At 66.7% G+C, this 111,310-nt stretch carries 111 protein-coding genes and 1 tRNA gene (2 of these 112 running past the window's edge); 66 read left to right on the top strand and 46 right to left on the bottom strand.

The genetic code is table 11. From position 1 onward, the window contains the following. On the bottom strand, window positions 1-817 hold the 5' portion of the coding sequence (locus A6F68_RS07285; RefSeq protein ID WP_067682258.1) for a fatty acid desaturase. 125 nt of this gene lie to the left of the window's left edge; 817 of the gene's 942 nt are visible here — the first part of the coding sequence; the start codon lies at window positions 815-817; the stop codon falls past the left edge of the window. Window positions 818-997: 180 nt separating this feature from the next. Here A6F68_RS07285 and A6F68_RS07280 point away from each other — a divergent pair, with 180 nt between their 5' ends. The 4 genes from A6F68_RS07280 to glnA all read left to right on the top strand — a co-directional run bounded on the left by A6F68_RS07280 (window position 998) and on the right by glnA (window position 4,372). After that, window positions 998-1,345: a hypothetical protein gene (locus tag A6F68_RS07280; protein WP_067677957.1), complete on the top strand. Its 348-nt coding sequence runs from the start codon at window positions 998-1,000 to the stop codon at window positions 1,343-1,345. A gap of 4 nt (window positions 1,346-1,349) precedes the next feature. After that, on the top strand, window positions 1,350-2,288 hold the full coding sequence (gene argC / locus A6F68_RS07275; protein ID WP_067677954.1) for an N-acetyl-gamma-glutamyl-phosphate reductase: 939 nt from the start codon (window positions 1,350-1,352) through the stop codon (window positions 2,286-2,288). Window positions 2,289-2,545: 257 nt separating this feature from the next. Beyond that, window positions 2,546-2,884 carry a P-II family nitrogen regulator gene (locus tag A6F68_RS07270; RefSeq protein WP_067677951.1) on the top strand — a complete coding sequence of 113 codons (339 nt, stop codon included), beginning with the start codon at window positions 2,546-2,548 and terminating at the stop codon, window positions 2,882-2,884. 78 nt (window positions 2,885-2,962) lie between these two features. Then, window positions 2,963-4,372, top strand: coding sequence for a type I glutamate--ammonia ligase (glnA, locus tag A6F68_RS07265; RefSeq protein ID WP_067677948.1), 1,410 nt, complete (start codon window positions 2,963-2,965; stop codon window positions 4,370-4,372). Between the two features lie 57 nt (window positions 4,373-4,429). Here the strand turns inward: glnA and A6F68_RS07260 are convergent, their stop codons facing one another. The 3 genes from A6F68_RS07260 to A6F68_RS07250 form a co-directional block, all read right to left on the bottom strand. Further along, window positions 4,430-5,092: a hypothetical protein gene (locus A6F68_RS07260; RefSeq protein WP_157096682.1), complete on the bottom strand. Its 663-nt coding sequence runs from the start codon at window positions 5,090-5,092 to the stop codon at window positions 4,430-4,432. Then, complete coding sequence (locus tag A6F68_RS07255; RefSeq protein ID WP_067677942.1) at window positions 5,076-5,294, bottom strand: helix-turn-helix transcriptional regulator; 219 nt, start codon at window positions 5,292-5,294, stop codon at window positions 5,076-5,078. The genes A6F68_RS07260 and A6F68_RS07255 overlap by 17 nt, the downstream gene beginning before the upstream one ends. 94 nt (window positions 5,295-5,388) lie before the next feature. Continuing rightward, a complete protein-coding gene (locus tag A6F68_RS07250) occupies window positions 5,389-5,943 on the bottom strand; it encodes a hypothetical protein (protein WP_157096681.1) in 555 nt (184 codons plus the stop codon). Between the two features lie 166 nt (window positions 5,944-6,109). Here A6F68_RS07250 and A6F68_RS07245 point away from each other — a divergent pair, with 166 nt between their 5' ends. The 3 genes from A6F68_RS07245 (at window position 6,110) to A6F68_RS07235 (ending at window position 8,357) form a co-directional block, all read left to right on the top strand. Beyond that, a complete protein-coding gene (locus A6F68_RS07245) occupies window positions 6,110-6,739 on the top strand; it encodes a lysozyme (RefSeq protein ID WP_067677935.1) in 630 nt (209 codons plus the stop codon). Between the two features lie 96 nt (window positions 6,740-6,835). Further along, window positions 6,836-7,783 carry a hypothetical protein gene (locus tag A6F68_RS07240; protein WP_067677932.1) on the top strand — a complete coding sequence of 316 codons (948 nt, stop codon included), beginning with the start codon at window positions 6,836-6,838 and terminating at the stop codon, window positions 7,781-7,783. A 13-nt stretch (window positions 7,784-7,796) separates the two neighbouring features. After that, window positions 7,797-8,357, top strand: a complete 561-nt coding sequence (locus A6F68_RS07235; protein ID WP_067677929.1) for a fasciclin domain-containing protein — start codon at window positions 7,797-7,799, stop codon at window positions 8,355-8,357. 56 nt (window positions 8,358-8,413) lie between these two features. Here A6F68_RS07235 and A6F68_RS07230 read toward each other — a convergent pair whose 3' ends face one another. The 4 genes from A6F68_RS07230 to A6F68_RS07215 form a co-directional block, all read right to left on the bottom strand. Then, a complete protein-coding gene (locus tag A6F68_RS07230) occupies window positions 8,414-12,598 on the bottom strand; it encodes a translocation/assembly module TamB domain-containing protein (RefSeq protein WP_067677926.1) in 4,185 nt (1,394 codons plus the stop codon). Beyond that, window positions 12,598-14,715 (bottom strand): autotransporter assembly complex protein TamA, encoded by a 2,118-nt coding sequence (locus A6F68_RS07225; protein WP_232308217.1) that lies wholly within the window; start codon window positions 14,713-14,715, stop codon window positions 12,598-12,600. Before A6F68_RS07225 ends, A6F68_RS07230 begins: the two co-directional genes overlap by 1 nt. A gap of 22 nt (window positions 14,716-14,737) precedes the next feature. Next, window positions 14,738-15,580 carry an arginyltransferase gene (locus A6F68_RS07220; RefSeq protein WP_067677923.1) on the bottom strand — a complete coding sequence of 281 codons (843 nt, stop codon included), beginning with the start codon at window positions 15,578-15,580 and terminating at the stop codon, window positions 14,738-14,740. A 165-nt stretch (window positions 15,581-15,745) separates the two neighbouring features. Continuing rightward, a complete protein-coding gene (locus tag A6F68_RS07215; protein WP_067677920.1) occupies window positions 15,746-16,999 on the bottom strand; it encodes a threonine ammonia-lyase in 1,254 nt (417 codons plus the stop codon). 89 nt (window positions 17,000-17,088) lie between these two features. On the opposite strand from A6F68_RS07215, the gene A6F68_RS07210 reads away from it, so the two are divergent. The 4 genes from A6F68_RS07210 (at window position 17,089) to A6F68_RS07195 (ending at window position 20,248) form a co-directional block, all read left to right on the top strand. Beyond that, entirely contained in the window at window positions 17,089-18,771 is a 1,683-nt protein-coding gene (locus A6F68_RS07210; protein WP_067677917.1) for an amidohydrolase, read from the top strand. Between the two features lie 286 nt (window positions 18,772-19,057). After that, window positions 19,058-19,273: a hypothetical protein gene (locus A6F68_RS07205; protein WP_067677912.1), complete on the top strand. Its 216-nt coding sequence runs from the start codon at window positions 19,058-19,060 to the stop codon at window positions 19,271-19,273. Between the two features lie 127 nt (window positions 19,274-19,400). After that, window positions 19,401-19,853 (top strand): PaaI family thioesterase, encoded by a 453-nt coding sequence (locus A6F68_RS07200; protein ID WP_067677909.1) that lies wholly within the window; start codon window positions 19,401-19,403, stop codon window positions 19,851-19,853. Then, a complete protein-coding gene (locus A6F68_RS07195; RefSeq protein ID WP_067677906.1) occupies window positions 19,850-20,248 on the top strand; it encodes a PaaI family thioesterase in 399 nt (132 codons plus the stop codon). Before A6F68_RS07200 ends, A6F68_RS07195 begins: the two co-directional genes overlap by 4 nt. 13 nt (window positions 20,249-20,261) lie before the next feature. On the opposite strand, the gene A6F68_RS07190 is transcribed toward A6F68_RS07195, so the two are convergent. Both A6F68_RS07190 and cobS read right to left on the bottom strand, forming a co-directional pair. Further along, a complete protein-coding gene (locus tag A6F68_RS07190) occupies window positions 20,262-22,406 on the bottom strand; it encodes a transglycosylase domain-containing protein (protein ID WP_067677903.1) in 2,145 nt (714 codons plus the stop codon). 42 nt (window positions 22,407-22,448) lie between these two features. After that, window positions 22,449-23,438, bottom strand: a complete 990-nt coding sequence (cobS, locus tag A6F68_RS07185) for a cobaltochelatase subunit CobS (protein ID WP_198152703.1) — start codon at window positions 23,436-23,438, stop codon at window positions 22,449-22,451. Window positions 23,439-23,596: 158 nt separating this feature from the next. On the opposite strand from cobS, the gene A6F68_RS07180 reads away from it, so the two are divergent. After that, a complete protein-coding gene (locus A6F68_RS07180; RefSeq protein ID WP_067677900.1) occupies window positions 23,597-24,166 on the top strand; it encodes a TetR family transcriptional regulator in 570 nt (189 codons plus the stop codon). A gap of 22 nt (window positions 24,167-24,188) precedes the next feature. Continuing rightward, complete coding sequence (locus tag A6F68_RS07175) at window positions 24,189-25,034, top strand: oxygenase MpaB family protein (protein WP_067677897.1); 846 nt, start codon at window positions 24,189-24,191, stop codon at window positions 25,032-25,034. Between the two features lie 2 nt (window positions 25,035-25,036). Here the strand turns inward: A6F68_RS07175 and A6F68_RS07170 are convergent, their stop codons facing one another. After that, on the bottom strand, window positions 25,037-25,651 hold the full coding sequence (locus A6F68_RS07170; RefSeq protein ID WP_084001749.1) for a winged helix-turn-helix transcriptional regulator: 615 nt from the start codon (window positions 25,649-25,651) through the stop codon (window positions 25,037-25,039). 174 nt (window positions 25,652-25,825) lie between these two features. On the opposite strand from A6F68_RS07170, the gene A6F68_RS07165 reads away from it, so the two are divergent. Genes A6F68_RS07165 through A6F68_RS07140 form a run of 6 tightly spaced genes read left to right on the top strand, consistent with a single transcriptional unit; the run spans window position 25,826 to window position 29,344 of the window. After that, window positions 25,826-26,212 (top strand): DUF1428 domain-containing protein, encoded by a 387-nt coding sequence (locus A6F68_RS07165; protein WP_067677891.1) that lies wholly within the window; start codon window positions 25,826-25,828, stop codon window positions 26,210-26,212. Further along, window positions 26,209-26,997, top strand: a complete 789-nt coding sequence (locus tag A6F68_RS07160; protein ID WP_067677888.1) for a VOC family protein — start codon at window positions 26,209-26,211, stop codon at window positions 26,995-26,997. Before A6F68_RS07165 ends, A6F68_RS07160 begins: the two co-directional genes overlap by 4 nt. Continuing rightward, a complete protein-coding gene (locus A6F68_RS07155; protein WP_067677885.1) occupies window positions 26,997-27,476 on the top strand; it encodes a VOC family protein in 480 nt (159 codons plus the stop codon). The genes A6F68_RS07160 and A6F68_RS07155 overlap by 1 nt, the downstream gene beginning before the upstream one ends. Window positions 27,477-27,480: 4 nt before the next feature. Further along, complete coding sequence (locus A6F68_RS07150; RefSeq protein ID WP_067677882.1) at window positions 27,481-28,158, top strand: dihydrofolate reductase family protein; 678 nt, start codon at window positions 27,481-27,483, stop codon at window positions 28,156-28,158. Next, a complete protein-coding gene (locus A6F68_RS07145) occupies window positions 28,155-28,811 on the top strand; it encodes a glutathione S-transferase family protein (RefSeq protein WP_074428291.1) in 657 nt (218 codons plus the stop codon). Before A6F68_RS07150 ends, A6F68_RS07145 begins: the two co-directional genes overlap by 4 nt. 53 nt (window positions 28,812-28,864) lie before the next feature. Next, a complete protein-coding gene (locus A6F68_RS07140; RefSeq protein ID WP_067677879.1) occupies window positions 28,865-29,344 on the top strand; it encodes a GFA family protein in 480 nt (159 codons plus the stop codon). Between the two features lie 24 nt (window positions 29,345-29,368). Here A6F68_RS07140 and A6F68_RS07135 read toward each other — a convergent pair whose 3' ends face one another. After that, on the bottom strand, window positions 29,369-29,959 hold the full coding sequence (locus tag A6F68_RS07135; protein WP_067677876.1) for a J domain-containing protein: 591 nt from the start codon (window positions 29,957-29,959) through the stop codon (window positions 29,369-29,371). 53 nt (window positions 29,960-30,012) lie between these two features. Here A6F68_RS07135 and A6F68_RS07130 point away from each other — a divergent pair, with 53 nt between their 5' ends. The 4 genes from A6F68_RS07130 to A6F68_RS07115 are packed head-to-tail and all read left to right on the top strand — an operon-like array spanning window position 30,013 to window position 32,880. Further along, a complete protein-coding gene (locus A6F68_RS07130; protein WP_067677871.1) occupies window positions 30,013-30,291 on the top strand; it encodes a BolA family protein in 279 nt (92 codons plus the stop codon). Then, on the top strand, window positions 30,288-31,169 hold the full coding sequence (locus tag A6F68_RS07125; protein ID WP_067677868.1) for a pirin family protein: 882 nt from the start codon (window positions 30,288-30,290) through the stop codon (window positions 31,167-31,169). The genes A6F68_RS07130 and A6F68_RS07125 overlap by 4 nt, the downstream gene beginning before the upstream one ends. Further along, a complete protein-coding gene (locus A6F68_RS07120) occupies window positions 31,166-31,978 on the top strand; it encodes an SDR family NAD(P)-dependent oxidoreductase (RefSeq protein ID WP_067677865.1) in 813 nt (270 codons plus the stop codon). Before A6F68_RS07125 ends, A6F68_RS07120 begins: the two co-directional genes overlap by 4 nt. Window positions 31,979-31,980: 2 nt before the next feature. Beyond that, on the top strand, window positions 31,981-32,880 hold the full coding sequence (locus tag A6F68_RS07115) for an alpha/beta fold hydrolase (protein WP_067677862.1): 900 nt from the start codon (window positions 31,981-31,983) through the stop codon (window positions 32,878-32,880). An 89-nt stretch (window positions 32,881-32,969) separates the two neighbouring features. Here the strand turns inward: A6F68_RS07115 and A6F68_RS07110 are convergent, their stop codons facing one another. The 3 genes from A6F68_RS07110 to A6F68_RS07100 form a co-directional block, all read right to left on the bottom strand. Further along, a complete protein-coding gene (locus tag A6F68_RS07110) occupies window positions 32,970-33,410 on the bottom strand; it encodes a hypothetical protein (protein WP_067677859.1) in 441 nt (146 codons plus the stop codon). A gap of 172 nt (window positions 33,411-33,582) precedes the next feature. After that, on the bottom strand, window positions 33,583-33,822 hold the full coding sequence (locus A6F68_RS07105) for a hypothetical protein (RefSeq protein ID WP_067677856.1): 240 nt from the start codon (window positions 33,820-33,822) through the stop codon (window positions 33,583-33,585). A gap of 90 nt (window positions 33,823-33,912) precedes the next feature. Next, a complete protein-coding gene (locus tag A6F68_RS07100; RefSeq protein WP_067677852.1) occupies window positions 33,913-35,007 on the bottom strand; it encodes a DUF2332 domain-containing protein in 1,095 nt (364 codons plus the stop codon). 80 nt (window positions 35,008-35,087) lie between these two features. Between A6F68_RS07100 and hisG the strand changes: the two genes are divergently transcribed. The 10 genes from hisG (at window position 35,088) to A6F68_RS07050 (ending at window position 45,552) form a co-directional block, all read left to right on the top strand. Further along, a complete protein-coding gene (gene hisG / locus A6F68_RS07095; RefSeq protein ID WP_257784462.1) occupies window positions 35,088-35,705 on the top strand; it encodes an ATP phosphoribosyltransferase in 618 nt (205 codons plus the stop codon). Beyond that, a complete protein-coding gene (gene hisD, locus A6F68_RS07090; protein WP_067677849.1) occupies window positions 35,702-36,991 on the top strand; it encodes a histidinol dehydrogenase in 1,290 nt (429 codons plus the stop codon). Before hisG ends, hisD begins: the two co-directional genes overlap by 4 nt. After that, on the top strand, window positions 36,988-37,437 hold the full coding sequence (gene nusB / locus A6F68_RS07085) for a transcription antitermination factor NusB (RefSeq protein WP_067677846.1): 450 nt from the start codon (window positions 36,988-36,990) through the stop codon (window positions 37,435-37,437). Before hisD ends, nusB begins: the two co-directional genes overlap by 4 nt. Then, window positions 37,434-38,303, top strand: coding sequence for a thiamine-phosphate kinase (gene thiL / locus A6F68_RS07080; protein WP_067682247.1), 870 nt, complete (start codon window positions 37,434-37,436; stop codon window positions 38,301-38,303). The genes nusB and thiL overlap by 4 nt, the downstream gene beginning before the upstream one ends. Before the next feature lie 192 nt (window positions 38,304-38,495). Next, window positions 38,496-40,586: a sodium-translocating pyrophosphatase gene (locus A6F68_RS07075; protein WP_418368992.1), complete on the top strand. Its 2,091-nt coding sequence runs from the start codon at window positions 38,496-38,498 to the stop codon at window positions 40,584-40,586. 155 nt (window positions 40,587-40,741) lie between these two features. After that, a complete protein-coding gene (locus A6F68_RS07070; protein ID WP_067677840.1) occupies window positions 40,742-41,875 on the top strand; it encodes a GNAT family N-acetyltransferase in 1,134 nt (377 codons plus the stop codon). A gap of 6 nt (window positions 41,876-41,881) precedes the next feature. Further along, window positions 41,882-42,754, top strand: coding sequence for a cupin domain-containing protein (locus A6F68_RS07065; protein ID WP_067677837.1), 873 nt, complete (start codon window positions 41,882-41,884; stop codon window positions 42,752-42,754). 34 nt (window positions 42,755-42,788) lie between these two features. Next, window positions 42,789-43,706 (top strand): acyl-CoA thioesterase, encoded by a 918-nt coding sequence (locus A6F68_RS07060; protein ID WP_067677834.1) that lies wholly within the window; start codon window positions 42,789-42,791, stop codon window positions 43,704-43,706. 73 nt (window positions 43,707-43,779) lie between these two features. Beyond that, window positions 43,780-44,424 (top strand): helix-turn-helix domain-containing protein, encoded by a 645-nt coding sequence (locus A6F68_RS07055; protein WP_067677830.1) that lies wholly within the window; start codon window positions 43,780-43,782, stop codon window positions 44,422-44,424. A gap of 264 nt (window positions 44,425-44,688) precedes the next feature. Continuing rightward, on the top strand, window positions 44,689-45,552 hold the full coding sequence (locus tag A6F68_RS07050) for a GGDEF domain-containing protein (protein WP_198152702.1): 864 nt from the start codon (window positions 44,689-44,691) through the stop codon (window positions 45,550-45,552). Between the two features lies 1 nt (window position 45,553). On the opposite strand, the gene A6F68_RS07045 is transcribed toward A6F68_RS07050, so the two are convergent. The 10 genes from A6F68_RS07045 to rpsU all read right to left on the bottom strand — a co-directional run bounded on the left by A6F68_RS07045 (window position 45,554) and on the right by rpsU (window position 55,534). Beyond that, window positions 45,554-46,147, bottom strand: a complete 594-nt coding sequence (locus A6F68_RS07045; RefSeq protein ID WP_067677827.1) for a hypothetical protein — start codon at window positions 46,145-46,147, stop codon at window positions 45,554-45,556. After that, window positions 46,144-47,331: a M48 family metalloprotease gene (locus tag A6F68_RS07040; protein ID WP_067677824.1), complete on the bottom strand. Its 1,188-nt coding sequence runs from the start codon at window positions 47,329-47,331 to the stop codon at window positions 46,144-46,146. The genes A6F68_RS07045 and A6F68_RS07040 overlap by 4 nt, the downstream gene beginning before the upstream one ends. Further along, window positions 47,328-48,191, bottom strand: a complete 864-nt coding sequence (locus tag A6F68_RS07035) for a hypothetical protein (RefSeq protein WP_067677821.1) — start codon at window positions 48,189-48,191, stop codon at window positions 47,328-47,330. Before A6F68_RS07035 ends, A6F68_RS07040 begins: the two co-directional genes overlap by 4 nt. An 88-nt stretch (window positions 48,192-48,279) precedes the next feature. Then, on the bottom strand, window positions 48,280-49,779 hold the full coding sequence (gene gatB, locus A6F68_RS07030; RefSeq protein WP_067677818.1) for an Asp-tRNA(Asn)/Glu-tRNA(Gln) amidotransferase subunit GatB: 1,500 nt from the start codon (window positions 49,777-49,779) through the stop codon (window positions 48,280-48,282). Window positions 49,780-49,851: 72 nt separating this feature from the next. Continuing rightward, a complete protein-coding gene (locus A6F68_RS07025) occupies window positions 49,852-51,045 on the bottom strand; it encodes a glycosyltransferase family 4 protein (RefSeq protein ID WP_198152701.1) in 1,194 nt (397 codons plus the stop codon). Further along, window positions 51,042-52,526 (bottom strand): Asp-tRNA(Asn)/Glu-tRNA(Gln) amidotransferase subunit GatA, encoded by a 1,485-nt coding sequence (gatA, locus tag A6F68_RS07020; protein WP_067677815.1) that lies wholly within the window; start codon window positions 52,524-52,526, stop codon window positions 51,042-51,044. Before gatA ends, A6F68_RS07025 begins: the two co-directional genes overlap by 4 nt. Beyond that, on the bottom strand, window positions 52,526-52,828 hold the full coding sequence (gene gatC / locus A6F68_RS07015; RefSeq protein ID WP_067677812.1) for an Asp-tRNA(Asn)/Glu-tRNA(Gln) amidotransferase subunit GatC: 303 nt from the start codon (window positions 52,826-52,828) through the stop codon (window positions 52,526-52,528). The genes gatA and gatC overlap by 1 nt, the downstream gene beginning before the upstream one ends. Window positions 52,829-52,878: 50 nt before the next feature. Then, window positions 52,879-54,558 carry a DUF4153 domain-containing protein gene (locus tag A6F68_RS07010; protein WP_067677808.1) on the bottom strand — a complete coding sequence of 560 codons (1,680 nt, stop codon included), beginning with the start codon at window positions 54,556-54,558 and terminating at the stop codon, window positions 52,879-52,881. 87 nt (window positions 54,559-54,645) lie between these two features. After that, on the bottom strand, window positions 54,646-55,236 hold the full coding sequence (locus A6F68_RS07005) for an FKBP-type peptidyl-prolyl cis-trans isomerase (protein ID WP_067677805.1): 591 nt from the start codon (window positions 55,234-55,236) through the stop codon (window positions 54,646-54,648). Window positions 55,237-55,327: 91 nt separating this feature from the next. Then, complete coding sequence (gene rpsU, locus A6F68_RS07000) at window positions 55,328-55,534, bottom strand: 30S ribosomal protein S21 (RefSeq protein ID WP_067677802.1); 207 nt, start codon at window positions 55,532-55,534, stop codon at window positions 55,328-55,330. A gap of 180 nt (window positions 55,535-55,714) precedes the next feature. On the opposite strand from rpsU, the gene crcB reads away from it, so the two are divergent. The 6 genes from crcB to A6F68_RS06970 are packed head-to-tail and all read left to right on the top strand — an operon-like array spanning window position 55,715 to window position 59,479. Beyond that, the gene (crcB, locus tag A6F68_RS06995) at window positions 55,715-56,137 is read left to right on the top strand and encodes a fluoride efflux transporter CrcB (RefSeq protein ID WP_232308216.1); all 423 of its coding nucleotides are present in this window, start codon (window positions 55,715-55,717) and stop codon (window positions 56,135-56,137) included. Then, window positions 56,134-57,279, top strand: coding sequence for an RluA family pseudouridine synthase (locus tag A6F68_RS06990; RefSeq protein WP_067677796.1), 1,146 nt, complete (start codon window positions 56,134-56,136; stop codon window positions 57,277-57,279). Before crcB ends, A6F68_RS06990 begins: the two co-directional genes overlap by 4 nt. Then, window positions 57,279-57,890: an FMN-binding negative transcriptional regulator gene (locus A6F68_RS06985; RefSeq protein WP_067677793.1), complete on the top strand. Its 612-nt coding sequence runs from the start codon at window positions 57,279-57,281 to the stop codon at window positions 57,888-57,890. The genes A6F68_RS06990 and A6F68_RS06985 overlap by 1 nt, the downstream gene beginning before the upstream one ends. After that, the gene (locus A6F68_RS06980; protein ID WP_067677790.1) at window positions 57,887-58,537 is read left to right on the top strand and encodes an HAD-IA family hydrolase; all 651 of its coding nucleotides are present in this window, start codon (window positions 57,887-57,889) and stop codon (window positions 58,535-58,537) included. Before A6F68_RS06985 ends, A6F68_RS06980 begins: the two co-directional genes overlap by 4 nt. Beyond that, the gene (locus A6F68_RS06975; protein WP_067677787.1) at window positions 58,530-58,784 is read left to right on the top strand and encodes a hypothetical protein; all 255 of its coding nucleotides are present in this window, start codon (window positions 58,530-58,532) and stop codon (window positions 58,782-58,784) included. The genes A6F68_RS06980 and A6F68_RS06975 overlap by 8 nt, the downstream gene beginning before the upstream one ends. Then, on the top strand, window positions 58,781-59,479 hold the full coding sequence (locus A6F68_RS06970; protein ID WP_067682236.1) for an ATP12 family chaperone protein: 699 nt from the start codon (window positions 58,781-58,783) through the stop codon (window positions 59,477-59,479). The genes A6F68_RS06975 and A6F68_RS06970 overlap by 4 nt, the downstream gene beginning before the upstream one ends. Here A6F68_RS06970 and A6F68_RS06965 read toward each other — a convergent pair. The 5 genes from A6F68_RS06965 to A6F68_RS06945 are packed head-to-tail and all read right to left on the bottom strand — an operon-like array spanning window position 59,476 to window position 63,868. Beyond that, window positions 59,476-60,180 (bottom strand): hypothetical protein, encoded by a 705-nt coding sequence (locus A6F68_RS06965; RefSeq protein WP_157096680.1) that lies wholly within the window; start codon window positions 60,178-60,180, stop codon window positions 59,476-59,478. The two genes, A6F68_RS06970 and A6F68_RS06965, sit on opposite strands and share 4 nt — an antisense overlap. A 36-nt stretch (window positions 60,181-60,216) precedes the next feature. Next, window positions 60,217-60,801 (bottom strand): ABC-type transport auxiliary lipoprotein family protein, encoded by a 585-nt coding sequence (locus A6F68_RS06960; protein ID WP_232308215.1) that lies wholly within the window; start codon window positions 60,799-60,801, stop codon window positions 60,217-60,219. Between the two features lie 39 nt (window positions 60,802-60,840). Continuing rightward, the gene (locus tag A6F68_RS06955; protein WP_067677781.1) at window positions 60,841-61,803 is read right to left on the bottom strand and encodes an MlaD family protein; all 963 of its coding nucleotides are present in this window, start codon (window positions 61,801-61,803) and stop codon (window positions 60,841-60,843) included. Window positions 61,804-61,811: 8 nt separating this feature from the next. Continuing rightward, window positions 61,812-62,756: an ABC transporter ATP-binding protein gene (locus A6F68_RS06950; protein ID WP_084001745.1), complete on the bottom strand. Its 945-nt coding sequence runs from the start codon at window positions 62,754-62,756 to the stop codon at window positions 61,812-61,814. Further along, entirely contained in the window at window positions 62,756-63,868 is a 1,113-nt protein-coding gene (locus tag A6F68_RS06945) for an MlaE family ABC transporter permease (RefSeq protein ID WP_067677778.1), read from the bottom strand. The genes A6F68_RS06950 and A6F68_RS06945 overlap by 1 nt, the downstream gene beginning before the upstream one ends. Before the next feature lie 95 nt (window positions 63,869-63,963). On the opposite strand from A6F68_RS06945, the gene A6F68_RS06940 reads away from it, so the two are divergent. The 4 genes from A6F68_RS06940 (at window position 63,964) to A6F68_RS06925 (ending at window position 69,136) form a co-directional block, all read left to right on the top strand. Further along, window positions 63,964-66,729: a valine--tRNA ligase gene (locus A6F68_RS06940; protein WP_067677775.1), complete on the top strand. Its 2,766-nt coding sequence runs from the start codon at window positions 63,964-63,966 to the stop codon at window positions 66,727-66,729. A gap of 60 nt (window positions 66,730-66,789) precedes the next feature. Then, the gene (locus A6F68_RS06935; protein WP_067677772.1) at window positions 66,790-67,908 is read left to right on the top strand and encodes an NAD(P)-dependent alcohol dehydrogenase; all 1,119 of its coding nucleotides are present in this window, start codon (window positions 66,790-66,792) and stop codon (window positions 67,906-67,908) included. Between the two features lie 150 nt (window positions 67,909-68,058). Further along, window positions 68,059-68,793, top strand: a complete 735-nt coding sequence (locus A6F68_RS06930) for a 7-carboxy-7-deazaguanine synthase QueE (RefSeq protein WP_067677769.1) — start codon at window positions 68,059-68,061, stop codon at window positions 68,791-68,793. 43 nt (window positions 68,794-68,836) lie between these two features. Then, window positions 68,837-69,136 carry a putative quinol monooxygenase gene (locus A6F68_RS06925; RefSeq protein WP_067677766.1) on the top strand — a complete coding sequence of 100 codons (300 nt, stop codon included), beginning with the start codon at window positions 68,837-68,839 and terminating at the stop codon, window positions 69,134-69,136. Between the two features lie 22 nt (window positions 69,137-69,158). On the opposite strand, the gene A6F68_RS06920 is transcribed toward A6F68_RS06925, so the two are convergent. The 8 genes from A6F68_RS06920 to A6F68_RS06885 form a co-directional block, all read right to left on the bottom strand. Next, a complete protein-coding gene (locus tag A6F68_RS06920; RefSeq protein WP_198152700.1) occupies window positions 69,159-70,847 on the bottom strand; it encodes an ATP-binding protein in 1,689 nt (562 codons plus the stop codon). Window positions 70,848-70,929: 82 nt separating this feature from the next. After that, window positions 70,930-71,700 (bottom strand): TIGR02186 family protein, encoded by a 771-nt coding sequence (locus tag A6F68_RS06915; RefSeq protein ID WP_157096679.1) that lies wholly within the window; start codon window positions 71,698-71,700, stop codon window positions 70,930-70,932. After that, window positions 71,700-72,614, bottom strand: coding sequence for a sulfite exporter TauE/SafE family protein (locus A6F68_RS06910; RefSeq protein WP_067677762.1), 915 nt, complete (start codon window positions 72,612-72,614; stop codon window positions 71,700-71,702). Before A6F68_RS06910 ends, A6F68_RS06915 begins: the two co-directional genes overlap by 1 nt. Window positions 72,615-72,661: 47 nt before the next feature. Continuing rightward, window positions 72,662-73,762: a hypothetical protein gene (locus tag A6F68_RS06905; protein WP_067677759.1), complete on the bottom strand. Its 1,101-nt coding sequence runs from the start codon at window positions 73,760-73,762 to the stop codon at window positions 72,662-72,664. Next, window positions 73,759-75,162, bottom strand: a complete 1,404-nt coding sequence (locus A6F68_RS06900) for a glycosyl transferase family protein (protein ID WP_067677757.1) — start codon at window positions 75,160-75,162, stop codon at window positions 73,759-73,761. Before A6F68_RS06900 ends, A6F68_RS06905 begins: the two co-directional genes overlap by 4 nt. Window positions 75,163-75,377: 215 nt before the next feature. Then, window positions 75,378-75,749: a YdbL family probable chaperone protein gene (locus A6F68_RS06895; RefSeq protein WP_232308214.1), complete on the bottom strand. Its 372-nt coding sequence runs from the start codon at window positions 75,747-75,749 to the stop codon at window positions 75,378-75,380. Beyond that, window positions 75,749-75,955, bottom strand: a complete 207-nt coding sequence (locus A6F68_RS06890; RefSeq protein ID WP_232308213.1) for a YnbE family lipoprotein — start codon at window positions 75,953-75,955, stop codon at window positions 75,749-75,751. The genes A6F68_RS06895 and A6F68_RS06890 overlap by 1 nt, the downstream gene beginning before the upstream one ends. A 47-nt stretch (window positions 75,956-76,002) precedes the next feature. Then, on the bottom strand, window positions 76,003-79,212 hold the full coding sequence (locus tag A6F68_RS06885; protein ID WP_067677752.1) for an intermembrane phospholipid transport YdbH family protein: 3,210 nt from the start codon (window positions 79,210-79,212) through the stop codon (window positions 76,003-76,005). 92 nt (window positions 79,213-79,304) lie between these two features. Here A6F68_RS06885 and radC point away from each other — a divergent pair, with 92 nt between their 5' ends. The 10 genes from radC to A6F68_RS06840 all read left to right on the top strand — a co-directional run bounded on the left by radC (window position 79,305) and on the right by A6F68_RS06840 (window position 87,701). Then, complete coding sequence (gene radC, locus A6F68_RS06880) at window positions 79,305-79,982, top strand: RadC family protein (protein WP_067677749.1); 678 nt, start codon at window positions 79,305-79,307, stop codon at window positions 79,980-79,982. 49 nt (window positions 79,983-80,031) lie between these two features. Continuing rightward, window positions 80,032-81,345, top strand: a complete 1,314-nt coding sequence (purB, locus tag A6F68_RS06875; RefSeq protein ID WP_067677746.1) for an adenylosuccinate lyase — start codon at window positions 80,032-80,034, stop codon at window positions 81,343-81,345. Window positions 81,346-81,420: 75 nt separating this feature from the next. Then, entirely contained in the window at window positions 81,421-81,801 is a 381-nt protein-coding gene (locus A6F68_RS06870; protein WP_067677739.1) for a hypothetical protein, read from the top strand. Continuing rightward, entirely contained in the window at window positions 81,798-82,472 is a 675-nt protein-coding gene (pyrF, locus tag A6F68_RS06865; RefSeq protein ID WP_067677736.1) for an orotidine-5'-phosphate decarboxylase, read from the top strand. The genes A6F68_RS06870 and pyrF overlap by 4 nt, the downstream gene beginning before the upstream one ends. Before the next feature lie 4 nt (window positions 82,473-82,476). Then, window positions 82,477-83,112, top strand: a complete 636-nt coding sequence (locus A6F68_RS06860) for a phosphoribosylanthranilate isomerase (RefSeq protein ID WP_067677733.1) — start codon at window positions 82,477-82,479, stop codon at window positions 83,110-83,112. 49 nt (window positions 83,113-83,161) lie between these two features. Beyond that, a complete protein-coding gene (trpB, locus tag A6F68_RS06855) occupies window positions 83,162-84,406 on the top strand; it encodes a tryptophan synthase subunit beta (RefSeq protein ID WP_084001744.1) in 1,245 nt (414 codons plus the stop codon). Continuing rightward, a complete protein-coding gene (locus A6F68_RS14865; protein WP_084001743.1) occupies window positions 84,403-84,597 on the top strand; it encodes a hypothetical protein in 195 nt (64 codons plus the stop codon). The genes trpB and A6F68_RS14865 overlap by 4 nt, the downstream gene beginning before the upstream one ends. Continuing rightward, window positions 84,594-85,403, top strand: coding sequence for a tryptophan synthase subunit alpha (gene trpA / locus A6F68_RS06850; protein ID WP_074428290.1), 810 nt, complete (start codon window positions 84,594-84,596; stop codon window positions 85,401-85,403). Before A6F68_RS14865 ends, trpA begins: the two co-directional genes overlap by 4 nt. Beyond that, window positions 85,400-86,248, top strand: a complete 849-nt coding sequence (accD, locus tag A6F68_RS06845) for an acetyl-CoA carboxylase, carboxyltransferase subunit beta (RefSeq protein WP_067677730.1) — start codon at window positions 85,400-85,402, stop codon at window positions 86,246-86,248. The genes trpA and accD overlap by 4 nt, the downstream gene beginning before the upstream one ends. A gap of 160 nt (window positions 86,249-86,408) precedes the next feature. Further along, entirely contained in the window at window positions 86,409-87,701 is a 1,293-nt protein-coding gene (locus tag A6F68_RS06840) for a bifunctional folylpolyglutamate synthase/dihydrofolate synthase (protein ID WP_067677727.1), read from the top strand. Here A6F68_RS06840 and A6F68_RS06835 read toward each other — a convergent pair whose 3' ends face one another. Continuing rightward, window positions 87,702-89,420, bottom strand: a complete 1,719-nt coding sequence (locus A6F68_RS06835) for an AmpG family muropeptide MFS transporter (RefSeq protein ID WP_067677725.1) — start codon at window positions 89,418-89,420, stop codon at window positions 87,702-87,704. A gap of 74 nt (window positions 89,421-89,494) precedes the next feature. On the opposite strand from A6F68_RS06835, the gene A6F68_RS06830 reads away from it, so the two are divergent. The 3 genes from A6F68_RS06830 to rsmD are packed head-to-tail and all read left to right on the top strand — an operon-like array spanning window position 89,495 to window position 91,964. Then, on the top strand, window positions 89,495-90,652 hold the full coding sequence (locus tag A6F68_RS06830; protein ID WP_067677722.1) for an aromatic ring-hydroxylating oxygenase subunit alpha: 1,158 nt from the start codon (window positions 89,495-89,497) through the stop codon (window positions 90,650-90,652). Window positions 90,653-90,669: 17 nt separating this feature from the next. Beyond that, on the top strand, window positions 90,670-91,422 hold the full coding sequence (locus A6F68_RS06825) for a pseudouridine synthase (RefSeq protein ID WP_067677719.1): 753 nt from the start codon (window positions 90,670-90,672) through the stop codon (window positions 91,420-91,422). Next, window positions 91,419-91,964, top strand: coding sequence for a 16S rRNA (guanine(966)-N(2))-methyltransferase RsmD (rsmD, locus tag A6F68_RS06820; protein ID WP_067677716.1), 546 nt, complete (start codon window positions 91,419-91,421; stop codon window positions 91,962-91,964). Before A6F68_RS06825 ends, rsmD begins: the two co-directional genes overlap by 4 nt. A 56-nt stretch (window positions 91,965-92,020) precedes the next feature. Here the strand turns inward: rsmD and A6F68_RS06815 are convergent, their stop codons facing one another. Next, a complete protein-coding gene (locus A6F68_RS06815) occupies window positions 92,021-92,638 on the bottom strand; it encodes a hypothetical protein (protein ID WP_067677713.1) in 618 nt (205 codons plus the stop codon). Window positions 92,639-92,746: 108 nt separating this feature from the next. Here A6F68_RS06815 and A6F68_RS06810 point away from each other — a divergent pair, with 108 nt between their 5' ends. From A6F68_RS06810 to ligD, 3 genes are all read left to right on the top strand, one after another. Further along, on the top strand, window positions 92,747-95,053 hold the full coding sequence (locus tag A6F68_RS06810) for an ATP-dependent helicase (protein WP_067677710.1): 2,307 nt from the start codon (window positions 92,747-92,749) through the stop codon (window positions 95,051-95,053). A 69-nt stretch (window positions 95,054-95,122) separates the two neighbouring features. Beyond that, window positions 95,123-95,977: a non-homologous end joining protein Ku gene (gene ku / locus A6F68_RS06805; protein WP_067677707.1), complete on the top strand. Its 855-nt coding sequence runs from the start codon at window positions 95,123-95,125 to the stop codon at window positions 95,975-95,977. A gap of 3 nt (window positions 95,978-95,980) precedes the next feature. Continuing rightward, window positions 95,981-98,497 carry a DNA ligase D gene (ligD, locus tag A6F68_RS06800; RefSeq protein ID WP_067677704.1) on the top strand — a complete coding sequence of 839 codons (2,517 nt, stop codon included), beginning with the start codon at window positions 95,981-95,983 and terminating at the stop codon, window positions 98,495-98,497. 6 nt (window positions 98,498-98,503) lie between these two features. Here the strand turns inward: ligD and A6F68_RS06795 are convergent, their stop codons facing one another. Continuing rightward, window positions 98,504-99,874 carry a DEAD/DEAH box helicase gene (locus tag A6F68_RS06795; RefSeq protein ID WP_067677699.1) on the bottom strand — a complete coding sequence of 457 codons (1,371 nt, stop codon included), beginning with the start codon at window positions 99,872-99,874 and terminating at the stop codon, window positions 98,504-98,506. A gap of 137 nt (window positions 99,875-100,011) precedes the next feature. Then, a complete protein-coding gene (locus A6F68_RS06790; RefSeq protein ID WP_067677695.1) occupies window positions 100,012-100,536 on the bottom strand; it encodes a hypothetical protein in 525 nt (174 codons plus the stop codon). Between the two features lie 117 nt (window positions 100,537-100,653). Between A6F68_RS06790 and A6F68_RS06785 the strand changes: the two genes are divergently transcribed. Together A6F68_RS06785 and A6F68_RS06780 are read left to right on the top strand one after the other, a co-directional pair. Continuing rightward, complete coding sequence (locus A6F68_RS06785; protein WP_067677692.1) at window positions 100,654-102,105, top strand: FAD-binding oxidoreductase; 1,452 nt, start codon at window positions 100,654-100,656, stop codon at window positions 102,103-102,105. Between the two features lie 68 nt (window positions 102,106-102,173). Beyond that, a complete protein-coding gene (locus A6F68_RS06780) occupies window positions 102,174-102,959 on the top strand; it encodes a SapC family protein (RefSeq protein WP_067677689.1) in 786 nt (261 codons plus the stop codon). A 183-nt stretch (window positions 102,960-103,142) separates the two neighbouring features. Here the strand turns inward: A6F68_RS06780 and A6F68_RS06775 are convergent, their stop codons facing one another. Continuing rightward, window positions 103,143-104,102, bottom strand: coding sequence for an N-formylglutamate amidohydrolase (locus A6F68_RS06775; protein WP_067677687.1), 960 nt, complete (start codon window positions 104,100-104,102; stop codon window positions 103,143-103,145). A gap of 77 nt (window positions 104,103-104,179) precedes the next feature. On the opposite strand from A6F68_RS06775, the gene cpdR reads away from it, so the two are divergent. The 4 genes from cpdR (at window position 104,180) to A6F68_RS06755 (ending at window position 107,795) form a co-directional block, all read left to right on the top strand. Further along, window positions 104,180-104,569 (top strand): cell cycle two-component system response regulator CpdR, encoded by a 390-nt coding sequence (gene cpdR / locus A6F68_RS06770; protein WP_067682216.1) that lies wholly within the window; start codon window positions 104,180-104,182, stop codon window positions 104,567-104,569. 52 nt (window positions 104,570-104,621) lie between these two features. Then, window positions 104,622-104,696, top strand: a tRNA-Val gene (locus A6F68_RS06765). A gap of 130 nt (window positions 104,697-104,826) precedes the next feature. Beyond that, a complete protein-coding gene (locus A6F68_RS06760) occupies window positions 104,827-106,050 on the top strand; it encodes an NADP-dependent isocitrate dehydrogenase (protein WP_067677684.1) in 1,224 nt (407 codons plus the stop codon). A gap of 107 nt (window positions 106,051-106,157) precedes the next feature. After that, window positions 106,158-107,795 carry a bifunctional GNAT family N-acetyltransferase/carbon-nitrogen hydrolase family protein gene (locus A6F68_RS06755; protein ID WP_067677681.1) on the top strand — a complete coding sequence of 546 codons (1,638 nt, stop codon included), beginning with the start codon at window positions 106,158-106,160 and terminating at the stop codon, window positions 107,793-107,795. On the opposite strand, the gene A6F68_RS06750 is transcribed toward A6F68_RS06755, so the two are convergent. The 3 genes from A6F68_RS06750 to A6F68_RS06740 form a co-directional block, all read right to left on the bottom strand. Further along, complete coding sequence (locus A6F68_RS06750; protein WP_067677678.1) at window positions 107,792-109,207, bottom strand: B12-binding domain-containing radical SAM protein; 1,416 nt, start codon at window positions 109,205-109,207, stop codon at window positions 107,792-107,794. The genes A6F68_RS06755 and A6F68_RS06750 overlap by 4 nt on opposite strands. Before the next feature lie 128 nt (window positions 109,208-109,335). Continuing rightward, window positions 109,336-109,722: a GxxExxY protein gene (locus tag A6F68_RS06745; RefSeq protein ID WP_067677675.1), complete on the bottom strand. Its 387-nt coding sequence runs from the start codon at window positions 109,720-109,722 to the stop codon at window positions 109,336-109,338. A gap of 48 nt (window positions 109,723-109,770) precedes the next feature. Further along, complete coding sequence (locus A6F68_RS06740; protein ID WP_067677672.1) at window positions 109,771-110,973, bottom strand: FAD-dependent oxidoreductase; 1,203 nt, start codon at window positions 110,971-110,973, stop codon at window positions 109,771-109,773. A gap of 237 nt (window positions 110,974-111,210) precedes the next feature. Here A6F68_RS06740 and A6F68_RS06735 point away from each other — a divergent pair, with 237 nt between their 5' ends. After that, on the top strand, window positions 111,211-111,310 hold the 5' end (the start) of the coding sequence (locus tag A6F68_RS06735; RefSeq protein ID WP_067677669.1) for a cation:proton antiporter domain-containing protein. Its footprint extends 1,664 nt past the window's final position; 100 of the gene's 1,764 nt are visible here — the first part of the coding sequence; the start codon lies at window positions 111,211-111,213; its stop codon lies beyond the right edge, outside the window.

Genomic DNA, 111,310 nt, shown 5'->3' with positions numbered 1-111,310 from the left:
CACGCAGCGCCGGCAACCGGCTCCACGGAATGCGCGCCACGTCGTGATGCTCGTTGTGGTAGCCCGCATTGAACACCAGCCGGTTGGCGGAGCCGTAGTACGAGGTCGTCTCCTGCCCTTCGCGCAGCGTGCAGTGTTCCTGCACGAAGCGCGCGCCGAGCGGGTGGAGCCCGAGCGCAAAGCAGTTCGAGGCAAAGAGGTAGGCGAGCGCCTGCCAGCCCAGCAGCATCCCAACCGCCGCGTCGAACGCGATCTGGACCGCGAGGTTCAGGACGAACCAGCGGTCGACCATCGGCACGTCGCGGATGCGCGCCGTACGGAGCGACTGGAGCAGCGGGTTGGCCGCTAGCCACACGGACTTGCGCAGCGGACAACTGCCCACCGCGCGCGCTTCCCACGGCGCGGGCACGTCGACGTCGTAGATCGCGTGGCCGGGATGCCGGTGGTGCAGCAGGTGATAGGTGCGGAATGCCGCCCCGACCGGCAGCACGAGCGGTAACGACGCGGCGATGCCAAGCATGCGGTTCGCCTTCGCGCTTCCCAGGACCAAGTCGTGCGAGCATTCGTGGACGAGCGTCCACAGGGCCAGCGCCGCGAAGGCGCCGACGCCCCACGCCAATGCGAACATGGCCCACGTCGGCAATAGCCCGGCGATGCCTGCGAGCGCGACCTGCGCCGTCACAACGACAGCGATCCAGCCGGCCGTACGGGAATCGCGCCCCACGAGCCCGGCGATCTCCGGATGGTTCTTGAGCAATGCGCGGCGCCGGTCGCGATGCGGATCGGGCGTGAATACCTCTGAGTTGATCTGGTTCATGACTTGCCTCCCTTCGAACCGAAGTTTCGGTTCGAAGGGAGTCGTCGGGCAGGTGCATCGGCCTGCGCCGTCCGATGCATCGCGGTGCATTTCTGCAGGCGGCAAGGATTCGGCAAACTTGCTCCGTTAGTCGCTTGCGTCTAAGCGCCCGCGACAACTCCCCGGGGGCCGGAAAGAGCAGTGATCGAAGAGGGCGCATATTCCCTGCCGGATGGACAGCTTTCGCTGTCCGGCCCGCGCGCGCGCCCGGCGACCGGGACGCTGCCGATCCGCGGCGACCTGGCGCATATCGCGCTCGCCGAGCGCTACCTGTGCGCGCATTACGTAATTCCCCACCTGCGGACCGTCGGTGCCGCCGGGGCCGACCTGCTGTGCCAGCAGCGCGACCGCACCGACGTCGTCACGCGGCTCGAACCCGGAACCCGGGTCGAGGCGCTCGACTACGCGGGGAACTGGTGCTGGTGCTGCCTCGGACCGGAGGGGCCCTCGGGTTACCTCCACCTCACCGAACTCGAACCCGCCGACTGACGCCATGACGGCGACGGTCTTCATCGACGGGGCGGTCGGGACGACCGGGCTCGAAATCGCCGACCGGCTCGCGGGCCGGAGCGAGTTCGAACTGCTCACGCTCGACGAGGCGCGGCGCAAGGACGCCGCCGCGAGGGCCGAGGCGCTCAACGCGGCTGACTTCGCGATCCTCTGCCTGCCCGACGACGCTGCCCGCGAGGCGGTCGCGATGATCGACCCCGGCAGCGGCACGCGGGTCATCGACGCCTCGACCGCGCACCGGGTGGCCGACGACTGGACCTACGGCTTCCCCGAGGTTGTGGGCCGAGATGCCGTCGCCGGAGCAGCGCGGGTCTCGAACCCCGGCTGCTATTCGACCGGTTTCATCGCGCTCGTCGCGCCGCTGGTGCGCGCCGGGCTCCTCCCCGCCGACTGGCCGTACACATGCAACGCCGTCTCCGGGTACTCGGGCGGCGGCAAGAGCCTGATCGCGCGTTTCGAGGAGGATAGCGACATCGCCTGGCGCGGATACGCGCTCGGCCTTGGGCACAAGCACGTTCCCGAGATGCAGGCCCGCTGCGGGCTGTCGGTGGCGCCGCTGTTCACGCCCGCGGTGATCCCGGCGCATCGGGGCATGGTCGTCGAAGTGCCCCTGCCCCTCGCGGCCATGCCCGGCGCCGGCACGGCCGACGCCCTGCGCGATGCGCTCGCGAGCTTCTATGAGGGTCGCCGCGTGGTCCGCATGGGCGATGCCCCCGCCGATCGCGAACTCCTCCTCCGTCGCTCGCGCGAACCATCCGACGCGATGGATCTGCACGTATTCGCGAGCGCCGACGGATCGCAGGTCCGGCTGGTCGCGGACCTCGACAACCTGGGCAAGGGCGCGAGCGGCGCAGCGGTGCAATCGCTCAATCTGATGGCCGGCCTCGACGAAGCGTCCGGATTGCGACTGCCCAAAATTTAGGCAATGCCTGCTTCAAGGACGGGCAGCATCAAGCGGCATCCGCTCGAATATTGCGCGTCAGCGGGTCCGGCCGCGCGGATTCTGCCAAAAACCGCCTTTGAACCGGTCCGCCGATGTCCTAGGCCCGCTGCGTCTGCCTTGGCACGATTCTTGAAGTACCGAGGTGGAGCAAAAGCTCGGACCGGTCGTCACCCGCGCGCTTGCGCGGCTGGACAGGCCGGCTCGATGCGCAACAACGACCGACTGGCGGGGGTCACGTGAAGAAGATCGAAGCGATCATCAAGCCGTTCAAGCTGGACGAGGTGAAGGAGGCGCTGCACGAAGTCGGCGTCTCGGGCATCACCGTGACCGAGGCCAAGGGGTTCGGGCGCCAGAAAGGCCACACCGAGCTCTACCGGGGCGCCGAATACGTCGTCGACTTCCTGCCCAAGGTGAAGCTCGAGGTCGTGGTCGCCGACGACCAGGCGGAGCGCGTGGTCGAGGCGATCGCTGCCGCCGCGCAGACCGGCCGCATCGGCGACGGCAAGATCTTCGTCTCGACGATCGATTCCGCCTTGCGCATCCGCACCGGCGAGAAGGACGACGCCGCCATCTAGTTTCCGCGGTCGGCCTGTACCCCGCCGACCGCACCCATCCCCGCCCGGCCTCAAACGGGCAACCTACGAGGAAATGACATGTCGAACGCGAAGAACGTGCTCAAGCAGATCGAGGAAAACGAGGTCGAGTGGGTCGACCTGCGCTTCACCGATCCCCGGGGCAAGTGGCAGCACCTGACGATGGTCGCGAGCGTGCTGGGCGAGGACGAGCTCGAGGACGGCCTGATGTTCGACGGTTCTTCGATCGCCGGCTGGAAGGTGATCAACGAGTCCGACATGATCCTGAAGCCCGACCTCGAGCGGGTCTACATGGATCCCTTCAGCGCGACCCCGATGATGATCGTGTTCTGCGATATCGTCGAACCGTCGACCGGCGAATGGTATTCGCGCGACCCGCGCACGACCGCCAAGCGCGCCGAGAACTTCCTCAAGTCGACCGGCCTCGGCGACACGGTCTATGTCGGCCCGGAAGCCGAATTCTTCATGTTCGACGACGTGAAGTTCTATGACGGCTACGACGGCTCGGGCTACAAGATCGACGACATCGAGCTGCCGACCAACACCGGCCGCGACTACGAGGCCGGCAACATGGCCCACCGTCCGCGCGCAAAGGGCGGCTACTTCCCGGTCGCCCCGGTCGACAGCGCCGTCGACATCCGCGGCGAAATGGTCGCGACGATGCTCGAGATGGGCCTGCCCTGCGACAAGCACCACCACGAGGTGGCCGCCGCGCAGCACGAGCTGGGCCTGACCTTCGGCACGCTCGTCGAGACCGCCGACCGGATGCAGATCTACAAGTACGTCGTGCACCAGGTCGCCCACGCCTACGGCAAGACCGCGACCTTCATGCCCAAGCCGATCAAGGACGACAACGGCAGCGGCATGCACACGCACATGTCGATCTGGGACAGCAAGAAGCCGCTGTTCGCGGGCAACGGCTATGCCGGCCTGTCCGACATGTGCCTCTATTTCATCGGCGGCGTCATCAAGCACGCGAAGGCGCTCAATGCCTTCACCAACCCGACGACCAACAGCTACAAGCGGCTGGTCCCGGGCTTCGAAGCGCCGGTGCTGCTCGCCTATTCGGCGCGCAACCGTTCGGCCTCGTGCCGTATCCCCTATGGTGCCGGTGAGAAGGCCAAGCGCGTGGAATTCCGTTTCCCCGATGCGATGGCCAACCCCTACCTCGCCTATGCCGCGCTGCTGATGGCCGGCCTCGACGGGATCCAGAACAAGATCCACCCGGGCGAAGCGATGGACAAGAACCTCTACGACCTGCCGCCGGCAGAGCTCGCCGAGGTCCCGACCGTGTGCGGCAGCCTTCGGGAAGCGCTCGAGAGCCTCGAGGCGGACCACGAGTTCCTGCTGAAGGGCGACGTGTTCACCAAGGACCAGATCGACGCCTATGCCGAACTGCTCTGGGCCGACGTGAGCCGCTGGGAAACCACTCCGAGCTCGGTCGAATACGATATGTATTTCAGCGCCTGATCATCGATCTCGCTGGAAACAAGGGGGCGTCCGGGAAACCGGGCGCCCCTTGCCTTTTCAGCCGCGCGGCTTGAGCATTCCGCGCCGCCCGATGACCCAGAACGACGCGACGAGGGGCATGGCCCAGAGAAGGGTCAGGACCGCGATCGCGCTCGGCGCGGGGACCAGCCCGATTTGCGCCGCCGCTGCCCAGCCGCCGAGGGTGATGAAGATCAGATAGAACGATGCCGCGCCGGTCTCTCGAAACAGCGCGCGCATCAGTTCGTCGGCGCGGCGATTGGTCTTCACCGTCACCACGGTTGCGATAGCCAGCGAAACGGCCCCAATGCCCACTGCCATCGTGGGCGAGAGCGGGCCTGCGGGACCGCCAAGGGCCAGCGCGACGAGCGACAGTCCGATGAGCACGCAGCCGATGGCACTGGGCAGGAGCACAGGTGCCTGCTCGCGCACCTCGTCCGCGTCCTCGACGTTCAGGACCGCGGCGCCAATCCGCGGCGACAAGGTACCGAGGCCGACGAAGACGCCCATCAGGATGTACATCGCCGCCACCAGCAGAGCCGGTTCAGATCCCGCAATGTGCGAGAGGGCCCCGCCCGCTTCGAAAGATTGTCCGACTGTCCGCGCGAGGACGAACCCGGTCACTCCACCCGCGAGCGCGAGCCCGGCGAACTTCACCCAGCCTGACCAGAAGGGTTTCGGCGCGTTATCGACCATCTGCATTCTCCGGCTCCCAATCGTCGATGAAGAGATCAGGCACCGCGACAGCGAACAACTTGGCCATGCGCAGCGCCAGAGGCAGCGAGGGATCGTACTTGTCGGTTTCGACCGCGTTGATCGTCTGGCGCGACACTCCGAGCCGGCGGGCGAGTTCGCCCTGGCTCCACCCCTTCGCCTCGCGCTGTTCACGCAACCGGTTGAGCACCGAATCGCCTCCATGCCTGTAAAGAGCTCTTTACTGTAAAGAGCTCTTGTCAGTCCAGAACTCTTGACAGGCGGAAGGCGACCACCGCCTTTCCTCAGGTGATCTGGGGACGAGCGGCCAGCTTGCGCAGCAGTTGCGATGCGATGTCGAGGACCTGGAGCTTTTCGGCGATGGTCGCGATCACTCGGTCGTCGGCAGCGAGGCATTCGCCGAGTTCTTCGAGCCCGCGCGCCACATCGCACAGGATTTCTCCCCCGATCGGGCTGGGATCGGGGAACTCGGCGAAGTCGGCGACGAACGGGCCGAGACGCTTGAGGCGCCGGAACGTCTGATCGACAGCGATCTGCCCCGGATGAGAAGTCGATCGCCAATCCGCCGGATCGATTGCCGCGTCCAGGTGCAGCCCTGCCCTCATCCCCTCTCGCCAGACGACCTGCGCCTTCAGGCACTGCGCTCCCTTCCACAACCCGACGGCTTCGCCGGGAGCGGGGAGCGTCACCCCTTCGATCATCATCCCGCGTGACGAGATATTGCAGACCATGACGGCGGCGGAGTGCCAGCTCCATGTCATCAGCGCGGTCGCGAAGGTCTCGCACCGCGGCTCGGCCCGCTGACCCACTCTCGCGTCGTCCGGGGACATGCCGTTCATCGCATCGCCCATAGCGGACCGTGGTTCACGATACCCGTCGCGGCGATAGGGGTTTTCGCGGAAGGCCAAAACGACCGCAAGCGCGGACAGCCCTTCGCGAATTCATTTTCCTACACTGTCACCACGTGCGTAGTACGTGTGCCCCCCCTTGTCGCGGAGGCATTCCATGGACCGCAAGCCGATATTCGACACCGTACGTCGCCTGCTGAAGCGCGGATTCTCGCGCCGCGAGGTGGCCGCACTCGATGCAGCCATCGATGCGGCGCAGCGGGGCGCCGCTGTTTCCTCCCTGGACAGTGTGACAGGTGTGACAGATCCCCGGGAAACGCGTGCGATCGGGACGCACGGGATCGCGCTTATCCAGCAGTTCGAGGGGCTCGCGCGATTGCGCCCGGATGGCTCGGTCGAAGCCTATCCCGACCCCGGGACCGGCGGCGAGCCATGGACCATCGGTTGGGGCGCGACGGGACGCGGCATCGGCCCCGGCACGGTGTGGTCCCGCTCCGAGGCCGACGCCCGGCTCGCGGCCGACCTGGTCCGCTATGCCGCCGACGTATCCCGCGCGATCGGTGATGCTCCGACCAGCCAGGCGCAGTTCGACGCCCTCGTCAGCTTCCACTACAACACCGGTGCGATCGCCCGCGCGACGCTGACCCGCAAACACCTCGCCGGTGATTTTGCCGGAGCGGAAGCGGAATTCGCTCGCTGGAACCGCGCCGGCGGACGGGTCCTGGCCGGTCTGACCCGTCGGCGTGCCGCCGAGGCCGCACTCTACCGCGAAGGCTCGTCCGCTTAAATTCTTCCAAATATGGCAGACACTTGCGGGCCGTTGTAGGCCGTTCATGGAACCGCCCGGCACCGCGCACCGTTCACCCGGCAAAGGAGATGCAAAATGCGCAAGTTTCTGATCAGCGCTGCCGCCATCGCCCTCGCCGCCACGGGCGCGCATGCCGAACCCGGCAAGGGCAATGGGAACGGCGGAAACAAGGGCGGCAAGCCCGAGATGTCGATGAAGGCAAATGGCAATGGCGGCGGCAAGCAGGATCGCGGCCCCGCCATGCGCGAAGCCAAGTCCGATCGCGGACAGGCGATGAAGCCAGCGAAGGTCGACCGTGGGCCCGAATACCGGGCCGATCGCAAGGTCGAGCGTGGCAACGACGTTCGTGTCGACAACAGGACCTATGACCGTCGCGAGGATCGCGATTATCGCCGGGACGGCTATCGCGATGTCCGCACGGTGTCGTTCGAACCCGGCTCGCGCGCCTATTTCGACGGGTGCCCGCCGGGCCTCGCCAAGAAAAACAACGGCTGCATGCCCCCGGGCCAGGCCAAGAAGCAGGGTGACTGGAGCGATGGCTTCTACCGCCCGTCGTATTTCGGTTATGGATCGCTCGGCGACGGCCGTTATCGGTACGGCGACGGCTACCTCTACCGCATAAGCGATCGCGGGTCGGTTCTGGGTTACATTCCCCTACTCGGCGGCGCCCTGTCGGTCGGCAACGAGTGGCCGAGCTATTACCAGCCGGTTTCGGTGCCGCAGTACTACGTCGACTACTACAACCTCGGGCCTGCCAACGGGTACCGGTACGCCGACGACGTGCTGTACCGGGTCGACCCGGAAACCGCTGCGATCACTTCGGTCGCAGCGCTCCTGACCGGTGACGAATTCGTCGTCGGGCAGCCGATGCCGACTGGTTACGACGTCTACAACGTCCCCTACCAGTACCGCGACCGGTACTACGACAGCCCGGATGCCTATTACCGCTATTCGGACGGCTATGTGTACCAGGTCGACCCCACGACGCAGCTCGTCGCCGCCGCCATCCAGCTGTTGACCTGAGGGAGATGCGACGATGAGATCTTTCAAGCCTATCGCCGCTGCGGCCGCTCTCTCGCTGCTGGCCCCGCTCGCCGCGTGTTCGCAGGCGGAGAGCTCTGGTGATGCCGCCTCTGCCGAGGCGACGGACACCCTCGCCGCCGCGATAGGGGGCGACAACGAGCTCGCCACCCTGTCCAGCGCACTGAACGAGGCGGGGCTCGCCGATGTCTTCGACGGGCCGGGCAGCTACACGGTTCTCGCGCCCAGCGACGACGCGTTCGGCGAGGCGGGGAAGACCCTTTCCGGCGAAGAGCATCGCGCCGAGCTGGTGGCGGTCCTGCGCGGTCATATCCTCCCGGGGCACCTGACCCCGGATGCGATCCGCAAGGCCGTTGCCGACAAGAAGGGTCCCGTCACCATGACGACCCTCGACGACGGACAGGTGACCTTCACTGCCGAGGGCGACACCATCACCGTGTCGGGCGCCGACGGCTCGAAGGCGACTGTCGCGGGCGATGCGCTCGTGGCGACCAACGGTGTCGTCCTGCCGCTCGACGGGCTGGTCAAGAAAGTGCCGCCGGCCCCCGCTGGCTGACCGTAATACGGTTACGAAACGCCCGGTGTGCTCAGCGCGCACCGGGCGTTTTCATGTCAGTAATCGCGGCTGACTTCCGCCACGATCGATTCCCGGCCGAGGGTCGAGATCGTTCCAAGGATCGACAGCCAGCTGGTCACACGGAACTCGGCGGAAGTGGCGCTGTATCCCCGCCCGTCGGTGACGATCTCCACGTAAAACTTGCGGCCGATGTTCTTGCCGAGCGCGATCGATGTCGCGCGGCCCAGCGCCGGATCCGCGCTGACGATGCGCAGTCGGTCGAGCCCGATCGCGCTCCGCAGCCGGTTTATCGGGTCCATCCCCCCGCCACCACGCAGCGAGGCGAGCGCCGATCCCAGCTGCAGCACGTCTGTCGCCGAAAGCTCGGTGATCGAACCTCCGAACAGCAACCGCGCGAGGATTTCCTCTTCGGGCAGCGCCGGGGTGGAGGTGAAGGTGATCTCCGGCTTGAGCGCGCTGCCCTGAACCTTGGCGGCGACATCGATACCCTCGGCGTCGCTTTCGGCCACGATGTCGAGGCGCGGGTCGATCGGGACGTTCTCGTCGAACCGGATGACGCCCCGCACCAGCTCGAACCGCGTGCCGGCGAAAGAGTAGTCACCGCGCACCACCCGTGCCTCCCCGCCGATCCGCGGATCGTCGGTTGTCCCGCGCACGAGGACGTTGGCGCTCCATTCGCTGTCTAGTCCCATCCCGTCCACGTCGACCCGTGCAGGCGCGCGGGCATCGATGAGGTAGCGCCACGGTGCGCTCGCGACCGCGCGCGGGCGGACGTCGTAGGGCAGGTTGATCTCGCGCGTGCGGATCTGCGGCAGGCGCACATCGGCCGCCGCCGTCCCGAGCTTCCAGCTGGCCCTGTCGACGAGCAGGCGGCCCGCGATCGTGCCGCCAACGCCGTCGGACAGTATCCGCAGCGGGCCCGTGACCGTGGCGCTGAGGCCCTGCGCATTGAGCAGGCGGGCGTTGCGCGCCGCCACCCGGATGTCGAGTTGCGGACTCTTGGCGCCCAGGTCTTCCAGAACGATCGTGCCGCTGCCGCTGACCGTACCGCCATTCGGCGTGGAGCCCCGGAAGCTCGTCAGTCGCAGGCGCGACCCGGCAAAGGTCCCGCGCGCGGTGACGCCGGTCAGGTCGGTGCCGGACAGGCTGGAGCGGAGGCGAAGGTCATTGCTCGCCAGCGAGCCGCGCACCGTCGGGGTCGCCAGCGACCCGGTCACGTCGGCGGCGACCGAAAGCGGGCCGGTCAGGTCGAAGGCATCGACCGCCGCAAGCCGCCACAGCGCGTCGGCCGGACCGTTGTAGCGCAGCTGCGCGAACAGGTCTCCCGCACGGAGCCGGTCGTAGAGCGCGCCGCTTGGCGGAAGCCCGACGATGCGTCCCTGCACCCGTCCACGCCGCTGACCGCCTTCGTCCAGCACCGCACGGGTCTCAAGCCTGTCGGGCGTGAGCCGCAGGACCATCGCAAGGTCCATCGGGCGTGAGGTGAGGACGAGCCCCGAACGGGTCAGGTCATCCACCTTGAACCGCGCCTCGCCCGTAAGCGGCGCTCCGCCCCCGCTGGCGAAATCGACCACGCCCGAGATCTTCCCTCCCAGGCCCAGCTCCATGAAGATGTCGGCCACCGATAGCGGCATTTCCGCCATCTGGACCCGCATGACGGTCCGCTGGCCACCGAGTTCGCCCGATCCGATCAGCGCCCCGCCGGCAAAGTTGACCTGCGTGGGCTCGAGCCGCCAGCCGCCATCGTCCTGCCTCAGGAGCACGGCGCGGCGCGGCATCGTGATCGCCCGCCCGGCGTAGTTGCCCCGTGCGGCTACCGCGACACGGTTCGGCGAAATTCCTGCATTGAGCTGCAGCGCGAAGCGGCTGCCCCGGCGCCCCGCTACCGAGGCAGTGACGGTCCCCGCCCCGTTCTCGAGGTCGGCGCGCGCCGCAAGTCGCCCGATGAACAGGGTGCCATAGGTAATCCCCTGGGCAAGCACGTTCGCCCCGATCGTGCTGCGTCCCTGGGCCAGCAATCCGTTCGCCTCGATATCCGCGCGCCCGATCGAGATGGGCGTCTCACCGCCGAAGCGCGCTTCGCGGGCGATGATCTTCGCATCGAACGCCTGACCGCCGCCACGCGGGCTCAACGCGATAGTACCGTCGAGGCCGCCGCCCGCGAGCGCAAGCGTGCCCGATGCCGCGCCATCGCCCAGATTGAGATCCCCGGTGACCGAGGTCCGCCAGACGTCAAACTTGCGGATTGCCAGACGGGTTGGACCGTTCGCCGGCGCGTAGAGATCGATCGTGCCGTCGAATGGGCCGAGCAGCGACTGGCCGCGCGTCTCGATGCCGAATCCGTTCTCGATCGGCGCAATGGCAACCCGGACGTCGCGCAGCCCTGCGGCAGGAAGCGGGCTGGCAAAAACGAGTACCGCCTCGGGCCCGCGCGAGGTGTAGGCACCCTCGACGGTGAAAGGCCCATAGTCCACATGCCTCCCGCGCCCCGCGACACTTGTGCGATCCGGACGGATCATGCCGTCGAGCGTCAGGTTCAGCTTCGCGGCATCGATCCGCACGCCGCGGAAATCGAGCGGCCGGGCACCGCCGGTCGTGATGCCGCCACTGAACGCGATCGACGGTCCTGCGAGGTTGGCCAGGGTGGCATTCGTCACCCGAGGAATGCGCCCGCGCATGTCGGCCGACAGGGTCCACGGCGCGCTGCCGAAGGTCGCGACGATCCTGCCGCCGGCGTTGAGGGTCCCGACGTTGTCGATGGCAAGGCCGTTGGCGACCACCGGCCCGCTCACGCGGTAGGTATTCGCCGCGATATCGCCCTGAAGCGCGAGGTCGGCGCGGGCATTGGGGAAGACGATCGCCAGCTTGTCCGATGCCAGCCGGTTGCCTTGCCAGGTCACCGTGCCGCGGACAGTTCCGTTCACCAGCCGGGGATCGAGTTGCTCGGTGCCGGTGACCACCCGCGCCAGCGCCACATCGAGCGGCAGTGTCCAACGGGTCCCGTCGTATGTCGCGGTACCCTGTTGCTCCAGCCCGGCGACCTGGGTCGTGCCGGAAATGAACTTCGCCACCGACAGCCGGTGCTCGAGCGCCAGGTCGCGCAGCGGCCCATCCACGGTGGCAACGAGGCGCGCGCCCTCCACCCGCGTACCCGGGCCGAACAGCGAAGGGTCGCGCAGGCGCGCGGTGAGCGCGAGCCCCTCGACCGTATTCTCGCCGAGGTCGACCCTCCCGGTGGCCGTCCCCGCGATTGCGGAGGTCACCAGTCGCACCGTGCCGTCGAATGCGCTGTCTGCGAACGTCCCGGTGGCCTTGTACGAGACCCGCTCCCCCGCCGCATTGCGCAGGAGCCCCGGCGCCAGAGCCGGCTGCGGCCGCGCCTGGCCCACCAGGGTGTAGTCGCCTGCCGCATTGGTCAGGCGAAAAGCCGCGAAGTTGGCGCCGTCGCGCGTGACGTAACCACCACCGGTCCACTGGCTCCACGAACCGTCACCGAACACCTGCGCGCGATAGCCGGCCTCTGTGCCGACCAGCCCCGCGATGACGCCGCCCTTGGGTGCCAGGTAGTCCAGCTCCAGGTCGAACCTGTCGCCATCGGGCATGGCGTCGACGAGCATGTGCAACCGGTCGAAGCGGCCCAGCCGCCCGTCGGCAGTCACCATCACCCGCCCGTCGCGGATGTCGGCCTTCGCCAGCAGGTTGGCCTTGTGCGCCTCGGGCCCAGCGAGCCCCTTGGCGATCGTCAGGTCGCGCACTTCCAGCTTGTCGATGCGAATCTCGAAATTGGGCAGGATCGGTGCGTCGGGATCGCCGGGATTGAGCTCGGGCAGGCGGAAGAGGGTGCCGCGGTGCGTGACGAGCTCGCGCACGTCGAGCCCGCGGGTGAACCAGCTCATCGGTCGCCAGTCGAGGTCGACCAGCGGGACGGTGAGAAAGGGGCCCTTGGGATCCGACAGCGTCACGTCGTGAAGCTGCGCTTTCCCGTAAAGATCGCCGTCGATCCGGCCAATCTCGATCGTGAGTCCAGAGGCGGGCGCGACCTGGGCGATCCGATCGACCACCCATCGCTGTCCAATAGGACTGTTGAGCAGCGCGAGCGCCGCGACGAGCAACAGCAGGATCGCCGCGATCCCGCCGACCAGCCACTTGCTCACCCGGCGGGTGCGGTGAAACCGGCGGCGCACGGGCGCAGTCTCTGCGGGGACGCCCTCCTCCGCCATCAGAACGCCTGCCCCAGCGATATGTAGACTGCGATGCGGCTGTCGCCTTCATCCGGGTTGAGCGGCGTGGCGACATCGAGGCGGAGCGGGCCGAAGCCGGTGTTGTAACGCACGCCAATGCCGGCCCCGTACTTGATGAAGCGGAAGTCCGGGACTGGGTCGATCGACACGGACGCGGCATCGAAGAAAGGCACCACGGACAGCGCGCCATCGAAGAACTTCGTTCCGATCCGCGCCTCGGCCGACACTTCGACTAGCGAGCGGCCGCCGACCGGCTCGAGCAGGTCGTTCTTGGGGCCGACCCGCTGGTATCCGTATCCGCGCACCGAACCGCCGCCGCCCGCATAGAGGCGGCGCGACGGGGCGATTCGGAAGAGCGGCGCGCCTGGGATCGAGGCGAAGCGCACGCGACCGGCTGCGACGACGCGCTCCGAAACCGGCTGGTAATAGCTCGCGTCGAACTGCCCGCGCAGATAAAAACTCTGGACGCCCTGTGAGCGCGACGTTTCCGGCGAGAGGCGGAGCCCGGTCCGGAAGCCACGCTTCGGGTCGAGCAGGTCGTCCGTGGTGTCGAGCATCGCATAGAGCGGGATGGCGCCGACGAAGTAGGTCTGGCGCGGACGGGGTATTCCCCCGACGACGCGATTGCGCTCGTCCGTCGCGACCGCTTCGAGCCCGACGCTCCAGCTGAGCGGCTTCTGGAACAGGAGGTTCGACAGCCGTTCGTAGGTGCCGATCAGCGACACCGTGTTCGCATCGTAGGCATCGCTGTCGATCGTCGAGGCGAACGCATCGACCGTCAGCACCTCGTCGCGGCCACCGAAGTTGTTCTTGCGGAACGTCACCCCGGCAAGCTGCTCGCGCGTGCCGGCGATCCCGCGAAGGCGCAGCATGCCTTCCGGGGGGAAGAGGTTGCGATGCTCCCAGCTCGCCTGCGCGCGGAAGCCCTCGCCCGTCCCGTAGCCGATCGCACCCGCGATGGTGCGCAGCTTGGCCTTCGTCATCTCGACGTCGAGCTCGACCTCGCCCGGCTGGTCGCCAACCGGATCGCGGACCTTGCGGGGGCTGACCGTGACCGTCGAAACCAGGCCGGTCGAGATTATCGCTCGGCGCAGGTCGAAATCGAGGCTGCGCTGGTAGACGTCGCCCGGATCGAAGCGCGCGATGGTTCCGAGGTGCCGTCCCGAGAGGAACTCGGGCAGGTTCGAATTGACCTTGCCGAACACGAACTTGCCGCCCGGCTCGACCTTCATCGTCAGGTCGCCCTCGTTGCGGGCGTGATCCACCAGCAGTTCGGGCTCGGAGATCGCGGCGAACGGATAACCCATCTCGCCAAGCGCCCGGTCGAGATCGAATTGCTCCGCCACGATCGTGTCGCTCGACAGCGGATCGCCGGTCTCGATCTCGAACGCACGGCGCAGGGCCTGCCAGTCGGGAGCGGTGAGCAGCTGGCCGAGATCGACCGCGCCGAACCGGAATCGGGTCCCAGGAATCAGGTCGAAGCGGACTTGGGGTTGCTGGTTCGCGTTCGTCTCGCCCGGATTGATCGCGCCGATCGTCCTGATGACCTGCGCGTCGAAATATCCGTAGACGCGCAGCATCGTGGCGAGCAGTTCCTCGTCCGCCTTCGCCCGCGCCGCCAGCTGGGCGATGTTGTCCTCGTCGCTTTCAAGCTCGGCTACGGTCGAGAGCTGACCGAACCGCTCCGCGAATGCAGCCCGCTCGGGAAAAGCCGATGGATCGGTCGGGAACGCCAGCGTGAGTTCCGGTGTGATCTCGACGACATCTGCCTCGGCCAGTCCGGGCCGTGCTTCGTCTTCGTCCATGGCATCGGCGAACTGGATCGAATCGTCCGGTTCGAGCGGAGCCAGCTGCGGCAGATCGATGTTGTCGGGCCACGCGACGTCGATGGGCGGCACTTCGGCGAGAGGGGCATCCGGATCGAGGTCCGCCATCGCCTCCACGGCAGCGTCCTCGTCGGGCGCCGCGGGTGCGCCCTGCTGGGCCCAGTCTTCGGGGTTCGCCACCGCCGAATCGGGAATGAGGTCTTCGAGCGCAGGCGGCGCCTGACGATCCTGCGCTCGCCCCGCGATCGGAGCGAAGCTCAGGCCCGCCACCGCCAGAGCGAGGAGAGCGCGTCTACTCGTCGAGAGCAAACTGCGGAAGCGACGCGTCCTTCGCGGGACTGGCGGGACCGCGATCGCGGTTGCGCGGCGCGGTGGCCGCCGCGATGAGTGCTTCGTGCCGTTCGGGCGCGACGCGCTGCCATCCTTCGCGGCCGAGCAGCTCGATGGGCCGGTAGCGGATCTTGTACTGCATCCGGTCCGATCCCTCGACCCAGTAACCGAGGTAGACGTAGCCGAGCCCCTCGGCAGCGGCACGCCGGATGTGGTCCAGGATGATGTAGTTACCAAGACCCGTCCGCGCCTCATGCTCAGGGTCGTAGAACGAATAGATCATCGACAACCCATCGCCCTGCCGGTCGGTGAGGCACGCGCCGACCAAGCGACCCGGCCTCAGCCCGTCCGAGGGCTCCCTGTATTCAACGACATAGCTGGTAACCGGCGTATGTTCCACCATGTCCGCGTAATCGATCTCGTCCATCGCGGCCATGCCGCCGCCCGGGTGACGGGTGGACAGGTATTTTCGCAAAAGGTCGAACTGCTCGCCGGTTGCCCAGGGCCGGCATTCGCTCGCCACCAGGTCGGAATTGCGCTTCAGGTTGCGCTTCTGGGTACCAGACGGCGCGAACTCGCGAACGGGGACGCGAACCGAGACGCAGGCCTGGCAATCGAGACAACTCGGCCGATAGGCAACGGTCTGGCTGCGCCGAAACCCGATCCGTCCAAGCGCTTCGTTCAGCTGGTCGGCATGAGGGCCCTTGAGCTCGGTGAAAACCTTCCGCTCGCTGCGCCCCGGCAGATACGGACACGGCGCGGGGCTCGTGACGAAGAATCGGGGAAAGCGAACAGGGGCCGTCACGGGCTGGCTCGGGTCCTTTCTGGCGCCGCTGGTTCACGGCTGGCGATCGATCCGCACGGTATGCCCCGTCGGGCCCGGCGGTAAAACACCTTTAACCATCTATCTCGGTTAACGGAAACTTAGTTTGCACAGTTGCGAAAGGGTTTCCAGCCTGCGCGAGCCCGTTCAGTTGAGCTCGACCTGGCTGACCGAGTAGCCCTTGGCTCGCAGCGCCGCGATCAGCGCGTCGATCTGCTCGCGGTCCCGCGCCTCGCACTCGATGTCTGTGATCAGGCCCTTCGCCGGCAACGAAGTGAAGATGCGCTGATGGTAGATCTCGATGATATTGACCGAGTGCGCATCGAACTCCTTCATCACCTTGTAGAGTGCGCCGGGCCGATCCTGCAGAGTGATTCGCAGACGCGCGAGGCGACCGGACCGCGCAAGGTCGCGCAACAGGACGTTGGCCAGCAATCGCGTGTCGATGTTGCCGCCGCACAATACCAGCCCGACCTTGCGGCCGGCGAACCGCTCGGGGTGGGCAAGAACCGCCGCGAGACCGGCCGCGCCCGCACCTTCGACGACGGTCTTTTCGATCTGGAGCAGGAGGCTGACCGCCCGTTCGAGCGAGTCCTCGTGAACCAGCACGATCTCGTCGACGCGCTCGGCGATGACGCGCGATGTGAATTCGCCAGGCGCCTTGACTGCAATGCCCTCGGCCAGCGTATCGCCGCCGCAATCCATCGTGCGCCCGTTGATCCGCGCATACATCGACGGGAACAGCGCCGCCTGCACCCCCACCACCTCGACGGGGGGCTGGCGGTCCTTGGCCACGGTGGACATGCCCGAAATCAGGCCCCCTCCGCCGATCGGCACCACGAGGCAATCGATCTCGGGTGCGTCTTCCAGCATCTCGAGCGCAACGGTTCCGGCACCTGCGGCGACGTTGGGATCGTCGAACGGGTGGACGAAGGTCAGCCCGAGTTCCCGCTCAAGCTTGCGCGCGTGGGCATAGGCCTCGTCGAAGGTCTCCCCTTCCAGCACGACATGGCCGCCGACACTTTCGGTCTGCATGATCTTCACGCTCGGCGTAGTGCGCGGCATGACTATTGTCACTGGAACGCCGAGGCGCGTGCCGTGGTAGCTCAACCCTTGCGAATGGTTGCCCGCGGAAGCGGCGATCACGCCCCGCGCCCGCTGCTCTTCGGTCAGCAGCAAAAGGGCGTTGAGCGCACCGCGCTCCTTGTATGCGGCGGTGAACTGCAGGTTCTCGAACTTGAGCCAGATTTCCGCGCCGGTGATCCTGGACAGCGTGATCGAGTGCATCGTTGGCGTGTGCACCACGGCGCCCTCGATGCACGCGGCCGCGGCGCGAACATCGTCAATCGTGAGCGGAAGGTCGGCGCTATCAGCCGGGCGCAAGGTGGTTGTCTCGTTCATTGTTCCGACGCCCTAGGGGAATTGGTCCGGCGGGGAAACATAGGGCTTGTTCATTTGCATCGCAGGGAAACTTGCCTAACCGAGCAATCATGAAACGCGCGCTCCTCTCCGCCGTGGCGGCCTTCGGCCTCGCCACTTCCGCTTCCGCCGACACGCTGGTCGACAACGTCCAGGGCGTTTCGATCGACCGCGATGGCAAGGTGACCCGCTTCACCGGCATCTGGATCGACGACGACGGCCGGGTAAAGGCTTTGCTCGAACGCAAGGACAAGCGTCCGCAGCGGACCGACTTCGCGGTCGACGGCAAGGGTGCCTACGTCATCCCGGGCCTCGTCGACTCGCATCTGCACGTCATGGGTATCGGCTTCGGCGCCCTCACGCTGGACCTGTCGGGCACCCGCACGCTGGCCGAGGCGCAGGCGGCGATCCGGGACTATGCCGCGCGCAATCCGGACCGGCGCTGGATCATCGGTCGCGGCTGGAACCAGGAGACCTGGGGTCTCGGCCGGTTCCCGACGGCGGCAGAACTCGATGCGGTCGTCGCCGACCGCCCGGTCCTGATGGAGCGAGTAGACGGGCATGCGCACTGGGCAAACACGCAGGCACTCGCCGCGGCCGGCATCACCGCAGCGACGGCCGATCCGGCCGGCGGGAGAATCGAGCGGGTCGGCGGCTCGCGGGCCCCGTCGGGCGTTCTGGTCGATAACGCGATGAAACTGCTCGACAGCGCGGTACCCGCACCCCGTCCCGACGACTACGATCTTGCCCTGGCCAAGGCGCAGGAGATCCTGCTCGCGAACGGCGTCACTGCAGCGGCAGACATGGGCACCACGATCGAAGGCTGGCAGTCGATGCGCCGCGCGGGCGATTCGGGCTGGCTGCGGATGCGGATCATGGCCTACGCCGCCGGACCCGACGCGATGGAACTGATCGGCGGTCCGGGTCCCAGCCCCTGGCTCTACGACGACAAGCTGCGCCTCAATGGGGTCAAGCTCTACATGGACGGCGCGCTCGGCTCGCGCGGGGCCTGGCTCAAGGCACCCTATGCCGATGATCCCAGGAACACCGGCCTGCCGATCGTGACCGGGACCCAACTGCGCAACGTGATGAGCCGTGCCGCGCTCGACAAGTTCCAGGTCGCCGTGCACGCGATCGGCGACCGCGGCAACGCCGAGGTTCTCGACGTGATCGAGGAACTCGGGGAGACCTACAAGGGCGACCGGCGCTGGCGGATCGAGCACGCGCAGATCGTCGATCCGGTCGACATCGCCCGGTTCGGCAAGACCGGCACGATCGCCTCGATGCAGCCGGTCCACCAGACATCTGACCGATTGATGGCTGAAGCCCGGCTGGGCCCAAACCGGCTCTCGGGCGCCTATGCCTGGCGGAGCATTGCGGCAGGGGGCGCCCTTCTCGCCTTCGGAACGGATGCCCCCGTCGAATCGTCCGAGCCGTTCGCCGGGCTGGCGGCGGCGATCAGCCGGACGGGGCCCGACGGCCAGCCGTTCGGCGGCTGGATGCCGGGCGAGACCGTGAGCCGCGAAGCCGCGCTGGCCGGCTATACCGTGGCCGGCGCCTACGCCGGGTTCGGTGAATCGCGATTCGGGGAAATCAAGCCGGGCCTGCGCGCCGATTTCCTCGTCATCGACCGCGATCCCCTTCTGGTTTCACCCGAGGACATGCGCAAAACACAGGTTTTGCAGACCTGGGTGGGCGGAGAGCGGGTGTACATGTCGGGAACGCAGGTCGATCGGCCCGCTGGCGGTCGTTAACCCCGTTTTAACCGCCCGCATGACAGGTGCCTCGATGGGAAAAACAGGTCGCAAATAGATCAGTGATTTAGATACAGGAACCTGTAGGCCTCCGGGACGTTAGCGAGGGGAGTCATCAAGCGCTCGATTACCTACCGTTGCCGAAAAGCATCTGTCGTTGTTAGAACAGGTCAAACAACTGAAATTTTCACACAATCCCGCCAATTTCCGGGTTGCCTCCCACAGCAGGTTGGCCTAGTGCGGCGGGGACGAGATTGAAGAAATCCAGTCTTCGAGGAGATAAGATATGAAGTTCCGCAACCTTGCCGCCGCCGCGGCTGCGCTTACGCTTGCTGCGGCCCCGGCGGTCGCTCAGGCTGCTCCGCAGCGCACCGCCGCTCCTGCCGAAGAAGGCAGCGAGATGTCCGGTTCGTCGTGGATCATCGCGATCCTCGCCTTCGCGGCGATCATCGCTGCGGTCGTTATCGCCGTCGGTGGCGACGACGATCCGGTCAGCCCGTAAGGGTTACGATCTTCGGATTGGAAACGGGGCCTTCTGGCCCCGTTTTTTTTTGGCAATTTTCCAGAGCAGTGCCGGCACTTGGCTTTCCGGGATTGCATGGCACCCCGCCTCGGGGCACGAGCGCGCGATGAACACGTTCGGCGGCCAGTTCGATCCATCCCAGCTTTCGCGCTGGATACTGACCCGTGCGCACCCCGGATGGCTTGGCCTGACGTACCGGTCGCATGGCGATAACTGGTGCGAGCTTGAGCTTCCGTGGCGGGCAGACCTGATCAGCGACGAAGGCGCTCCCGTTCTCGCGTCCGGTCCGATCATCAGCTTGATGGACATGGCCGCAGGGATGGCGATCTGGGTCACGAACGGCGAGTTCCGGCCGGTCGCCACGCTCGACCTCAGGGTCGACTACCTCCGCCCTTCCCGCGAGAAAGCGTCGGTGATCGGCAGGGTCGAGTGCTACCGGCGCACGCGATCGGCAGCTTTCGTACGCGGCAGCGCCCACGACGGGGATCCTGACGATCCGGTCGCCCAGATGGCAGCCGTCTTCATGACGCTCGACCCTTCGCGCATGGTGCCGGCATGAATACGCGGCTCACCTCCTATGCGCGCTCGATGGGCATCATCGTCGGTGAACACACTCCAGGTGATGCGCCGGTGCTCTCGCTGCCGTTCGCGCACGAGATGGAGGGTCGCCCGGGTGCCTGGCATGGTGGCGCCATCGCCGGCCTGCTGGAGACCGCCGGTTACGCGGCGCTCCGCAGCGCGCTCGATGCATTGGACAGGCACCCGACGCTCAAGCCAATCAACGTGACGGTGCAATACCTTTCGACCGGCAGGACTCGCGAAAGCTACGCCCGGGGCCGCATCGTCCGCCTGGGGCGGCGCAATGCAAACCTCTCGATCGAAGCCTGGCAGGACGACCCGCTGAAGCCGATCGCGACTGCAGTGATGAACGTGCTGATGGTCGATCCGGAGTAGAGCGAACGCCGGGTTACTGCGGCGGCTGGTTCGGTGCCTGACCCGGCGGTGGAGGCGGCGGTCCCGGCTCGATCCTTATTCCCTCACGATTGACCCGCAAATCGATCGGCACCCCTTCGATGTCGGTCGACACCGTCACCCCTTCACCGCCGATGCGGACCCGCGATCCTCGCTCGTCGAAGGGGAAGTCCGCGGTGGGGATCGCGTCTGGGCCCGGAACGTCCATCGGCTCGATGGGACCTCCGGGGTCGTCCTGCACGTCAGGCGCTGGTGCCGGTCGGCTTGCCCCCTTGCCCAGCGCCTGAACCATGAAGTCGCGCCAGATCCGGGCCGGGACGCTGCCACCGGTTATGCCGCCGAGCGGCGTGTTGTCATCGTTCCCGATCCAGACACCCACAACGAGGTCGCCAGCGTACCCGACGAACAGCGCGTCGCGGTAATCCTGGCTGGTGCCGGTCTTGCCGAAATTGGGTATGGACAGTGAGGCTGCCCGCCCGGTTCCGCGGTTGATCGCGGCACGCAGCATCTGTTCGATCTCGCCGTGGGTGCGGCCCGAGAGCCGCTCGCGCTTCGACCAGTCCCATGCCTGCGAGAGCCACCCCTTTTCAGGTTCGGCGAAGGCGCGCGGAACGACCGGGAAGTCGTTTCCCGCCACCCCGGCATAGGCCGCAGTCAGCTCGATCAAGGTCATCGTCGACGTGCCCAGCGCAAGGCTTGGGTCGCCCTCTGCCATCGGCGACCTGACCCCGAGGTCGCGTGCAGTGGCGATGACGTTCTCACTGCCCACAGTCTGCAACAGGCGCACTGCGGCGACGTTGCTCGAACGCGCGAAGGCGTCTTCCAGGGTGATGCTGTCGGAGTAGTTGCCCGCTGCGTTCTTCGGACGATACCCGCCGGTGGTGATCGGGCGATTGTCGATCGTGTCGTCCGCGCTCATCCCTTCGCGAAGGGCCGCGAGCCAGACGAAAAGCTTGAAGGTGGAACCCGGCTGCCGCCGGGCCTGCGTCGCGCGATTGAACGGGGACCGGGCGTAATCCTTTCCGCCGATCATCGCGACGACTTCGCCGTTGGGCCGCATGGCGACGAGGGCGACCTGCGCCTTGCCCGGCACGCGCGCCGTGACCCGGCGCGCGATCGCCTGCAACCGCGAATCGAGCGTAGTCGTAAGGGTCTGTCCGCCATACCCGGCCTCGGCCAGCTTGCGCCCCTGCGGCAGGGCCCAGTCGGCAAAATAGGTCCCTGTGGGCAAGCTCGGTGCCGGCCTGACATCGAGCCGTGGCGGCCGCATCGCCCGCGCCTCTGAAGGAGTGAGATACCCGGCATCGACCATCGCCGCCTTGACCATCTCCATCCGCCGCGCGGCCCGGTCATAGTGCTTTGTCGGCGCAAACCGCGACGGCGCCTGCACGAGCCCCGCGAGCATGGCCGCCTGGTCGGGCTTCAATCGTTCGGGCTGGCGGTAGAAATAGTGCAGGCTCGCGGCCCGCAAGCCGTACACGTTGTCGCCGAAGTAGGCGTTCGACAGATAGCGTTCGAGCACCTCGTCCTTGGTGAGCCACGCTTCCAGCCAGAAGGCGATAAGCATCTCGCGCGCCTTGCGCGTCAGGGTCTGCTCAGGCGTGAGGAAGGTGAACTTGGCGAGCTGCTGGGTAATCGTCGAGCCGCCGCCCACACCTGTGAAAGCGGCGCGTGCGATCCCGCGCGGATCGATTCCCCAGTGGCTGTAGAAGCGGCGATCCTCGATCGCGAGGAAGGCTTCGACGACATGATCGGGCAATTTGTCCACGTCGACCGGCGCGTCGATCACGGCACCGTTGCGCGCGATCGGCGTGCCGTCGCTGGCGAGCAATGTGAGCTGGGGGGCGGCGATCGGCTCGAGGGATTTCGACAGCGGCGCGGTGACCGCGAGCCACGCCACAATGAGGATGAACAGCGCCAGGATCGCTCCCGCGCCGCGGACGATCCACCAGCGCTTGCGGCGCCCGAACCATCCGGTCTTGGCCGCAGGCTCCGCTGCCTCGAGCCGCTGGTCCCAGTCGGCGAACCGGTCGGATACGGGCGATCCGCCGCCGGGCGTGCCGTGCACAGCGAAGTAGCCCGCGGGCGACGCGGGTTCCTCGGCTGGCTTCCTGCGGTACCAGGGATCGCGCGGCGACATCAGAACTGTGTTAGCAGGTCAATACAGCCCTGACTAGTACGCCTAGTTCCTGCCGATGACGCTTTCGGGAAGGTCGACGCCGAACACACGCTGATAGTATTCGGCCACCAGCACCCGCTCGGCCTCGTCGCACTTGTTGAGGAACGTGAGGCGGAAGGCGAAGCCGACGTCTCCGAAGATCGCGGCGTTCTGCGCCCAGGTGATCACGGTGCGCGGGCTCATGACGGTCGAGATGTCGCCGCCGATGAAGCCTTGGCGTGTCAGGTCGGCCACCTTGACCATGTCCGCGACCACCTTCGCGTCGGTTTCCGGGCTCTTGGCGCGAACGATCGACTGCTCGGTCTCGGCGGGCAGATAGTTCAGCGCCACGACCATGTTCCAGCGGTCCATCTGACCCTGGTTGATCGCCTGGGTACCGTGATAGAGCCCGCTCGTATCGCCGAGGCCCACGGTGTTCGCGGTGGCGAACAGCCGGAAGTGCGGATCGGGCCGGATGACGCGGTTCTGGTCGAGCAGGGTCAGCTTGCCCTGTTGCTCGAGCACGCGCTGGATCACGAACATGACGTCGGGACGGCCCGCATCGTATTCGTCGAACACCAGTGCGACGGGGTGCTGCAATGCCCAGGGCAAAAGGCCCTCGCGGAACTCGGTCACCTGCAACCCGTCGCGCAGCACGATCGCATCGCGCCCGACCAGGTCGATGCGGCTGATGTGCGCGTCGAGGTTGATGCGGATGCACGGCCAGTTGAGCCGCGCGGCGACCTGCTCGATGTGCGTCGACTTGCCGGTACCGTGATAGCCCTGGATCATCACCCGGCGGTCGAACGCGAAGCCGGCGAGGATCGCGAGCGTGGTGTCCGGATCGAACACATAGCTGTCGTCGATATCCGGGACGCGCGAATCCGCCTTGGAGAACGCGGGCACTTGCCAGTCGACATCGACCCCGAAGACCTCGCGCGCGCTGACGGTTGTGTCGGGCGCTGCGAGGATTGTGCGCTGGTGCGTTTCGAGGGCGTCGGTCATGTCGTTCATCGTGACGCGCGACCTATACGCGCGCGCGGGGGGCCGCAACGGTATTTCCGCTATGCCTGCATGAAGTCCACCGGATCCGACGGATGCAGAAGCAAACCTACTCATAGGTAGGGAGCGCAGTTGACGGGCCTCCATCAAACCTACTAACAGGTAGGTTTATGAAAACCTCACGGGATGAGCTGCTCAGGATAGGCGAGGAAATCGTTTGTCGCCAAGGCCTTGCCGGCCTCTCTTTCGGCGAAGTCGCGCAGCGTGCGGGCATACGGAAAGCGAGCGTCCATCACCACTTCGCCTCCAAGGCGATATTCGCAGCTGCACTGGTTTCACGGCTCGCCGAACTTGCCGAAGCGGACTTGAGCGATGCGGAGGCCGATCATCGCCGGGGGTACCTTGCCCTGAAGACTCTGCTGCGCGAACGGCGGGACCAGATCGACGATGGGCACGCGCTCGACCCTCTCACTGCGCTTGCCGCCGGTGCCGACGCCCTCGACGATGCCACGCGAGCTGCGCTTGGTCATGCGCGCGAGCTGGTTCTGAGGCGGATCGCCTCGATCCTGCAGGCGGGGCGTCGCGACCGTACGATCTCGGTCGCCGGCGACATCGAGGAAGAGGCCCGCGCGGTCCTCGCCCAGATCGAAGGGGCGGAACTCGCCGCGCGCGCCGCGGGTGACGGGGCGATGTTCGACCGGACGATCGCGACCCTCGAGAAACGGATGGCCGCCCACTGACCGCGTGGGCTAAGCTGGCAGCATGTTCCCGCCCTCCCCCGTCGAACTCGTCCGCCGCCGGATCGTCGGCAAGGTGCGCGCCACCTTCAACGACGTGGCCGCGGGGCAGCAACCGGTCGCGATCAGCGACGACGCGCTGTTCGAACGCGATTCCCCGATCAGGATGGTCCACAGCGGCGTCGTGTCGATGATGGTCGGCGGCATTCGCTCGCTGCTGCTTCAGATGCTGCACCCCCATGCGTTGCAGGGCGTTCTCGACCACTCCGATTTCCGCCGCGACATGCACGGCCGCTTGCGCCGCACCGCCCGCTTCATCGCGGTGACGACCTTCGCACATCGCGACGAGGCGATGGCGGCCATCGAACGCGTCAATCGCATCCACGCGCGGGTGAGCGGCACCCTTCCCGACGGTACTCGCTACGCGGCGAGCGATCCGCGTACACTCGCCTGGGTCCACGTGGCCGAAGCGACGAGCTTTCTCGACGCCCATCTCGCCTATGTCCGCCCGTCGATGCCGCTCGCAGAGCAGGACGAGTACTTCCGCCAGTTCGCGGTGATCGCCCGCAGCCTCGGCGCGGATCCGGTCCCGGAAACCCGCGCTGCGGCGGAATCCCTCATCGCCGACTTGCGGGCCGACCTGTCCTCCAGCGATGCTGCGAGCGAGGTCGCACGCCTGGTGCTGACGCAGCGACCCGCGGGGACACCGCTTGCCGTCCAGCGCGCCCTCGCCACCGCGGCGGTCGACCTCCTGCCTCCCTATGCGCGCACCATGCTCGGCCTCGCCCGGCCGAGCGCGAGCGCGCTCCCCGCCCGGCTTGCCACCCGGACCATGTCGGAAACCCTGCGCTGGGCATTCCGCCAGCGCTGACGTCAGGCGAGCGGAGGCGGCAGGCAGAACAGCGCGACGTAGCGCATCGCAAGGTCGCGGTTGCCCTCGATCACGACGCTGCCGTCACGCTCCAGGTCGGCCCATGGGACGCCGGCATAGATCCCCGCAGCAAGTACGGCCGCTACAGGCGCGCGAAACACGGCGTCGGCGCCGGCCACATCGCCCCGCACGACCGGGAGTGCATCGGCCGAAGGCTCCGCGACGAAGCTGTCGCCCCCTATGACGAAACCGACCCGGCCGCTGACCGAGGGAAGCGCGGCCCGGTCCACCATCGTCCTCATCGACAGCATGAGCGATACCGCCGAGAGCGGCAGCGTCGGGTCGTGCGCGCTCGACTGCGCCGCCCAGCGACCCGCCTCCTGTATCAGCGGCTCGGCAGCATAGCCCCATGCCGTCAGCTCGTAGACCTGCGCCTTGCCCGGCGGCGGGAGGTGGCGCCGCACGACGACGCCCGACTGCTCGAGCGATTCCAGCCGCTCCGTCAGCACCTTGGCCGATATTCCGGGCAGGCTGGCGCGGATGTCCGAAAACCGCCGTCCCCCAAGCATAAGCTCGCGCACTATGAGCAGGGACCAGCGTTCGCCCAGCAGCTCCATCGCGAACGCGGTTCCGCAAGCGTCGCGGTACCACTTGCCGTGGCCGGGTGCGGATTGCCTAGTTTCTTTTTGTAACTGCACAGTTGCGTTTAGTAACTTATTATGGGAAGAAGCTCAAGTGTCGAGTCGCGATGTCATTCTCATCGCGTCGCAAGATATCGAAGGAGAGTGAGAATGTACGTCGATGGTTTCGTCATCGCCTGCCCGCGCGCCAACAAGGACAAGTTCATCGAACACGCCAAGCTGGGCGACAGCGTTTTCATGGACCTGGGCGCGACGCGCGTGGTGGAGTGCTGGGGCGACGATGTCAGCGAAGGAAAGACCACCGATTTTCGCATGGCAGTGAAGGCGGAGGACGACGAGGAAGTCCTCTTCAGCTGGATCGAATGGCCCGACAAGGCGACGCGCGACGCGGCGATGGCCAAGATGACCGAGTGGATGGAAGATCCGTCCAAGGCCGATCCGCGCATGGACCCCGAAAAGAACCCGATGCCGTTCGACGGCAAGCGGCTCATCTTCGGTGGGTTCATGCCCATCGTCGAGCTGGGAGGCGACCAATGACCGAGAAGCACGGCGATTTCGTCTGGTACGAACTGATGACGACCGATGTCGATGCGGCAGAGGCTTTCTACGGTCCTCTGATCGGCTGGACGTATGAGGCCGGAGGGCCGGCCGGCATCGACTACCGCGCGTTTTCCGCGGGAGACACGCAGATCGGCGGCGTTCTGGGGCTGACCGACGAAATGACCGCCGGGGGCGCGCGGCCGGCATGGGTCGGCTACGTCCGCGTGGACGATGTGCCCAAGGCGTTGACCGCGATCCGGGATCGCGGCGGCAGCGTGACCATGGAAGGCGGCGAGGTCCCGGGCGTCGGCCCCTTCGCCATGGTCGCCGATCCGCAAGGCGCGATGTTCTATGTCATCGACGATCGCTCGGGCCAGCCGGGCGGCGCTTTCGCGAAGTACGCGCCGCAAGTCGGCCACTGCGCCTGGAACGAGCTCGCGACGTCCGACCCCGAGAGGGCGAAGGCGTTCTACGGCCAGTTGTTCGGCTGGGTGAAGGACGGGGAAATGGATATGGGCCCGATGGGCACCTACGAATTCCTACGCCACGGCGACTACGGCATCGGCGCGGTCATGCCGAAGATGCCGCAGATGCCTGTTTCATCGTGGAGCTTCTACTTCCGCGTGCCCGATATCGACGCTGCCGCGCGGGCGATCCCTGCGAACGGCGGCACGATTATCCAGGAGCCGATCGAGATACCCGGCGGCGAATTTTCGCTCATGGCAATCGACCCCCAAGGGGCGGCCTTCGGTCTCGTCGGAGCGCGCAAGGAGGCGACGTGATGGACCGGAAAATGACGACGGTGCTGTGGTTCGACGGCGCAGCGGAAGAGGCCGCACGGTTCTATTCCGACACCTTTCCGGACAGTCAGGTCGGACGCGTGTTTCGCGCCCCGGCGGACTTTCCGGGGGGCAAGAAGGGCGACGCACTGACGGTGGATTTCACCGTGCTCGGCCGCAGCTTCTCGGGCCTAAACGGCGGCGACATGTTCAAGCCCAACGAGAGCGTGAGCTTCATGGTCGTCACCGAGGACCAGGGCGAAACCGACCGCTACTGGAATGCCATCGTCGAGGGCGGCGGGCAGGAATCTGCCTGCGGCTGGTGCAAGGACAAGTGGGGCTTCAACTGGCAGATCACCCCGCGCACGCTGCTCGAATCGCAGGAAGCGGGCGGCGACGAAGCACGCCGCGCGTTCGAGGCGATGATGACCATGGGCAAGATCGATGTCGCCGCGATCGATGCGGCACGGAAGGGAAACTGACAGGATGGCACGCAAGATAACCGGTGCGGCGTTTCTTTCGCTCGATGGCGTAATGCAGGCCCCCGGCGGCCCGACCGAAGACCCGCAGGGCGGTTTCGACCAGGGCGGCTGGGTTTTCAAGCTGTGGGACGAAGGTGTCGGCGAAACCCTGGGACAGTTGTTCTCGGGCGATTACGATCTCCTGCTCGGCCGCCGCACCTACGACATCTTCGCAGCGTACTGGCCCTATGCCGAGGAGCCGGAAAACCGCCCGATGCGCGACGCGTTCGACAAGGCGAACAAGTACGTTCTGACCCGAGGCGACCAGCAGCTGGAATGGCAGAACAGCCACCGCCTGCGCGGGATCGAGGATGTAGCACGGATCAAGGCCGAACCGGGTGCGGACCTCATCATCCAGGGATCGAGCACGATCTACCCGGCACTGCTCGCGGCCGGGCTGATCGATGAACTGATAACGATGACCTATCCCGTGATCCTGGGACACGGAAAGCGCCTGTTTGGCGATGGCACGAAGGTCACGAAACTCGAGATGACGGGCCACCGCGTTACCGACCGTGGCGCTGTCGTCGCCCACTGGAAGCCGGGGGGCGAGCTCCCGCCCTATCCCGACGAAGCGCCCATCGCCGCGACCAGCGAACGCGAAAAGGCCCGCCAGCAGCGCATCGCGGACGGCACCTGGTGAGCGACCTCGTCCTCTACGGCCACCCGTTCTCCAGCTACACCTGGAAGGCGCTGATGCCGCTTTACGCCAACGGCACTCCGTTCGAATTCCGCAACGTCGATCCGGCCTTTCCCGGCAACTGGGATTTCTGCCGCAAGGTTCATCCGGCGGGCAAGTTCCCGGTGCTGGTGGATGGAGAGGCGATCGTGATCGAATCGACCGCGATCATCGAGCACCTTGCCGCGCACTATCCGGGTGCCGCTCCGCTGATCCCGGAGGACCCCGGGCAAGCGGTCGTGGCGCGGATGATGGACCGTGTCTTCGATCGCTACGTGATGGACGTGGGCCAGTTGGTCGTGAATGCATATATCGCCGACGCCGCGAACCCGAATCCCGACCAGGTGGCGGCCGGAAAGAACGGCTTGCTCCATTCCTACGCCTGGCTCGAGAACTGGCTCGCGGAAAACGAACTGCCGGCCCATGTCAGCCTCGCCAGCTGTGCCGCGATGCCCAGCCTCTTCTATGCCGACTGGATCGAACGCATTCCGGACACCTGCCCGCGCGTCCGGGACCTGCGTGCCGAGCTGATCGCGCTTCCACCTGCGGCACGCTGTATCGAGGACGCGCGGCCCTATCGCCACTACTTCCCGCTGGGTGCTCCGGACCGCGATTGACCTGTGCGGCCGCTCCTGCAACGTTCCTCGTGGGTCGTTTCGGAGGAGAGGCCATGACGTCGCACGAAGGCGGCTGCGATTGCGGCAAGGTTCGCTACCGGCTCACCGACGACCCCATGGTCGTCCATTGCTGTCATTGTCGCTGGTGCCAGCGCGGCAGCGGATCGGCGTTTGCGCTCAATGCGGTGATCGAAACCGAGCGGCTGGAAGTGCTCGCCGGCGAACCGGAGCGGACCGACAATCCATCCGCGAGCGGAAAGGGCCAGCCGATCTTTCGCTGCCCCGACTGCAGGATCGCCCTGTGGAGCCATTACGGCGGGGTCGGCGACAGAGGCGCGTTCGTCCGCGTCGGCACGCTCGACGATCCCGACGCCTTTCCGCCGAACGTCCACATCTTCACCGGCAGCAAGCAACCGTGGGTCGTCATCCCCGAAGGCGCCGAAGCCTATGAGGTGTTCTATTCCGGCAAGGACGTGGTGCGGATCTATGGCGAGGCGAACGCCGCCCGCTGGCGCGCATTGAGGGAGGGCTGAGGCCGCCTTGGCCGCCTGATGCGGCTAGGCCAGGGCTGCGCTCTTGCGAAGGAGCTGGTACGCTTCGACGACGCGGGTGAGCCGTGCCTCGTGGCTGCGATCGCCGCCGTTACGGTCGGGGTGGTAGCGCCGGACGAGTTCGGAATAGCGGCGGCGCAAGGCGGCCCGGTCGATGTCGGGTGCAAGGTCCATCGTGGACAGCGCATCCTGCTCGTCGCGGGTGAAGCGTGCGGCCTGCGCCCGGCCCTGCGCGCGGCGACGGATGTCGGACGCCCGCGCGCCGATCGCTTCGAGCGGATCGTCGAAATCGGCCCAGCGCGGCACCCCGCCCACGCCGGCGTCGACGCGAAACGCGCGCGTCGTGCTCGAGTTCGCCCAGCCCGCTGCGGGATGCTGCGCGGCGACGATCTCGTCGGCGCTCATCCCGGCGAAGTAGTTGTACCGCGCGTTGAATTCGCGAACGTGGTCGAGGCAGAACCAGAAGTGCTCGCCGGGTCCGTCGAAGCCCGGCGCGCGCGGGCCGGGCGCGCGGAACTGCCCGGGCTCGTCGCAGCCTGGCGCCTGGCATTCCTGGACACGGTCTTCGTGCCGCCCGTGAAATCGCATCGACCGCATCGGCCCCGAGGTAGGCATGGACAAGCCGCGCCACAACTCCCAAGAAAGATGCCATGCCCGGACCGCTGCAATCGGAAATGGAAGCGCTGCTGACCGCTGCCTTCTCCCCTACCCGCCTCGACGTGATCAACGACAGCGCGAAGCATCGCGGTCACATGGGCGACGACGGGAGCGGGGAATCGCACTTCACGCTCGTGATCGAGAGCGCCGCCTTTGCCGGCCAGTCGCGCCTCCAGCGCCAGCGCATGGTCAACGCCGCGCTGGGCGACATACCCGGCCAGCGGGTCCATGCGCTCGCCATCCGCGCTTTCGCGCCCGGAGATGCCGAATGATCGAGCAGGCGATAGCCCCCGTCACCCACGACCTCGGTCAGTTCGAAGTGCGGCGCGTCTTGCCGAGTAAGGGTCGCACGATGGTCGGCCCGTTCATCTTCGTCGACGAGTTCGGCCCCGCACAGCTCGACATGGGGTCCGGCATGGACGTGCGCCCGCACCCGCACATCAACCTGGCCACGGTCACGTGGCTGTTCGAGGGCGCGATCGACCACCGCGACAGCCTCGGCACTTTCGCGACGATCCGCCCGGGACAGGTGAACCTGATGACCGCGGGCCGCGGGATCGTTCATTCGGAGCGCTCCCCGGCGGACGAACGGACGAGCGGACCGCGCCTGTTCGGGATGCAGACCTGGCTCGCGTTGCCTGACGGACGCGAGGAGATCGATCCCGCGTTCGAAGCGCAGACCGGCCTCCCGGTCGTCGAGGACAATTGCGCCAAGGCGACCGTGATCATGGGCACGCTCTGGGGGCGGAAGGCACCGACCACGACCCACGCCGAGACGATCTATGCCGAAATCGTTCTCGCCCCGGGAGGATCGCTGCCGATCGACGCCGACGCGGACGAGCGCGCGGTCATGCTGGTCGGCGGCGAGGCGTCGGTCGACGGGCAGGAGCTGTCGCCGTACACTCTGGCGGTCCTCGCTCCCGGAGCGACGATGCGTCTTTCATCCGCAAGCGGAGGCCGCGTCATGCTGCTGGGCGGCGAGGCCTTTGCCACCAAGCGCCACGTCTGGTGGAATTTCGTCAGTTCCAGCCGCGAGCGGATCAACGCGGCGAAGGACGATTGGCGCGCCGGCAACTTTCCGCTCGTCCCCGGCGACAGCGAGGCATTCATCCCCATTCCCGACCAACCCAAGACGGTGAGCTACCCATGAGCGTGAAAGGACAGGTCGCCTGGATTACCGGCGCTTCGAGCGGCATCGGGGCGGCACTCGCGCGCCAGTGGGCTGCGCGCGGCGGGCACGTGATCCTGTCGGGTCGCGACATCTCCCGGCTCGACGACGTGGCGCAGGGCCTGCCGACCGAATCGCTGCTGCTGCCGTTCGACGTGCGGGACGACGAGACGATGGCCGAAGCCACCGCCGCCGCACTGGACTGGAAGGGCGGGATCGACCTCGCGGTGGCCAACGCTGGCATCTCGCAGCGCTCGGCAGCGGTCGAGACCGACATGAAGGTCTACCGTGAGATCATCGAAGTGGACCTGATCGCCCAAATCGCCTTCGCGCAAGGCCTGATCGGGCCGATGAGCGCGCGCGGCACGGGCGCGCTGGCATTCATCTCTTCGGTGGCCGGCAAGGTCGGGGTGCCGATGCGCACCGCCTACAGCGCCGCCAAGTTCGGTCTTGCCGGCTATGCCGAAGCCCTGCGCGCCGAGCTGTCGCAGACCGGGGTCAAGGTGCACACGATCTTCCCGGGCTCGATCCGCACCGACGTCAGCCGCAATGCGCTGACCGCCGACGGCACCGCGCGGGGCAAGAGCGATCCGGCGATCGACCAGGGGCTGGATCCCGACGAAGCCGCCGCCGAAATGCTCGACGCGATGGCGGCGGGCACGCGCGAGATCGTGGTCGCGCGCGAGGCCGAGCTGGCGATGGGCGAGGCTCGCCGCGCGCCCGGCTGGCTGCTCGACCAGGTCGAGGCAATGGTCGCCCGCGGTTACATGGAGCGATTGAAGGAGGGCTAGGGATGAAGCGCGTTACGCTTGCGGGCGGCATCGAACTCGACTGCATCGACGAAGGCGCCGAAGACGCGCCCGCGCTGATCTTCCTGCACGGATTTCCCGAAAGCCACCGGACCTGGCGCCACCAGGTCGCGCACTTCAAGGACCGGTTCCGCTGCGTCGCCCCCGACCAGCGCGGCTATCGCGGATCGTCGAAGCCGGCGGACGTGGCCGACTATGCCGCGGACAAGATCATCGGCGACGTCTTCGCCCTCGCCGACGCGCTCGGGATCGGCGAATTCACCGTTCTCGGCCACGACTGGGGCGGTGCGATCGCGTGGGGCGTGGCGATCGGCGGGCAGATGAACGCCAAGAGTGGACAAGGGCGCGTCACCCGCGCGGTCATCGCCAACGCACCGCACCCGGCGATCTTCCAGAAACTGCTCTACACCAACGAACACCAGCGGACCTGCAGCCAGTACATGCGCGGCTTTCGCGACACGGCGAACGATGCGCTGGTGCGCGAAAAGGGCCTCGAAGGCCTGCTCGCGCAGGAAATCGGCTGGCTCGACGGATCGAAGATAGAGCCCGCGGAATTCGCCCGCCTGCGCGAGGGCTGGCAGGACCGGGACGCCGCATTCGCCATGCTGAACTGGTACCGCGCCAGTTCGATAGACGTGCCGCCGCTCGACGCGCCCTACACCGTACCCGAGGGATGGACCCCGCCGCCGCTACCGAAGCTGACGATCCCGACGCTGGTCATCTGGGGCATGGACGACACCGCCTTGCCGCCCGAGAACATCGCCGGGATGGCCGACGTGGTCGACGACCTCACTCTCGTCGAAGTGCCGGGTTCGGGCCACTTCGTGACATGGGAAGCACCCGAGGCGGTGAACGCCGCAATCGACGCGTTTCTGGAGCGGTAGAGAGTTCGCGGTCTGCCCGAGAAATACGACGGCTTTTAGCGAGATTCTTATTTGGTTCTAGCGTCAATTATGGGGTGGGAAGCGGACATTTACTGCCCGACCAAATTGGCCTCGTCAGCCTTACCGTCCATCAGCGTCGCGATACCTTGGCGGAAATTTTCAAGGTCGGGATAATTGGTTTTGAAGGTCGTGCGAACGCAATTCAGCGGCTTCCCTTCGCCGTTCTCAAAGTAGTCACGCAGCCAAACTTGAACCAATAAGTTCCCTCGCGTGTCCGCTGGCGCGACTGAGACGCTGACGACAAGTGAGTCGCCCTCCCAAGGCTCAAATCCCCAAGATGCTTCGACCGGGGCATCTTGCAAAATGGGATAGGTGGCCAGCTTTTCGCCAAACTCTCTTACATCCTGCCATTGGACCCAGAAGCCGCCCTTGCCTGAAAACTGTTCGCCTTTCACCTCTACAGCCAACCAACCAAAGTCGTCGTTCGGGTCGCCGTCATGTTGGTAGCGAAAGGAAAGGCCTGTGCTCATTGTTAGGGGTTTGGCGATCAACCTTAATGCCCGCAATGGGGTCGTTACCCGCTGGACCACTTTTGGTCAGATTTTCGCGATACCCGCCTGTCCGCTTACGGCACCGCCGCTGTTGCGCTGATCGTCCGATGTTGGGTGGAAAGCTGTCATTCGGCTGTGCGGATGATGTTGACTAGCGCGAGCGCATCATCGACGTTTCTGTCCAACACCAAACCCCGATCAGCCCGTCGAGTGGAACAAGCTCGCGATCGGCCAAAGCCGCTTTCGCAATCTGTTCGGACGCATTGCCGAGGGGCCGCTCGCTTGGGAGCGCTTCCGCCCATTTCGCAACGGCATCATTCTCATCAGTCGCTTGAACCTGAGAGACGAACGTCCCTCCCGCATAATCGCATACGATCGAATAGAGGCCCATCACCGACTGGTGGCGCAAGCCGCCCGTGTCCGCAATGGGGTCGTTAGCCGACAGTCTGAATTCAGTAACGAGGCACCCTCAAACCAGCCGCTAGCCCGCCACCCACTCGATGTCCGCGCCGTGCGGGTGCGACCAGGTTAGTTGTCGTTCGGCCTCTCCTCCTGGCCAGTAGCGCACTTTCAGACCGTGGCGGTGGACCGTGCGGTCGGCCTCGACCGCGACCCAGGCGAGCGGGCGTTCGGGCGTGGCGGCGGCACCCGCCGCCTCCATCGCCGACGATATCCGCGCCTGCTGATCCTTGGGCACGTATTGCCAGACGATCGAGTGCATGAGGACTCGCGTGGTGCCTTCGGCCTGCGGCTTGGCCAGTTCGGTCTCGACGAATTCGGCCGCGTCCATCCTCACCAGATCGGGCGCGTGCTCGCTTGCGGCGGCGACGGCCGCTTCCATCCGCTCGAACCGGACGGTGTGCTCGGGCCAGATATAGGCCTTGAGGCGCAGCGCCTGGTCGGGATCGGTGAGGTCGACCGGCGCCACGTCGCAGCCCTTGAGGCTGGCGATCTCGATCAGGTGGGCCGGCGGCGGATCGCCGTGCCACTCGGGCGTGAACGTCATTACCGGGTCTGCTGCGCCCGCCTTCGTCCCGCCGAGGTCGTAGGCGTAGCGATCCATCATGAGGTTGATCCCGGCCGAAGATCCGATCTCGAGGCATTCGAACCGCGGCGGCAGGCCCTGGCCCGCCAGCCACAGGAACGCCGCCATGAAGTTCGACGAGCGCCCCGCCTCGTTGGTCTGCGGCGGTCCGTCGAGCCAGGGCATCAGCACCGCTTCGTGCGCCGCGACCGCTGCACGAACCAGTTCCACATCGCTCGACGCCGCCTCGCCGCGGTAGATCGTCCCGAGTTCCGGCTGGGCGCCCGACAGCCAGAGCGAATGGATGCCCCCCGCCACGCGTAGCGGCAGCGCGTCGGCCAGCGGCGCGCCCTGCCACTTTCGGATACGGTCGAGCAGCGCGCCCGGTTCGTCGCCATCGATCAGGTGGCGGATCGCATTTACAACCCGCGCGGTGATCGGCGCCTTGGCGGCGTTGCAGTAGGCGACCTGGTTCTCGAACGCGCGCGACACCGCGCCGTCGCCCGTCATGTCGATATCGACCAGCTCGTACTTCGGCCTGTCCTGACCCATCTTGCGTTGCCCTTTCGTGCCCCGCACCCTAAGTGCGCCGCGCCGTGCCAAAATCGTCAGCCTCACCGATCACCTTCGCCGTGCCCAAGGGGCGCATCCTCGACGAGGCGCTGCCGCTGATGGCGCGCGCCGGGGTGGTGCCTGAAGCTGGCTTCCACGACAAGGCCGACCGGCGGCTGGCTTTTGCGTGCCAGGACGACGATCTCCGGCTGATCCGGGTGCGCGCCTTCGACGTCGCGACCTTCGTCGCCCACGGCGCGGCGCAGGCGGGCATCGTCGGTGCCGACGTGGTCGAGGAGTTCGACTATTCGGACCTCTACGCCCCGGTCGACCTGGGTATCGGATATTGCCGCCTGTCGGTCGCGGAGCCTGCCGCGGGCGCCGCGTCGATCGACGGGTCCACCCACGTGCGGGTCGCGACGAAATACCCCAACCTGACCCGCCGCCATTTCGAGGCGAAGGGCGTGCAGGCCGAATGCGTCAAGCTCAACGGCGCGATGGAGATCGCTCCCGCTCTCGGCCTCGCGGGGCGGATCGTCGACCTCGTGTCGAGCGGGCAGACGCTCAAGGACAACGGCCTCGTCGAGACCGCGACGATCATGGAGATCACCGCGCGGCTGATCGTAAACCGCGCAGCGTTGAAGACCGACCCGCGCGTCGCCGCGCTGGTCGAACGGTTTCGCGAGATCGCGGCATGAAGCGGCTCAGGATCACCGATCCCGGTTTCGACAAGGCCATTCGGCGCATCGTCGAGGACCGCCGCGAAAGTGATGAAAACGTCACCTCGGACGTGGCTGAAATTCTACAGCGGGTGAAGGCGAGGGGAGATGAAGCGCTCAGCGAGTACACGCACCGCTTCGACGACCACCAGCTGACCGAAGACGGCGACTGGCAGGTCGATCTTGCGGCATGCAAGGCCGCTTTCGACGCGCTCGATCCCGAGTTGCGCGATGCGCTCACCCTCGCCGCGGACCGCATCCGGGCATATCATCAGGCCCAGCTTCCGACCGACCGCGACGAGACCGACCAGGCCGGAGTACGCCTCGGCGCGCGCTGGCGTCCGGTCGATGCCGCGGGGCTCTACGTTCCTGGCGGACGCGCGGCCTATCCCTCGTCGCTGCTGATGAACGCGATTCCCGCCAAGGTCGCGGGGGTTGAGCGCCTCGCCGTGGTCACCCCGACCCCGGGCGGTCGCACGAACCCGCTAGTGCTCGCCGCCGCGCACGTCGCCGGGGTGGACGAGGTCTGGCGTATCGGCGGTGCGCAGGCGATCGCCGCGCTGGCCTATGGCACCCAGCGGATACGCCGCGTCGACGTGATCACCGGGCCCGGCAACGCCTGGGTGGCCGAGGCCAAGCGCCAGCTTTTCGGTGTCGTCGGGATCGACATGGTCGCGGGCCCCAGCGAGATCCTCGTCATTGCCGACGGAGCCAACGACCCCGACTGGATCGCCGCCGACCTCCTCAGCCAGGCCGAGCACGACCCCGACGCGCAATCGATCCTGATCACCGACGACGCCCAGTTCGCCGAGCAGGTGGAAGACCGGGTCGACGTGCAGTGCGCCATGCTCAGGACCGGGAAAGTCGCCCGCCAGAGCTGGGACGATCACGGCGTGATGATCGTCGTCGACAACCTCGATCAGGCGATCCCGCTCGCCAACGCGCTCGCCGCCGAGCACGTGGAGCTTGCGGTGTCCGATCCCGAACCCTTCATCGAGGGCATCCGCCACGTGGGCAGCCTCTTCATCGGTCGCATGGCCCCTGAAGCGGTGGGCGATTACGTTGCGGGCCCCAACCACGTCCTCCCCACCGGACGCCGAGCACGCTTCTCAAGCGGGCTGTCGGTCCTGGACTTCATGAAGCGCACGAGCTTCATCGAGCTGGGCGCGGAAGCCCTGGCTGCAATCGGTCCCGCAGCCGTGGCGCTCGCGCATGCCGAGGGGCTCGAGGCACATGCCCGATCGATCGAATTGAGACTGAAATGAACAGCAATCCCCGCTCACAGGCCCGCTCGGCCGCCCGCCTCGCCGCCGTCCAGGCGCTCTACCAGCACCAGATGGAGGGCACCGGCACCGCGCGCCTGCTCGACGAATTCCACCAGCACCGGCTGGGGATGACCGTCGACGAGGAAGAACTTGCCGACGCCGAGGTCGATTTCTTCGACGACATCGTATCCGGGACAATCGCACGTCGGGATGAGATCGACGGCCACCTGACCGCCAAGCTGGCCGAGGGCTGGACCATCGCCCGCCTCGACAAGACGATGCTGCAAATCCTGCGCGGCGGCTCCTACGAGCTCATGGCGCGCGCCGACGTGCCGGTCGCCGCCGCGATCAGCGAATGGGTCGACGTTGCCAAGGCTTTCTTCGACGATCGCGAGGCGAAGTTCGTCAACGGCGTGCTCGATGCCGTGGCCAAGGTGGTCCGCTGAGCGGCGAAAGCGCCTTCATCGAGGCCCTGCGCCGCATCGCGACGCATCCCGCTGCACGCGGGCTTGAGGACGATGCAGCGGTTCTCGAAATCGGCAGCGAGACGCTCGTCATCACTCACGACAGCGTGATTGAAGGAGTGCATGTCCGGGCCGACGAGGACCCCGCGGACATCGCCTGGAAGCTGGTCGCGGTGAACCTGTCCGACTTGGCCGCGAAGGGCGCGATGCCGGTCGGGGTGCTGCTGACCCACAGTCTTGGGCCCGGCGACGAGCGTTTTGTCGAAGGCTTGCAGGAAGTACTCAGCAACTATGACGTCCCGTTGCTCGGCGGGGACACGGTTCGCGGCACGGGCGCTCGCGCATGGAGCTGCACCGCCATCGGCCGCACCGATTTCGCAGCGGTTCCGGCGCGCTCGGGCGCACGACCCGGCGATGCCGTCTATGTCACCGGCTCATTGGGTCTCGCGATGCTTGGCATGGCCGAGGCCGAGCGCAATTCGGGCAGTGCTGCCGACCTGGCCTATCGCCGACCGCGCCCCCTGCTCGCCGAAGGTCGGGCGCTCGCCCCTATCGTCAACGCGATGATGGATGTGTCGGACGGGTTGCTGCTCGACGCGTTCCGGATCGCTCAAGCGAGCCGGGTCACCTTCGATCTCGACAGCGCCACCTTTCCCGTCGCCGATCCTGAGCGCATTCTCGCGTGCGTGACCTGGGGCGACGACTACCAGCTTGTCTTCACTGCCGCCCCCGATCGGCAACTGCCGGTTGCAGCGCGACGTATCGGCACGGTGACCGGGCCGGACAGTGCCGCGTTACGGGTGGACCGCGAGATACCGGACCTCGCCCGGCTCGGTTTCGAACACTAGCGCCGATACCCACCGAAAACCCGCCGTTTCGGACTTGCGCGCCCGAGTCGCTGCCCTATACCTCGCGGCCTCTAATGCCACCCGGGAGAGGTGGCCATCATCCACGCAAGCAGGAGGGGACTTCCCGTGGACTTCGTTCTAGTTTCCATATTTCTGGGCGCGCTCGCCGTGCTCTACGGCTGGCTGACCAGCATGCAGGTGTTGCGGTCATCGGCCGGCAACGAAAAGATGCAGGAAATCGCCGCGGCGATCCAGGAAGGCGCGCAGGCCTACCTCAAGCGCCAGTACACCACGATCGCCATAGTCGGCGTCGTGGTCGCGATCCTCGTGGGCTGGTTCCTCGGGCCGATCTCGGCCACCGGGTTCGTCATTGGCGCGATCCTCTCGGGCGTGGCGGGCTTCATCGGGATGAATATCTCTGTCCGCTCCAACGTCCGCACGGCGCAGGCTGCCTCGACCGGGCTGCAGGAAGGCCTGACGATGGCGTTCCGCGCCGGGGCGATTACCGGCATGCTGGTGGCAGGCCTCGCGCTCCTTGCGATCGCGGTGTTCTTCTGGGTGCTGGTCAACTCGCTCGGTTACGAAGCGAACAGCCGCACCGTTGTCGACGCGCTCGTCGCGCTGGCCTTCGGCGCGTCGCTGATCTCGATCTTCGCCCGTCTGGGCGGCGGCATCTTCACCAAGGCGGCCGACGTCGGCGCCGACCTCGTCGGCAAGGTGGAAGCGGGCATCCCCGAAGACGATCCGCGCAACCCGGCGGTCATCGCGGACAACGTGGGCGACAACGTCGGCGACTGCGCCGGCATGGCCGCCGACCTGTTCGAGACCTACGTCGTCACCGTGGGCGCCACGATGGTGCTCACCGCGCTGCTCCTCAAGGGCCTCGGCGACCTGCTGATGCCGATGATGAGCCTGCCGCTGCTGATCGGCGGCGCGTGCATCCTGACCTCGATCATCGGCACCTATTTCGTCCGTCTTGGCGGCGGCAAGAACGTGATGGGCGCGATGTACAAGGGCTTCCTCGTCACCGCGGTCCTTTCGATCCCGCTGATCTGGCTCTGCATCGATCAGGCGATCGGCCTCGATACCGAGATCACCCGCAGCCTCGCCGATGTCGGCGCGGGAGAGTCGGTCGCTGAAGAAGGTATGGCCGAACAGGTCGTCACCTTTACCGGCATGGACCTGTTCTGGTGCTCGCTGCTCGGCCTCATCATCACCGGGCTCATCATCTGGATCACCGAGTATTACACCGGCACGAACTACCGCCCGGTGCGCTCGATCGCCAAGTCGTCGGAAACCGGCCACGGCACCAACGTGATCCAGGGCCTCGCCATCAGCATGGAAGCGACCGCGCTGCCGACGCTGGTGATCGTGGCGGGCATCGTGATCGCCTACCAGCTCGCCGGTCTCATCGGCATCGCCTATTCGGCGACCGCAATGCTGGCGCTGGCGGGCATGGTCGTGGCGCTCGATGCGTACGGTCCTGTCACCGACAACGCCGGCGGCATCGCCGAGATGGCGGGCCTCGACGACAGCGTGCGCGAGAAGACCGACCTGCTCGACGCGGTGGGCAACACCACCAAGGCGGTGACCAAGGGTTACGCGATCGGATCGGCCGGCCTTGCCGCGCTGGTGCTGTTCGCCGCCTACACGACCGACCTCGGCGAGTTCTTCCCGAACCTCGACGTCGATTTCAGCCTGGAGAACCCGTACGTCATCGTCGGCCTCCTGCTGGGCGCGCTGCTCCCCTACCTGTTCGGTTCGATGGGCATGACCGCCGTCGGCCGCGCGGCGGGCGACGTGGTGATCGACGTGCGCGACCAGTTCAAGAACAACCCGGGCATCATGACCTACGAGACCAAGCCGGATTATGCCCGCACGGTCGACCTGGTCACCAAGGCCGCCATCAAGGAGATGATCATCCCCTCGATGCTGCCGGTGCTGGCGCCGATCGTGGTCTATTTCGCGATCGCCGCGATCGCGGGTCAGGCCAACGGCTTCGCGGCCCTCGGCGCCCTGCTCCTCGGCGTGATCGTCGGCGGGCTGTTCGTCGCGCTGTCCATGACCGCCGGCGGCGGCGCGTGGGACAACGCCAAGAAGTACATCGAAGACGGCAACCACGGCGGCAAGGGCAGCGAGGCCCACAAGGCCGCGGTGACCGGCGACACCGTGGGCGATCCCTACAAGGACACCGCGGGCCCGGCCGTGAACCCGATGATCAAGATCACCAACATCGTCGCGCTGCTGCTGCTCGCGGCGCTGGCGGGTGGCCACGCGGTCTGACCGCGCGGACCCTTTAACGGGACCAGATGACCCCGCCCCGTTTCGAGACGGGGCGGGGTTTTCTTTGCCTGCGTTAAATTTTCCGCCAACCTCCCGCGGTATCCAGCGCACGAGCGGCCAGATGGCCGCGACAAGCGAGGGACCACGACCGCAGGATGAAGTACACCGCCGGCCTGGCTGAAAGCGACGCCGCGTGCGCGACCGAGTTCCAGGTCGCCCCATGGCAATCGCATGCCGACCCGTCCGGCTGGGATGCACTCGCCGCACAAGCGGCAGAGCCCAATTCTTTCGCCGAGCGCTGGTTCGTGGAAGCGAGCCTCGATGCATTCGACCAAGCCGGATCGGTCGCGCTGGCGAGCCTGACGATGGGCGGACGGCTGGCGGGGATTATGCCCCTCGTCCGATCATCGCGCTACGAGAGCCATCGCCTGCCCCACATGCGCAACTGGCTTCATACCAATGCGTTCTGCGGCGTCCCGCTGGTGGCAGCGGGGTGCGAGCACGCATTCTGGCGCGGGCTGCTGCACTCAGCCGACGAGAATGCGCGAGGAGCGCTGTTCCTTCATCTCGAGGGCATTCCGGCCGATGGACCGCTCTACGCCGCCCTGCGCGATGTCTGTCTGCTCGAGAAAAGACCTGCGGCCGTCGTCGATCGAATCGAGCGCGCGTTGCTGTGCTCCGATCAGTCGCCCGGCGACTATTACGACACATCGCTCAGCACCAAGAAGCGCAAGGAACTGCGCCGCCAGTTCAATCGCCTGTCAGACGAGGGCGTCGTTTCGGTCCTGCGCCACGAAGCCTGCGAAGACCTGGAAGCCTGGATCGAGAACTTCCTCTCGCTCGAAGCGGCGGGATGGAAGGGCGCGGACGGATCGGCCCTGGCCTGCAATCCAGCCACGGCCGCGTTCTTCCGCTCCGCGCTCACCGGCGCCGCGCGTGCGGGCAAGCTCGACCGGCTGGCAATTGCGCTCGACGGGAAACCGATCGCGATGCTCGCAAACTTCGTCGCCCTGCCCGGCATCTACTCGTTCAAGACAGCCTATGACGAACGGCTCGCCCGTTTCTCGCCCGGCGTGCTGCTGCAGCGGGAAAACCTCTCGCTGCTGGCCCGAGATGGCGTGGCCTGGAGCGACAGCTGCGCTGCGCCCGATCATCCCATGATCGAGCGAATCTGGCGCGAGAAGCGCGAGATCGTCCGCGTCAGCGTGGCCATCGGCGGCCGGGCGCGCCGGGCCGCCGCCGCCCTCATCTTCCGCGCCGAAACCGGCCGCTCCAACCACGGACTGTAACGCATCATGGACGCCCGAACCGGATTCACCGCGCTCGATACCGCCGTCTTCGGCCCCGCGGCACGCTGCGCCTTCGCTTCCGCCTATCCCGAAACGCCGCGTGTCATCGAGCACCGCCTGCGCGACAACCCGCTCCTGTCGCTCGATGCCCTGGCGATCCTCGCGGGCAAGCTCCCCGAGACATCGATCGAGTACAACCGGGGCGACCTGCCGATCGGGATCGATGGAAAACCGGGTGGCACCGGCATCGGGATCGAGGACACGATCCGCCATATCGCCTCGGTGAATTCCTGGGCCGTCCTCAAGAACATCGAGCAGGTTCCCGAGTATCAGGCGCTCCTGCTTGCCCTGCTCGGCGAATTGCAGCCGATGATCGAGGCGAAGACCGGCGCCATGCTGCGTCCGCAGGGCTTCGTCTTCATCTCGAGCCCCGACGCGGTCACGCCCTATCATTTCGACCCGGAGCACAACATCCTGCTCCAGCTCGTGGGCAGCAAGACCATGACCCAGTTCCCTGCCGGCAACGATCGCTATGCACCCGACGAGACTCACGAGAGCTACCACTCGGGCGGCCCGCGCGAGCTCCACTGGCGCGATGAGCTGGCGGCAGGAGGGAGCGCCTTCTCGATCGGCCCCGGTGAGGCGTTGATGGTCCCCGTCATGGCCCCCCACTTCGTCAAGAACGGGCCTGCCAGCTCGATCTCGTTGTCGATCACCTGGCGCAGCGACTGGTCGTTCGCCGAAGCCGACGCGCGCTGCTGGAATGCGCTCCTGCGCCGCTGGGGGATGGCTCCGAAGGCACCGGGCCGGTGGCCGGCCTCCAACCGCGGCAAGGCCTGGGCATGGCGGGCATGGCGACGGTTGGCAGGAGCGAATTGACGCGCACGTAAGGCTGGTCCTAAGGCGACCGGCGATGACCGAAACGCCCACCGCCCAGGCCACCGATGCCGAACTCGTCGCCGATCTCTTGGCCCTGCTGGATCCCGCTCCGCTTGGTGAAGACCGGTTCGAGGGCGCGCGCAAGAAAGGCGGGGTCGGTCGCGTGTTCGGCGGCCAGGTCATCGCGCAGGCGCTGATCGCGGCAGAACGCACCGTCGACGAGGATCGCGCGGCGCATTCGCTCCACGCCTATTTCCTCCGCGGCGGCAGCGAGGATCACCCGATCGAGTACACCGTCGACCGCCAGCTCGACGGCGGCAGCTTCTCGAACCGGCGCGTCGTCGCCAGCCAACCCGGCCCCGATGGCCGGATGCAGCCAATCCTCAACCTCGCGGCCAGCTTCCAGAAGCACCAGCCCGGCCTCGAGCACGAACGCGCCGAACTGCCGCGGGTACCCTCGCCCGACGAATTGCGGTCCGACGAAGAACTGCGGGCCGAGATTGCGCCGACGCTTCCCGAGCGGGTGCGGCGTTTCTTCAACGAGCCTCGCCCGATCGAGATACGCGCGGCGACCGGTCGGCACTGGCTGACCGAAGGCCCGCAGGAGCCGGTGCAGAACTCGTGGTTCCGGGCGCGCAGCACGCTGCCCGACGATCCACGTATCCACCGCGCGGTGCTCGCCTACCTGAGCGACATGCAGCTGCTGGGTACGAGCATCATGCCTCACGGCCTGTCGTGGATGCGCGGAGAGGTGAAAAGCGCCAGCCTGGACCACGCGATCTGGTTCCACGCGCCGTTCCGGGCGGACGAATGGCTGCTCTACACCTGCGACAGCCCGTGGTCGGGAGGAAGCCGCGGTTTCAATCGCGGACAGATCTTTCAGGACGGTCGCCTTGTCGCAAGCGTCGCGCAGGAAGGCATGATCCGCCGAAACGAGCCGCGCGCGCGCTAGAATTCACGGCAAGCTAACTCGGTCTTAACCCCGATGGGCGACCTTTCCTCCGCCAATCGCGGAGTTCACAGCCTTGTCCATCGATGCCCGTTTCGACACCGAAGAACCCGACGACCAGCGGGGCGCGCCGCGGCGCACGCTTCGACTGGGCGTCAGCGGACGCTTCGCGGATGGCCGATCGGTCTCGGCCACCGTCCATAACATCTCGGCGACCGGCATGCTCGTAGAGAGCGATCCCGCGCTGGACGAAGGCGATTCCTTTTCGGTCGACCTTCCGGAAGTCGGCGAGCGGATCGCGCGGGTCGTGTGGGTCGACGCGCCGATGCACGGTTGCCGCTTCGACGAGCCTCTTTCCGCCGCCGCACTCAGCGCGGCGCAATTGCGCGCTGCCGTTCGGACCAGCGACGGCCATGCCCTGCCCGTCGCCGAGGGCTTCGGTGCCCGCCTCCACCGTTTGCGGGTGGAGCGCGGCCTCTCGCTGGCCGACATCGCCGACAAGCTGGGCGTCAGCAAACCCACCGTCTGGGCCTGGGAGCACGGCAAGGCGCGCCCGGTCGAACGACGGCTCGCCGCGCTTGCCGATGCACTGGGAGTAACGCCCGGCGGCCTCGAGCCGGCGACGACGGGGCCGGTCGAAGCGGTCGAGCAGGGGCGACGCCAGATCGCCGAGGCCTATGGAGTCGAGCCGGCCCGCGTGCGGATCATGATCGAATTGTAGGGTCAAATACCGCTTGCAAGTTATCCACAATTGACGAAATAAAACGTGGTTAACGAATCGCGTTTTCGTCAGTTTTATCAGTTCGTTAGTTCCGATTAACGCTAAAACTTACGCGCTTCGCTGACAAGACGAGAGTAGTAATACTCTTTTCGAGTGGTTGCGTTAGCTTATGCATGCGCAGTCGGGGGCATCGTTAGTTTTCCGGGTGGGCCGGTTTGCCGATTCGGGACACGCCGAACAGGGGCGGCGACATTGATGTGGGGCATGATTTCGCCGGGGGAAGCCTCGGCACTCTATCGACTCGTGGCGGAAAGCCCGACCGATCTCGTGATCAAGACCGACCGTACCGGTCGCATCGTCCACGCCACGCCGGCCACCGCCGGTCTGGGCCTCGCTTTCGCGGGTGACCCCGTCGGGCGTCACCTGCTCGAGCTGGTGCATCCCTCGTGCAGCGAGGCGGTGCTGGCAGAGCATTCGGCGGCGATCGGGGGGCATGACGCCAGCGGCTGGCTGGAGGTGCTGGCCGTGGCGCAGGACGGGGCCGAGCGCTGGCTGGAAATGAAGCTCGGCGCGCTGCCGGGTCTTTCCGGCGCGCTTGGTATCTTCCGCTCGATCGACGATCGCCGCGCGCTCGAGGACCGGCTGTTCGTTGCGGCGATGACCGACCCGCTCACCCACCTGACCAACCGCGAGGCGTTCGTCCGAATGCTGGGCCACCTGATCGACAACGGCGCGGGCGGGCACGTTGCGCTGTTCGATCTCGATCACTTCCGCACGATCAACCTGCGCCATGGCCACAGCGGCGGAGACAGGGTTCTTATTGCCTTTGCCCGCCTGCTGCAGAGCCTTCTCCGCGCCGACGACATCGTCAGCCGCGTAGCCGGGGGTACGTTCGGCGTGCTCTTGCCCGAAGTCGACGCAGCGACGGCGCACGCGGCCTGTGCCCGCGTCGTGGCGGCGATGACCGAGCTCAACGAGGGCGTGAACGACCAGCGCCTGACCGCCAGTGCGGGAGTCGCGCGCTTCGCGGTCTCGGCAGACGCGACGCTGCGCGAGGCCGAGCTGGCGTTGATCGCTGCCAAGGCTCGCGGGCGCAACCGGGTGGAGCGCGCCCGCCGCTGGCACTAGATCATCCGCCGAAGCGGGCGCTGTCCATGATCGCGCGCACGTCGTCCACGTGCTCGTCGAAGTAATGCAGCTTCGGCGCGTCCCAGTTGATGAGGTAGAGGCGGTCGCCGATGATCGCGCCGCGCACCAGCCCGCGCCGTGCGACTTCGTCCCCGCCGGTGTAGACGAACTCGAACTCGACTCCCGGATGGCCTGCGAGCATGGCCGGCTTCACGTACGTCGTTTCGAACAGCGAGCCGCCGAGGACCGTGCGTGCGGTATCCTCGAAGAACTCCACCAGGTCGGTGGGCAGCATGTTCGGATCGAACTTCGGCAACGGCGCCTTCTTCTTGTCCCGTTCCTTGAACAGCGGCTCGCCGGGTTTCACTCCGAGCCAGAAGTCGAGCTCGCCGAGCGTGGTGCCGTCCTTGGTCCAGATCTCGCTGCGTTTCGTCGGGCGCTGGGTGGACCGGTTCCATTCTCCCTTGGGAGAGACGGTCATCGCCCCGTTGACCACGGCGCGCGCCTCGCCCGCCGGAACCAACCGCCACTGGGCGGCGGCCGGAACGCTCCAGAGCGCCAGAACCAGCGCGAGAAATCCGATCAGCCGCTTCATGCGCCCTCTCCCGCCATCGCCCTGAGCATCGCGTAGTCGTAGGCATCGGGGTTGCGCGACAGGTAGTCGCGCAATGCCGCCTTGCCCTCTTCGCGGTCGCCGCCACGCATGAGCGCGAGGCCGAGCCCGCGCCACGTTTCGACCGGGGCATCGCCCTTGGCGATCGCCTGGCGGTAGAAATCCGCCGCCTTCGCGAAGTCGCCCTCTTTCGCCCGTGCACGATACAACTCGCCCCGCGCATAGAGCAGATCGGCGGTCCAGCCCGATGGCTCGCCGCCGGCAAGGGTCGCCAGCAGGTATTCGGTCCCGCCGAAATCGCCGAGGCTGATCTGGTCGTCGATCAGCCGCGCCCACCATGGCCCGATCGCCGCCTTGAACTCATCGGCACGGGTGACCCCCGGCTCGGCCCCTGCCTTCGCTTCGGCGAGCTGTGCAAGCGTGCCCATGCGCTCGGTCGTGCGCGGGTGGGTGGCAAACAAGCCGCCGCCGCGTTCCTTTTGGCTCTTGTGCTTGCGCTCGGCCGCGGTGGCGTCGAACTCGGCGCCCAGCTGCGACCAGATCGCGCTTGCCGCGCGCGGGTCGTACCCGCCGCGTACGAGCTCCTCGATCGAGCCCGCATCGGCTTCGCGCTCCATGTCGCGGCTGAAGCCATAGACGCTGCCGATCAGCGCGATCTGGCTCGCCATCCCGAGGTACGGGATGGGGATAAAGCTGAGCCACGAGAGGGCATCGGTCTTCTTGCGGATGTCCCTGAACAGACGCACCGAGTGGCGGTTCTCGAAATGGGTGAATTCATGCCCCAGGACTGCAGCGAGCTGAGCTTCGTCGCGCATGCGCAGCAGCAGTCCGGTGTTGACGATCGTCAGCCCGTTCGGCGCCATGCTCGCGTTGAACTGCGGGGTACGCACGATGTAGAGCCGCGTCGCCTTGCAGCGATCCTCGCCCACCGTGCGGCACAAAACCAAGTTCACGTAGGAATTGAGCGCCGGGTCGGTGACGAGGAACTTGCTCGTCTTGATCTCCCGCTCGGCCTCGTCGACCTGGTACCACAACCCGCGCTCGAGTTCGTCGGCCGGCTCGTAGCCGGTGGTGCTGGGCGGAGGCGGTGCGGGCTGGGCGGCAGCGAGCGGCTGCAATGCCAGCGCCCCGGCAACGAACGCAGTCGCGATACGGCGCGCGCTCACAGCTGCGGCTCCTTCGCCTTGTCGTCGGCTTCGGGAACAGTCTTCGGATCGTCGACCGCACCGGTGCCGGGAAGCTCGATCGTCGCTTCGCCCGAGCGATCGACTGCGGGCCTGGCGGGCTGCGCCACCGCAGTCCCGGTACCTTTCACCGGAAACTCCTCGAGCAGCTGGGCCACGCGCTTTTCCGCACCGTCCGCGGTACGAACATCGCCGCCCATGGACAGGTCCGCATTGAGCCAGACGAGATCGCCGCTGGAAAGATCGACCAGGCCGGCATAGCCGACGTGGACGCCCGAGCTCATCAGCCCGAAGCCCATGACCGCGCCGAGGATCTGCGCGACCTTCCGACCTGTCGAGCCGTAGGAATCGTAAGTGAAGAAGAACAAGCCGTAGTCGCCGCCGAGCGCCTTCAGCCGCTCCGCCTCCGCGCCCAGCGTCCAGTCGAATTCCTTCTTCTTGGTCGGCAGGCGATTGCCGGGGAACATCTTGTGCTGGAACGCAGCCTCAGCGACCGTGCGGAACAGCGCGGTGTAGTCGGCGACAAGGCGGTTCTGCTCGCCCTCGAGCTCGGGCACCAGGACGAGCGTGGTGCCGCGTGCACTTTGTTCCTTCTGCAGCGCCGCCAGAAGGTGGCCCTTGGCCGCCTCGGTCCATTCCACGCTCGGCTGGTTCATCCCGCCGGTCGTCTGCTCGCCGACCGAGACGTTGGGACGAAATACGAGCACTTTCACTTCGCCCGCAGGCAGCGTGAAACCCTCGCGTACCGCAGTCGCCTCGCCGCCGCCAAACTGGGCGTGCGCGGGCGCAAGCGGGGCAAGCGCGAGGAAAGCGACTGCAAGAGCCGTCTTTGAATGCTTCATAGGGTGCGACCCCCCGATCGAGTGGAGGCGGGGTTTTCGCATCAATTCGGTGAACCGTGCATGAAAACGCACGGTTCACCCAAATGGCTCATCCGTCGAGCTTTTTCCGGAGCAGGTCGTTGACCACGGCGGGGTTGCCCTTGCCCTGCATCGCCTTCATCGTCTGGCCGACGAAGAAGCCGAACAGCTTGTCCTTGCCGCCGCGATACTCCTCGACCTTGTCGGCATTGGCGGCGAGAACCTCGTCGATCACCGCTTCGATCGCGCCGGTATCGGACTGCTGCTTCAGCCCTTCGGTGTCGGCGATCTCGGCAGGGTCGCGACCGCTCTTGAGGACGATCTCGAAGATCTCCTTCGCCTGCCCGCCGCTGATCTCGCCCGCGGCCTGCATGCCGAGGATCGCCGCCTGCGCCGCCGCGGTGGCGTGCGCGGGGTTGGCCTCGCTGCCCAGCGCGTTCATCACGCCCGGCGCGACCGAGAGCGACCAGTTGGCGACCTGCGTGGCGACGTCCCTGTCGCCCTTGCCGAGCTTCGCGGCCGTCTCGGACAGCAGCTGCTCGAACCGCGCGTAGGTCTCGACCTCGGCGGTCAGTTCGCGCGCGTTGTAGTCCGACAGGCCGAGCGCATCGACATAGCGCGCACGCTTCGCGTCGGGCAGTTCGGGCAGGCTCGAGCGGCATTCGGCGAGGAACGCCTCGTCGAGTTCCAGCGGCAGCAGGTCGGGATCGGGGAAGTAGCGATAATCGTGCGCGTCTTCCTTCGACCGCATCGAGCGGGTGGTGCCGGTGTTGGGGTCGAACAGCCGGGTTTCCTGCACGACCTTGCCGCCGTCCTCGATCAGGTCGACCTGGCGGCGCGCCTCGTGCTCGATCGTCTGCATGACGAAGCGGACCGAGTTGACGTTCTTCGTCTCCGTCCGAGTGCCGAATTCATCGCCAGGCTTGCGGACCGATACGTTGACGTCGGCCCGCATCGAGCCTTCTTCCATGTTGCCGTCGCACGACCCGACGTAGCGCAGGATCGCGCGCAGCTTGCGCACGTACGCCCCCGCTTCTGCGGGCGAGCGCATGTCGGGCTTGCTGACGATCTCCATCAGCGCGACGCCGCTGCGGTTGAGGTCGACGTAGGACATCGACGGGTGCTGGTCGTGCATCAGCTTGCCCGCGTCCTGCTCGACGTGGATGCGCTCGATGCCGATCACCTTGTCAGCCGGGATGCCCGCCTTCTCGTCCGCCTCGATCGTCAGCGATCCCTCGCCCACGATCGGGTGGTAGAGCTGGCTGATCTGGTAGCCCTGCGGCAAGTCCGCATAGAAGTAGTTCTTGCGGTCGAACCGGCTCCACGCGTTGATCTGCGCGTCGATCGCCATGCCCGTGCGGACGGCCTGACGGATGCACTCGCGGTTGGGCACCGGCAGCATCCCCGGCATCGCCGCATCGACGAGGGAGACCTGGCTGTTCGGCTCTGCCCCGAAGGCTGTCGCCGCGCCGCTGAACAGCTTGGCGTTGGAAGTGACTTGCGCGTGGACTTCGAGGCCGATCACGACCTCCCATTCGCCCGTTGCGCCCTGGATGCGGTAGGTGCTCATGCCTGTTCCGTTATCGTGTGATCGTGCGCCTTGGAAGGGCGCAGTTCTGCCGGCTCGCGTAATCGCCGGTCGCTAGCCGGTTGCGCCGGCGTTCCGGCCGAGGTCCCGGATAGCTTGCTCTACCCTGTCGCCCCAGGCCTCCCATGTGAGCTCCTCCTCGTAGCGCGTTCGGGCAGCCGCGCGGAATGCATCGTAGCGGGCGCGATCTTGCCAAAGGTCCATGATGGCGTCGGCAATGGCATCGGGCGGCGTCGAGCCTTCGAAGAGCAGGCCGGTTTCGCCGTGCCTGACGATCGTCGGCACCCCGCCCGTCTGCAGCGCGACGACCGGAAGACCGAACGCCGCTGCCTCGCAATAGGCAAGTCCGTAGGCCTCCTGTTCACTCGGCATGACGAAGAATGACGCCGTGCGCAGCAAGTCGTCGAACAGCCGATACTGTGCCTTGTCCGATTTCCTGAGCATGCCGTGCGTCCGGACATTGGGTTCGCCGCGCGCCTCTGGCGGATCGCAGCCAACGATGTGCAGCTCCGCATCGGGATGCCGCGATCGCACGTGCCGGAAAACCTCTATGGTGCGCGGGCCGCCCTTGCGCTTCCAGTCCATGCCGATGAACAGGAGCCGGAGCCTGCCCTTCGGCTCCAAGGCGATGTCCGAACCCGGGTCTTCCTCGATGTTGGCCCCGAGCGGTACGGAATGAACCTTTTCCGGGGCAATGTCGTACGCCGCTATGGCATCGTCGCGCGCCCAAGTAGAGCTCAGCATGACCGCGCCGCACCTATCGAGCAGCTTCTGCTGAATGGCATTGCCCAGGCGCAAGGTGCGCTGCGACAGGTTGCGAAAGCTCGGATAGTAGCCGGTGATCGTGGCGAATAGCGCATCGGAAACGTGGACGATCGGCACGCGCGCATCGGTCAGGGCCAGTTTCTGTGTCGCGCCGACCGAGACGATCACGTGCGGTCGATGGTTCGCGATCATGCGGTCGAGGCGCTCGCGGTACACCCAAGAGACAAGCGGCTCGCGCTGGATGTCGAGACCGAGGCGGGACGTGACCTTGTTGAGCTGGAACAGCCGCCGATCGAGTTCGGGGGTGTCATAGACGCTCATCTGCCCACCGAACCGACGCTTGAGCTCGGTCATTGCGTAATACGGCGTCCCGCTCCAGTTCGCCTTGACGAAGGGCGACCTCAAACCGACGAAGCCGACACGTAATGCCCGGCCGAGGTTCCCGTCCGGCGACAATGCGCCGGGCGAGGCGTGGCTGCTCACCACCATCGATCCGGCTTGGCGCTAAACATCGCCCGCTGCTCGATCGCCAGCCCCGCATTCAGCACGCCCTGCTCGTCAAAGGCGCGGCCAATGATCTGGAGGCCGAGCGGCAACCCGTCGGCGTTCAACCCGGCAGGCACGCTCATCGCGGGGAGGCCGGCGAGGCTCGCGGGTACCGCGAAGACGTCGTTGAGGTACATCGCCAGCGGATCGTCGACCTTGTCGCCGAGCGGGAAGCTGGCGGTAGGCGTCGTCGGCGCGAGGATCACGTCGCATTGCTCGAACGCGGCCTTGAAGTCGTTCGCGATCAGCGTGCGGACGCGCTGCGCCTGGTTGTAGTAGGCGTCGTAGAAGCCCGCGCTGAGCACGTAAGTGCCGATCATGATCCGGCGCTTGACCTCGTCGCCGAAGCCGGCGGCGCGGGTGGCGGCGTACATGTCCTGCAGGTTCGCGCCCGCTGGCAGGTCACGCAGGCCATACCGCACACCGTCGTAGCGGGCGAGATTGCTCGAGGCCTCCGCCGGAGCGACGATGTAGTATGCGGGCAGCGCGTACTTGGTGTGCGGCAGGCTCACCTCGACGATCTCGGCGCCCGCATCGCGCAGCCACTCGATCCCGCGATCCCAGCTGGCGAGGATTTCGGGGTCGGTACCGTCCATCCGGTATTCGCGCGGGATGCCGACCTTCTTGCCGCGCATGTCGGGATCGAGGCCCGCTTCCCACTGCGGAACCGGCATGTCGAGGCTGGTCGAATCCTTCGGATCGAACCCGGCCATCGCCTCGAGCATGATCGCGCAGTCGGTCACGTCGCGCGCCATCGGGCCGGCCTGGTCGAGGCTGGAGGCGAAGGCCACCACGCCCCACCGGCTGCACCGGCCATAGGTCGGCTTAATGCCGCTGATGCCGACGAATGCCGCAGGCTGGCGGATCGAGCCGCCGGTGTCGGTGCCCGTCGCCGCCGGACACAGCCGCGCCGCGATCGCCGCCGAACTGCCGCCCGACGATCCGCCCGGCGCGAGCGCGGCATTGCTGCCCTGCTTGCGCCACGGACTGATGACGTTGCCGAAATAGCTCGTCTCGTTCGACGAGCCCATCGCGAACTGGTCGAGGTTGAGCTTGCCCAGCATCCCCGCGCCCGCCTTCCACAGGTTGGCGCTGACGGTGCTTTCGTACTCGGGCACGAAGCCTTCGAGGATGTGGCTCGCGGCGGTGGTCTGGACGCCCTTGGTGGCGAACAGGTCCTTCATGCCGATGGGCACGCCCGCCATCTTGCCAAGCGTCTCGCCTTTCGCGCGCGCCGCATCGACCGCGTCGGCCGCCTCGAGCGCCTTTTCGGGCGTGACGACGATGAAGGCGTTCAGCGCCGCTTGCGCCGCCGCCACGTTCGCGTTGAACGCTTCGGCCACTTCGCGCGCGGAGAACTGTCCGGAGGCGACCCCGTCGCGGATCGCCTTGACGCCGAGCTCGGTGAGGTCGCTCATTACTCGATCACCTTGGGCACGCCGAAGAACCCGTGCTCGGCGGCGGGCGCATTCGCCAGCACCGCGTCGCGCACGCCGCCGCCGGTCAGCGGATCGGCATCGACCACGTCGTCGCGCAGGCGCAGGTGGTTCTCGATCACCGCGGTCATCGGCTCGACGCCGCTGGTATCGACCTCGCCGAGCTGTTCGACCCAGGCGAGGATGTTGTTGAATTCGGGCACCAGCTTCTCGAGCGCCGCGTCATCCATCTGGATGCGCGCGAGGCTCGCGATCTTGGCCACTGTTTCGCGGTCTACGGACATGCCCGCGCGTTAGCGGCGATGCTGCACTGCATCAAGCGGGTCGCGCGCCCCTAATCGAGCGGCGGCCCGATGGGGCGACCATCGACCACGATATAGCGCTTCTCGATGGACTGCACCTCTACCCTGGTGTCGCGCCCGAACGCGCGTGCCCCGGCCGGCGCCACTTCGGTGGTCGGCTCGAGCGTGCCCTGCGGCAGCGCGACGCGCTGGTAGCGGCCGTTCATCACGAAGGCGACCTCGCGTCCGCCGTCCTTGTGGGGCCCCAGGTCGAGCGCGATGCAGAATTCCGGGCAGAGATACGCGTGGCTCCGCAGGTGATCCACGACGAGCTTGCGCAGCGCGGCGTCGGCTTCGGGGATGACCCTCACGTCGATCTCCGCCTCGGTGCGGAACTGGTTGTCGCGGTCGAAGCTGTAGATCCGCTCGGTCTGCTTGCGCGCCAGCGTCGCCATTTCCCCGGCCTTGCCACCGGTCTCCGCAAGCCGGGCGAGCGCCTTGCGGCCCGCATTGCCGAAGTCCCAGCGCAGCGCCGCGTAATCGAAGTCGTCCGCGCTCACCTTGCCGCTTTCGAGCCGAGCGACCTGCTGGCGGGCGCTGATCGCGCCGAAGTCGAGGATCGGCAGCGCGAGCAGCAGCGCGATGCCGCTGATCGCGACCGCCAGGTGGAGATTCGCCCGCCGCACGTTCTCGCGCCACGCGTCTCCTCGCCAGCTGCGGATCACCGCGACGAACCAGGCAAGGCCATAGGCTGTCGCGACCGCGATGGCGGTTATGCCCCAGAGCCGCTCGGGACTGAGGCCGTGCTGCGCAATGCGGGTGCCCAGCGACACCGCGGCGAACACCGTCAGCGGCAGGACGATCACGACGAGGAGCAGTGCGGCCCCGCGCAGGAGGCGGTTGCCGCTCATCTCGCTGTCGGAATCGCGCACGATCGCGTTGGCGAGCACCCACGCGCCCGCGGCGCACAGCAGCAGGATGGGCGTCGCATTGCGCGTCGCCTGCCACAGGACGTCCGGTCCGGAGACGATCATGGCGACCAGAAACAGCGCCAGCCCGGCCGCCAGCGGCACCGCCAGGATCGACAGCACGGTCATCACCACCCGCTTGAGAGTGCCGAGAATCCCCGATTCGTTGCGCAGCACGCCCAGCGCCGCGCCGAACGCCGCGCCCGACCACGTCCAGCCGAACCACGCCTGGTCCATCAGGTCGCGCAGCAGGTCGATCTTGAGCAGGCGGAACAGCTCACTGAGGAGGACCAGCAGCAGCCACGAAGCGCCGAGGAAAGCCATGCTGCCGGCAAAGCAGATCGCATCGGTCCAGACGTTGTCGTGGACCGCGCGGTAGGGGGTCCGCCAGCGACTGCGATGGAACCCCGCCTGGAACAGCGGCAGCGCGAGCCCGGTGGCGATCACCCCGGCAAGGAAGCCATATTCGGGGGCGGCGATCGATTCGGACCCACCGACCGTCCGCCAGGCGAGCCCGGCCATGACGAGGCCGACCAGCGCCGAAAAGGCGACCGGCTCTTTCCATCGGTCGCGGTCGATCGTGAAGGCAAGGGCAATGCCGCCGAAGAAGAAGAACGCGCCGGCCGCTGCGGCCAAGCCGTCGCGGGTGCCGGGTCCGTCCTCTCCCCCGACCAGCCAGATCATGAAGCCCGACAGGCCCAGAATGCCCGCCAGCACCCACGGCAGCAGCGGCCAGTCCTGCCGCTCGATCGTCTCGTCGTTCATGCGCGCTCCCTCGCTCAGACAGCCGGGAGATAACGCGTCTTCATGCACGAGGCATGAGCGAACGGTGAGATTTGCGTGAAATCGCCCTTATTGCGGCGGCGCGGGAGTGGCCGCAGGCGCATCGCCGGCCCCGGCCCCGCCCGGAGCCTGCCCGCCCTGCTGCGCCTGCATCATCTGCTGCAGCACCTGGAAGCGGCGCTGGGCGTCCTCTTCGCTCATGAAGTCCACCAGCTCGACCTCGAACTCGAGATCGGCGTTGGGCGGGATGGGCGCGCCGGGAGGCGGGGTGGCGCCATAGCCCTTGTCGGCGGGGATGCGCAGCACGTACTTGCCGCCCTTCTGCATCTTCTGCAGCCCTTCCGAGAAACCGGGGACCACGCCCGACACCTGCATCGGCATACCGTCAGGGATGATGCCGTTGGTCGGGAAAGGAAGCTCGCGCGACCGGTCGAACTCGGTGCCGTCGGCCAGCTTGCCGACATACTTGATGAACACCACGTCGTTTGCACCGGGGGTCGGACCGCTACCTTCGGTGATCGTGTCAAGCTCCACGCCCGCGGGCACGCTCGCCCAGGCGATCCCTGCGCCGAGCAGCGCGGCGGCGATGACCCCGAGCCAGAGTTTCGTCAGCGATCCCTTGGCGATCGGCTGGAGGGGAACGCGGGTGATCTCGGTCATGCTCGGGTCCTGAATCGTTGGCCCCAACGACAAGGGGCGCGGATTGCTCCGCGCCCCGATGCCTTAGTGCCGTGATCGGCGCAAGTCGCGCTTACTTCGCGCCGTCGCGTTCCATGCGCTTGCGCTCGAGCTTGCGGGCGCGGCGAACGGCGGCTGCCTTTTCGCGGGCGCGCTTCTCGCTCGGCTTCTCGTAGTGGCGGCGCAGCTTCATTTCGCGGTACACGCCTTCGCGCTGCAGCTTCTTCTTGAGCGCGCGGAGAGCCTGGTCGACGTTGTTATCGCGAACGATGATCTGCATAAAAAGTCCAACACCTCACAGCAAAAGCCCAGAGCCCGCATCGTCTGGCGGGATAATCGCCTTTGTAAACATACGAAAAAAGCGGCGCATCCGTTCCCGGACGCGTCCGAACCGGGGCGCCCTTAACCGCGGACGAGCGATTCTGCAACCCTCACGGGCGCTTTGCATGGACGGGCCGGCATGGCTAAGGGCCGCGGGATGAACGCGACCTCCCCCCTTACGGCGAGCGCCCTCGTCTTTGCCGGAGGCGGCGCGGGCGCCCTGCTGCGGTACCAGACGGGCCGCGCGATGAGCCACGCCTTCGGCCCTTCGGCGATCACGGCGTTTCCCTGGGCCACCCTGTCTGTCAACGTGATCGGCAGTTTCGCGATGGGGCTCCTCGCCGGATGGCTGGCGAAGTTCGGAACCGGCGGGGAGACCTGGCGGCTGCTCGTCGGGGTGGGCCTTCTCGGCGGCTTCACGACCTTCTCGGCCTTCAGCCTCGAACTCATGCTGCTGATCGAGCGCGGCCAGGCCGGCACCGCCCTCGCCTATGCCGCGATATCGGTCCTCGCTGGCCTCACCGGCCTTTACCTCGGCCTCATCGCGATGCGCCTCGCATGAGCAAGGATGTCCGCCAGTTCACCGTCGCCGCCGATGACGACGGCGTGCGGCTCGACCGCTGGTTCAAGCGGCACCTGCCGCAGGTCGGCTTCGCGACCGTGAGCCGCTGGGCGCGCACCGGCCAGATCCGTGTCGACGGCAAGCGGGCAAAGCCGGAGGACCGCCTCGCGCAAGGCCAGGTGCTGCGCGTTCCCCCGGGAGGCGACGCGCCCAAGGGCAAGCCTGCGCCGAAGCGGCGCGAGTTGTCGGACGAGGAGATCGCGTCCGCGCAGGCGATGGTCATCGAAAAGACTCCGGCGGCGATCGTGCTCAACAAGCCGCCCGGCCTAGCGACGCAAGGCGGCACCAAGACGACGAGCCACGTCGACGGCTTGCTCGACGCCTTCATGGACGAAGGCGATCCGCGCCCGCGCCTGGTCCATCGGCTCGACAAGGATACCAGCGGCGTTCTGCTCGTCGCGCGCACGCCGGGGAGCGCGGCGTTCTTCTCGAAGCGGTTCTCGGGGCGAAGCGCGAAGAAGATCTACTGGGCGCTGGTCGCCGGCGTGCCCGATGTGGCGCATGGCCTCATCGAGGCCGCGCTGGCCAAGCAGCCCGGCACGGGCGGCGAGAAGATGCACGTCGACGAAGAGAACGGCCAGCCCGCCAAGACCCGGTACCGCGTGGTCGATCGCGCCGGCAACCGCGCCGCCTGGGTCGAGCTCGAGCCGCTGACGGGACGCACGCACCAGCTCCGTGCGCACATGGCCGCGATCGGCCACCCCATCGTCGGCGATGGCAAGTACGGCGGGCAGGACGCGTTCCTTACCGGCAGCGTCAGCCGCAAGATGCACCTTCACGCGCGGCGCCTGATCATCGACCATCCCGAAGGCAAGGGGTACGGCAAAAAGCTCGACGTCACCGCCGACCTGCCCGAGCATTTCGCGGCGAGCATGGAGCAGCTCGGCTTCGACCCGAACCTGAGCGACGCCGCGCCTACCGAGGGACCGCCCGAACGCTCCAAGGAAGAAAAGAAGCAGGCGGCGCGCCAGCACGCCAAGCAGATGCGCAAGAGCAAGCCGACCCGGCGGGGCCGCGCCGTGGCCAACGCGGCGCCAAGCAAGAAGCCGACCGGAAAGGGTGGCGGAAAGGGCCGTCGCTGATGCACCCGAACCCGTTGTTCCGGAGCGATGATCGCGCGCTGCTGGAAGCGCTGATCGACGAGATCAGCTTCGGCATGGTCTTCGCTTCGACTCCCGATGGACCGCGCGTGGCGCATACCCCGCTGCTCTCGACCGGAGACGGCGCGGTGCAGTTCCACCTGTCGCGCGGGAACGCGCTCACCCGCTGGCTCGGCGGAGAGACCGCGCTGATCGTCGTCAACGGTCCCGACGCCTACGTCAGCCCGCGCTGGTACGGCGACCGGGCCACGGTGCCGACGTGGGACTACGTCACGCTCGAGCTGGAAGGCCGCGTGCGCCGCATGGAAACCGAAGGCACCGACGCTTTCCTCTATGCGCTGATCGACAAGCATGAAGGGCGGCTCTCGGCGGCTTCGGGCGGCGAGCAGTGGTCGGCAAACGAGACTCCGCCCGACATGTGGCGCAAGCTGCTGAGCGCGATCGTAGGGTTCGAGATGGAAGTGCTGGCCTGGCGGCCTACCCTCAAGCTGTCGCAGAAGAAATCGGCGGAAGAGCGCGAAGCGATCGCCGCCGGGCACGAGGCTGCCGGTTCCCCCGCCCTCGCCCAGCTCATGCGGACGCTGCTCGCGTGAAACTCGCGGTGTTCGATTGCGACGGCACGCTCGTCGACGGGCAGGCGCCGGTGTGCGAGGCAATGGAGATCGCCTTTGCCGGAGCCGGCCTCACTCCGCCCGACCGCCACGCGATCCGCCGCATCGTGGGCCTGAGCCTGCCGCAGGCCGTTCGCCAGCTTGCCCCGCACGCCCCGGCTGAACGGGTCGTCGCCGCCGTCGAGGGCTACAAGACGGCGTTTCGCACGAGCCGCGAACAGGGCCGGCTCGAGGAACCTCTTTTCGACGGGATGGAGGCGCTCCTTCGCGCCCTTCTCGCCGACGGCTGGGCACTCGCCGTGGCCACCGGCAAGTCCGACCGGGGCCTTGCCGCATGTCTCGCCGGACACGGGATCGCGGACCTGTTCGTATCACTCCAGACCGCCGACCGGCACCCCTCGAAACCGCACCCTGCGATGCTCGAGGCGGCGCTGGTCGAGGCAGGTGCCACAGCGGACGATGCTGTCATGATAGGCGATACCACCTTCGACATCGCGATGGCGGGCGCTGCCGGCGTCCGCGCGATCGGGGTCGACTGGGGATACCACGCCGCCAGCGAACTCATCGCCGCGGGAGCCGCCGCGGTGGCCCGCGACACGCGCGAACTCAAGGACCTCCTCGATGGCTAGCCGCCCTCCCGAATTCACCCCGACCCCGCCGACCGACCGGGAACGGCAGCGGTTCGTGGTGCTCAACGCGATGCGGTTTGTCGGCTTCGCACTGGTCCTCTTCGGTATCCTGCTCACCCAGGGCGCGGTGAGCGTCGCCGGCGACCTTGACCAGTTCCTCGGCTATTTCTTCATCGTGATCGGCCTGTTCGACGGGTTTTTCATGCCGCTGATCATGGCGCACAAGTGGCGGACGCCGTCCGAATGAAGCGCTTCTGGAACGACGTTTCGGTCGTCGAGTCGGACGGCGGCTGGCGCGTCGCGCTCGACGGACGGCCTATCCGGACCCAGATGGGCGCGGCGCAGGTGATACCCACGCGTGCGCTTGCCGACATGCTGGCGGCCGAATGGGCCTCGCAAGGCGAGGAAATCGACGCCGCATCCTTTCCGCTGCGCGACATGGCGGACTACGCGATCGACATGGTCGCGGGCGCGCGGGACGATACGATCGACAAGCTGCTGCGCTATGCCGAGACCGACACGCTCTGTTACCGCGCCGATCCCGACGAGCCCTTGTGGAAGCGCCAGCAGGCGGTGTGGGAACCGCTGCTGACCGCGTTCGAAGCCCGCGAGGGGGTCCGGTTGGAGCGGGTGAGCGGCATCGTCCACCGCGCGCAGCCCGCCGAAACCCTTGCATGCCTGCGGGCGCGGCTCGCTGCGCTCGATCCGTTCACGCTTGCCGCGCTCGAAGTCATGACGTCGCTCGCCGCCTCGCTCAGTGTCGGGCTGTCGGCGCTCCTCCCGGATGCCGACGCCGAAGCGCTGTGGGATGCCGCCGAGCTCGAGGAGGCCTGGCAAGTCGAGTTGTGGGGCAGCGACGCACTCGCCGAGGAACGGCGGGTGAAGCGCCGTGCCGATTTCCTGCGATCGGCACGGTTCGCGAAATCCTTGGACCCGTCCTAGCGATCGGAGACGACGTCCGTCGAATACCTGCCGTTGGGCGGGAGGCGGCCTGCCGCGCGCTCGGTCCGCATGAATTCGACCAATGGCTCCACTGCGAGGAACAGCAGTGCTTCCCGGTGACCTTCACACCATCGGTCGACGAAACCTTCCACCACGTCACCGGTTACGCGCCCGGTGGCGTCGCCATCGGTATCAGGCCCAAATCGGTTGTGCGCAGTTAGATAGCCATGAAGAACGATTCGGTCTCCCATGCGCGCAATCTTGTTCGGTTGTTGCCAGTCCGCGCAAGTCGACGCCCAGTTGACGACGGCCTTCCGTTTTCCCGTGAACTTCTCGCGCGCAACCGGGATCGCCGGTTCGCCAGACAGCGCCGAGGCAACGCTATCCATCGCATCGGCGACGATCCTGTCGGCGTGACGGGCACAGTACTCATCGACGATACTCGAATAGCTTGATGGCGCCCTACCCCCGATGATGTCGCGGGTCTGATAGGGTCCGAAAACGTTAAGGCCTGATAGATAACCGCGCACCCAGCCGGTGTAGATCAATTTGGCAATCTCTGGATCGGGTCCTTCCCCCTTATTCGCCTGCGTCCACTCGGAGCAGGATGGGCTCATCGAGGCCCGGTAGTGTTGGACGACGGGCTCGGGTGGACGAACGACCGGGGCGGATGCGAGGAACGTGGCGGCAAGCAATGACATCGAGGCAATTTTCCCTGAATCTTTGAGCGGCGATGTTCACCCCACCCAATCGGCCACTTGCCCGGCGACGTCGTTCGCCGCCTGGTTGAGCGCGAAACCGACGGGAGTGGCCTCGGGCGTCACGCCCGGAACGGTCGCCGAAAAGCGCCGCGTCATCACTTGCGTACCGTTGACGTCGCGGACCGCGTCGAACGTGACCACCACGCTCGACGAACGGGCGTCGTAGCCGAAGTCGATCAGGGTGCCGCGCAGCTGGTTCTTCGGCGTGAGCGCGGGATCGTCGTAATCGATCACCAGCCGGCCGGTCTTGGCACGGATCGTCTCGCCGAGCAGCTTGCGGAACAGGCGGGTTGGCTTGTCGACCCACACGGCATCCTCGACGTAGGCAACCTGCGTATCGTCGATCTGCACCGGAACGCGGTTGACCGAAAGCTTCGCGGGCGCGGACGGTTCGACGATCTGGATGGCGTTCGCGACGTCGCCGTTGATGGCGGTGCCGGCCGAAACCGTGGAGGCCGGGGTCAGGCTGAGCAGGCTTTCAGGCGGCTTGGCGCCGAAGCTGATGCAGCCCGCCAGCAGCAGGACGGAGGCCGAGGCCAGCGCGATCCGGGTCATGGTCATCGTATGCCTCATTTCGGCCAACTCATTCAGGCCAGTTCGTCAGGGCTTGTAGTCGGGCAGCTTCTGGCCGCCGATCAGGCCGCCTGCACCCTGGGTTTCGATTTTCTCGGTCACTGCGCGCAGCGCACGGCTGGTCTCGCGCAGGTCGCGCAAGGTCGCCTCGGCGGCGGGCAGCGTGCTTTCGCTGAGCTGGCGCGCGGCGGGACGCGCATCGTTGAGCGTGGCCGAGAGCGATTTCGCCGCGCTGTCGGCGGACTTGAGCGTATCGCGCATCTGCGCGGCGAGGCTCTGCCCCTCCTGGTTGAGCAGCTTGTCGGTCGAGCCAAGAACGGTCTCGAACTGGTTCAGCGCCTCGCTCGCCTCGCGCAGGGTCACCTGCAGTTCGGCGAGCGTGCGCTCGACCTGCGGGGTCGCCTGCGCGAGATCGCCGGTCATGCGATTGGTATTGGCGAGAATGCCCCTGATCGAGGCCTGGTTCTCGTCCGACAACGTCTGCGTCAGCCGCTCGGTCAGCGTCGCCAGCCGCTCGAGCAGCAGCGGGGCGTTGGCGAGCAGTTCGCCCAGCCCGCCAGGCTTGGTCGGGATGACCGGACGTCCTTCAGGACATGCGGTCTTGCCGACGCCCTCGCCCTCGCAGGTCAGCGGCGGCGCGCCGCGGCGGGCGCCATCGAGGAGGATCGTAGAGACCCCGGTGAAACTGCCCTGGATCGTCGCGGTGGTTCCGACGAGGATCGGCGTCGCCTCGTCCACCTTGACCCGCACGCGGACGAATTCCGGGTCCTTCTCCCACAGCTGGATTTCGCTCACCTGGCCGGACGGGACGCCCGCGAAGCTGACCTCCGAACCCTTGGCAAGGCCGGCGACCGACTGCTTGAAGAAGATGTCGTATTCGTTCTGCTCGCCCTTGTTCAGCCCGGCGAGCCAGACGAAGAACAGCGCCAGCGCACCGAGCAGGATCAGGGTTACCACCCCTACCCAGACATGATTGGCCCGTGTCTCCATCGGTCTCGCTATGCCTTCCTATCGTTCGACTTGTCCAACGCTTTGATAGCATTGAGCGCGACCGGCTGATCCATGTGGCGGCGCAGTTCGTCGAGTGCCTGGGCGGTCAGCGCGGCGCGTCCGCGCGGCCCGTTGAAGTATTCCTGGATCCACGGGTGATCGAGCTTCATCAGGTTCGGCACCGTGTCGACCGCGATGACCTTGCGGTCGGCGATGACCGCCACCCGGTCGCAGATCTCGTGCAGCGTATCGAGGTCGTGGGTGATCAGGAACACCGTGAGGCCCAGCGTCGCCTGCAGTTCCTTGGTGAGGTTATCGAACGCGGCCGCGCCGATCGGGTCGAGGCCGGCGGTGGGCTCGTCGAGGAACAGGAGTTCGGGGTCGAGCGCGAGCGCGCGGGCGAGGCCGGCGCGCTTCTTCATGCCGCCCGACAGCTCGCTGGGGTACTTCGCAACCGCCTCCTCCGGCAGGCCCGACAGCATGATCTTGTAGCGCGCGATCTCGTGCATCAGCCCCGGCTCGATGTCCGGGTAGAACTGCTTCAGCGGCACCTCGACGTTCTCACCCACCGTGAGCGTCGAGAACAGCGCGCCGCCCTGGAACAGCACGCCCCACCGGTTGCGCACGCCGACGACGTCCTCGGGATCGCCGCGCGTGATCGAGCGGCCGAAGACCTCGATATCGCCTTCATCGGGAGTCTGCAGCCCGATGATCGAGCGCATCAGGACCGACTTGCCGGTGCCCGAACCGCCCACGACGCCGATGATCTCGCCCCGCTTGACCTCGAGATCGAGGTCTTCGTGGACGACCTGTTCGCCGAAGGCGTTCTTGAGCCCGCGCACGACGATGGGATGCTTCCCACGGAACCGCTCGAACTTGCGGTTGACGTCGGGGTCGCCGTATTCCTCCACCGCGACGGGATCGACGCCGGGATCTTCCACTTCGTCGGCCATCACGCCCAGCCCACGTTGGTGAAGAACACCGCGAAGAACGCGTCGAGCACGATCACGGCAAAGATCGCGACGACGACCGCCTTGGTGGTCTTGAGGCCGACGTCCTCCGAATTCCCAGCCACCTGCATCCCCTGGTAGCACCCGGTCATGCCCACGATGAGGCCGAAGACGGGCGCCTTCACCAGGCCGACGTAAAGGTCGTAAAGCGGCACGACGTCCTTCACCCGGCTGAGGAACGACATGAACGGGATGCCCAGCGTCAGGTCGCTGACGAAGGCGCCGCCGATGATCGCCATGACCGCCGAATAAAACCCGAGCAGGATCATCATGAAGGTGACCGCGAGCACGCGCGGAATGACCAGCGCCTCCATCGGCGAGATGCCGATCGTGCGCATCGCGTCGACTTCCTCGGTCAGCTTCATCGTGCCGATCTGCGCCGCGAACGCAGAGCCGGAGCGCCCGGCCACCATGATCGCGGTCATCAGCACGCCAAGCTCGCGCAGGGTGATCCGACCGACCAGGTTCACCGTCAGCGTCTCCGCGCCGAACTGCGCGAGCTGGACGGCGCCCTGCTGCGCAATGACGATACCGATGAGAAAGCTCATCAGCCCGATGATCCCCAGCGCCGAAACGCCGACAAGCTCAAGCTGGCGGACGAAGGCCTTCATCCGGAAACGGCGCGGATGGCGGATGACCGAGCCGACCGCGAGGATGAACTGGCCGAGGAACCCGATCGCGCTCATGGTGCCGCGCTGCGCCTTGCCGACCTGCTCACCGGTCGCGGCGAACACGCGGGTCAGCATCTCCGCGCGCGTCGGGCGCAGGTCCCCATCGCCCGCCTTGATGTCCTCCAGCGCCTTGATCAGCCGCTCGGCCCGGTTGCTGGCACCGACGATCTGGCCGCCGGTCGTGCGTGAAAGGCTCAGCGCCACCCACGCGCCCACGGTGTCGATCTCGCGCACGTCGCTGATGTCGATTTCCGCCAGCGGCCCGTCGATCGCGCGCAGGTCCTGGTCGGCCGCGCCGATCGTGGAGACGAGGTAATTGCCCGAGAGCACCAGCCGGCGCCCCCCTTGCCCATCCTCGATTGCGAAGTCTGCCCCGTCGCTCATTGCCGAGCGCGTATGGGGCGAAAAAGCCGATGCGACAAGCGCATGCGTGAAGCGGTGTTGCACCTGCGAAAGCGCGCTGGCATGGCGCCACCCCTATGACGAGCGAACTCGACAAGACTTTCGACCCGAGCGCGATCGAGACGCGCTGGTACCGCCATTGGGAAACGAACGGCCTGTTCCGGCCCGATCGCCCCGACGCACAGCCGTTCACCATCGTCAACCCCCCGCCCAACGTGACGGGCAGCCTCCACATCGGGCACGCGCTCGACAACACGCTGCAGGACGTGGTGATCCGGTACGAACGGATGCGTGGGCGTGATGCGTTGTGGGTGGTCGGCACCGACCATGCGGGCATCGCCACGCAGATGGTCGTCGAGCGCCAGATGATGGAGCGCCAGGACAAGCGCACCAACTATTCGCGCGACGAATTCGTGGCCAAGGTGTGGGAGTGGAAGGCCGAGAGCGGCGGCACGATCACCCGCCAGCTCCGCCGCCTCGGCTGCTCGATGGACTGGAGCCGCGAGCAGTTCACGATGGACCCGCACTTCAGCGCGGCGGTGACCAAGGTCTTCGTCGATCTCTACAACCAGGGCCTGCTCTACCGCGACAAGCGACTGGTAAACTGGGACCCTGCGCTCAAGACCGCGATCTCCGACCTCGAGGTGGAGAACCGCGAGGTGCCCGGCCACATGTGGCACTTCAAGTATCCGCTCGCGGGCGGCGAGACCTACACCTATGTCGAGCGTGACGCGGACGGGAACGTGACGCTCGAGGAAGAGCGCGACTACATCTCGATCGCCACCACGCGGCCCGAAACGATGCTGGGCGATGGCGCGGTGGCGGTGCACCCGTCCGACGCGCGCTATCAGCCGATCGTCGGCAAGCTGTGCGAAATTCCGGTGGGGCCCAAGGAGCACCGCCGCCTGATCCCGATCATCGTCGACGACTATCCCGATCCCGACTTCGGTTCGGGCGCGGTGAAGATCACCGGCGCGCACGACGAGAACGACTACGGCGTCGCGCAGCGCAACGGCATCCCGATGTACCGCCTGATGGACGAGGTCGCGGCGATGCGGACCGACGGCGCACCCTATGCCGAGGCGGCTGCCCGCGCCCGCGAGATCGCGCAAGGAGCGCAGTTTGACGCCAAGGAGATCGACGCGCTCAACCTCGTGCCCGACGAATACCGCGGTCTCGACCGTTACGCCGCGCGCGAGCGCGTGGTCGCCGACATCGACGCCGAGGGCCTGATGGTCATGGTCGAGGACAAGCCGATCATGCAGCCCTTCGGCGACCGCGGCGGCGTGGTGATCGAACCGATGCTGACCGACCAGTGGTACGTCGATGCGCAAACGCTTGCGCAAGGCCCGATCCAGGCGGTGAAGGACGGCCGGATCGAGATCGTCCCGAAGAGCTGGGAAAAGACATTCTTCAACTGGATGGAAAACATCCAGCCGTGGTGCGTCAGCCGCCAGCTGTGGTGGGGCCACCGGATACCGGCGTGGTACGATGCCGATGGCAAGGTCTACGTTGCCGAGACCGAAGAGGCCGCGCAGGCGCTCGCCGGCGAGGGCGTGGCGCTGACCCGCGACGAGGACGTGCTCGACACGTGGTTCTCGTCCGCGCTGTGGCCCTTCGCCACGCTCGGCTGGCCCGAACAGACCGAGCTACTCCAGCGCCACTACCCCAACGACCTGCTGATTTCCGGCTTCGACATCCTGTTCTTCTGGGACGCGCGAATGGCGATGCAGGGGATGCACTTCATGGGAGAAGTGCCGTGGAAGCGGCTGTATCTCCACGGCTTGGTGCGCGCGGCGGACGGGCAGAAGATGTCCAAGTCCAAGGGCAACGTCGTCGACCCGCTGGGCCTGATCGACCGGTTCGGCGCCGATGCGCTGCGCTTCTTCATGTGCGCCATGGAGAGCCAGGGCCGCGACGTGAAAATGGACGAGAGCCGGGTCGAGGGATACCGCAACTTCGCCACCAAGCTGTGGAACGCGACCCGCTTTTGCCAGGCCAACGGCATCGGCGCATCGCAGACGCTGCACGCGCCCGAAACGACCCACGCGGTCAACAAGTGGATCGTCGGCGAGGTGGTCGACACCCTCGGTCAGATCGACAAGGCGATGGCGGACCTGCGCTTCGACGCGGCGGCGAACGCGATCTACCGTTTCGCGTGGGACACGTTCTGCGACTGGTACCTCGAGCTCATCAAGGGGCAGATCGACGAGGAAACCAAGGCGGTCGCCGGCTGGGTGCTCGACCAGATCCTCGTCATGCTCCACCCCTTCATGCCGTTCATCACCGAGGAGCTGTGGCACGCGCAAGGCAAGCGCCCCTACGAGCTGATCGTCGCCAAGTGGCCCGAGCCGAATGCAAGCGCCGATGCGACTGCGAAGGCCGAGGTCGAATGGCTGATCGACCTCACCCGCTCGCTGCGTACCGCCAAGAACGAACTCGGCCTCGCCCCCGGTGCGAAGCTTGAGGCGTGGCTGGCGACCCCGTCGGACACCGCGAGCAGGGTTCTCTCGGGCAACGCCGCCGCGATCGAGCGCGTCGCACGGCTGACCGCGGTCCACACCAGCCCCGCCCCCGACGGCGCGGCAATGCAGGTGGGCGCAGGCAGCGATGCGCTGGTCATCCCGCTCGAAGGCCTGATCGACATCGAGGCCGAGAAGGCACGGCTGACCAAGGCGCTGGCGCTTTCGGAAAAGGAAGCCGCCAGCCTCGCCGGTCGCCTGTCGAACGCCGCCTTCGTCGAAAAGGCCAAGCCCGAAGCGGTCGAAAAGGCTCGCGCCGACCACGCCCACCACGCCGCCGAGGCCGAACGCCTCAAGGCCGCGCTGGCTCGATTGGGATAGCTGCAACCAAATTCGCTCCTGGAGGTTCGGAATAAGAACCCTTTACCTTCAGGAGCATCCATGGACGTCCTCGCCTACGGCACCGAAAAGGCCAGCGCCACGCTGAAGCCGGTCAAGTTTACCCGTACCCCCGCCCGCGCGGGCGAAATCGAAATCGAGATCAGCCATTGCGGGGTTTGCCACTCCGACCTTCACCAGGCGCGCGACGACTGGGACAACACCGTATGGCCCTGCGTGCCGGGGCACGAGATCGTGGGCACGGTCACCGCGGTCGGCGATGGCGTGAAGAAGTTCAAGGTGGGTGATCGTGCGGGCGTCGGCTGCATGGTCAACTCGTGCCAGGAATGCGAACAGTGCAAGATGGGCCACGAGCAGTACTGCACCGGCCCCAAGAGCGCGACGCTGACCTACAACGGGCCCAAGGAGCCCGACGGCACCAACACCTACGGCGGCTATTCGACCGGCATCGTCGTGCGCGAGGAATTCGCGCTCACCATTCCGGACAAGATCGAGACCGAAAAGGCGGGGCCGATACTGTGCGCAGGCATCACGACCTACCAGCCGATGAAGTATTTCGGCCTCAAGAAGGGCCAGACGCTGGGCGTGGCCGGGATCGGGGGCCTTGGCCACATGGCCGTTCAGATCGGCAAAGCGCTGGGCGCCAAGGTGGTGGCACTGACCACCAGCCCGGAAAAGAAGCAGGCGATCATGGCTCTCGGAGCGGATGAAGTCATCGACATGAGCGATGAAAAGGCGCTCGAAAACGCCAAGGCGAGCATCGACCTCATCGTCGACACGATCCCCTACGAACATGACATCAACCCGTACGTCGCGCTGGTTGCGGCAAAGGGGCAGATTGCCGTCGTCGGCAACCTTATCGGCTTCGACAAGATCGATAGCGGCGCGATGATCATGAACCACGTGGGGATTACCGGTTCGCTGATAGGGGGCATCGCCGACACGCAGGAAGTTCTCGAACTGTGCGCCAAGCACGACATCCGGCCGGAAATCGAGATCATCCCGATGGACGGGATCAACGACGCCTTCAAACGGATGCAGAAGGAAGACGTTCGCTTCCGCCACGTGATCGACATGGAAAGCCTGCGCGGGGATGCGGAAGCGGTCGATGGGGCGAAGGAGCTGGATCCGCCCGAGCGGGGCGCGGTGGTCGGTCGCTGAGAGCGTTTTCCTACTCGCAACGAATCTGCCATGGGGCGCGGCGATGGAATTCTCCGCGCCCCATTTGCTAGAAGCCCCTTACGCGAACGGGACGCGCCTGACTTTGTCCCCTGGACTGTGTGACAGGTGTGACATGTCCGGGGTCAATCGATGAACCTCGTTCTCGCCACCGACGATACGGGCGGGCCCGAGATTTTCGCCTCGCTGCAGGGCGAAGGGCCCTCGGCGGGCAAGCCGTGCAGCTTCATCCGCCTTTCGCGCTGCAATCTCGCCTGCGTCTGGTGCGACACCGCCTACACTTGGCGCTTCGCGGGCGACAACCGGCCGCACCGCGACGGCGTGGCCTACGATCGCAAGGCGAACCAGGTCTCGCTCAGCCCGCTCGAGGCCGCACGCGCGATCGACCGGCTGGCGCCGCGCCGCCTCGTCATCACCGGCGGGGAACCCCTGCTTCAGGCCGCCGCCCTTGCCGAAATGGCGCTGCTGCTGCCCGACCACGCGATCGAGGTCGAAACCAACGGCACCGTGGAGCCCTCCGCAAAGTTCGACGCCTTCGTCGAGCAGTACACCGTCAGCCCCAAGCTTGCGCACAGCGGGAATCCGGCGGACCTGGCCCTGCCGCCCGAACGCCTCGCCGCCTGGGCCGCCGACACGCGGGCGTGGTTCAAGTTCGTGATCGCCGCGCCCGAAGATGTCGCCGAGGTCCGCGCTCTGTGTGACGTTCACCACATTCCGGCATACCGCGTGTTCCTGATGCCCGAAGGCACCGACAGCGCCACGTTGCGCGCCCGCGAGCAGTGGCTCGCCCCGCTCTGCGTCGAGCACGGCTACCGCCTTTCGGACCGGCTCCACATCCATCTCTACGGGGACACGCGCGGGACGTGAAACGTGCTATGGCCGGTGCGGGCCGCTTTCTGGGAGAGACACCATGAGAGACCGAGTCATCGCCGAATTCCCGGTCAAGGCCGGCAAGCGCGACGAGTTCGAGGCGACCTTGCGAAGCGCCCTGCCCGACACCCGCGCCTTCGACGGGTGCCGCGACATCAAGGTGTTCTACGACGAGGAGCGCAATACCTTCGTGCTGATCGAAAAGTGGGACAGCTTCGCCCACTACGACAAGTACATCGCCTGGCGCATGGAAACCGGTCTCGGGGCGATGCTCGACCCGCTGCTCGAAGACGGCGCGGCGGCGCTCAAGATCAGCAGGCTGAAGGCAACCGACATCTAGCCGGTCGCTCCAGGGCGCCGGGCTACCTGCCCTGCGCGCGCCAGCGCTGGACGATGCGGTGAACCCGCTCCTCCTCGCCGCCGTGCTCGCGCCAGAGTTCGATGAAGCTCGGGTCTTCCGAGGCCGGACGCTTCTGTTCCTCGAGGTTGTCGAAGCTGACGCGAATGGGAATCGCGACACCCTCGCCGCAGATGATGCATTCGCGGTTGCGCAGCGCCGGGATCGAATCGAGGAAGCCGCGCGCGCCTTCGGGCATCGCGGCCTTCACGAACGCCTGGTCGCGGTCGTTGTTGAGACGCATCGAGATGATCGTGCCGCACTGCGACAGTACGCCTTCGGCAAGGTCCGACGGACGCTGGGTGATGAGGCCGAGCGAGATGCCGTATTTACGGCCTTCCTTGGCGATGCGGCTGAGGATCTTGCCGACCGACGAGCCGTCCGCGTTCTTCTCGCTGGGAACGTAGCGGTGCGCCTCTTCACAGACGAGCAGCACCGGCCGGGTCTTTTCCTCGCGGCCCCAGATCGCGAAGTCGAACACCAGGCGGCTGAGCACCGCGACCACGGTCGAAGTGATGTCCGACGGCACGCCCGACACGTCGACGATCGCGATCGGCTTGCCGCTCGAGGGCATGCGGAAGATTTTGCCAAGGAACTCGGCCATCGTGTCGCCGACCAGCATGCCGGAGAACATGAACTGGTAGCGCGGATCGCTCTTCAGTTCCTCCAGCTTGGTCTTGATGCGCTGGTACGGCGCGGTGTTGGTCGCCTTGTCGAGCTTGCCCATCTCGTTCTGGATCTCGTTGGAGAGGTCCGAGAGGAGGTAGGGCACCGGCGAATCCACGGTAAGCTTGCCCATCGTTTCGGCGAGGCGGTTCTTGGTCCGCGCTTTCAGCAGGCACTTGGCGAGAATGTCGGCGTCGATCTGCCGGTCGTTGCCGTTGGTGGTGAGCAGCACTTCGCAGTGCTCCTCGAAGTTCATCAGCCAGTACGGCATCTGCAGGTTGCTGACGTCGAGGATGAGGCCGGTGTTCCGGAAAGCCGCCGAATATTCGCCGTGCGGGTCGATCATCACGATGTGGCCGTCGGGCGCGGCATCGCAGATGCGGTGCAGGATCAGGGCCGCGCTGGTCGACTTGCCGGTACCCGTCGATCCGAGCAGCGCAAAGTGCTTGCCGAGCATGGCATCGACATAGAGGCCGGCGCGGATGTCCTTGGTCGGATAGACCGTACCGATCTGGATGTTGGAGCGGCCGTCGCTGGCGTAGATCTGCCTGAGGTCGGCGGTGGTCGCGGGATAGATCAGCGCGCCGGGCACCGGGTAGCGGGTGACGCCGCGGCGGAAGCTGTTGATACGGCCCGTGAGCTTCTCTTCGTTGCCCTCGCCCAGGAAGTCGATGTTCGCGAGAACCCCGCCGCCGCGCCGGTCCTGCCGCTGGTTGCGCACGCTGGCGAGAAGCCACGTGTTACCGACGCGGATTTTGACCTGGCTGCCCACCTGGCCGGCGAGCGCGACCGAGGGGTCTTCGTCCTCCATGCACTCGTTCAGGCGCTCAAGGTCGAGCGCGATCTGCGATCCCGAGCCGGCAATCTCCAGGATCACGCCGATCGGCTGGGAAGCGTTGTCGCCGCTTGGCGCCTTCGCTTGTGCCCCTCCGTCGCCAGCCTCGACCGGCTGGAAATCCTGGAAACCCTGCTTGTCCATATCGCCCATTGCGCGAAGATCCCGTTCAATTGCCCGCGCGGACAATGCCTTGGCGCGGTTAAGATCGGGTCAACGTTATGGGTTGCGGGCGTCAGATCAGCGCGAACAGGCGCCCGGCGATCCAGCCCATGCTGACCGACAGTGCGACCGCAAGCAGGCCGTAGATGAACGAGTTTTCCTGCGCGAAGATTTCGACCAGCCGTTCGAATCCCACCTTGCGCACCTGCACTTCGGCGATGGCGGACGACACGACGCGCCCGCCGGTGACGGCAAAGGTCTCTGCGGTGTAGGTCCCCGTCGTCACGTTCGAAGGCAGCGAGATGCGGGCCTGGTACAGAACGCCTTCGCTGATCGTGACGCCGCGCATGTTCTCCTTGTAGAGCCCCTGCCGCCGCTTCAGGTCGACGAGCCCGGCCGAAAAACGTGCCTGCTCTTCGGGATCGATAACGCCGGTGGGCGAAAGCTGGATGAACTGCGTACCGAATTCGTAGATCGCGGCGGTCTTTTCGTCGACGATCTCTTCGATCGGCTTCGACGAGGCGACCGCGAAGTAGGAAGGCGCAGACCGGAAATCGGTGCTCGACGCATTGATCCAGACCCCGCCGACCTTGTCCTTCTCGCGAAGGCGGATCGGTTGCGACGGTCCCTTGAGCACGACGACGACATCGTAGCCGCGCGCCGAGCGCGTGCCCGCGGGGTCGAGGATCGCCCCGAAGAGCAGCAGCTCCGTGCCGGTGAATCCCTGCCGTACGCGCACTTCGTGCTGGCTGACCTCGGGCACCAGTATCGGATCGCGCTGCGCCCAGGCAGACGATGCAGGCAGGAATGCCAGCAGGAGCGCGACAAGGGCGAGCAGTCGCATCACAACGGGCTGACCGTGTAGATCTCGTCGGGCCGTACACCCAGTCCGAACAGCATCCGCAATGCCACCAGAAGGACGATCGCAGCCAGCACCAGCCGCAGCGCTTCGGGACGCGCCTTCTGCGCGAGCTGGGAGCCGATCTGCGCTCCCGAAACGGATCCGAGCAGCAAAAGCCCGGCGAGCACGATGTCGACTGCCTTGGTGGTCAGCGCGTGCATCATCGTGGTGACCATCGTCACGAACAGGATGTTGAAGAGGCTCGTGCCGACGACGACGCCCGCGCTCATGCCGAGGATGTAGAGCATCGCCGGCACCAGGATGAAGCCGCCGCCAACGCCCATCAGCATCGTCAGGATGCCCACCGCCACGCCGAGGATCAGCGGCGCGAGCGGCGAAATGTACAGCCCCGAGCGATAGAACCGCCAGCGCATCGGCAGGGATGCCACCAGGGGGTGGTGGCGTCTCTTGGCGACAACCGGACGCTCTCCGGTCTTGCTGGCCCGGATCGCGGTCCATGCCTCGCGCGCCATGAGCGTACCGATCGTGCCGAGCATGACCACGTAGAGTATCGAGATGACGGTATCGATCTGCCCGAGCGACTGGAAGAAACGGAACAACAGCGCGCCGATACCGCTGCCGATCGCGCCACCCGCAACCGTCACGAGGCCCATGCGATAGTCGACCCCTCCACGCCGATTGTGGGCCAGGACGCCCGAAACGCTCGCCCCGGTGACCTGCGTCGAAGCCGACGCAGCGGCCACGGTCGGAGGAATGCCGTAGAAGATGAGCAGCGGTGTCGTCAGGAACCCTCCGCCGACCCCGAAAAGGCCCGAAAGCACCCCGGTCAGCGCGCCAAGCGCGACGATGAACAGTCCGTTGACCGACAGGTTCGCAATCGGAAGGTAGACGTCCATCGCCGTCCGCTTACGCGAGTGCGTTAAGCAGCGAAAGGCGGCGAGCCCTAGAATCCGGTCGAAAGCGTGAGTGCGAGTCCATCACCCGGGCGCGCCGTGCCCGCGACCTGGAAGCGGTAATCGATCGATATCCGGGCAGGCACCCCGGATTCGCGCATGTCGAGCGTCAATCCGGGCCCGACGTCGAGCCGACTGGCCAGTCTCTGCGCCCCGCCCCAGACGCCCGCGCCCATGCGGACCTCCGCAGCACCGAGCTGCACGATCGCACGATCCAGCCGGGCCTGCCCATCGACGAAGCCGGTTGCGAAATCGCCGCCTACCCATCCGGCCTGCACGTAGGTTTCGACCTTGGTCTCGAAGGGAAGCGCCAAGGGTGCCAGCTCGGTAACCAGCGCAGCAGCCGGACGAAGCTCGGTCCTGCCTCCGGCGCGCGTAGCCCGCGCTTCGGCCTGCAGCCGCACGGGTATCCGCGCAAGCGGCCTTGCGCCCAAACCGACGGCAAAATCGCTTTGCGCTATCCCTTCGGGAGCATGGGTCATCCGGAGGTAGGCATCCAATCCGCCACTGCGCGATGCGAGAGACCGGCGGGCGACCAGACCGCCCTGCGTGCCGCCATAGGCCGCCGCGGCGGGTCTCCCATTCGCCAGGCCCGTGCGGCTACCCCCGGATCGCCAGGCGTACCACCCGTCGACCCGCCACCGCCGCCCGGTCGCGCGACGGTCGGCTGGGGCCGAGGGCGAGCTTCCGCCTGACGCGACTTGGATAGGAAATCCGCCGGGTGAGCGGGGAGGCGGATCGTCGTTGACATCGATCCTCACGATCGCCGTCGGTGCCGTCCAGTCTTGTGCCCGGTTGACACTATCCCCGACGCGCACCGGACGAGCGCCTCGACCTGCCGGGAGACCTGGATTGTCGGCCGCGGGGCGATCGTCGGTGCCTTCGGCTGATGGCCCGCTTCGTATGGCCTCGGTCAGCGGAGCCGCTGTCTTTTTGACGTGTGCGAAGGTTCGCGCTTCCGGTCTCGCCGGGTCGATCGCGTCCGGGGCTTGCCAGAATGCCGCCCGCGCACCGATCCACGCTGCGAACAGAACGGCGAGCATGGCAAGCGGCTGGCCCCGGCGGCGCTGAGGCGTGATCCCATAGCTCACGCTCCGACCCTCGCCTCACGACGCAATGCCGGGTGGACGATATGGCAGGTCTTCTCCCAGCGCACCGCCGACCCTCGCAGCACCGCAAGGTAATCGAACAGGGCTCGCCTTCCGGCGAGTATGGCGATGACATTTGCCACGGGGATGCGCAGCACTGCGCGCACACCCTCGACCCACCCGTATTCGCGCATGGTAAAGGCGAAGCGCCACACCGCACGCCAGGCAAAGCTCAGCAGGTTGACCCCGACGAGCACGGTGACCGCCGTGGTCACCTGGACGGCCGGCGCCAGACCGAAACGATGCCCGAGCCACCCTGCCGCAGCGACGATGAGGAGCAGGTACGCCGATGCGAGCACCAGAGCCGTCAACGGTCCGCGTCGGTCTCGAAGGCGCATCCATATGTCGGCCGGGCGCGCGCTCCATCCAAGGCGATCCCACGATTGCAGCGCGATGCCGTGAACCCACCGGGTTTTCTGCCGTACCGCACTGCCGATGGTTGCGGGAAAGCAGGCGCGCGTCGCGACGAGTCGGCCATCGGCACTGCGGCAGCGGAGGAAGCGGGACCGCCCGCCCATTGCTGTCACGCCGAGACCCAGTTCGTAGTCCTCGGTAAGGCATTCGGCTGCGAACGGCCCGTCCTGACCCCGCCGGTCTGCAAGCTCCGTCAGGATGCCGCGGCGGATTGCACAGCCGACGCCCGCGGTGGGAATTCCCGTGCCCAAGGCATCCCGCACGACCATTGCCTTGCCGTGCGCCTCGGCGAATTCCTCGCAGTAGTGGGAAGCGATCCAGCGCGACTGGGCGAGCGGCTCGGGCAGGACCGGCAGCTGGGCAAGGTCGACATCCTCCAGTGCCGTATCGAGCACACCGAGCGCGGCGGGGTCGACCATGTCTTCGGCATCGTGAATCACGACCATTCGCGTCGGCACGCCGCCTCGCACTTCGTCATCTTCGAGCGCACGGAAAATCCGGTTGAGGCAGTCTGCCTTGGTGCTCGGGCCGTCGCGATCGTGGATCACCAGCCTGAGCCTGGGATCGTTGTCGGCCGCAGCGATGACTGCTTCGGCGGTAAGCGGGTCGTTGCGATAGGTGCCGATGTAAAGGCGCAGGTCGTCCTGCGGCCAGACAGACAACGTGTGCCGAACGGTTGCGCCGATGACCCCGGCCTCGCGCCAGGCCGCTATGAAAACCGCCGCGCTGCCCGAAAGCGGCGCCGGCGATCCTGCCGCAGGGGGCAGGCGCACGGTGCGCGCCCGACCGGTGACCCGCAGCCACAACCAGACGAGATCGACAGCAAACTCGTCGAGAGCGCCGATGAGGAAGAAGAAGCCGGCGAATAGCAATAGTTCGTGCTCGACGAGCACAAGCCATTCCCCGGGCGTGAGTAGCCCAGCAGGCAAGTGCGACCCCCGTACTGCCTAGCGCGATCGGCCCTCACTTGTCATGCCGCGGCGTTAGCGTCAAACTAATAACGTGCTGACTTTTGAGTAAATCGGCAGCTAAAGAGGAATTAAGGTGCTCCGAAGTAGAAGCCGTTATTTGGCTCTTTCAAGGCAAAGAAAAGGCCGCCGAGGACCCCCCGGCGGCCTGAAACTATGCAGCCCCTTAGCGGGCGTCAGGCGGGACAGCGGCTGTCGCGCATCGGCGGCGCGCTGGTGCGCGTCTGCCAGCTGCCATCGGGCGCCTGGTATTTTTCACCGGGCGCAGTCCTGGCAATCGCGAGGCAGCCAGCGGTCAGCGCGTATTCCTCGAGCGTGGCATTCGCCGCGCGCGCCTTGTCGGCGTACACCGCGCGCCGCTTGATGTTGATGTCGTCGACGATCCTCTGGAGCGCGGCAGTGCTCGCCCCGACGATCCCGAGATAGCCGTCCATCTTCTCGCCCACCTGGCCAGCGGACCGCGCCGCGTCGTACGCGGGGTCGCGCTGCGCGAGCGCAGGGGCGGCGAGCATGCTCGCGGCGGCGAAGGCGATCATAATCTTGCGCATCAGAAAATGTCCTCGTTTTCCTCGATCGTATTGCCCGCGTCGGCCGCGAGCCGGTAGATCACTTCCTGCCGGATATTAACGTTGAGTTCGATGACGATCGGCTTGTCGGGCGCGGTTACCTGCACGCACCCACCGAGCATCGCCGCGCCCAGCATCATCGCCGGCAGCGCCCTGCCCCATCCGCTCTTCCTTGGGTCCCCTGTCATCGAGGAGATTGTCGCAAGCCCGTGAGGCCGGGTCAATTCACGATGCATCATGGCTTTTTCTCGCTTTCCGAGGTCTGAACAGGCGGTTGGTCGGGGATAATGTCTTCGGGCTTCACCGCCGGGGGTGCCGGGCTGACGGCGCGCTGCAGGACGCGGCCATCGTCCGTCAACAGGCCGAGTTCACGCGGGTCGCGTACCGATGCCGGATCGTACATCGACTTGATCGAGGTTATCAGCTGGTAGAACGGCGCGGTGATGTTGAGATTGAAGCGGATCGGCAGGTTCTCGAACCGCCTGGTGATGAAGTTGCGCTTGGCATCGGCGCCCTGCTTGACCCCGTCGAAGCGCACCTTGGTCACGATTTCGCCGGTGAGGCTGCCGTCCATCGCGATCGACATCTGCCTGTAATCGAGCGATTTCAGCGCATCGAAGGCGAAATTCGCCATGGTGCCGAGGTCTTCGCGCGTGAGTTCGCCGACGTAGGAGACATTGCCCCCCGGCGGCCGTGCGATCAACAACCCTCCCTCGATCCGCCCGTTGCCATCAGTGTCGAATACGATCGGGATGGTGCCGTCGAACGTTCCGGTGGCAGCAATGTTCGACAGTTCCATCCGTTGCACGAACTGCGCGGCCTCGAGCCCCTCGATCTCGAAGACGTAGCGCCGCTCCTCGCTCGTGCCGAGGTTGAGGCTCGTCGAGCGCAAGGTGAGCGTCCCGCCCATGAAGGGCCAGGTAGCCCCTTCGACCCCGAGGAACTGGCCATCGCGGAGCGCGAAGACGAGTTCGCCGTCGCCCACCTCGATCCCCGGATTGACCGACGCGATCCGTATCCGCTGGTTGGGCGCCGTCGTCAGGCTCAGGAGGTCGGTGAACTCGATGGTTCCGCTGGCCCCCTTCACCGGTCCGAACGCGGCGGCGAAATCGAGCGAGTCGCTGGTGAACGTGCCGCGGCTCGTCACCCCGCCTTCCGTCCAGTCGATGCGGCCGGTCCCGCGAACGGTTCCCCGCGCGTTGGCGATGACGCCCAGAGCCAGCGGGCTGAGCGTATCGGGCTGGAGGTTGCGGTCGAACAGCAGGTCGTTGACCGCAAGGTCCGCGTGGCCCGTGCCGGTGGCGAGATTGTGCACGATATCGACCGCGGTCACCGCGCGCTGCGAGGCCGGCTCCTTGAGCGTCGCCTCCGCCCGGATCACGTTGTCCTGAAGCGTCAGCCGTCCATCATCGGCCACGAGCGGGTTGAACCGCGGCGCCGCCTGGCGATCGACCAGCCGGAAACTCGTGTCGGCCACCGTCAGAACCCCGCCCGCGTAGCGCCAGGACCCGTTGGTGTTCTCGAGGTTCATCGGCACCTGGAACAGGCGGATGTCGGCATCCTCGAAGCGGCCGGCGATATCCGTGCCGAACGTAGCGGTCAGGTTCGATATCCGGAACGTGCTCGCGGTCGATGCCGGGCCGAGGCTGACATCGACTGCCCGTGCGCTCATGGCCCCCGGATATGCGAAACCGACCGGGCCGCTGCGCAGGCGGATCGGCGTGTCCGCCAGCCTTCCGGCAAGATCGAGCGAGGGCATTCCCGCCGCGATGCGCAAGCCGCGACCGTCCTGCCGAACGATCGGCTGGCCGCGGCTCGGGCACAGCGTCAGGCCGCGTCGCTCGAGGCTCAAGGAAGCGAGCGCGAGGCTATCGAAGCGCACGTCGATGCAGCGATTCCACAAGGCCAGCCCGCCGCGTGCCGAATAGTTGCCGCTGATCGGCAAGGCGAGGTTGCGGGTCGATCCCCCCGGAAGCGGCCCGCTGGCGACGGCCTGTCCCGAGAAGCCGAGAGCGCCGTCCGGGGCCTGCGCCAGAACCAGTTCGGGGATCGACAGGGCACTGCCGCCTGCCGAGTATTCGGCCATGCGCAGCCTCAGAACCGCATTACCGCCCGGGGCCCGCTCCATCCGCCCGACGATGCGGGGCAAGCCATTCCCGCCACTGGCGAGGTTGCCCGACAGGCGCGGCAGCCCGTTGGCGGTCGTGGTCACCTGCACGCGGCTCAGCGCCAGCAGCGTGGCCCCGCTGCCACCGCGAAGAGTGGCTTCGGGGATCTGGACGCTGGTCACCTCGCCCGTGCGCCGGGCCGACAACGAGGCAACCAGACTGCTCGCCCTGCCTTCGCGCGCCAGGGCCGTGCGGGCCTGCGCCACGAGCGGCGCGAGCAGCGTGCCCTGTGCCGAACGCGCCGCCTCGGCGAGCATCCGGTCGAGCCCGTCGCCCATGCGCACGCCGTTGCCTTCGATATCGGCCTGCGCTTCCAGCGTTTCGAAGCCGTTTCGCCCACGGACGGTGCCTTTAGCGGTAAGGAGCGCTGCTTGCGCTTGCGGATGCGCGAACCCTCTCGCCGCGAGCGAATAGCGCGCAGTCAGCGCATCGTTGCGCCAGACCGCGCGGACCGTGCCGTTGACCCCGTTCGCGCGCGTGCCGGCCGCCGCGAGCACACCGGTAGCGATACGCCCGTCGCCCTCGACGCCGGCAAGGTCCTTGTCCATCGTCGCATCGAGCGCGATCGCCGCATCGGCGAGGCGGATACCCTGATCGCGGCATTCGAGGGCACGGACTCGCAGGGGTCCCTCGACCGTTGGCTTGCCCGCCGAAGTGGTCACTTTGCCATAAAGGCTCGCACCTTGTGCCTCGCACCCCCCGCCGTCGAGGCGAGGCGCCGCGACCGCGAGTATTCCGGAGAAACCGTCGTCGATCGGTCCCGTACCGTCGGCCTTTATGCCGATCGGTCCGAAGTCGCTTTCTATCAGCGCGCGGCCATCGACCAGCCGCAGATCCAGCGCCGGGAGGCCGGGAGGTTCGCCGGTGTCGCGGAACAGCGCCTTGTCGAGGCTCCCGAAGCTCAGCGTTCCCCCGCGCAGCGTGCCGAACAGGCGCGGACGTACGAGCGTGATGCGCCCCAGCGTGGGCGTGCCGAGCCTGTAGCGGATCGCGACTTCGGCGCGCTCGATGGTCAGGTCAGGGTTGTCGGGGTCGCCGACAACGATGTTCGTGAGGACCTGGCGGTCGGGCCCGATGCGCTCGATCTCGTAGGTCGCGGGGATGTCATATTCGCGCAGCTGCCCCGCGATGAAATTGCCCGCGATCCGCTCACGCGAGAACCAGAGGGCGGCCAGTGCCACCAACAAGGAGATTGCGATGATCGCGAGCACGCGCGGCCAGCGCCGGCGGTGCCGGGCCGGGGCAACCTGTTCGACTTCGCCGGTACCCTCGGCCATTAACCCCCACTTGCGTGCGCGCGCGCCCGCAGGCATTGCGCAGCTAAGTCAACGCAGTGACGGGGGAAAGGTTGCCGCAGGCTGAAGGGAAAATGCCCGACGGCGGCCATGCGGGGCACCGCGCGCGCCTGCGGGAGCGCTTGCTCAACGGCGGGGCGGAGGCGCTCGCCGACTACGAGATACTCGAATTCCTGCTCTTTGCCGCCAACCCGCGTGGCGACACCAAGCCGCTCGCCAAGGCTCTTTTGGCCCGGTTCGGATCGCTCAATGCTGTGCTGAACGCCGAGCCGGGCGCGATCCAGCAGGTCAAGGGCATGGGCGAAGGCGGAGCGGCCGCGCTGAAGGCCGTGGCCCTCGCCGCGCGGCGCATGGCGAGGAACGAGGTCCAGGACAAGCCGGTGCTCGGAAGCTGGCAGGCGCTGATCGACTATCTCACCATCGACATGGCGCACCTGACGGTCGAACGCGTGCGCGTGCTCTACCTCGATACGCGCAACCGTCTGATCGTCGACCATCACGTGGGCGACGGATCGATCGACGAAGCGGCGATCCACCCGCGCGAGGTCGTGCGCAAGGCGCTCGACGTGGGGGCGACCGCCCTGATCCTCGTCCACAACCATCCGAGCGGCAATCCCGAGCCGAGCCGCGCGGACATCGAGATCACCCGGCGCATCGCCGAGGCCGGTCGCCTGCTCGGCATCGTCGTCCACGACCACGTGATCGTCGGCCGCCAGGGCCATGCGAGCCTGAAGGCGAAGGGGTTGATATAGCGGCCCCGCACCCGTAGCGGCTCCGCGCAACGCCCAACCGGAGTCTCAGATGGTCCCCCGCTACGCCCGCCCCGCCATGACCGCGATCTGGGAGCCGGAGGCGCGTTATCGCATCTGGTTCGAGATCGAGGCGCACGCGACCGAGAAGCTGGGCGAGCTCGGCGTCGTTCCCGAGAGCGCGGCGAAGGCGCTGTGGGACTGGTGGGCGACCGATCCGAAGATCGACGTCCCCGCGATCGACGCGATCGAGGCGGTGACCAAGCACGACGTGATCGCCTTCCTCACCTGGGTCGCCGAGCAGGTCGGCGACGAAGCGCGCTTCATGCACCAAGGCATGACCAGTTCCGACGTGCTCGACACGACGCTGGCGGTGCAGCTTGCCAAGGCGAGCGACCTGCTGCTGGAAGACCTCGACCTGCTGCTGGCTGCCATCAAGCGCCGCGCGGAGGAGCACAAGTACACCCCCACCATCGGCCGCAGCCACGGCATCCATGCCGAGCCGGTGACCTTCGGCCTCAAGCTCGCGCAGGCCTATGCCGAGTTCGCGCGGTGCCGCGAACGGCTGATCCATGCGCGCCGCGAGATCGCGACCTGCGCGATTTCGGGCGCGGTCGGTACGTTCGCCAACGTCTCGCCCGAAGTGGAGGCGCATGTCGCGGAGCGGCTCGGCCTCGCGGTCGAGCCGGTGTCGACGCAGGTCATCCCGCGCGATCGGCACGCGATGTACTTCGCCACGCTCGCGGTGATCGCCGGCTCGATCGAGCGGCTGGCGGTCGAAATCCGCCACCTCCAGCGCACCGAAGTGCTCGAAGCGGAGGAGTACTTCTCGCCCGGGCAGAAGGGCTCTTCGGCGATGCCGCACAAGCGCAACCCCATCCTGACCGAGAACCTCACCGGCCAGGCCCGCATGATCCGCGCCTATGCCCTGCCCGCGCTCGAGAACGTCGCCCTGTGGCACGAGCGCGATATCAGCCACTCCTCGGTCGAGCGGTTCATCGGGCCCGACGCCACCATCACGCTCGACTTCGCGCTCGCGCGGCTGACCGGCGTCGTCGACAAGCTGCTCGTGTACCCTGAGCGGATGCAGAAGAACCTCGACCGGATGGGCGGCCTCGTCCACTCGCAGCGGGTGCTTCTGGCTCTCACCCAGGCGGGCGTGAGCCGTGAGGATGCCTACCGCCTCGTCCAGCGCAACGCGATGAAGGTGTGGGAGAGCGACGGCGCGCTGTCGCTGCTCGACTTGCTCAAGGCCGACGCCGAAGTCGCCGCCGCGCTATCCGCCGAGGCGCTCGAGGAGAAATTTGACCTCGAATACCATTTCAAGCACGTCGACACGATCTTCGCGCGGGTGTTCGGGAGCTGAGGCGCCCCACCCTTCCCTTGCGAGACCTTCGCGGTTAAGCCCGCACCAACGGCCAGAACGGGGAGCCACGCCGCAATGCAGATCATCCGCACCATCGCCTGGGCTCTGCTGCTCGTGGTCCTTCTCGGCTTCAGCTTCTTCAACTGGAAGCCGGTCGAAGTGCAGATCTGGGAGAACCTGGTCCTCGAGACGAAAGTGCCCGCGCTGGTCATCGTCTCGTTCCTGCTCGGCCTCGTACCGATGTGGCTGATCCATCGCGGTACCAAGTGGCGGCTCCAGCGGCGCATCTCGGGTCTCGAGTCCGCCGCGCGCAGCGCCGCGGTTGCCCCGCCGGCGACCACCGCACCCGCGACTGCCGCGCCGGTCGACACCGCCCCTGTCGTTGCGTCCGTGCCGACCCCGCCGCGCCCGGACCCGGATGACGGCCCGCTCGACCGGGACGACCGCCAGCCGTGAGCAATCCCGTCTACCTCGCGCTCGACCTGCCCCGGCTCGAGGATGCAAAAGCACTCGCGACCCGGGTCAAGGCGCACGTCGGGGGCATCAAGCTCGGGCTCGAGTTCTTCTGCGCACACGGCCACCACGGCGTCCACGAGATCGCGCATGTCGGCCTGCCGATCTTCCTCGACCTCAAGCTGCACGACATTCCCAACACCGTCGCAGGCGCGATGCAGTCGATTCACGTGCTCGAGCCGGCGATCGTCACCGTCCACGCAAGCGGCGGAAGGGCGATGATGGAAGACGCGAAGGCCGCCGCGGGCGAGCACTGCAAGGTCGTCGGCGTGACCCTGCTGACCAGCCTCGACGAACGCGACCTGGCCCGCACGGGGGTTCAGGGTTCGGCGCACGACCAGGTCATGCGGCTGGCGGAGCTTTCCGAGGCCGCCGGGCTCGACGGGATCGTCTGCTCGGGTCACGAGGTCGCCGCGGTGCACAAGCAGTGGAAGCACGGCTTCTTCGTGGTGCCGGGCCTGCGGCTGCCGGAGGGCAAGATCGGCGACCAGAAACGCGTCGTCACCCCGCGCAAGGCGCGCGACGACGGGGCGAGCGTGCTCGTCGTGGGCCGGCCGATCAGCCGCGCCGAAGATCCGGTGACGGCCGCCCGCGCGATCGAGGCGACGCTGTAGCATCATGACCAGAAGACTCGTGAAGGTATGCGGGCTGACCACGCCCGAAACGGTCGACGCCGCGGTGGATGCGGGCGCCGACTACATCGGCCTCAACCTCTATCCGCCCAGCCCGCGCTATGTGCCGGTCGATCAGGCGGTGAAGCTGCGCATGCGCATCCCGCCGACGACGAAGGTCGTGCTGCTGCTGGTCAACGAGCAGCCGATCCCGACCGCGCAGATGGTCGATGCGGTGAAGCCCGATGTCGTCCAGTTCCACGGCGGCGAGACCGCGCAGTGGCTGGGGATGCTCAAGGGCGCGGTGAAGGAGGAAATCTGGAAGGCGATCGGCGTAAAAAGCGCCGACTCGCTCAAGAATGCGCTCCGCTTCAAGGGTGCGGCGCACCGCCTGCTCTACGACGCCGCCCCGGGCGTGCTGCCGGGCGGCAACGGGGTGGCGATCGACTGGACCCTGCTCGCCGGCTTCTGTCACGAGATTCCTTGGGGCCTCGCCGGGGGGCTGACGCCGGACAATGTGGGCGAGGCCGTCCGCATTTCGGGCGCCGAACTGCTCGACGCATCGAGCGGCCTCGAGAGCGCGCCGGGGGTCAAGGACGTGGGCAAGATCCGCGCCTTCATCGAGGCGGTTCGCGCGGCCTGAGCCATTCTATCTCGACTCGGCGGCGCGACAGCGCCAAGGGGAGCGCGCAATGGCAACGAACCCCAATTCATTCGGCAACCAGCCCCCCGCGAAAGCGAACAGCTTTCGCCAGATGCCAGACTCGCGCGGGCATTTCGGCGACTATGGCGGCCGCTACGTCGCCGAAACGTTGATGCCGCTGATCCTCGAGCTGGAGAGCGCCTATCGCGCGGCGAAGGCCGATCCGGCTTTCCAGGCGCAGTTCGACGACCTGCTCGAACACTACGTAGGCCGCCCCAGCCCGCTCTATTTCGCCGAGCGGCTGACCGAGGCGCTGGGCGGGGCGCAGGTGTGGTTCAAGCGCGACGAGCTCAACCACACCGGCGCGCACAAGATCAACAACTGCATCGGCCAGATCCTGCTCGCGATCCGCATGGGCAAGACGAAGATCATCGCCGAGACCGGCGCGGGCCAGCACGGCGTCGCCACCGCCACCGTCTGCGCGCGGTTCGGCCTGCCCTGCACGATCTTCATGGGCGCGACCGACGTTTCCCGCCAGCAGCCCAACGTGTTCCGCATGAAGCTCTTGGGCGCGGAGGTGATCCCGGTCACCAGCGGCGCGGCGACGCTGAAGGACGCGATGAACGAGGCGCTGCGCCACTGGGTCGCGAACGTCGAGGACACGTTCTACATCATCGGCACCGCAGCCGGCCCGCATCCCTACCCCGAGCTCGTGCGCGACTTCCAGAGCGTGATCGGCAAGGAAGCGCGCGAGCAGATGTTGTCGCGGACGGGCTGTCTGCCCGACCTGCTCGTCGCGGCGATCGGCGGGGGCAGCAACGCGATCGGGCTGTTCCACCCGTTCCTCGACGACGCCGACGTTAAGATGCTCGGCGTCGAGGCGGCGGGGCACGGGCTCGACAAACAGCACGCCGCCAGCCTCGCGGGCGGCGCGCCGGGGGTGCTTCACGGCAACAAGACCTACCTGCTGCAGGACGAGGACGGCCAGATCGCCGAGGCGCACTCGATCAGCGCCGGCCTCGACTACCCCGGTATCGGGCCGGAGCACGCGTGGCTCAAGGACATCGGCCGGGTAGAGTACACCGCGGTGACCGACGACGAGGCATTGGACGCCTTCCAGCTCCTCTGCCGCACCGAGGGCATCATCCCCGCCCTCGAACCCAGCCACGCCATCGCCGCCGTCGCCAAGCGCGCGAAGGAGATGGATCGCGACGCGGTGATCCTCGCCAACCTGTGTGGGCGGGGGGACAAGGACATCTTCACCGTGGCGGATGCGCTGGGAGTTGAGATGTGAAGCAAGGAACCGTTGCAGGCGCCCTAGCCGACTTTGCGCTGATGATGATCATTTTCACGATCATCAATTTGCTCTTCCAGCATGGCCTCAACTTCGCCTCGTGGGACATCCAGGAAACCCAGATCACGTATAATACGACGCTGGCTGCGGTTCTTGCAGTTGGATGGTTGGTGCGGAGAAGGTTCTTTTGATCCGCCTCGCCTCCGCCTTCGTCCAAAAATCACCCGAAGGGATTCGCCGCCCCGCCTTCGTCGCGTTCATCACCGCGGGCGACGGCGACACCGCGGCCAATCTCGACGCGCTGGTCGCGGGGGGTGCGGACGTGATCGAGCTGGGCATGCCGTTCACCGACCCGATGGCCGACGGCCCGGCGATCCAGGCGGCGAACCTGCGTAGTCTGGGCGCGGGCACTACCACGCGCGACGTGCTGATGATCGCCAACGAGTTCCGCGAGCGCCACCCGGAAGTGCCGCTGGTGCTGATGGGCTATGCCAACCCGATGATCCGCCGCGGACCCGAGTGGTTCGCCGCCGAAGCGAAAGGCTGCGGCGTCGACGGGGTGATCTGCGTCGACATTCCGCCCGAGGAGGACGACGCGCTCGGCCCCGCGCTGCGCGCCGAAGGGATCGACCTGATCCGCCTCGCCACCCCGACCACCGACGCGGCGCGGCTACCGACCGTGCTGAATGGATCGTCTGGGTTCGTCTATTACGTCTCGGTCGCCGGGATCACCGGGCTGCAGCAGGCGGCGACCGCATCGATCGCCGGCGCGGTCGCGCGGCTGAAGGAGGCGACCGACCTGCCGATCGCGGTCGGCTTCGGCGTGCGCACCCCCGAGCAGGCCGCCGCCATCGCTAGGGTGGCGGACGGCGTCGTAGTCGGCTCGGCGCTCGTCGAGCTGTGCGAGAAGCATGGCGCCAACGCGCCGGAACACATACAGGCGCTGACCGCTTCCCTAGCAGAAGCCGTTCACTCGTCACGGAGAGTACCCGCATGAGCTGGCTCAGCCGCGTCCGCAATTCGCTCCCGTTCGTCGCCAAGCGCGAAACGCCCGACAACCTTTGGATCAAGTGTCCGAGTTGCCAGGAAATGCTCTTCGTCAAGGAGTACGAAGAGAACCTCCACGTCTGCCCGCGCTGCGACCATCACGGGCGGATCAACGCCGATACCCGGCTGGCGTTGCTGCTCGACGCAGGATTCGACCTGCTGCCCCAGCCAGAGGTCAAGGAAGATCCGCTCAAGTTCAAGGACACTTCGAAGTACACCGACCGTCTCAAGAAGGCGCGTGCGTCCAACGCGCATCAGGACGCATTCAGCGTCGGCTCGGGCGTGATCGACGGTCGCCCCGCGGTGGTCGGGGTGCAGGACTTCACCTTCATGGGCGGCAGCATGGGGATGGCCGTGGGCACGGCGTTCTGTGCGGGCGCCGAGCGCGCGCTCACCCGCAAGTGCCCCTACATCGTCGTCACAGCCGCAGGCGGCGCGCGGATGCAGGAAGGCATCCTCAGCCTGATGCAGATGCCCAAGGCGACCGTCATGACCCGGCGCCTCAGGGCCGCGGGCCTGCCCTACATCGTCGTCCTGACCGACCCAACGACCGGCGGCGTCACCGCGAGCTACGCCATGCTGGGCGACGTGCACATCGCCGAGCCCGGCGCGCTCATCGGCTTTGCCGGACAGCGCGTGATCCAGGACACGATCCGCGAACAGCTCCCCGAAGGCTTCCAGCGCGCCGAATACCTGCACAAGCACGGCATGGTCGACATGGTGGTCGAGCGGAAGGACCTGAAGGCGACGCTGGCGACGCTGATTGACTACCTCGCGCCGAAGAAGGCGGCGTAACCGCGCCAGGAGAATTCGCTTTCCTACAGGGTGTGCCTCGTGCTTGGGAGACCGGCCGTCATCGCACCCTGCATTTTCGGCATGTCGTTGGATTACAACAAGTTGCGGTTCGGTTTTGGTGTCGCTTTAGTGTCGCCTTTCGATCTGCACGGAGCATGACGTGAAAGACTTCGCGACCTCCTCCGACCCGGCGGTCCAGGCGCAGCTCGACCGGTTGGCAGAGCTGTCGGTGCCGCAGGGCCGGCTCGGGCTGGATACGATCCGCGCGCTGCTCGCCCGCCTCGGCGATCCGCACCTTAGCCTGCCGCCGGTGTTCCACGTCGCCGGGACCAACGGCAAGGGATCGACCTGCGCCTACCTGCGCGCGATGCTGGAGGCGGAAGGGTATAAGGTTCATGTCACCACCAGCCCGCACCTGGTGCGCTACAACGAACGCATCCGTGTCGCGGGCGAGCTGATCTCCGACGCGCGCCTCGCGGCGGTACTCGGCGAAGTGCTCGATGCGGGCGCCGACCTCCAGCCGAGCTTCTTCGAGGTCACCATCGCCGCCGCCTTCACCGAGTTCGCGCGGGTTCCGGCCGACGCCTGCGTGGTCGAAGTCGGGCTCGGCGGGCGGTTCGATGCGACGAACGTGATACCGCGCCCCGCGGTGTGCGGGATCGCCAGCCTGGGTATCGACCACGAGCGTTTCCTGCTTGCGCCCGAGCAAGGCACCCCGGACGTTCCGATCGCCCGCATCGCGTTCGAGAAGGCCGGCATCTCCAAGCCCGGCGTCCCCCTGGTCACCCTCAACTACGACGACCTCGTGCACGAAACGATCGCCGAGCAGGCCGAGCGGGTGGGCGCGCCGCTACGCGATGCAGGGCGCTGGTGGCATTTCGGCCACGGCACCGGGGATCGGCTGTCCTATCGCGACACGCAGGGCGAACTGAGCCTTCCGCGCCCGGCGCTTCGTGGGGAGCATCAGTACGCGAATTGCGCGCTGGCGGTCGCCATGCTGCGGCACCAAGAAGTGCTGACCGTGTCGCCCTCCGCGATGGAGCGGGGCGCCACGCATGCGGTGTGGCCGGGCCGGATGCACCGCGTCGCCGCGGGCCCGCTGTCCGGCACGCGCGAGGTCTGGCTCGATGGCGGGCACAACCCGGATGCCGGGGAGATGCTGGCGTGGCATTTCGCCGGGAGGCGGATCCATCTTGTCATCGGGATGCTGGCCAACAAGAACCCGGCGGCGCTGACCGGTCCGCTGGGACCCAGCCTGGCCAGCATCACTGTCGTGCCGGTCCCCGGTCACGACCATCACTCGGCCGCAGCGTTCGGTGACGGGGTTGCCGAGGCGCCCGACGTGGCGGCAGCACTCGCGGCCTTGCCGGACGATGGCCTTCCGGTGCTGATCGCCGGTTCGCTCTACCTCGCGGGCGAGGTCCTGCGCGCGAACGGCGAACTTCCCGACTGACTATTCGGCTGGAACCGGCTGCCCTGCCTCGGGAGCGACCACGCCGGCGTCGCGGCCCATGCGCTTCTGGCGCCACCACTCCAGCACGACGAGGACCACCGCGCCAAGGCCGATCCAGGTGGTGAGGATGAAGACGTCGTAGAACCCGCGATCCTCGATCATCTCGCCCAAGGCGCCGCGGCCGATCGTGCCGATCAGCAGGGTCAGCGACGACAGCAAGGCATACTGCACCGCGGCGTACTGCTTCGACACGATCGACGAGAGCCAGGCGATGTAGGCGGCGCCGGCGATGCCGATGGCGAGGTTCTCGCCGCCGATCGTCACCATCAGCTTGGCGAGCTTCGGGTCCGCTCCCGCGCCCGCGACGAGATTGGTGAGGCCGATCGCGTTGCTTACCGCCTCCATCCGGAGACCACCCACCGCCATGTCGGCGTAGAGCAGGTTGGTGAGTGCAGCGAGAATCCCGCCGATCAGCAGCGTCGCCATGCGCCCGATCACGGTCAGCATCCACCCGCCCAGCGCAAGGCCCAGCACGATCGCGCCGACCCCGAAGAACTTCGAGGCGAAGGCCACCTGGTCGTTGGTGTACTGCAGTTCGCCGAGGTAGAACGGGTAGGCGAAGGTGCCCCAGATCGCGTCGCAGATGCGATAGGTGAGCACCACCGCCATGATCAGCACGAGCGACCAACCCAGCCGCCCGACGAACTCTACGAGCGGCAACAGCAGCGCGCGATAAAGGTGGTCGACCACGAAGCCGCTGCGCCCGTCGAGATCCTCGGCGAGCACGTTGACACCCTTCCTCTTCTGGCCTGCCAGCCACCCGGCGACGAGCGCGGGAAGGACGACGGTCGCGACGATGATCCACGGTCCGAAGTTGAGCGTGAAGTCGGTGGGATTGGGCCGGTCCTCGGGCGCGCTGGTCAGCGACTGGACCATGAATACCAGAACCACGCCGATCGCTCCGGCCCACAGCGCCGCGACCACCGCGAGCGCCTTCGCGCGCACTCCCGGCGCGATCTCGCCTGCGCGGTTCAGCTCGGCCAGTGTCTCGTCGTAGGCATCCTGTTCGGCCGCGGTGCGCATCCCGGAATCGGGCGCCCACAGGCCGACGAAGCCGATCGCGAGCAGGATCACCCCCATCAAGGCATATGTCTGGGGCCAGCCGATCCGTGCCGCGATGACGAGGCCCAGCGCGCCGCCGACGAGCGATGAAAGGCGGTAACCCATCTGGTAGATCGTCGAGAGGATATCGAGCGTCGCTTCCTCGTCCGCCACGTCGATGCGCCAGGCGTTGATCGCGATGTCCTGCGTCGCCGAAGCGAACGCGCCGATCCCGGCAAGCAGAGAGAACATGCCGAGCGCGGAACGCGGGTCGAGCAGGCTCATCGTCACGAGGATCGCGCCCAGAATGAGCTGCGCCGGCACGATCCACTGCTTGCGCTTGCCAAGCTTGCGGAAGCCCGGGATGTCGACCTTGTCGATCAGCGGCGACCAGAGGAACTGGAAGGCATAGGCCAGCCCGATGAGGCTGAAGACGCCCATCGTCTCGAGATCGACCTCGGCCTCGGTCAGCCAGGCATAGAGCGTGCCCAGGAACAGAGCGAAGGGCAGTCCGCTGGCGAACCCGAAGAGCAGCATGAAGCCGGTCTTGCGGTTGTTCAGCGCACGCCCCAGGATACGCCAGCTCGACGGCTTCTTCGCGACTGCCTCTTCCGCCATTCCCTGTGCGTCCTTCCCGTGACCCTCGTTTCGTGCGACACTTAGCGCGGGAAGAGGAATAAGGAAGCGTCGCCATGAACGAGGCCGTAACGCTCCGTGGAAAACGCCCGACCGACGGGCAACTTGCGCTGGCCGAGGCTCTCGCGCGCGGCGAGGAGCGCCCTTCGAGCGGGATCACGACTGTGCCTGCGTCGGTCTACACCGACCCCGATCACTTCGCGCGCGAGAAGTCCGCGCTGTTCGATCGCGTGCCGAGCGTTCTCATGCCGAGCGCACTCCTGCCCGAACCGGGCATGGCGGTGCCGCACGACCTCACCGGGCGACCCTTGCTGGTGACGCGCGACAAGGCAGGCGCGATTCACGTTTTCCTGAACGTCTGCCGCCACCGCGGCACCCGGCTGGTCGAAGGCGGCGAGGCGGAGTGCACCGCGCGGTTGGTGTGTCCCTACCATGCATGGACCTACCGGCTCGACGGGGCCTTGCTCGCCCTGCCCCGCCCCGACAGCTTCCCGGGACTCGACAAAAGCGATTACCACCTCGTCGAATTGCCGAGCCGCGAGGCCGGGGGCCTCATCTGGTATTCGCCGGTCGAGCACGCCGATTTCGCGCTCGCCGACACGCTCGGCGCGGACATGGCGGCGTTCGGCACGCCCGAACACTTCCTGTTCCGCCGCAAGACGCACAGCGTCGCGGGAAACTGGAAGCTGATCATGGACGCATTCCTCGAAAGCTACCACGTCACCCGCCTGCACGCGAAGACGATCGGACCGTTCTTCAAGGACGGAGTGACGAGCGGCGACATGATCGGCCCGCATGCGCGCAGTGCCGTGGGCAGGGTCGACGAACTCGACGGGGTCGACCTGACCGACATGACCGCGCTGCGCCGCCGGGTGACCTATGCCTACCAGCTTCTCCCCGCGACTATCGTGATCGCCAGCCCCGACTACATCAACGTGATGGCGCTGTGGCCGCAGGCGGTCGACGGGACGCTGGTCGAGGATTTCATGCTGATCCCCGAGCCGCCCGCGACCGACAAGGCGCGCGACCATTGGGAACGCTCGTGGGCGCTGCTCGACGGCGGGGTCTTCGCGGGCGAGGACTTCCGCGCCGCAGAGCTCGGCCAACAGGGCCTTTCGACCGGCGTGGTACCGCACCTCACCATCGGCACGCTGGAGGGCGGCATTTCCCGCTTCCACGAGACCGTCAGCGAGGCGTTGCGCGCGGCCAATTGAGCGCCTAGTTGCGCGCCATGCCCCCCGAAACCAAACCGCAAGGCGAACGCATCGCCAAGCTGCTTGCGCGCGCAGGCGTCGCGAGCCGCCGCGAGGTCGAGCGGATGATCGCCGACGGTCGCGTGGCGATTGATGGCAAGGTGCTGGATACTCCCGCGACGATCATCCCCAACCTCAAGGGCGTGAGCGTCGACGGCAAGCCGGTGGCGCAGGCCGAGCCGGCGCGCGTCTTCGCCTTTCACAAGCCGTCCGGCCTGATCACCGCCGAGCGCGATCCGCGGGGCCGCCCGACGATCTACACTGCATTGCGCAATGCATTGCCGAAAGGCGCACCCCGGGTGATGCCGGTCGGCCGGCTCGACCTCAACACCGAAGGGCTGCTGCTTCTCACCAACGATGGCGAGCTGAAGCGCGCGCTCGAACTGCCGGCTTCCAACGTGCCGCGCACCTACCGCGCGCGCGCGTTCGGCGATGTCAGCCAGTCGCAGCTCGACGAGCTGATCGAAGGCGTCGAGATCGACGGGGTACGCTACGGCAAGATCGAGGCGGACCTGGACGGCGGAAAGGGCCGCAACCAGTGGATTCTGCTCACGCTGACCGAGGGCAAGAATCGCGAGGTGCGCCGGGTGCTCGAATATCTTGGCCTGCAGGTCAGCCGCCTGCTGCGCGTGGGCTATGGTCCTTTCAACCTGGGCGACCTGCCGCGAGGCGCTGTCGCCGAGATTCCGCAGGTTCAGGTCGAGAGGCTGCGCAAGAGCCTTCGCAAATGAGGGTCGTCGCCGGGGAATGGCGCGGTCGCAAGCTCGTCGCACCGAAGGGCGAGGCGACCCGGCCGACTGCTGATCGCACGCGCGAAACCATGTTCAACATGCTCGTGAGCCGCGTCGGAAGCTTCGAGGGGCTCACTGTCGCCGACCTTTTCGCCGGATCGGGCGCGCTCGGGCTCGAGGCATTGTCGCGCGGCGCGGCTTCGTGTCTTTTTGTCGAGCAGGACAAGGCGGCACTCGACACGATCCGCGCGAATGTCGCCGCGCTGGATGCGCGCACGCGTGCGACGGTCTCGGCAGGATCGGTGATGAGCCTGGGTCCGGCAAAGGTGCAGCATGATTTGCTCCTTCTCGACCCGCCCTATGGTACCGGCGCTGCGGGTGTCGCGCTCGACCGGCTGCTGAGGCTCGGCTGGATCGGCCCGGCGACATGGATCGCAGTAGAAACGGGTGCGAAGGAGGATCTGGCGGTCCGGGGGCTTGCCATGGAAGCCGAACGCAAGGTCGGCAAGGCGACCATCCGGCTTCTTCGTCTGGAGCAATAGGAAAGGGGCGCCACCCGCCTGGGTAGCGCCCCTCTCGCTTGCCGTCCTGGCGGCGGTTACATCGACGCCGAGGTCTTCATCGGCTTCTTGCCCGGGATCTCGCTGGCGGGCTTCCCCGGCCAGTAATTGAGGGGGCGGTTGCCGTAGTTCAGCCCGGCTTCGCGCGGGTTGATGCAGCTGTCCTGCATGTCGCCCTTGCAGGGCGGATATTCGGTCTTGGCAGTGGCGTTGGTCAACGCCGGGGTGGTCTGGACCACCGAGTTGCTCACGAAACGCGGGCTGCCCACGACTGCATTGGTGGCCGCCGCTGTGGTCGCGGCCATTGCGGTGGCCGAAGCGTTGGCAGACGGCATCGAGGCAAGCTGGTTCTCGATCGCGGCCCAGGCGGCGAAACGCTCTTCCGGCGTCATCGCATAGACCTTGGCGCGCTGTTCGTCGGTCAGCAGCCACCAGCCATTCTGCTGCGGCTCGCTGAGCGTCCAGTAGTAGGTCTGATAGTTATAGGGCCAGCTAGTGTAGAGCGTCTGGCGCTCTGCCGGCCAGGCATCATACACGACCTGCTGCGGCTGGGTCAGGACATAGACCTGACCGTCGGCGGTAACGGCAACGTCCTGCGCGGCGGCGGGGGCGGCAATGGCCAGCGCGGCAGCGCCGGCGAGAATCAACGTCTTCATGTCATACTCTCCGAGATGGCTATTGCGCTGAATACGCACGGGTCTTGCTGCCGGTTCCGCCATGCCCTTGCGCCCAGGGTCGATGTTCCCTAGCTGTTCACGTCCGCCATGAATTCCGAAACCGCCCTTCCCGCAAACGCCGATCGAGGCGATATTCCCGCGTATGCGCAAGGACTTAACGCGCCACAGCAGCAAGCGGTGCTGACCACCGAAGGCCCGGTGCTGATGCTTGCCGGCGCGGGTACGGGCAAGACTGCGGCACTCACCGCACGCCTTGCACACCTCGTCGCGATGCGGCTCGCGTGGCCGAGCGAGATTCTCTGCGTCACCTTCACCAACAAGGCCGCGCGCGAGATGCGCGAGCGCGTGGGGCGGCATATCGGCCAAGCCGTGGAGGGTATGCCGTGGCTAGGCACCTTCCACTCGATCGGGGCCAAGATGCTGCGCCGCCATGCCGAGCTTGTCGGGCTGCAGGCCAACTACACGATCATCGACACCGACGACCAGTTGCGTCTGCTGAAGGCGATGATCGTTGAGGCCGGGCTCGACGAAAAGCGCTGGCCCGCGCGCCAGCTCGCCGGCCTGATCGACCGCTGGAAGAACCGCGGGCTCAACCCGCAAGACCTCGATGCGGTGGAGAACGAGGCTTACGCCAACGGCAAGGGGCAGGAATTCTACGCTCGCTACCAGGAGCGGTTGAAGGCGCTCAACGCCTGCGATTTCGGCGACCTGCTGCTCCACATGCTCAATGTGTTCCGGTCGCACCGGGAAGTGCTCCAGCAGTACCAGCAGCGCTTCAAGTACATCCTCGTCGACGAGTACCAGGACACCAATCAGGTCCAGTACCTCTGGCTCCGGCTCCTCGCGCAGGAGCGCAAGAACATCTGCGTGGTGGGGGACGACGACCAGTCGATCTACTCGTGGCGCGGGGCCGAGGTCGCCAACATCCTCAAATTCGAAAAGGATTTCCCCGGCGCGGCGGTGATCAAGCTTGAGCAGAACTATCGCTCGACCCCGCACATCCTCGCCGCCGCATCGGGCCTCATCAATGCCAACAGCGAGCGGCTCGGCAAGACGCTGTGGACCGAAGTGCCGGCCGGCGAAAAGGTCCGCGTGATCGGGGTGTGGGACGGGCCCGAGGAAGCCCGCCGCGTCGGCGAGGAGATCGAGCGGCTGGAGCGCGAGGGGGCGGGTCTCGACCAGGTCGCGATCCTCGTGCGGGCGCAGTACCAGACCCGCGAGTTCGAGGACCGCTTCATCCAGATCGGCCTCAACTATCGCATCGTCGGCGGCTTCCGCTTTTACGAGCGCGCCGAAATCCGCGACGCGCTCGCCTACTTGCGCGTCATCGCCCAGCCCGCGGACGACCTTGCGTTCGAGCGGATCTACAACCAGCCGAAGCGCGGGCTCGGCGCCAAGACGCTGGAGCAGATGCACCGCCATGCGCGCGCCACCGGTCTGCCGCTTGCCGCCGCTTCGCTGCAACTGGCGGACACCGACGAGCTGCCGCCCCGCGCGCGCGGCACGATCGCGGGTTTGATGGGCCAGTTCCTGCGCTGGCGCGACATGGCCGAAACGACGGTTCCGGCCGAGCTGATCCGCACCGTGCTCGCCGAGAGCGGCTACGAAGCGATGCTCAAGGCGGAAAAGAGCGCCGAGGCCGCCGGGCGTCTCGAGAACCTCAGCGAGCTTGCGCGCGCGATGGAGGAATACGACACCCTCCAGGACTTCCTCGAGCATGTCGCGCTGGTGATGGACAACGACCGCGCCGACGATGGCGAGAAGGTCACGATCATGACCATCCACGCCGCGAAGGGGCTCGAATTCGACCACCTGTTCCTGCCTGGGTGGGAGGAAGGCGTGTTCCCAAGTCAACGCGCGCTCGACGAGGGTGGGCTGGCTTCGCTGGAGGAAGAACGTCGGCTCGCCTACGTCGCGATCACTCGTGCGCGCCGCCGCTGCACGATCCTCCATGCTGCCAACCGCCGCATCTACGGTCAGTGGACGAGCAGCATTCCCAGCCGGTTCGTCGGAGAGCTGCCGGCGGATCACGTGACCGAGGAAACCACCCTGACCGGCGGCGCCAGCCTCTGGCGCGCGCAGATGAGCGAGCACGACGATCCCTTCGCGCACCTCGCCCGCGCCCAGCCCGCGCGCACCCTGACCCGCGGCCCCGGATGGCAGCGGGCGCTGACCACCGGTTACGATTCCACGCCGCACCGCGTGAAGGAAAACACCCGCAGTGCCGCCAGCTTCGCCGCCAAGCCCCGGGCCGACATCGCGATCGGCCAGCGCGTGTTCCACGACAAGTTCGGTTACGGCGAGGTGCTGGGCCAGGAAGGCAACAAGCTGGAAATCGAGTTCGAACAGGCGGGCCGCAAGCGGGTGATCGACAGTTTCGTCACCGCCGCGTGACGGCGTAGTTTCGCGCGGCTGAAACCAATCGGCCCCCCGTTCGCTGACTCGGGCGAAAAGGAGGCTCCCATGGCTGCAAGGGCATTCTGGCAAGGCCAGATCCGGCTGGCGCTCGTTTCGATCCCGGTCGAAATCTACAGCGCCACCAAGTCGGGTGCGAAGATCAGTTTCAACCAGATCCACGAGCCGAGCGGCAAGCGCATCGCCTATGAAAAGGTGGTGCCGGGCATCGGGCCGGTCGACCGCGACGAGATCATCAAGGGATACGAAGTCTCGAAGGGCAATTACGTCCTCCTCGAGGACGACGAGATCGAGGCGGTCAAGATCGAGAGCAAGCGCACGCTGGAGCTGGTCCAGTTCGTCGACGCGTGCGAGATCGACCCGCTCTATTACGACAAGCCCTACTACGTCGCGCCGCAGGACGATCTTGCGGAAGAGGCATTCGTGGTCCTGCGCGAGGCGCTGCGAAAGGCGAAGAAGGTCGGGCTCGGCCAACTGTCAGTGCGAGGCAGCGAAAAGCTCGTCGCGATCAAGCCGTGCGGCAAGGGACTGCTGCTCGAAACGCTGCGCTATGCCGACGAGGTCCGCAAGGGCCAGTCGTTCTTCTCCGACATCGACGACAAGAAGCCCGATGCCGAGCTGCTCGATCTCGCGACGACGCTGATCGACAAGAAATCGGCTCCCTTCGACGCGAGCGAGTTCCACGATCGCTATGTCGATGGCCTGCGCAAGCTGATCGACAAGAAGGCCAAGTCGAAATCGGGCAAGAAGATCATCGAGGATGCAGGGAAGCCCGCGGGCAAGGGATCGGGCAACGTGATCGACCTGATGGCGGCGCTCAAGAAGTCGGTCGGCAGCGAAAAGGCGGCCCCGGCGAAGAAGGCATCGGCCAAGGAACCGGCGAAGCGGCGCAAGTCGGCCTGATCCATGGCGCGCCGCGACCCCCTGTCCGAATACAACGCCAAGCGCGACTTCGGGAAGACGCCCGAACCGGCGGGCAAGGCCGAGAGCAGCGCCGGCGGCGACCTTTTCATCGTCCAGAAGCACGATGCGACCCGCCTGCACTGGGACTTTCGTATCGAGGTCGATGGCGTGCTGAAAAGCTGGGCGGTCACCAAAGGGCCCTCGCCCGACCCTGACATCAAGCGGCTCGCGGTGCGGACAGAGGATCACCCGATGTCCTACGCCGAGTTCGAAGGCACGATCCCGAAGGGCGAATACGGCGGCGGCACGGTGATGCTGTGGGACCGGGGCACATGGGCGCCGATCGCGGGGAAAAGCGCAAAGGACCTCGACAAGGGGCACCTGCACTTCACGCTCGACGGAGAACGGATGAAGGGCGAGTGGCTGCTGATCCGCCTCAAGCCGCGGCCCGGCGAGAAGCGCGAGAACTGGTTGCTGCGCAAGATCGCCGACGAACACGCGCAGGAAGGCGACGGCCTTGTCGAGCGCGAGCTCACCAGCGTGCTGACCGGGCGATCCATGGCAGAGATCGCGGCCGACAAGGCCGGCGAGTACTCGCTCGCCGGCAAGAAGGACGACGCTTTCCTCGCCCAGATGGAAAAGGCGGCGGCGCACAATGCGGGCAAGTCCCGCAAGCGCAAGGCCGGTCGATCGGCGCCCTTGCCGAAGTTCCGCAAGCCGCAGCTGGCCACCCTGGTCGACGACGTGCCGTCCGGAAACCGCTGGATGCACGAGATTAAGTTCGACGGATACCGCGCGCTCGTCGCGGTCAAGGGCAAGGACGTGCGCGTCTATACCCGCAACGGCAAGGACTGGACCGACAAGTTCTCCCCGCTCGTGAAGGCGATCGCCGCGCTCGACCTTCCGCCCTCGCTGATCGATGGCGAGATCGTCGCCACCGACGGCGACGGGAACCCCAGCTTCTCGGCACTGCAGGCCGTTCTCAAGCGCGGGCACGGTGCCCAGAAGGCGGGCGATGCGCTGGAATTCCACGCGTTCGACCTGCTCGAGCTTGGCGGAGAGGACCTTGCCGCACTGCCCAACATCGAAAGGAAGGAGCGTCTCGAAGCGCTGCTCGGCACCGCCGACGCGCCGATCCACGTCGCCGACCACGTCATCGGAGCGGGCGAGAAGCTCTATCGCACTATGTGCGATGCGGGACAGGAAGGGATCATCTCCAAGACGATCGATGGAACTTACGCGAGCCGCCGGTCGAAATCCTGGGTGAAAGTGAAATGCACCCGGCGGCAGGAGTTCGTTATCGTCGGCTGGAAGAAGTCGAGCGCGAAGGGCCGCCCGTTCGCGTCACTGCTCCTCGCCCAGAACGAAGGGGACAAGCTCGTCTATAAAGGCAACGTCGGCACCGGATTCGATGCGACGACGATGGACGACCTGGCGAAGAGATTGCGGCCGCTCGAACGCAAGACCGCGCCGGTCGAGGTCGACAGGACTTCGGCGCGCGGGGTAACCTGGGTGTCGCCCAAGCTCGTCGCCGAGATCGCATTCGCCGAATTCACCGCCGACGGAAACGTGCGTCACGGCAGCTTCGTGGGATTGCGGGGCGACAAGAAGTCGGCCGATGTCGTGCCCGAGAAGGCGGCGCCTGCGCCCGAGGAAGACGAGCCGGTCGCGATTTCCAGCCGCGAGCGCGTGATATTTCCCGACAGCGGCCAGACCAAGGGCGATCTGGCCGACTACTACGCGGCCGTAGCGCCGATAATGCTGCCGTTCGCAGCGCGCCGCCCCATCAGCCTCGTCCGGTGTCCGCAGGGCCGCGCGAAGAAATGCTTCTTCCAGAAGCACGACAGCGGCAGTTTCGGCGACGCGGTGCACCACGTTCCGATCCGCGAAAAGGATGGCGGGAGCGAGGACTACCTCTACGTCGAAGACCTGCGCGGGCTCCTGCAATGCGTGCAGATGGGCACGATCGAATTCCACGGCTGGGCTGCGCGCAGCGATGCAGTGGAAATGCCCGACCGGATGATCTTCGACCTCGACCCGGACGAGGGTCTCGGGTTCGACGACGTGAAGACCGCAGCGACCGACATCCGCGACCGGCTCGCCGATATGGGCCTCGTCAGCTTCGCGATGCTGTCGGGCGGAAAGGGCGTGCACGTCGTCGTGCCGCTTTCGACTGGCCATTCATGGGATGAGCACAAGGATTTCGCGCGGCACTTCGCCGAAGCCCTGTCGCTCGCCGAGCCCGATCGGTTCGTCGCGACGATGAGCAAGGCCAAGCGCAAGGGCAAGATCTTCATCGACTGGCTGCGCAACCAGCGCGGGTCGACCGCGGTCCTGCCCTATTCGGCCCGCGCACGCAGCGGCGCACCGGTCGCGGTTCCGATCGCATGGAACGAGCTCAAGACGATGGACAACGCCCACCCCTTCAGCATCGACGACGCAAAGCGCCTGCTGGACCGTGCGGGGTCCAAGGCCTTGGCCGGATGGGGCTTCGCCGAGCAGAGCCTGCCCGAGTACTGAGCCCGATCAGCCGAACCCCACGTCGAGGAAGCTCGGACGCGGGCCGTTCCATTCGCCAGGCTGCAACGGCGGCCCGTCGTCGTGGTCGCGGCGGGGGCGATCGTCGCGGCGCGGGCGTTCGGCGCGGGGCGCACGCTCGGCGCGGGGTTCGCGCTCGCGGCGCGGGCGCTCCGTTTGCTCTTCGCGCTCGCGGCGAGGCGCGCGTTCGGCCTGCTCCTCACGCTCTTCCTGCGGCTCGGGCGCTTTCAGTTCGACCCGCACGTCCTTCTTGCCGAACACCGGGATCGTCGCCTTGGTCAGCTTCTCGACGTTCTCGATCGCTTCGGCATCGTCTTCGGCGACGAACGTGAAGGCACGGCCCTTGGCGCCCGCGCGGCCCGTCCGTCCGATGCGGTGGACGTAGTCGTCGGGGTGCCACGGCGTGTCGAAGTTGAACACGTGGCTCACCCCCTTGATGTCGAGCCCGCGCGCGGCGACATCGGACGCGACGAGGATGTTCACTTCGCCGCTCTTGAACCGGTCGAGTTCCTTAATCCGGCTCGCCTGGTCCATGTCGCCGTGGATCTCGCTCGAGCGGAAACCGTGGCTCTGCAGGCTCTTGTTGACCTCGCGAACGGTGGTTTTGCGGTTGGCGAAGATGATCGCGGTTTCGACGAGGTCGTTCTTCAGCAGCCAGCGCAGCGTCTCGCGCTTGGCGCGGGACTTCACCGGCACCTTGAACGCGGTGATGTTCTCGTTGGTCGATGCCGCGCGGCTCACCTCGATCCGCTTGGGATTGGTGAGGAACTTCTTCGCCAGGTTCTCGATCGGCTTGGGCATCGTCGCCGAGAACAGCATTGTCTGGCGCGTTTCCGGAAGCTTCGAGCAGATGAATTCGATGTCGGGGATGAACCCCATGTCGAGCATCCGGTCGGCCTCGTCGATCACGAGGAGTTCGCAGCCGGTGAGCAGGATCTTGCCGCGCTCGAACAGGTCCATCAGCCGGCCCGGCGTGGCGATCAGGATGTCGACGCCTTCGTTCAGCGCCTTCAGCTGGTCGCCCATCTGCACGCCGCCGATCAGCAGCGCCATCTTGAGGTCGTGGTTCTTGCCGTACTTCTCGAAGTTCTCGGCCACCTGCGCGGCAAGCTCGCGCGTCGGCTCGAGAATCAGGCTGCGCGGCATCAGCGCGCGGCGGCGGCCGTGGCTCATGATGTCGATCATCGGCAGCACGAAGCTGGCGGTCTTGCCGGTTCCGGTCTGGGCGATACCGATGATGTCCTTCATCATCAGGACCGGCGGGATCGCCTGCGCCTGGATAGGCGTGGGCTCGGTATAGCCGGCCGCTTCGACCGCCTTGAGCAATTCGGGAGAGAGGCCGAGATCGGCGAAGGTCATGCTGATAAGGATTTCCGGGTTGTGTGGGCGGCGAGCGCCCGAAGCGTATACGGATAAGACACCCGTCACGTTCCGCGCGCGCCCCTGCGCGCAAAGGGGGCGAAAGTCAAGGTTGGCGGACGACCTGACCGGCCCGATCAGTCGTCGGTGGCGACGAGCTGGCGCATCCGGCTGATCGCACAGCTTGCCCCGGCGCGCGAGTGGAGCTTGTCGCGCTCGATGCAGAGCAGGCCGTCGCCCGTCCGCTCGAGGTAAAAGCCCGAATAGAAATCGCGCGCATGGCACGCCTTTTCGAGGCTGGCCGCCACCAGCCGCTGGTCGCGCATGAACAGCAGCAGCCTGCCGCCTGCGTCGGCCTGCACCGCGGCAATGCCCGAAACCGGCACGCATTTGCCCATCTTGCGCTCGCTGAGCTTGGCCGGGGCTGCGGCATCGGGCGCCATTTCGGCCAGCATGGACGGGCGAATCGCGGGATCGCGCGGCGCGATGCGGATCGTCACCCGCTGCTCGATCCGTACCTGCCTGACATTCACACCGTCGACAAAATCGACGACTTCGATGGCCTCGCGCTCGACCGCGACCGGTTCAGGCGCTGATTCGCTGGCTCCCAGCGTGGGAACGAGGAGCGCCAGCGGGGCGAGGAGGGCGAACGACGGGTGCATTGTCTGGTCGGCGGTCGTCTGTGCGGATAGCGCACGCGCTTGAATAGCGGCTTAATCCGCAAGCGGAACCCTCCGAAGTGCTGGCATCCCCGGGCCGCGTCGTGTCATAGCGAGACGATGCCGACCGACCGCTCCGCCTTTCTTGCCGAAGCCGCAGACCTGCTCGGGCCGCGGGGCCTGACCGGAGACCCCGACCTTCTCGCGCCCTGGCTGACCGACTGGCGCGGGCGGTTCACCGGGCGCGCGCTCGCGATGGCATCCCCCGCATCGACCGCGGAAGTGGCCGCGCTGGTCCGGTTGTGCGGCCGCCACGGGGTGCCGATCGTACCGCAAGGCGGCAACAGCGGGATGTGCGGCGGCGCCACGCCCGACCCGGAAGGCGACGCGCTGTTGCTTTCGCTGCGGCGGATGGCCGCGATCCGCTCGTTCGATGCCGAGGCGAAGCAGATCGTCTGCGAGGCAGGCGTGGTCCTTCAGACCCTGCACGAAGCGGTCGAGAAGAAGGGACTGCGCTTCCCCCTTACCCTCGGCGGCAAGGGGTCTGCGACGGTGGGCGGCCTGATCTCGACCAACGCCGGGGGGACGCAGGTCCTGCGCCACGGATCGATGCGCGCCCAGGTGCTCGGAATCGAGGCCGTGCTCGCCGACGGCAGCGTCTTTTCCGCGCTCGTCCCTCTCAAGAAGGACAACCGCGGGTTCGACCTCAAGCAGCTCCTGATCGGGTCCGAAGGTACGCTCGGCATCGTTACGGCGGCGACGCTGCGCCTCCTGCCCGCGATCGCCGAGCGGCGCGTGCTGTGGGCCGGCGTGCCCTCTCTCGAAGGGGCACGCGCACTGCTCCTCCATGCCCAGGAGATTGCCGGCGACGCGCTCGAGGGCTTCGAGGTCATGCCCCAGCACACGCTCGACAACGTGGTGGCGCACCTTCCCGGAGCCCGCGCCCCGCTCGGCGGCCGGCACGAATGGCACGCGCTGATCGAGCTTGTCGCGGACGGGTCCGGCGCCGATGGGCTGCCCGATCTTGCCGAGAACCTGCTGGGACGCGCGTTCGAGGCCGGCCTGATCGAAGATGCCGCGATCGCCGCCAGCGAGACGCAGGCCGAAGCGTTCTGGGCCTTGCGCGATTCAATCGCCCCGGCCGAGCGGGCCCAGGGGCCCGCGGTCCAGCACGACATCTCGGTCGCGGTCGAGCGGATGCCGGCCTTCGTCGACACAGCGGTGCCGCTGATGGAGGCTACGTGGCCCGGCAGCCGCGCGGTCGCATTCGGCCACCTGGGCGATGGAAATATCCACTTCCACGTCATTGCGCCGCCGGGAGTCGACCCGCTGGAGTGGCAGACCGGCGACGGCAAGGCGATCAGCGACCAGGTCTATGCCCTCGTCACCGAATGGAACGGATCGATCAGCGCGGAGCACGGCATCGGGCAGTTGAAGCGCGACGCGCTGGAAAAGCTGGGCGATCCCGTCGCGCTGGCGATGATGCGCCGCGTCAAGGACGCGCTCGATCCGCAAGGGCTTCTCAACCCGGGAAAACTCGTCCCGCTTGCGCCCGTGGACGCCACCAACTAAAGCGCGCCCTTCCGTGCGCGGCCCCCTGCGCTCGCGCGAACCGAAATTCAGCTCACCGGAGAGTCATCATGGCCAGCGCGCCGCAGCCCAGCCTTCCCCTGTTCTACAACGACCTCATGCCGCTCAACAGCCGCGACCACGCCAAGTGGCGCGCCCGTCCGCTTGAATCGATCGACTGGCTGAAGAACCAGCACGCCGTGCCGCTGACCGCCGAGGAGTTCATCCAGGCGCAGCGTGACTTCCCGATCATTTTTAGCGCCGGCGATGACCCGGTGCCGCTGGCGCTCATGGGCATGAACGAGGGCGTAAACACCTTCATCGACGACGAAGGCAAGCCTGTCGGCGATTTCTATCTTCCGGCTTATGCGCGCCGCTATCCCTACATGCTGGCCAAGCTTACGCCCGATGCGCAAGAGCTTTCTCTATGTTTCGATCCGACCTGCAAGGCAATCGGCGCGCACAAGGATGGCGAGGCGCTGTTCGCCGACGATGGCCAGCCGGCCGACCCGGTAAAGGCCGCGCTCGAATTCTGCGAGCAATTCGAACAGGCTGGCGCCAAAACGCAGACCTTCATGGAGGCGCTCAAGAAGCACGACCTCATCATGGACGGAGAAATCGCGATTACGCAGAACGACAAGCCCGACGCTCCGTTCGTTTATCGCGGGTTCGGCATGATCAACGAGGAAAAGCTGCGCGCGCTTGATGCCGAGCTGGTCAACGAATGGAACGGCAACGGGATGCTGGCGCTGATCTATGCCCACCTGTTCTCGCTCGACCGGATGCGGATCATTTTCGGGCGCCAGGTCGCCCAGGGCAAGATGGCATCTCTTCAGGCTGCGTCAGCCAACGCCTGAGGCGACGAAACGCCCCGTCCGCACGGTCGGACGGGGCTTGAAACCGGTCTCTCCCGAGACTACTTACAGTTCATCTGGATCGCGCTTCCCTCATGGCCGGTCCGGACTTGGTGCACTTCGGTGCACCTCCTCCCTGAACCTTGGCCACCTGGTGCGATGCACCAGGTGGTTTTTTCTTGGTGCCTACTCCGCCGCCAGCGGCAGCCTTGCGCCGCCCATGTCGGCGACTTCGCTGGCCAGTGCGCGGACCAGTCCGGCCAGCGTCCGGGCGACGCCTGCGAAGCGCCCACTCGGTTCGGCGAATCGCGCATCGAGGTAGCTCGTCCGGCACACCTCTATCTGCAGCGCATGGATACCGCGCGCAGGAAGCGCATGGCGGTCGAGAACGTAGCCACCCGCATAGGGCCGGTTGTGCAGCGCCACGCGGTCGTGCCGCTCGAAGAAGGCAAAGGCCGACCGGACCAGCCGGTGCTGGCAGCTCGCCCCGAACCGGTCGCCGATCACGAACTCGCCCGGACGCTGCTCGCCTGGCCGCGTGGCAAGCGGGGGCATCGAATGCAGGTCGATCAGCAGCACCGCGCCCCACCGGTCGCGCAGATCCTCCAGCGCCCCGGCGAGCGCCGCGTGATAGGGCGCGTGAACACCGGCGATCCGCGCCTCCAGCTCTTCCCGGTCCAGCCGGTTCTTCCAGATCTCGCCCAGGCCGGTCAGTCGGCGCGGAACCAGCCCCAGCCCGCTTCGCGCACGGCGATTCGCTGCGGAATGGCGCACGCCATTCGGCGCTCCTTCAGCGACCATCGACCAGTCCATGTCGTCCGTCGCACGGTTGAGGTCGAGCATCGCGCGCGGCGCATTGGCGACGAGCAGCGCGGCGCCGGTCGCCGAGGCGACTGCATCAGCCAGGCGATCGACATGGCGGTCCTCCAGCCGCAGCGCGGCAAACTCCGCGTCGCGCATCCGTTCGATCAGCTGCGGGGGGTAGGTCTTGCCGCCGTGGGGCGCAGCGATCAGCACCGGGATCGGCGCACCGGCGGGGCGGCGAAGCGTGAAAGCCGGCACGGCGCTGCCGGGGATTTCGCCCCCGCCCTCGCCTTCGATGCCGCCGATTGCCGTGCCGCCGTCCATGACCGCAGAAGTAATCATGCAAAGGCCTGTGTCAAAGCAGCTCGCTCGGCTGCGCGCGAAAGATTTCTTAATCGCATCGGCGTATGGTCCTGCCCATGAACGACCAGCCCCAGATTCGCATCCTGCTCGCAGAGGATGAGGAAGCGATGCGCACCTATCTTGCGCGCGCACTCGAGAACGCCGGATATTCCGTTGTCGCCGTCGATCGCGGGACCGAGGCGATACCGCACCTCGAATCGTCGCATTTCGACCTGCTGCTGTCGGACATCGTCATGCCCGAGATGGACGGGATCGAGCTGGCCCAGCGCTGCAACGAGGTGTCGCCGGCGACGAAGGTGATGTTCATCACCGGGTTCGCCGCGGTCACGCTGAAGGCCAGCCGCGAGCAGCCGCGCGCCAAGGTCCTGTCGAAACCGTTCCATCTCAAGGACCTGGTGCTCGAAGTCGACCGGATGTTCCACTCGGAAGCCGTCGCGCGCATCTGACCACTTGCCACTTGGCGGGACCGTCGCTAGATGGCCCTCCGCTCGATGGTGTGGGCGTATAGCTCAGTGGTAGAGCACTATGTTGACATCGTAGGGGTCGGAAGTTCAATCCTTCCTACGCCCACCATCGGGGCCCAACGAAAAGGCGTCGCGCAAGCGGCGCCTTTTGCGTTTCGGCGCCGTGCGATCGGGGCTGGCCTTGCACCCCCGCCCCGCCCTGCTAAAGCGCGCGCACACCTTCACACAGCAGGACCGACATGGCGAAAATCAAGGTAGCGAACCCGGTCGTCGAGATCGACGGCGACGAGATGACCCGCATCATCTGGCAATGGATCCGCGAGCGGCTGATCCTGCCCTACCTCGACGTGGACCTCCAGTATTACGACCTGTCGATCGAAAACCGCGACGCGACCGACGACAAGGTCACCGTCGATTGCGCCAATGCCATCAAGGCCTGCGGCGTGGGCGTGAAGTGCGCGACGATCACCCCGGACGAGGCACGGGTCGAGGAATTCGGCCTCAAGAAGATGTGGAAGAGCCCCAACGGCACGATCCGCAACATCCTCGGCGGCGTGGTTTTCCGCGAACCGATCGTCATTTCCAACGTGCCGCGGCTGGTGCCGGGCTGGACCGACCCGATCGTCGTGGGACGCCATGCCTTCGGCGACCAGTACCGCGCGACCGACACGCTGATCCCCGGTCCCGGCAAGCTGCGCCTGGTGTTCGACGGCGAGGACGGCACCAAGATCGACCTCGACGTGTTCGACTTCCCCAGCGCCGGCGTTGCGATGGCAATGTACAACCTCGACGATTCGATCCGCGACTTCGCCCGCGCCAGCTTCAACTACGGTCTCAACCTCGGCTGGCCGGTATACCTTTCGACCAAGAACACGATCATGAAGGCCTACGACGGGCGCTTCAAGGACCTGTTCCAGGAGGTCTTCGACACCGAGGGCTTCGCGGCGAAGTTCAAGGAGAAGGGCATCGTCTACGAGCACCGCCTGATCGACGACATGGTCGCCTCGGCGCTCAAGTGGTCGGGCAAGTTCGTGTGGGCGTGCAAGAACTACGACGGCGACGTGCAGTCGGATACCGTCGCGCAGGGCTTCGGCTCGCTCGGCCTGATGACTTCGGTCCTCATGGCGCCCGACGGCAAGACCGTCGAGGCGGAGGCCGCCCACGGCACCGTCACCCGCCACTACCGCCAGCACCAGCAGGGCAAGGCGACCAGCACCAACCCGATCGCCAGCATCTTCGCCTGGACGCAAGGGCTCAGCTACCGCGGCAAGTTCGACGGCACGCCCGAGGTGGTTAAGTTCGCCGAGACGCTCGAGCGCGTCTGCATCGAGACCGTCGAGAGCGGCAAGATGACCAAGGACCTGGCGCTCCTCATCGGCCCCGAACAGCCCTGGATGACCACCGAGAAATTCTTCGAGGCGATCGTCGAGAACCTCGAGAAGGAAATGGCCGCCTGGGCGTGATGCCTCGAGGGTGAAACCAACGCGCCGCTGGGTCATTGCATGACCATTGGGACCGGGTCGGCCTGAGGCTGCACCCGGTCCTTTCGTATTCGAACGCAAGGAAGACCATGGCCCGCACGCCCCGAAAGAAGAGCGAGAAATTCGGCCAGCGCCGGCTCGAGATCCGCAATGCGCGGGCCAAGGACATTCCCGGCATCGCCGCGCTCGTCCGCCGCGTCTACGACGACATGCCCGCCTATACCCACGGCGAGATCCGCGGGCAGATCAACAATTTCCGCGAGGGATGCTTCGTCGCGCTGCTCGACGAGCAGGTGGTGGGCTATTGCGCGACGATGCAGGTGGCCGAGGGGCTCGCGTTCCAGGACCACGACTGGGACGAAATCACCGGCAACGGCTTCGGCAGCCGCCACGACCCGACCGGCGACTGGCTCTACGGCTACGAGATGTGCGTCGACCCCAAGGTTCGCGGTGTGCGCATCGGCCGGCGGCTCTACGAGGAACGCCGCGCATTGGCGGAAGAGCGCGACCTCCAGGGCATCATCTTCGCGGGCCGGATGCCGGGATACCGCCGCGCCAAGCGCAAGGTCTCGGGGCCGCAGGACTACCTCGACCAGGTCGTCGCGGGCAAGCTGCACGATCCCGTCCTGCGCTTCCAGCTCGCCAACGGGTTCGAGCCCGAGCGCGTGCTGGAAAACTACCTGCCCGAGGACAAGGCATCGGAAGCCAACGCCGTGATGATGGTCTGGCGCAACCCCTACGTGGAAAGCGACCAGCCCGCCAAGAAGCGCCTGCCGCGCGGTGTGGAGAGCGTGCGCGTCGCCACCTGCCAGCTCCAGGCGCGCGCGGTGAAGGACTACGACGAGTTCCTCTCCACCGTCCGCTATTTCGTCGACGTCGCAAGCGATTACGAGGCGGACTTCATCCTCTTTCCCGAACTCTTCACGCTGATGCTACTGAGCTACGAGGAAAAGGAACTTTCGCCCGTCGAGGCGATCGAGCGCCTGAGCGAATACACCCCGCGCCTCAAGACCGACATTTCCGACATGGCGATGCGGTTCAACATCAACATCATCGCCGGCAGCCATCCGACGATGATGGACGACGGCGACATCCACAACGTCGCCTACGTCTGTCTGCGCGACGGGTCGGTGCACGAGCAGGAAAAGATCCACCCCACCCCCAACGAGCGGTACTGGTGGAACATCAAGGGCGGCGACAAGATCGACGTGATCCAGACCGACTGCGGCCCGATCGGGGTGCAGATTTGCTACGACAGCGAGTTCCCCGAACTCAGCCGCCGCCTCGCCGACGAGGGCGCGCGCATCATCTTCGTGCCGTTCTGCACCGACAGCCGGCAGGGCTACCTGCGGGTGCGCTATTGCGGGCAGGCGCGTGCGATCGAGAACCAGTGCTTCGTGGTCCTCAGCGGCAACGTCGGCAACCTGCCCAACGTCGGCAACATGGACATCCAGTACGCGCAGAGCTGCATCCTGACGCCTTGCGACTTCCCCTTCGCGCGCGACGGCATTGCGGCGGAAGCGACCGAGAACGTCGAGACCCTGACGATCAGCGACATCAACCTTGCCGACCTTTCATGGGCCCGCGCCGAAGGCACGGTGCGCAACCTCGCCGACCGCCGGTTCGATCTCTACCGGATCGAGTGGGACGAGCACGGCAAGCACCCCGGCAAGCCCCGCCCCCGCCGCGAGCCGCTGGGCGGGCCCCACGGACCCGGCGGCGGCTAGCGCAGCGCTGGCTGCGCACTCCGTCGCGGAGCGGGCGCGGCCCTGCCCTTCTTCGTCACCTTCGACAGCACGCCTTCTAGCACGGGCGTCATCGCGCCCAGCCGCCTGGCCTTGATCACGACGTCCCACAGCGGCTCGAACTTCTTCCAGCCAGCCGCGTAGGCGAAGTGCTTGAGGCTGTGCTTGGCGGTCTCGTGGCTCAGCGCGCCGCGGGCGATGTTGGCCCAGCCGTAGAACGTCCTGTAGGCACGCCAGTACCCCGCCTCGAGCGCCTCCGGCGACAGCTTCGCGGGCCGATAGACCACGTGGCGCGTATCGTAGAGGTCCCAGTCCTGCGTCGTGATCCTTCCCTGCGCGGTCATTTCGCGATGAAGCGCGGTGCCGGGATAGGGCGTCTGGATGTGGAACGTCGCGGTGGTGACGCCATGCCGCACCGCCCAGTCGACCGTCCGGTCGAACACGTCCGGACCGTCATCGTCCATCCCGAACACGAAACTGCCGTTGATCATGATGCCGAGATCGGAAAGGCGCCGCGTCACCTGGGCGTAGTCGCGCGCGAGGTTCTGCTTCTTGTTGCTGTCCTTGAGGTTCTGCGGGCTGAAGGTCTCGAAACCGACGAACAGGCTCCTCAGGCCAGCCTCCGCCGCCTTCTCGATGAGTTCGCCGCGCAGCACGCTGTCCACCGTCGCCGCGCCCTGGAAAAGGCGGCCCATCCCGCGCATCCCCTCGAACAGCCCTTCGGCAAAGCGCCGGTCGCCGAGCAGGTGGTCGTCGAGGAAATAGAGGTGCTTGCCCGGCAGGCGCTCAATCTCGCCCAGCGCTTCATCGATCCGCTGGGTGTAGAACCCGCGACCCCCGGCGAAGAACGCGTCCTTGTAACAGAACGAACAGTGCTGCGGACAGCCGCGCGTGACGACGATCGAGTTCGGCACGAGATAGAGCTGCCGCTTGATGAGGTCGCGGCGTACCCGGGGTATTCCCTCGATCGTCCGCCCGCCGCCGGAAATGTAGCGAGCGCTGGCATGGCCGGCCCGCCAGTCCCGCAGGAAGCAGGGAAATGTCTGCTCGCCCGGCCCGATGAAGATCGTGTCGGCGTGGGCGGCCGCCTCTTCCGGAAGCGAGGTCACATGCAGCCCGCCGAGCACGACGTAACACCCCTTCGCGCGATAATGGTCGGCGATCGCATAGGCGCGATAGGCGTTGGTGATGTAGACTTGGATCACCACGAGGTCGGGCGCATCGTCGGTCCGCAGCCGTTCGACGTGGTCGTCGACCAGTTCCACGTGCCATTCCTGCGGCAGGAACCCGGCGAGCGTCGCCAGCCCCAGCGGCGGGAACAGCGAATACTTGATCGGGCGGAACAGCGGACTCCTGGCCTCCGTGAGCGCGGGGAGGATCATCTTGACGTGCATCGGGCATCTCCTTGCGGGGAGACGCCGACCTGGACGGTCACGCGATGAGGGGCATGAGCGGAAAATGAGGGCCCGCTGAAAAATTTCGATTTGCGCTCGCAGAGGCGCTGAGGCGCAGAGGATTGCTTTCAGCGCGAATGGTTGTTCACGACGCGGCGGATGCCTTCCTTCATCGTTTCCCCGGAGAAATTGAGAAGGAGACCGACCTGGCGGTCGGTCAGACGCAGATATGTAAGGAGCTGCTTTGCGTGAAGATTGCTCAAACGCTCCACCGATTTGACTTCGACGATCAAGACACCCTCGACAAGCAGGTCGACGCGAAACGCGGCTGGGATGGAAAGACCAGCGTAATCGATATCGATCGGCACCTGCCGGGCGACCTCAAGTCCACGGCGGCGTAATGCCGCCTCCAGCACGGTTTCGTAAACGCTCTCGAGCAGTCCCGGACCCAATTCCCGGTGAATGCGAATGCATTCATCGACCACACTCCCGCTTATTTCGTCGACCGCGACCATAATCGAACCCTCTCTGCGCCTCCGCGCCTCTGCGAGCGAAAATTTCTCTCAAGACGACAGTTGCGGCGACCGCACGTGTTCCTGACGGATGCCGTGGCCGATGAAGTAACCGGGAATGCGGCGCAGAAGCGGGAACCGGTTTAGCAGGCGCAGAGGGAGCGGCGGTTCGAGCGGGACGCCGGCGCGGCCTTCGATCAGCGGTTGCAGGACGCGCTCGTGCGCGGCGCGCTGGAAGCCCTGGATCACCTTGGTGGGCCACATCCGGCGGTCCTGCACCTTCGGCAGCAGCGCATCGACGTTTTCTCCGCGCGCCAGCGGCGCGGCGAGCAGGTTCGCCGTGGCCACCGCATCCTGGATCGCGAGATTGATGCCGATCCCGCCGACGGGGCTCATCGCGTGCGCCGCATCGCCGATCGCGAGCAGACCCGGGCGCGACCATTCGGTCAGCCGGTCGAGCGCTACCGACAGCAGGCGCACCGCGCTCCAGTCGGGCAGCGCCTCGTCGATCGTATCGACTTCGGGCAGGGCCATGCGCACGTCGTCGCGAAAGGCCTCGATCCCGCGCTCCTTGACCGCTTCCGCGCCGCCCTTGGCGATGACCGACGCGCATTGCCAGTAATCGCCGCGGTCGATCAGGACGAACAGGCGATATCCGCGGATTACCCCGCGCAGTGCCGTCCCGGCCCCCGCCTTGGGGACGGCGAACCAGAACACGTCGATCGGGGCCCCGAGCGATTCGAGCGGCAGCACTTCCCGCACGCTGGAATCGCGGCCGTCGCAGCGCAGGACGAGGTGGCGTGCGCGGATCTCGCTGCCATCGGCGAGGCGCACGCCGACTGTGCGCCCGCCTTCCTCGATCATGCCCGTGACTTCCGCCTCCATCCGCAGGGCGAAGCGCGGAAAGGCGCGAAGCTCCTCGCGCAGGAAGTCGAGGAACTCCCACTGCGGCATCATCGCGATGAACGGCGCGGGCATGTCCAGCTGCCGCAGGTCGCCGATCATGAGCTTGCGTTCGTTGTACCAGATTTCCGCATGGTCGAGCCGGTTGTGCGGCCGCGCGAGAAAGCGGTCCAGCATGCCCATTTCGTCGAGCAACTGCATGGTCGAGGGATGGACGGTGTCGCCACGGAAATCGCGGAAGAAGTCGCCGTGTTTCTCGAGCACCGTCACGCCCACGCCCGCGCGCGCAAGCAGCAGCGCAGCCATCATTCCGGCGGGCCCGCCCCCGACGACGACGACATCGGATTCCATGCCGTCCGGACTATCGGATTACCCGCCCAAAGAACATTTGATTTTCCTACTCGGGGCCTGAGCGGCTAGCACGGTCGCCATGTTCTCCATCCCACCGTTTCTCTTACTGCCCGCCCCGGAGGCCTCCCGCCCCGAAGGTCACGAATCCAACGCCCGATCCTGCCGGTTTACGGATGGGATCCGGGTCGCGGGAGTTTTTCGAAACATGGGGATGACTGTGACAGCGGGGCCGCACGGATGACCGAAGGCCTGACCCATTCGACAACCTTGTCCGACGCGCTGGTGATCCTCGGCGCGGCCGGCATCGTCATCCCGGTCTTCCACCGGTTCCGCATCA

Source organism: Tsuneonella dongtanensis (genome assembly GCF_001698205.1).
Classification (GTDB): Bacteria; Pseudomonadota; Alphaproteobacteria; order Sphingomonadales; family Sphingomonadaceae; genus Tsuneonella; species Tsuneonella dongtanensis.
This window is presented reverse-complemented; position numbering and strand designations above follow the sequence as displayed.

Coding starts and splice junctions, on each gene's coding strand:
- argC (WP_067677954.1), top strand. CDS start 1,350: ATGACGGCGACGGTCTTCATCGACGGGGCGGTCGGGACGACCGGGCTC.
- glnA (WP_067677948.1), top strand. CDS start 2,963: ATGTCGAACGCGAAGAACGTGCTCAAGCAGATCGAGGAAAACGAGGTC.
- A6F68_RS07260 (WP_157096682.1), bottom strand. CDS start 5,092: ATGCAGATGGTCGATAACGCGCCGAAACCCTTCTGGTCAGGCTGGGTG.
- A6F68_RS07250 (WP_157096681.1), bottom strand. CDS start 5,943: ATGAACGGCATGTCCCCGGACGACGCGAGAGTGGGTCAGCGGGCCGAG.
- A6F68_RS07245 (WP_067677935.1), top strand. CDS start 6,110: ATGGACCGCAAGCCGATATTCGACACCGTACGTCGCCTGCTGAAGCGC.
- A6F68_RS07240 (WP_067677932.1), top strand. CDS start 6,836: ATGCGCAAGTTTCTGATCAGCGCTGCCGCCATCGCCCTCGCCGCCACG.
- A6F68_RS07235 (WP_067677929.1), top strand. CDS start 7,797: ATGAGATCTTTCAAGCCTATCGCCGCTGCGGCCGCTCTCTCGCTGCTG.
- A6F68_RS07230 (WP_067677926.1), bottom strand. CDS start 12,598: ATGGCGGAGGAGGGCGTCCCCGCAGAGACTGCGCCCGTGCGCCGCCGG.
- A6F68_RS07215 (WP_067677920.1), bottom strand. CDS start 16,999: ATGAACGAGACAACCACCTTGCGCCCGGCTGATAGCGCCGACCTTCCG.
- A6F68_RS07210 (WP_067677917.1), top strand. CDS start 17,089: ATGAAACGCGCGCTCCTCTCCGCCGTGGCGGCCTTCGGCCTCGCCACT.
- A6F68_RS07205 (WP_067677912.1), top strand. CDS start 19,058: ATGAAGTTCCGCAACCTTGCCGCCGCCGCGGCTGCGCTTACGCTTGCT.
- A6F68_RS07200 (WP_067677909.1), top strand. CDS start 19,401: ATGAACACGTTCGGCGGCCAGTTCGATCCATCCCAGCTTTCGCGCTGG.
- A6F68_RS07195 (WP_067677906.1), top strand. CDS start 19,850: ATGAATACGCGGCTCACCTCCTATGCGCGCTCGATGGGCATCATCGTC.
- A6F68_RS07190 (WP_067677903.1), bottom strand. CDS start 22,406: ATGTCGCCGCGCGATCCCTGGTACCGCAGGAAGCCAGCCGAGGAACCC.
- cobS (WP_198152703.1), bottom strand. CDS start 23,438: ATGAACGACATGACCGACGCCCTCGAAACGCACCAGCGCACAATCCTC.
- A6F68_RS07180 (WP_067677900.1), top strand. CDS start 23,597: ATGAAAACCTCACGGGATGAGCTGCTCAGGATAGGCGAGGAAATCGTT.
- A6F68_RS07175 (WP_067677897.1), top strand. CDS start 24,189: ATGTTCCCGCCCTCCCCCGTCGAACTCGTCCGCCGCCGGATCGTCGGC.
- A6F68_RS07170 (WP_084001749.1), bottom strand. CDS start 25,651: ATGGAGCTGCTGGGCGAACGCTGGTCCCTGCTCATAGTGCGCGAGCTT.
- A6F68_RS07165 (WP_067677891.1), top strand. CDS start 25,826: ATGTACGTCGATGGTTTCGTCATCGCCTGCCCGCGCGCCAACAAGGAC.
- A6F68_RS07160 (WP_067677888.1), top strand. CDS start 26,209: ATGACCGAGAAGCACGGCGATTTCGTCTGGTACGAACTGATGACGACC.
- A6F68_RS07155 (WP_067677885.1), top strand. CDS start 26,997: ATGGACCGGAAAATGACGACGGTGCTGTGGTTCGACGGCGCAGCGGAA.
- A6F68_RS07150 (WP_067677882.1), top strand. CDS start 27,481: ATGGCACGCAAGATAACCGGTGCGGCGTTTCTTTCGCTCGATGGCGTA.
- A6F68_RS07140 (WP_067677879.1), top strand. CDS start 28,865: ATGACGTCGCACGAAGGCGGCTGCGATTGCGGCAAGGTTCGCTACCGG.
- A6F68_RS07135 (WP_067677876.1), bottom strand. CDS start 29,959: ATGCGGTCGATGCGATTTCACGGGCGGCACGAAGACCGTGTCCAGGAA.
- A6F68_RS07130 (WP_067677871.1), top strand. CDS start 30,013: ATGCCCGGACCGCTGCAATCGGAAATGGAAGCGCTGCTGACCGCTGCC.
- A6F68_RS07125 (WP_067677868.1), top strand. CDS start 30,288: ATGATCGAGCAGGCGATAGCCCCCGTCACCCACGACCTCGGTCAGTTC.
- A6F68_RS07120 (WP_067677865.1), top strand. CDS start 31,166: ATGAGCGTGAAAGGACAGGTCGCCTGGATTACCGGCGCTTCGAGCGGC.
- A6F68_RS07115 (WP_067677862.1), top strand. CDS start 31,981: ATGAAGCGCGTTACGCTTGCGGGCGGCATCGAACTCGACTGCATCGAC.
- A6F68_RS07110 (WP_067677859.1), bottom strand. CDS start 33,410: ATGAGCACAGGCCTTTCCTTTCGCTACCAACATGACGGCGACCCGAAC.
- A6F68_RS07105 (WP_067677856.1), bottom strand. CDS start 33,822: ATGGGCCTCTATTCGATCGTATGCGATTATGCGGGAGGGACGTTCGTC.
- A6F68_RS07100 (WP_067677852.1), bottom strand. CDS start 35,007: ATGGGTCAGGACAGGCCGAAGTACGAGCTGGTCGATATCGACATGACG.
- hisD (WP_067677849.1), top strand. CDS start 35,702: ATGAAGCGGCTCAGGATCACCGATCCCGGTTTCGACAAGGCCATTCGG.
- nusB (WP_067677846.1), top strand. CDS start 36,988: ATGAACAGCAATCCCCGCTCACAGGCCCGCTCGGCCGCCCGCCTCGCC.
- A6F68_RS07075 (WP_418368992.1), top strand. CDS start 38,496: ATGCAGGTGTTGCGGTCATCGGCCGGCAACGAAAAGATGCAGGAAATC.
- A6F68_RS07070 (WP_067677840.1), top strand. CDS start 40,742: ATGAAGTACACCGCCGGCCTGGCTGAAAGCGACGCCGCGTGCGCGACC.
- A6F68_RS07065 (WP_067677837.1), top strand. CDS start 41,882: ATGGACGCCCGAACCGGATTCACCGCGCTCGATACCGCCGTCTTCGGC.
- A6F68_RS07060 (WP_067677834.1), top strand. CDS start 42,789: ATGACCGAAACGCCCACCGCCCAGGCCACCGATGCCGAACTCGTCGCC.
- A6F68_RS07050 (WP_198152702.1), top strand. CDS start 44,689: ATGATTTCGCCGGGGGAAGCCTCGGCACTCTATCGACTCGTGGCGGAA.
- A6F68_RS07045 (WP_067677827.1), bottom strand. CDS start 46,147: ATGAAGCGGCTGATCGGATTTCTCGCGCTGGTTCTGGCGCTCTGGAGC.
- A6F68_RS07035 (WP_067677821.1), bottom strand. CDS start 48,191: ATGAAGCATTCAAAGACGGCTCTTGCAGTCGCTTTCCTCGCGCTTGCC.
- gatB (WP_067677818.1), bottom strand. CDS start 49,779: ATGAGCACCTACCGCATCCAGGGCGCAACGGGCGAATGGGAGGTCGTG.
- gatA (WP_067677815.1), bottom strand. CDS start 52,526: ATGAGCGACCTCACCGAGCTCGGCGTCAAGGCGATCCGCGACGGGGTC.
- gatC (WP_067677812.1), bottom strand. CDS start 52,828: ATGTCCGTAGACCGCGAAACAGTGGCCAAGATCGCGAGCCTCGCGCGC.
- A6F68_RS07010 (WP_067677808.1), bottom strand. CDS start 54,558: ATGAACGACGAGACGATCGAGCGGCAGGACTGGCCGCTGCTGCCGTGG.
- A6F68_RS07005 (WP_067677805.1), bottom strand. CDS start 55,236: ATGACCGAGATCACCCGCGTTCCCCTCCAGCCGATCGCCAAGGGATCG.
- rpsU (WP_067677802.1), bottom strand. CDS start 55,534: ATGCAGATCATCGTTCGCGATAACAACGTCGACCAGGCTCTCCGCGCG.
- crcB (WP_232308216.1), top strand. CDS start 55,715: ATGGCTAAGGGCCGCGGGATGAACGCGACCTCCCCCCTTACGGCGAGC.
- A6F68_RS06990 (WP_067677796.1), top strand. CDS start 56,134: ATGAGCAAGGATGTCCGCCAGTTCACCGTCGCCGCCGATGACGACGGC.
- A6F68_RS06985 (WP_067677793.1), top strand. CDS start 57,279: ATGCACCCGAACCCGTTGTTCCGGAGCGATGATCGCGCGCTGCTGGAA.
- A6F68_RS06975 (WP_067677787.1), top strand. CDS start 58,530: ATGGCTAGCCGCCCTCCCGAATTCACCCCGACCCCGCCGACCGACCGG.
- A6F68_RS06970 (WP_067682236.1), top strand. CDS start 58,781: ATGAAGCGCTTCTGGAACGACGTTTCGGTCGTCGAGTCGGACGGCGGC.
- A6F68_RS06965 (WP_157096680.1), bottom strand. CDS start 60,180: ATGTCATTGCTTGCCGCCACGTTCCTCGCATCCGCCCCGGTCGTTCGT.
- A6F68_RS06960 (WP_232308215.1), bottom strand. CDS start 60,801: ATGACCATGACCCGGATCGCGCTGGCCTCGGCCTCCGTCCTGCTGCTG.
- A6F68_RS06955 (WP_067677781.1), bottom strand. CDS start 61,803: ATGGAGACACGGGCCAATCATGTCTGGGTAGGGGTGGTAACCCTGATC.
- A6F68_RS06950 (WP_084001745.1), bottom strand. CDS start 62,756: ATGGCCGACGAAGTGGAAGATCCCGGCGTCGATCCCGTCGCGGTGGAG.
- A6F68_RS06945 (WP_067677778.1), bottom strand. CDS start 63,868: ATGAGCGACGGGGCAGACTTCGCAATCGAGGATGGGCAAGGGGGGCGC.
- A6F68_RS06940 (WP_067677775.1), top strand. CDS start 63,964: ATGACGAGCGAACTCGACAAGACTTTCGACCCGAGCGCGATCGAGACG.
- A6F68_RS06935 (WP_067677772.1), top strand. CDS start 66,790: ATGGACGTCCTCGCCTACGGCACCGAAAAGGCCAGCGCCACGCTGAAG.
- A6F68_RS06930 (WP_067677769.1), top strand. CDS start 68,059: ATGAACCTCGTTCTCGCCACCGACGATACGGGCGGGCCCGAGATTTTC.
- A6F68_RS06925 (WP_067677766.1), top strand. CDS start 68,837: ATGAGAGACCGAGTCATCGCCGAATTCCCGGTCAAGGCCGGCAAGCGC.
- A6F68_RS06920 (WP_198152700.1), bottom strand. CDS start 70,847: ATGGGCGATATGGACAAGCAGGGTTTCCAGGATTTCCAGCCGGTCGAG.
- A6F68_RS06915 (WP_157096679.1), bottom strand. CDS start 71,700: ATGCGACTGCTCGCCCTTGTCGCGCTCCTGCTGGCATTCCTGCCTGCA.
- A6F68_RS06910 (WP_067677762.1), bottom strand. CDS start 72,614: ATGGACGTCTACCTTCCGATTGCGAACCTGTCGGTCAACGGACTGTTC.
- A6F68_RS06895 (WP_232308214.1), bottom strand. CDS start 75,749: ATGCGCAAGATTATGATCGCCTTCGCCGCCGCGAGCATGCTCGCCGCC.
- A6F68_RS06890 (WP_232308213.1), bottom strand. CDS start 75,955: ATGACAGGGGACCCAAGGAAGAGCGGATGGGGCAGGGCGCTGCCGGCG.
- A6F68_RS06885 (WP_067677752.1), bottom strand. CDS start 79,212: ATGGCCGAGGGTACCGGCGAAGTCGAACAGGTTGCCCCGGCCCGGCAC.
- radC (WP_067677749.1), top strand. CDS start 79,305: ATGCCCGACGGCGGCCATGCGGGGCACCGCGCGCGCCTGCGGGAGCGC.
- purB (WP_067677746.1), top strand. CDS start 80,032: ATGGTCCCCCGCTACGCCCGCCCCGCCATGACCGCGATCTGGGAGCCG.
- A6F68_RS06870 (WP_067677739.1), top strand. CDS start 81,421: ATGCAGATCATCCGCACCATCGCCTGGGCTCTGCTGCTCGTGGTCCTT.
- A6F68_RS06860 (WP_067677733.1), top strand. CDS start 82,477: ATGACCAGAAGACTCGTGAAGGTATGCGGGCTGACCACGCCCGAAACG.
- trpB (WP_084001744.1), top strand. CDS start 83,162: ATGGCAACGAACCCCAATTCATTCGGCAACCAGCCCCCCGCGAAAGCG.
- accD (WP_067677730.1), top strand. CDS start 85,400: ATGAGCTGGCTCAGCCGCGTCCGCAATTCGCTCCCGTTCGTCGCCAAG.
- A6F68_RS06835 (WP_067677725.1), bottom strand. CDS start 89,420: ATGGCGGAAGAGGCAGTCGCGAAGAAGCCGTCGAGCTGGCGTATCCTG.
- A6F68_RS06830 (WP_067677722.1), top strand. CDS start 89,495: ATGAACGAGGCCGTAACGCTCCGTGGAAAACGCCCGACCGACGGGCAA.
- A6F68_RS06825 (WP_067677719.1), top strand. CDS start 90,670: ATGCCCCCCGAAACCAAACCGCAAGGCGAACGCATCGCCAAGCTGCTT.
- rsmD (WP_067677716.1), top strand. CDS start 91,419: ATGAGGGTCGTCGCCGGGGAATGGCGCGGTCGCAAGCTCGTCGCACCG.
- A6F68_RS06815 (WP_067677713.1), bottom strand. CDS start 92,638: ATGAAGACGTTGATTCTCGCCGGCGCTGCCGCGCTGGCCATTGCCGCC.
- A6F68_RS06810 (WP_067677710.1), top strand. CDS start 92,747: ATGAATTCCGAAACCGCCCTTCCCGCAAACGCCGATCGAGGCGATATT.
- ku (WP_067677707.1), top strand. CDS start 95,123: ATGGCTGCAAGGGCATTCTGGCAAGGCCAGATCCGGCTGGCGCTCGTT.
- ligD (WP_067677704.1), top strand. CDS start 95,981: ATGGCGCGCCGCGACCCCCTGTCCGAATACAACGCCAAGCGCGACTTC.
- A6F68_RS06795 (WP_067677699.1), bottom strand. CDS start 99,874: ATGACCTTCGCCGATCTCGGCCTCTCTCCCGAATTGCTCAAGGCGGTC.
- A6F68_RS06790 (WP_067677695.1), bottom strand. CDS start 100,536: ATGCACCCGTCGTTCGCCCTCCTCGCCCCGCTGGCGCTCCTCGTTCCC.
- A6F68_RS06785 (WP_067677692.1), top strand. CDS start 100,654: ATGCCGACCGACCGCTCCGCCTTTCTTGCCGAAGCCGCAGACCTGCTC.
- A6F68_RS06780 (WP_067677689.1), top strand. CDS start 102,174: ATGGCCAGCGCGCCGCAGCCCAGCCTTCCCCTGTTCTACAACGACCTC.
- A6F68_RS06775 (WP_067677687.1), bottom strand. CDS start 104,102: ATGATTACTTCTGCGGTCATGGACGGCGGCACGGCAATCGGCGGCATC.
- cpdR (WP_067682216.1), top strand. CDS start 104,180: ATGAACGACCAGCCCCAGATTCGCATCCTGCTCGCAGAGGATGAGGAA.
- A6F68_RS06760 (WP_067677684.1), top strand. CDS start 104,827: ATGGCGAAAATCAAGGTAGCGAACCCGGTCGTCGAGATCGACGGCGAC.
- A6F68_RS06755 (WP_067677681.1), top strand. CDS start 106,158: ATGGCCCGCACGCCCCGAAAGAAGAGCGAGAAATTCGGCCAGCGCCGG.
- A6F68_RS06750 (WP_067677678.1), bottom strand. CDS start 109,207: ATGCACGTCAAGATGATCCTCCCCGCGCTCACGGAGGCCAGGAGTCCG.
- A6F68_RS06745 (WP_067677675.1), bottom strand. CDS start 109,722: ATGGTCGCGGTCGACGAAATAAGCGGGAGTGTGGTCGATGAATGCATT.
- A6F68_RS06740 (WP_067677672.1), bottom strand. CDS start 110,973: ATGGAATCCGATGTCGTCGTCGTCGGGGGCGGGCCCGCCGGAATGATG.